Here is a 115,343-nt window from a genome sequence, read left to right on the forward strand (position 1 = left end):
ATGATAATCCACCAGCGGTGCTTTATTGGCTATCGGGCCTGACCTGTAATGATGAAAACTTCACATTGAAAGCAGGTGCACAGCGGGTTGCCGCGGAGCTAGGATTGGTTCTGGTGATGCCGGATACCAGCCCGCGCGGTGATGAGGTTGCTAATGATGACGGCTATGATTTAGGCCAAGGGGCAGGATTCTACCTCAATGCAACACAGGCTCCCTGGTCTGAACATTTTCATATGTACGACTACATCAGCCAAGAATTGCCCGCGCTAATCCGCCAGCACTTTAGTGTCAGTGGCCGGCAGTCTATCTGTGGTCACTCAATGGGCGGCCATGGCGCATTGATGTTGGCCTTGCGAAATCCACAGCTATACCAATCCGCATCTGCTTTTGCGCCCATAGTTAACCCCTGCCAGGTGCCGTGGGGCCGCAAAGCTTTTAGTGCGTATTTAGGCGCGGATGAAAGCCAATGGTTACAATATGATAGCTGCCATTTACTCGCACATGCGCAAACTCAACTGCCCATGTTGGTGGATCAAGGGGATGGGGATCAATTCCTTGCTGACCAATTGCAACCAGCGAAATTAGCCGAGCTAGCACGCCAGCATAACTGGCCGCTGACTCTTCGTATTCAGCCGGGTTATGACCATAGCTATTTCACCATAGCGACATTTATTGAAGATCACTTGCGCTTCCATGCGGAATATTTACATCGGTAATAAATATAGCGCTAACAGATATATCAATAATAATCTCAAGCCCCTTCGGGGGCTTTTTATTATATAGCAAACACCAGAATTTGACCTATTATGCCAATAACTCACAACCTGTTATTTGAATAATTAATAGTTTAAATCTTACAACTAACATGGCGAAAAAAACATTGATAAAATTGGAGAAAAGAATTACAAGTAAATAGCTTAATGCTGTTCAGCATTAAGTCACATCTAAAGGAAATCATTAAAATTGAGAGTTATATGCACACTTTACATCAACACGATGAGAAAACAAAAAACGCCAATTTAATAATATTAAAAGCCAAGTTGGAATCTTTAGAAAAATCATTTAAGAACAATACATTCACTATAAGTAACGATGATATTGCACACCTAACAAACAGTAATTTCAATAATAAAATAACCGCATGGAATTGGTCAAAAAGTTTTTCACAATAAAAAATAATTTAATGACAATGGGTTGAGGTGCATTTATTAGCATCTTAACCTCAATAATTAATCAGCTAACTACCATAATGGAAACATCATATACATTGATATGATACAGCAAAAAACGCCAATAATAATATCACTAGACTTTATTAAAACCAGTGAGATATTTCTATATGCTAACAAGTGAATTTTTCGATGATTTGAAAATCAACCCAATATCAAACCTATTAGCGATAGTCGTAACTGCTATTGGATTAATCTCATCATTTTTTGTTTTACTTCTTTATTTAACTGATTATCGTATTGAAAAGCAGCATGACAACTACAAAGATATTTATCGGATAGAAACACAGTTTAATCTACCTAATGGCGATGAAATAAAATCTGCACAAGCCCCCTTACCACTCGCGGCTGTATTAAAGAATGACAGAAATATCAAGCGGGTGGATTCTATTGTACGTATTTTTACCCGTTTACAATTTAACGGTAGAACACATTCAAATGTTGATATCTATGCAGTAAGTGATGATTTCTTTAATACAATCAATCCGTTACAACAAAAACCACCTCATCTGACGCATAATGAAATTATTATTACCCCAGAGTTTAATCGCCAATATCTTCAGTTAGACAATCCGCAAGGGCATATCATTACATTAGGTGATAGAGGGCAATTTCTTATTAAGGATGTGCTTGATCTCGATAAATCCAGTCGCTTTAAAACTGGAGCTTTCATCATATTTTCTCCAGAATTAATAGCGGGTTACCATGATAAAGGCACGATTGGTATGATACCCATGTCTATCTTTTTATCACTATGCAGCCGGGTAATGAACCAGACCTCGATCAATTGAACTCGCACGTTAAACAATACGCGCCCCAACTCCCGGGAGCCCCCTTTAGCCCCGAAGAATTTATTCAATTATCTGTCCGTAATATTGCTGATATCCATTACGATAATGCCCTGCCAGATGAGATAAGCTCAGTTATTTCAACTACACATTTAATTTTTTTATATACTTCTGGTTTATTTGTTTTTTTAACCACCACCATGAACTTCTTTAGTATTAATAGCCTAATTAATAAAAATAAGAAAAATAGTTTCTATGTGAAAAAAGCTGTAGGGGCCTCTCAATATCAGCTGTTGAGAGAATCATTTTTCATTGCAACACTACAAACTGTATTTATGTTGCTATTAGTCCTTTTCACTTTAACATCACTGATACAGCTATCTGATAGTGCTAGAGAAATTATACTCCTTCAAGGTAGCCGAGACTTATTAACTGCATTCTCTATTACCTTATCTGCAACTTATATCACTATTTTACTTACTCATACTTTATTTTTGGTTACTCTCACTCGCCCTAAAAATACCTATTACAGTGATATGTACACTCAACAACCTTGCATGCAAAACCTCATATTTTATTACAAATTATCGTTGCAGGAACCATTATTTACTTATGGGCTGGCATAATGACACAACTGCATTTCATGCAGAACAATAACTTTGGTTATGAAAAAGAAAACATTATGACATTTGCATTAACTGATGAGCTAAAATCGCAAACATTAATAAATAGGTTAAAAAATGAATTAAATGAAATAATTAACATAGACGACATCGCAATGAGCAGTTGGCGACCATTTGATATGTCAATAAATAAAACCTCGGTATACCATAACAATCAACAGGAAAAAGACAAACTCATTACAGTTAATACTCTTAATGTAAATAAGAGTTTTATTAAAACATGGGGGATAAAAACACTTTCTGGAAATGAAAACCTAATACTACCGAGTACCGAGTACCGAGTACCGAGTACCGAGTACCGACAGTAATATACATCACGCCATTGCCACTAAGTCTTTTATCGCATTAATGGGGCTAGATACATATGAACAGGTACTGAACAACTTATTCTATATTAACGAAAATGGCTCACTACAGACAGTGAGAATCCTAAGCATAGTTGATGATTTTTTTCTTGCAGATCGAGATGAGGCACCTTCTCCATTAATTATTTTTATTCAAGATGGTGTTCAGCGTTATGCAGCAATCAAGCTAAATAACCTAAGCGATCTTGGCACTGCAGAGAAAATCTTAAAATACTATCATATCAGCCCAGAACAAATAAAATCAGTCCGTAACTTGCATCAAGAACACTTTAACAATGAAAATCTAATAAAAAACACCATTAACACAGTCACATCAGTTTCAATTGTATTGATAATAATAAGCACAGTTATAGTTAGCATGGCTGAAGCAAAACGGCTAAATAAGACATTGCAGATAATGGAGTCAATTGGTGGTTCTATTTATACCAATATAATATTTTTCATACAACATAACCTAATTCATATAATAATAGCCGCAGGAATATCTCTTCCTATCAGTCTTTTACTATTGCGCCACTGGCTAAATCAGTACCATTGGGTTACTGGCGTATCTTATATTTATGCTACCAGCGCACTCTTTAGTTTCATTTTAAGTATCATTGTCATGATGACTATCACACTTATCTTTAGCAATAAGATATTAAAAATCGGGAAAAACAAATAATATTTATGGATACAAAAATTGAACAAAGAAGATTTATAAATAAAAATGCTAAATTGGTCATTATCTGCATTCTATTACTGCTTATCGGCAGTCTTTATTCTATTTATTACTTATCAACAACTCAACGCACTTTACTCGTTTCTCGCGAAGATGTTACTTTTCATATAATCACCCCTGAGGTATATCAAGAATTACTGATTACCAGGGCGATTACAATACCCAAGGAGAGCATAATCATCTCAAATGAGCATGGTGGAAAAGTCATTGAGATTACAAAACAAACCTTTGACACAGTAACTAAAGGCGATGTTATTGCAAAATTGTCGAACTATGATTTTATGCTGGAAGCGACATCCAGAATAGCGAGTATCGCTGAAAAAATAAACAATCTTCATAATATGAAAATACTACTTTCACAAGATAATCGAGATACAAAAATAAGATTACAAGAAGCAGAACATCAGACAACGGTCATATCAAAAGAGTTAAGAAAGCATCAGATTCTTGATAAAAAATCAATGATTACAAAATCCGAGTTAGAAAATCAAATCGATATGTTACAAAATTGGCAAACAAAACTAGATATATTGCGCGAACATAATGATAAGAACAAAGAAACATTGCCCTCACAATTTAGAAGCATTGAGGACTCTATTTCATTACTTGAGAGAATGATGAAAATGACAGAAGAGAGCATGAGCCAGCTTGTGATAACTGCGCCTATAGATGGCACATTATCAGTTTTGGATATTGAGTTGGGTCAGCAGATAAAGTCTGGAGAAAAAATTGCGGTAATAGATAATTTAGAATCATATTATTTTAATGTTTACTTTAGTGAGTATTATCTCGATAAGATAATACCTCAGAGCCATATTGTTTCACAAATAAATGGCCAAGAGATCCCACTTCTTATCGAATCAGTCTCTAGTATTGTTGAAAATGGAAAATTTAAAGCTAAATTAATACCGTATCAAGATAGCATCTCCCGCCTTAAAAGAGGGCAATCAATTGAAATAAAAATATCATTACAAGAAGATAATAATGTTGCATTACTAGTACCAACAGAAAGTATTATCTCGGAAAAAAATGGTAACAGCTTCATCTATATTTACCAGTCAGAAAAAAACCAAGCCATTAAGTCAAAGATAGATATCAAACGAAAACGCGGGCTAAAAACAGAAGTCACGGCAGGATTAATAGCAGGACAACAGATTGTTATTCCTCCTGATAATAACAATAATGAATACGATATTATCGAGTTTAAATAACATGCTAAAAATACAAAATGCTGAAAAGTGTTATATCACTAAAACAATAAAAACCAAGGTTCTTAACCATCTTAATTTCTCTGTAGAAAAAGGGGATTTTGTTTCGATCATGGGTCCATCAGGATCAGGTAAATCGACACTGCTCAATATCATTGGCATGTTTGATAACTTGGATAGTGGATCGTTAGCTATCGCGGGGCAAGAAATCACGAACTTGAGCCACTCACAGAAAGTCATTATAAGAAGATCGCTAATAGGGTATATTTTACAATCATTTAATCTTATACCCCACTTATCTATCTTTGATAATATTGCTTTACCTCTTAAATATCGTGGTGTCAGCAAAAAAGATCGTATTGAACGAGTAAATCATGTTTTAAATCTATTCGATATTGATAACCGAAAAAATCATAAACCAATACAATTATCAGGAGGTCAGCAACAACGAGTGGCCATTGCCCGGGCAATGGTATCTAAACCCGAATTACTTTTAGCTGACGAACCCACTGGAAATTTAGACAGCAAAAATGTCCATGCGGTACTTCAGCAATTAAAATATATAAATGAAAATGGCACGACCATTATTATGGTCACGCATTCAAATGATGCTGCCACTTATGGAAACAGAGTAATAAACATGAAAGATGGACATCTTATATAACTAAAGTGATAAAAACAGTATTTATGGTTCATTACTGCATACAGATTTAGCCGACCTCTTAGCCCTCTCATCCCATAATCAACAAGCCGTCGGTGAGGAAAAAGCAGCTACTCAAAAAATGCAGTATTGCCGGTGGTTTTCTATTTGTCATGGTGGTTGCCCCCATGACCATATTATAAATCGCAAACATTCTGACGGATATAATGATACATGTTGTGGGACTGGGCATTTGCTGGCTACCATCCAAAATTATATAGCCAATAACTACTGAAACCATATTGCTGTAGCTTCAGTAGTATATTATCAGTGTTTATCATTTATTTTACAAATCAACCTCTTGCCCTTTACGATGTAATTTTAGGGAAACTAGGAATGTCAGGAAGCACATTGCCGATACATACCAAAAGAAGCTGTTTTCCATATCAAATGACTTGAGTGAAAGCGCCACATATTCGGCACTGCCACCAAACATAGCATTGGCGACAGCATAAGATAAACCAACCCCTAGCGCCCGAACCTCGGGTGGAAACATTTCTGCTTTCAGTAATCCACCGATGGAAGTATAGAAACTGACAATAATCAGCGCGGTGACAATCAACATGAAGGCGATATAAGGGCTAGTCACATCTTTTAGTGCATGCAGAATTGGGACGGTCAATAGCATTGATAATAATGCAAATGTCAGCATAGAGGTGCGCCGACTAATACGGTCGGATAATGCACCAAATAACGGCTGGATTATCATGAAAATAAATAGCGCGGCGGTCATCACCAAGCTGGCCGTTTTTACATCCATCCCAGCTGTATTTACCAGATATTTCTGCATATAAGTGGTGTAAGTGTAAAAAGAAAGCGAACCACCGGCAGTGAAGCCCAAGACCATAATAAAGGCACGCCGGTTTTTCCACAGCCCTTTTAAACTACCGGCATCTTTTTTGCTGCGTGTTTTTTCATCCGAAGTTTCATTTAGTGAGCGGCGTAAATATAGTGCAACCACAGCTAGCAGCGCCCCGAGCACAAAAGGAATACGCCAACCCCAACTGTGTAATACTTCTGATGATAAGGTTTGCTGTAGCAAAACCAGCACCAATAATGCCAATAATTGGCCGCCTATCAATGTGACATATTGGAAGGAAGCATAAAAACCTTTGCGCCCTTTCACGGCGACCTCACTCATATATGTGGCACTAGTGCCATATTCCCCTCCGACGGATAATCCTTGGAATAGGCGAGCGACTAATAGCAAAATAGGTGCCAGGCTGCCAATTGAGGCATAAGTTGGCAAGCAAGCAATCATTAATGAGCCAGCACACATCATATAAACGGAGATAAGCATGGAGAGTTTACGTCCATGTTTATCGGCAATATATCCAAATAGCCAGCCACCAATTGGCCGCATCAAAAAACCAGCCGCAAAAACACCCGCTGTTTGTACTAACTGGGTCGTAGGATTATCACTAGGGAAAAAAAGCGGCGCAAAGTAGAGAGCACAGAACGAATAAATATAAAAATCGAACCATTCAACCAAATTACCAGAGGATGCTCCAACAATGGCACGGATTCTCTGCCGTGTATCTGCTTGCTCTGTCAGGCGTGCTGATTGTGAAGATTCACTCGTCTCTAATGATGTTGTTTCAGCCATATTGATACATCTGCCATATCGTTAAACGTCCATGCCAACATAAACTCAGCGCTGAAAAACCTCAGATACTGAGTTCCCATTTATATATTGTTAGATTGTTATATATTGGTAACAATAGCGTTTCAATCAACGTTATAGTGGAGACTGCAGTTTAGGAAAAACCTTAAATCATCCTGTGATGCCAAACAGATAAAAATGTCGTTTCGACTTCTGGATAAGAACTTTTTTGTGAACATAGCGACAAAACTGCTGATTGCCAAAGCAATAATAGTCGCCAGTGCAGATATATCGCTGGCAACTATTACTCGACTCTTTTGGGATTAAAATACTGACCCTGGCTGGAGTAAAAAAGCTTGTTCTTCAGCACTGGATACACGGCCGAGAATAAGGTTGCGGTGGGGATATCGGCCAAAGCGGTCAATAATTGCTTTATGACGCAATTCGTAATCCAGTTGAACCTCATTACCTAATTCGGTATATAACTTTAATGCCTGTTGATGAATTAATGGGGATTCTGAATGCATAAAGGGTAAATAGAGAAAACCACGCTGCGTATTTGATAACTGATCCGCTTGACCACTTCTGACTGCTTCTTGTGCCAGCACCAATGCCATACCATCGCAGGAAAAAGAGCTGGGTAAATCCCGGAATATATTTCGGCTGAACTGATCCAATATCACTATTTCAGCCAGACGCCCCTCAATATTCTGTCGCCAATGTGCCAATTCCCCTTTAGAGGCCGCTTGCCAAAAAGCGCCAAAACGCTGACGTAAATCAGCATCAAAATCTTCATCCTTTTTGAACCACAACTCCGGTTCTATCTCGCTAAACCAGAATTTAAGAATTTTTTGATAGTCCATGTTCCCCTCCTGTTTTGCTTGGTAAAAGCAAATACCGATAAAAAAGAGCGCTAGAACTCAAGACACTATCAGACTGCGACCTCTTTGCCTCCCATCAATTCACCCGCATGGCAATCTCTGCCATAATGGCGCTCTTATTTGATTATTGCCCTGCACCCGTTATCACTTCTGGCGACGGTGCTTCAGACCACGGAGTTCAGCATGGATAACTGTAATACCTCGGATTTACTCTCTCTGGAACAAGCACTGGCTAAAATGCTGTCACAGGTCACACCATTACAATCTACGGAAACCATCGCTCTCACAGATGCTGCGGGGCGTATCACAGCCCATGCAATTACCTCACCGATTGCCGTACCACCTTTCGCTAATTCGGCCATGGATGGTTATGCTGTGCGCTGTAATGAGCTTAGCAGCACAATGCCTTTACCGGTGGCGGGTAAAGCTTTTGCAGGTGCGCCATTTAAAGATGAATGGCCCGCCAATAGCTGTATTCGTATCATGACAGGTGCCCCTATTCCGGCAGGGGCCGATGCTGTCGTCATGCAAGAACAAGCAGTTGTGAGTGAGCAAGGTGTCACTTTTAATGGCCGTATCCATGCAGGGCAAAATATCCGGCTGGCTGGTGAAGATATCCAGCAAGGAGCGGCGGTTTTTCCCGCGGGTATCAAACTGGGCGTAGCTGAGCTGCCACTGTTAGCATCATTAGGTATTGCCGAGGTTACTGTTTTTCGTGCATTGAAAGTCGCCATTTTCTCGACTGGCGATGAACTAAAACCGGTCGGACAGCCCTTGGGTGAAGGGGAGATTTACGATACTAATCGTTTTGCGGTTCGTTTGATGTTGCAACAGTTAGGTTGTGAAATTATTGATTTGGGTGTCATTCGTGATGATCAACAAGCATTGCGCCAGGCATTTGAACAAGCTGATACTGCTGCTGATTTGGTCATCAGCAGCGGCGGAGTTTCAGTTGGCGAGGCGGATTACACCAAGCAGATGCTGGAAGAACTGGGTGATATTGGTTTCTGGAAGTTAGCGATAAAACCCGGTAAACCTTTTGCTTTTGGCAAATTAAATCATGCCTGGTTCTGTGGCCTACCGGGTAACCCAGTCTCCGCGACACTGACATTTTATCAATTAGTACAACCTCTTATTGCTAAGCTTTCCGGCCACTTGGCATGGCATCCGCCATTACGGTTGAAAGCAAAAGCGATAACAACGTTGAAAAAAACGCCGGGCCGTTTGGATTTCCAACGCGGGGTTTTCTCAACCAATGCTCATGGCGAACTGGAAGTCAGCACTACGGGTCATCAAGGTTCACACGTCTTCAGCTCATTTAGCCAAGCCAACTGTTTCATCGTCCTCGAGCGGGAGCGGGGTTCAGTAGATATCGGTGAAACAGTTGAAATAGAGTTATTTAATGGCCTACTTAATTAATGAATTGTTGGAACAATAAATTACTGGGAGGCCAATATGTTGCCCGAACTTTCTGATGCACAAACCCTGCGTTATAACCGGCAAATCGTCTTACGCGGGTTTGACTTTGACGGGCAGGAAAAACTCAACGCAGCCAAAGTCTTCATTGTTGGCTTAGGTGGCCTCGGGTGTGCGGCGGCACAATATCTGGCAGTAGCAGGTGTAGGCCATCTTACACTGCTGGATTTTGACACGGTTTCGCTATCCAATTTGCAACGGCAAGTTCTGCATCGCGATGCTCGTATTGGCATGTCAAAAGTGGCCTCTGCGGCCATGACTTTGGCAGAGATGAATCCCAATCTGGCACTAAAAACTATTGATACTCAATTAGATGATGAGCAGTTGGCTAGTGCTATAGCGGAGCATCAATTGGTGTTGGACTGTACTGATAATGTCGTCAGCCGTGAGCAACTTAACCGCCTGTGTCATGCCCAACGTAAGCCACTAATTTCGGGTGCAGCAATTCGCATGGAGGGGCAAGTTAGCGTCTTTACATATCAGGAAGGTCAACCCTGTTACCGCTGCTTAAGCCGATTGTTTGGCGATAATATGTTGACCTGTGTTGAGGCGGGAGTTATGGCTCCATTGGTGGGTATTATTGGCAATTTACAGGCCATGGAAGCGATAAAATTACTGACTGATTATGGCCAATTAATATCTGGCCGCATACTTATGTACGATGCGATGACAGCAGAATTTCGTAGCTTGAAGTTGACAAAAGACCCTCAGTGCGAAATTTGTAGTAATAGTGTATTGGCTGAGGTTGCTGGCAAGCCTATTTTATAGCACCGATGCATAGTGTATTTCGCTGATTGCGCCCTCGATTATTTGACTCCTTCCCCTGCTTATCAATTTTATTAAATTATTGCGGGGTTAATACCTCTTATTTTTTGAATTGGATATTTTTAAGGGTTGTACATTGTTTCTTATTCTTGATAAATAAGGGGGCTTGCGGCCTTATTTGTCATTAATATCTATGACCTTTTTCGACTTGTTTGAATTCCGCATTAGCCCCATAGCTGCGTTAAGATTTGATGTAATAGAATATTTACTCGCGAATTCATTCTTAACTTAATTCAATCTTCATCTGCGTCTTATTGAAGTTGAATGCTATCCGGAGATAGCTTTATGTTGCATCCTGTTTTACGCACTACACCTATTGCCCTCAGTCTATTATTGTCTCTGGGCTTCTCAACTACCTTATCTGCCACTGTTTCAGATATCCCCACTAATATGTCAGTTCAGCGAGCAAAAGTGGCAAACAGCCATCATGTTGCTGAAGCATCGCGGCAAATTCACTTGCTTCAGCATGGCTCGCCAGTGTATTGGAGTGAGCAACAAAAGCGTCACTTTTTTACTCATCCAACCCAATCTAGCGGCTTTTGGGCCAATAAAGGTGACAATCTGCGCATTGAGTACCAACATCAGGGGGAGGATATTGATGCATTGCCAGAGCTGTGGATTGTGCCTGTCAAAATAGGCGATGAAGAAAGTTTTAAACGCCAGGTCGTAAAGCTACAACAGGGCATTAACGAGATTCAGGTTGAGCATGCTGGCCCTATTTATTTTGTGGCAGCTAACCAACAAGGTAGCAGTGAGATCACCATTAATCTGCTAGAGGGTGGCATGCCTATGCCTCGCTTTATTCTGGGTGAAAATACCGCTGAGGACTGGCAGGCGCAGTTAACCCATTTTGGCAACTCTCCTTTCGCCGAGTTAGTCGGTAAGCGCATGATCCTCACTATGCCGATTGAACACATGCGTAAAAGTGCGACTGACCCTGAGGCTGTTTTAGTCTTGTGGGACAGCATTGTTGACCTTGCCGAAGAGCAGTACGGACTCAGCTCTGACAAAGCTTTCCCTCATCGCGCGACACCTTTCCAATATCAGTTTGTCAGCAAACCAGATAAGACAAATGGCTATATGTCAGCATCTGATTACTGGTTGGGTGCTAACGCTTCGGGTATTCCGGAAGTGATTAATGCCAACATGTTACAAAATGGGGGCTGGGGGCCATGGCATGAGCTGGGTCATCATTACCAAATGCCGGCATGGACTTTTGATGGTGATGTTGAAACCACAGTAAACCTGACCTCTTTATATGTTCAGCGCGCTTTAGGCGGCACTTCGCGTATGGAAACAGATTCACGCTGGGATGATATTGCTACCTTTTTGAAGAACAAAGGTAAAAAATATGAAGATGGTGATGTATTTGTGCGTTTAGGCATGTTTTGGCAGTTGGATTTGGCATTTGGTAAAGATTTCTACCAGCGCCTTGGCGATCGTTACCGCACTCTTACTACAGCGGAACAGCCAAAAACTAATGATGAGAAAAAACAACGTTTTTTGCTAGAAACAAGCCGAGTATCAGGCATTAATCTAATGCCGTTTTTCCAGCAATGGGGAATAAAGCCAACTAAAGAAACCAGCGCTCAATTAACAACAATGAATCTGCCTTACTTAGATCAGGCCATTTGGCAAAATAGAGACAGTAATATTGCCCACCGTTACCCGCTAACTCAACAAAATATTACCGGCGATGTGCATGTACCTGATACCGTCAATGCAGGAGACATATTTACCGTCTCCGTAGAAGTAAAAAACCGCAATATATCAACGTTAAATTACCAATGGGATATTCCAAAAGGTGTTGATGTTATTGCAGAGAATGGTAGGGAAATAACCCTACGAGCGCCGAGCAATATATTACAAAATGCCATGTTATCAATTCCAGTGACTATAACAGATAGTAACAATATGGCCATCAGACTGGCCAGTTCGACTCAATTGAAAACCACAGGTGAAAATATATCCGTACGTGAAGCTTATAACGAATTAGTCAAGCAGCGCTACCAAGCAGAGGGGGATATTAATTACTGGGATGGTGAGTCACCTGAAGGTGTTCCTGGCACGCTCTATCTGTACGATAATCAGTCCACTAACTCCCGTGATTATTTCCGCTTAAAAATCAGCTCATATTGGTATTTCCCAAGTAATCAAACCAGTAACAAATATTGGGAATACTTGGAGAGTTACGATGGTAGTCAATATCTCAATGGCGATATTATTGAAAAAATCACAGAAACTAAACCAGTAGAACAAGCAGAACAAATAGTGCAGTGCAAAATGCCATCTTGGCAGGCAAAAGTCTATGACAGCCCGACTACCATCAGTAAAGATGGACGTGTTTACATTAACAAGTGGTGGGTATCTGCCGCCACTGTCCCTGGTGATGCTGCGGTAACCGATACTACCGGTAACGGCACTGGCTGGGGTAAGGCTTGGGAAGATAAAGGTCTATGTGACACTACGGCTAAAGACGAACTGCAAACAGTGACCACATCAAAACCGGCCGCAGTACAGCAGTGCAGTGCGCCATCCTGGCAGCAACAAATCTACAGTAACCCGACCACCGTCAGTAAAGATGGGCGTGTTTATACTAACAAATGGTGGGTTTCTGCTGAAACCGTGCCAGGTGATAGCACAGTCACCGACACCAGCGGTAATGGCACCGGCTGGAGTCAAGTTTGGGAAGATAAAGGGGCCTGTTAAGCGCCACTGATAGCACATAGTAGACTAAAGGCAGGGGGAAACCCTGCCGGTGAACAGCAAAGCTGATGTCATCAATACATCAGCTTTTTTATTAGCATATCATCCGAAAATTAGGACTGAATGCCCTGACTGCGCAGGTAATCTTCATAGTTACCGGTAAAGTCGATCAGTTTCTTCGGTGTCATTTCAATCACTCGGGTCGCCAATGAACTGACGAACTCACGGTCATGGGATACGAAAATGAGTGTGCCTTCATACATTTCCAATGCCATATTGAGGGATTCGATCGACTCCATATCTAAGTGGTTCGTTGGCTCATCCATTACCAGAATGTTCGGGCGCTGCATCATCAGCTTACCAAACAACATCCGCCCCTTCTCACCGCCCGACAGCACTTTAACTTTCTTCTTGATATCATCTTGGCTAAACAGTAAACGGCCTAACACACTGCGCACCGCTTGCTCGTCGTCTTTTTCTTGTTTCCACTGGCTCATCCAGTCAAATACGGTCAAGTCGATGTCAAAGTCGCTGGCATGATCCTGTGCATAGTAACCTATCTTACTGTTTTCAGACCATTTTACTGTGCCAGTATCGGGCTCATAGTCTCCGACCAATGTCTTCAGTAAAGTCGATTTACCAATACCATTTGGCCCAAGAATAGCCACTTTCTCGCCGACTTCCAGGCGAAGATTCAGGTTCTTAAACAGCGGGCCGTTATCAAAACCTTTAGTCAACATTTCTACTTCAAGCGCATTACGGAACAACTTTTTATCCTGGTCAAAGCGGATAAACGGGTTCTGACGGCTAGAAGCTTTAACTTCATCGAGCTGAATTTTATCAATCTGACGCGCCCGTGAAGTAGCCTGTTTAGACTTAGAAGCATTGGCGCTAAAGCGGCTAACGAAAGATTGAAGTTCAGATATCTGAGCTTTTTTCTTCGCGTTATCAGATAACAGGCGCTCACGTGCTTGAGTCGCCGCAGTCATATATTCGTCATAGTTACCCGGATAAACACGCAATTCACCATAATCCAAGTCCGCCATGTGGGTACACACCATATTAAGAAAATGGCGGTCATGGGAAATAATTATCATGGTACTGCTACGTTCATTCAGAACCTGCTCTAGCCAACGGATAGTATCGATATCCAAGTTGTTGGTGGGTTCGTCAAGTAACAGAATTTCTGGGTCAGAGAACAGAGCCTGAGCCAACAATACGCGCAGCTTCCAGCCAGGAGCGATTTCGCTCATCAAACCATAGTGCTGCTCGACAGGGATACCAACACCAAGCAACAATTCACCAGCACGGGCTTCTGCGCTATAGCCATCCATTTCACCATAGGCAACTTCTAAATCAGCCACTTTATAGCCGTCTTCTTCACTCATTTCAGCCATGGCATAAATGCGGTCACGCTCTTCTTTTACTTCCCACAGTTCGCCGTGCCCCATGATGACGGTGTCCAGCACTGTGTTGTTTTCAAAGGCGAATTGATCCTGACGCAATTTACCCAAGCGCTCATTTGGGTCAAGGAATACGTTACCGCCACTTGGCACTAAATCGCCGCCAAGAATTTTCATGAATGTGGATTTACCACAACCATTAGCGCCGATCAGACCATAGCGATTACCGCCACCGAATTTTACTGAAATGTTTTCAAACAGCGGCTTGCTGCCGAATTGCATGGTGATATTGTTAGTACTTAGCACAGAGCTCGCTCTCGATTGGATGACTGAATAGGGATATTCAGAATACTAGAAAATGTGATTCGGCGCGCATTATGCCACAAGATGACAAGAGTATCGCCTCCAGTTTGCATGAAATATCAGCAAGGGGACAAATCGGGTAATAGGCTGATAGCATAACTGGGTTCATTACACGATAAAGGGGCTAAATCGCCCCCCAATTAAACAAAATACCATCAGAAGAAATGTTAATGCGATGCTTCATTCAAACATTGTAATGCACTGTATTTATCTAATAGAAAAGGCCGTAGATAGCCCACAGTATTAGACATCGGTAACACTTCTTCACTGAGGTGAATATTCAATATATTGCGGAGATAATCACGCCGTTTTTGTATTCTTTGCCAAACATCAGGATAATCAGCGGCCAGAGATTCACGTAACGGCTGATCGGCTAATGCAATGCAATCCTCGGCACTCACTCCCGCATAACCTTTGACTGAGGGGATAATATCGATTTGGAATAACATTCCACTACGGATTTTCTCTTCCGACCCCTGATAAATGGGCGAACATAACCATTCTTCATCCGCAACTAAGTGCCCAGGATTTAAAGACCAATGGTATTGTGCCTTAGGGAAAACAGCTTCAACTAGCGCATACATCTCTTTACCTGACATGCCAATACGAATATTTTCTAACCAAGTAATAACCGTGGCGTAATAAGGAATAGCAACCTTGTCGAGATAATCTCTTTCCGCCACAGGCAGTTCATCAGCTTGAGAGACTGCATAACCTGTTCTACTGCTTAAGCCACCTTTAAACCCAGTGGTCAATGATACTTTATCGCCAAGTTGCACGGTTTTATCACTCGGATATAAATTCGCTTTTTCAAAACGCTCACCTGTTGCAGCAATCATCACAACAGTATTCGGCTGCCCTTCATCTGCCAGACAAGCACCTAGTTGTTTTTCAGTTACACCTATATCTACCGCAGTTAATGCACTAAGAATACAATTAGAGGCCAGATTAGCGCCATATTCATAATGCGCTAATTCATTTGCATTATTGGTCACTCTAGCCGCAGTATCACTACCAATAAATAGGCTGGTGGCATTAACTACCAAAGTTGATGATACAACAGACTCCTTTATCGCCGTTAGAATAAAACTAGGAATATCAAACAATTGACTATTATCATCTAATTTACTGGTAAAGAGCTTCCATCCAACAACACCAATTTTTTTGGCCTGTCGGATTTTTGTTTCTGCCAATAATTCAACTAGCGTTTTACTATTATCCATCGGTTGATTTGGCAGCGAAAAATAGGGGACATGAATTGCTGTATTACTCACTCGCGCATATTGAGACAATTTTAAACTCTCATTACCCAACAATAAATAGACCTCCCCAGTGACATGTAACACCAGAGCGGCCTCTTCAAATCGAGGGATAAATCCACTGAGATACTCAAAGTTACCTCCATGCTCCTTATCAGCATAAACCAGTAAATAATCAATGTTAGCCTTAATCATATTGGCGATAATTTTAGCTTTACGCGCCGCAATGGTGCTGTCATTTATCGCAACTTTAGTGGCAGCATTCAGTCTTGGAGGAATATCAACAAGGCTAAGTTTTATCTGGCGTTGAGCAATCATCTTTTTCATTACCTTTGGTTAGTGCATATAAAGTCACCCGCCCCATTACTTTCCTGCCTCACAGCCATTTCGGATTACGGGTAAACGAGATTGTTAGCCAGCGGTGTGGGCCTGACTCACCAATCGCCTGTGATATTTCATCACGTATTTTGTCAAAATAGGAGACACCATGACTTTCCATTTCTGGTGGAATAACCACATGAATTTCAACAAACAACCCCCGACCAATACGCGTGGCATAATGTGAATAATCAATAAATTGATATTTCGCCATTAACTTATCCATTAAATTCTCCATGGAGGCATCCAATGTATCTGGAGTCATTTGTAATACTTCGCGGACGGCGGCAATCACGGTTTTTATTGGAACGGGGATCAATATCAGTGTTAACAGAGCCAGCACACTAGGGTCGGTATAAACAATCAAGTGTTCATAGCGAGTCCCTTCCATGCTCCATGAAAGTAAAAACGCCACTAATAAAGCTGAACTGATACAAGCTGACATCAACCAGCTTTTGGTATCCAGCGCAATTAACTCGGATTTAACACGTTTATTTAGGCGACGTTGTTTTAGGAAAATAGTAAAACAGAAAATACTGACCACCAGCGCATAAACAATTGCCCACCCTAACTCCAGTTCGCGGCCACCATCAATAATGCCTTTAATGGCATTAACAAAAGCATACAGACAGAGGAAGGCCAGTAAGCTGCCATTGAAAGCTAAGACCAACGGTTCTACATGCCAGAATCCATACTGAAAACGTCGACTATTTGGCTGACCAAGTAGCCGGGAAACCAATAAAGATAAACTGCACATCCCGGCATCTAAAGCAGAGAACATGCCATCAAAAATTATCGACATCGATCCACATATAATGCCGAAAATAATGCCCATGATGGCGATAAATAAAGTAAAAAAAATCGAACGTCGTAAAATTTGCTGCTCAAGTTGAGTGTCATGTAGCATAGGTGCTGCTTGTTCACTAAGTGTTGTCATGATTACAGCCTATTTTTAGGAGAACTACTTTAGAGTAACCAACTGTTTTATAACAATCTATTGTTATTTATTCTGTTTGATGTGTAAATCACGATAACAGCAATGATAGTAAATCAGAGCTAATAACAGTGTGTCATATTATTCTATTTTTACCAGTAAAGTACGTTATAACGGTTGAAAAAAGAAACTCATTAATACCTTGTTTTTACTTATTTTAAATAAGGTGTTTTTTATTTTAACAAATTTAATATTGTTTATCGCCATTCAAATAGATAAATATAGCGGTTCATTTTCGTCTTTATCTTAAGGTCACCCATCTCCATCGCCTTATACTTTATAATGTAATAACAGATTAGATTAATTTAAATAACATATAGCGATTAAATAATTTTTAAATTAACAACGGCCACAACAAGTGAGTATAAGTTGTTATTCATCAAGAATAGACTTTCTGCATAACGATATTATGCACCACTTGATACCCGTTCTGGGGGGAATATGCCGACTAAACTTAATATTTTATTAGTACATGGCGCATGGGCTGATGGTTCCCAATGGCGGCATATTATTCCTGCCCTGCATGCAATGGGGCATCGGGTTATTGCCATGCAAAACCCATTAACGTCATTGGCGGATGATGTTGAGCGCACGATCAAACTCACAGCCGCCTTATATGGACCAACCTTATTAGTCGGCCACTGTTACGGTGGGATGGTCATTACCCAGGCTGGGCATCTACACAATGTCGTGGGCATGGTTTATCTTGCTGCTTTTGCGCCTGATGCCGGAGAAAGTGTTTCCAGCACATATGCATGGCGCAAGCCACCTGTTGGTGCTGCCTACATCCGCCCAGATGATAATGGTTTTTTATGGATAGACACTGATAAATACCATGAAAGCCTGTGCCAAGATATTGATGAAACTGAAGCGCTGGTGATGGCTTTGGCGCAGAAACCTTTAGCGGCTCGTGTTTTTACCGATAAGTCGGCCCAACCCGCTTGGCGGGTCAAACCTTGCTGGTATCAGGTTTCAACACAAGACAGGATGCTGCCGGTAGAAACGCAACGCGAATTCGCCGAGCGAATTCAGGCAAATAAAGTGATTGAACTGCCCGCAAGCCACGCCGCACATCTCTCACATCCGCAACATATTATTGATTTGATTACTGATGCCGTGAATACGGTCAGATAATCTTTCATTTCTGTTCAGCAAGATATGAGCAATATCATTGATATAAATCCCCTGCACCATTAATGACATCAGGGTTATTACCGACGAAAAAAATCCGCCCGAAAGCGGATTTTTATTAGATATAGTATTCACCCTAAAAGATGAATGCTAACTATTCTAAGCAGTCACTTAGAAAGTGTAACCTACGCCAGCAACCCAAGTACCGACGTCAACGCTACGAATGCGGCTTTGCTCATAAGAAACGTCAAAAGCAACATTTTGCATTGGGTTGAACTGCAGGCCTGCACCATAAGTGAAGCCATAATCGCTGGTGCTGTTTTTATCACTAGGTGAAGTTGGGTAGTTCTGGCTGAAACGGCCATAACCCACACCTACCAGACCATAAACGCTCGCCCAATCATTGATACGGTAAGCAGGGCCACCGGTGATTGCGTTGTATTGTGCTTTGTTATAAACAGACGCGCTGTCACCGAAGCTGCTTTTTTCAGTGTGAGTGAAAGAGGTGATGTAACCCAGTTGAGAATCACTCCACTCGTAGCGGTACTTCAGGTTAAAACCTGAAGATTTGTTAGCAACACCTTGATAATCGCTCTGGGCATAACCACCAGAAACGGTGCTTTGACCGGCAAAGGCTGACCCTGCGGTCACTGCTAATACGCAAGCTGCTACAGCTGAAAGACATGCAATTTTATTCATAACCACCTCGAAAAACGCAAAATTTTTAAATGAAACCAAAACACCATGAAATTATAACAATAAATAGCGTGAAACTCTGCTCATTAATGATTGTCTAATCATTTATTTGGTGTAACAAAGAGTTTCAAGAATCTTTCATCTCATTAATACGCTTACGAATTTTGGCTATAGTACGCCACTTTGTGACACTCATCACTAAAACTTATTACAGACTATTCTTAATTTACAAGCTCAATAAAACAGCAAAAATAGTGTTTAAAAACAGCAATTACAGAAAAAAATTATTTATTTCACCTTTTCCTTAGTGGTAATTATCGCCATCGGTAATTTTTAAACACTCCAGCGACATTTCATTTACACTGGCAAGGATTGATACCTATTATTTTTCTTTGAGGCGCAAAAGGATGTCTTTGTCTCCTTCATCCAAACATTCACTGCCATTACTGCCCATTTTCTTGCTCGTGATCGCCATGATATCAATTCAAAGTGGCGCGTCGTTGGCGAAAAGCTTATTTCCACTGGTTGGCGCGCAGGGCATCACGTCATTGCGACTCGGCATTGGAACACTGATTCTGTTTATTATCTTTAAACCCTGGCGCATGCGGTTTGAAGCCGGTAACCGGTTACCTTTGCTGATTTATGGCGTGACCTTGGGGGGAATGAATTTCCTTTTTTATCTGTCATTAAAAACCGTGCCATTAGGTATTGCCGTGGCATTGGAGTTTACCGGCCCGCTGGCCGTCGCCATGCTATCTTCCCGCCGTGCGGTCGATTTTATCTGGGTCGGGTTGGCAATTTTGGGTTTATGGTTCTTGCTGCCGCTGGGAAGCAACATCAACTCCATTGATTTATTTGGTGCAGCCTGTGCGCTGGGGGCCGGTGTCTGCTGGGCGCTTTATATTATTTCAGGGCAAAGAGCCGGTGGGGATCATGGCCCTGGTACTGTGGCAATTGGCTCTCTGATTGCGGCGCTGGTTTTTTGCCCCATCGGGGTGGCTTACAATGGCCTAGCGCTGTTCGCCCCGGCAATTCTGCCCGTCGCCTTAGCGGTTGCCATTCTGTCCACGGCGCTGCCCTACTCACTGGAAATGGTCGCGCTGACCCGTTTACCCACTCGTACATTCGGCACATTGATGAGTTTAGAACCTGCATTAGCGGCGATTTCCGGGCTGATATTCTTAAATGAACACTTAACATTGATTCAATGGCTGGCACTGGCATCCATTATCAGCGCGTCTATCGGCGCAACTCTGACCATCAAACCCAAACCGCAGATTGACCAAATTGCTTGAACAGGAGCCGTAAATGGAGATTAGAACTGCAAAACCTGCTGATTTTGCTGAGATTTGGCCCCTCTTTCAGGCGGTAATTAGTCGTGGTGATACCTACGTCTTTACTCCAGACACCCCTGAACAAGATGCTTATAATTACTGGTTTGCTCCCGGTGTTCGCTGTTTTATCGCGCTGCATGAACAACATATTGTTGGCATGTATAAATTAATCGATAACCAACGCGGCCTCGGCTCCCACGTCGCCAATGCTTCATTTATGGTTGATGAGCAAGCTCGCGGATTAGGGGTGGGTAAAGCGCTGGGGCTCCATTGCATTGCACAAGCAACCGCACTGGGCTACCGCGCCATGCAGTTTAATTTTGTCGTCAGCACCAACACTTTGGCCATTGCACTGTGGCAAAAATTAGGTTTTGAGATAATCGCCACCCTGCCGGGCGCATTTAACCATCGCGAATTAGGTTATGTTGATGCCTATGTTATGCATCGAACGCTAGCTCCTCAGCAGGGCTAATTACCTTATTCCCCCCTGAAAAAGCGTTATTCGACTACACGCCAGCCCGGTTATTTCGCGGGTTGGTATTTTTTATTTATTATTTTTCATTTTTTTTGCATCCAAAACACTCGGCTGATTCGTATAGGTAGATGTGAGGCAAAACTTCACCTCAACTATCCTAAAAGGAATACATTATGAAAACGCTGATTCGTACCGCCCTTTGTGCTTCCTTGGTGTTTAGCAGTATTTCTATGGCCGCCATGATGTCCGACACGGTCATGGTGGGGGGCGCATCAATGCTGCCAAGCAAAAATATTATTGAGAATGCGGTGAACTCAAAAGACCACACCACCTTGGTGGCCGCAGTGAAAGCCGCCGGGCTAGTGGATACCCTACAAAGCTCCGGGCCCTTTACCGTGTTCGCGCCCACCAATGCCGCGTTCGCAAAATTGCCCGCCGGTACGGTTGAAAATTTGGTCAAGCCAGAAAATAAAGCCCTGCTCACTCAAATCCTGACCTATCACGTGGTCGCGGGGAAATACGATATGAAACAACTGGAAAGTAAAATTAAGGCGGGCGGAGGGACTGCGGAGCTAAAAACTGTTAACGGCCAGCCATTATGGATTATGAATAATGGGCCACATAATATTCAGATTAAAGATGGTCAAGGTAACATCGCTAATATCAGTACCTATGATGTACAACAGAAAAATGGTGTGATTGATGTGATTGATACGGTTCTGATGCCTAAATAAAACCCGTCTATACTGGGTGCAGTATCCCACTGCACGGTTTTTTTAGGATTGGCGTAATGAATGAATGTTCTTTGGAACAACAGATTGGACTGATCGAGGCTATTGCTCAGGGCGATCAGTCCGCTTTTGAAAAACTTTACCGGCTGACATCCCCGCGATTATTTGCAGTCGCCCTGCGCATGTTACGTAACCGAGCACGGGCGGAAGAAGTGTTGCACGACAGTTTTCTCACAGTCTGGAACCGGGCTGGCAATTACAATGCGCAACTTAGCGCACCACTCACTTGGCTAACCCATATAGTTCGCAATCGCGCTATCGACCTGATGCGAGGTTGTGATAATCGCCTACAGACATTGGATGATACCCAAGCCGATGATCTAACTGACGATACCCTGACGCCACTGACACAGTTGCAGCAAGACTGTGAAGCTAAACAATTAGCAGACTGCCTAATACATCTGCCTGTTGAACAGCGCCAAAGTATTATGTTGGCTTACTATCAAGGGCTGTCTCATGGGGAGATATCGGTTCATTTACAGCAACCTCTGGGGACGATAAAAAGCTGGATACGTCGGGCGCTAGGCCATCTAAAGGACTGTGTAGGCTTATGAAAAACAGAAGCGAATATCACTCAGCATTGGCCGCAGAATATGCACTGGGTACCCTGCGCGGGCTAGCTCGCATGCGCTTTGAGCGCAAAGCCCGCCGCGACCCACTGCTGGCGGCTGATGTGGCCAATTGGCAGCGCCTATTGACCCAACTTGATAATCAACTCACCCCGTTAACGCCCCCTGAACAGGTCTGGAAACGGCTGCAATTACAGTTACCGCCGCCCAATGTTCGCCACCTTAAACACAACCCCTGGTCTTATGTCGGGTGGGCGGTTGCCGCATGCCTGGCGGCCATATTGCTTATTCCGCGCTTATTGGTTGAGCCTCCGGCCGCCATTCCCGTCGCGGTGTTGTCAAATAGCCAGCAGAGCACCCAGTGGGTTGTGAGTCTGGAAAAATCAACTCGCAGTTTAACCTTAACACCACTGAACCCTGTCGCGGTCAGTGACACTCATAGCCTTGAATTATGGAGTATTCCTGCCGGCGAAAAACCCCATTCGCTGGGGTTGTTAAATACCCAAGGCCCAACACAACTGACGCTGGCTGAAAACCAATTAACCGCCCATTCACTACTGGCGATAAGCTTGGAGCCTCATGGTGGCTCGCCTACCGGGCAACCGACCGGAGCTGTATTATTCAGCGGGCCATTACAAAATCTGTAAATTATTTTTCTGCGGAGGCCATAGATGCAAGACTGGAACCCTGATTTATACCGCCAATTTGAAGCAGAGCGCACCCGCCCCGCTCACGACCTGTTAGCGCGCATTGATGCTATAACACCAAAGCGAATCAGTGATTTAGGATGTGGGCCGGGCAACTCGACCCAATTGTTGCACCAGCGTTTTCCCCATGCCCATCTTGTCGGCATTGATAATTCGCGCGCCATGTTGCTCAGCGCACAACAGCGCTTACCGGATTGTGCTTTCCTCGCGGCGGATATCCGCCAGTGGCAGCCATCAGAGCCACAAGACCTGATTTATGCCAATGCATCATTGCAGTGGCTCACTGACCATCAGCAACTTTTCCCTTATCTATTCTCTCAATTGGCTGCCAGCGGGATACTTGCCGTCCAGATGCCGGATAATCTGGATGAACCCAGTCATCGAGCCATGCGAGAGGTCGCAGAAAATGGCCCATGGCAACAGACGATACAAGAGGCCGGGGCTATACGAGCCAAAGTGCTCAGCGCCAATCAATATTATGATTTACTGGCCCCTCATGCTGAGCAAGTTGATATCTGGCGAACCACATATTACCACCCGATGCCATCAGCGCAGGCGATTGTTGACTGGCTACGGGCAACCGGTTTACGGCCTTTTCTTGAAAAATTGACTGAAGCTATGCGATTGGATTTTCTGCAAGATTATCTGGCCATTATTGATGCGGCTTATCCACCGCAAGCTGATGGCCGGCGCTTACTCGCCTTTCCGCGCTTATTTATTGTTGCTCGCGCCACACAATAACCTATTGAGTATGCCGGTGAAATTAATTTACCGGCGTACCATACTGATATCCCACAATAAAATAACCAATAGAAAAATTTACTTATATTTTTAAATATAAAAATACATATAAATCATAGTAATAGTTATTACCAATTAGACATAATAATAAGAATGATAATATTCTAGTATTGAAACACTAAATGACACTTTAAAACACATTCGTCAGTAAGCTATTTAATTGATAGGCATTATCTGCCCTACAAAATTAAATATCTTTGTTATACTTATCGCGGTGAAGAAATTGGTAATCAACTCAATAAAGGGATACCTATTATGAGTACAGCAAAACTGGTCAAAGCAAAATCTTCCGAACTCATCTATACACGTAATGACGTTGATGAACATACTAAGACACTGACGATTAAGCTATTAAACGAGCTAGTTATTCAGTTTATCGATTTATCGCTTATCACCAAACAAGCACACTGGAATATGCGCGGTGCTAACTTTATCGCGGTTCATGAAATGCTGGATGGTTTTCGCACCGCCATTAATGATCACCTCGATACCTTTGCAGAACGCGCCGTTCAATTAGGCGGGATTGCACTCGGTACTGCACAACTCGTGACGGATAAAACTCCATTGAAGAGCTATCCGACTCATATTCATACGGTGCAAGAACACTTAAAAGAGTTAGCAAACAGATATGGCGTCGTCGCGAACTTCGTGCGCAAGGCCATATCAGAAGTCAAAGATGAAGATAGTGCAGATATGTTTACTGCCGCATCGCGCGACCTTGATAAATTCCTGTGGTTCCTTGAAGCCAATATTGAGTAATCACCCGTATTACAGCCAATAGATTTCAAGATGCAGCCAGGCAGGAACTCAACGCCGCCAATAGACCTGTAATTTGAAAGATAATCAGACAGGGCCGGTCTTCCGGCTCTGTTGCCGGAGGTTATATGGCAAGCGGATGGGCCGCGGACGGCGCAGTGCAAGATCAGATTGATTCAACCCTGGAAGAGGCTGTTGAACGGGTACGTCTTGCGCTTGGTAAAGGTGAGAGCGAAAAATATTGTCTGGAATGTGGCCAAGCTATTCCTGACGCGCGGCGAAAAGCGCTGGCTGGTGTTAAATATTGTCTGGCCTGCCAACATGAGTTAGATAAACAGCAAACCAACCAAGCGGGATATAACCGCCGTGGCAGTAAAGACAGCCAACTGAGATAGTTCCTCCCTTTTGCCTTCCAGCCCCTTTTCAAACAAAAACTCGATACAGTTAACAATATTGTTACATAAACATTGATTATCGATTATTTATTATTGACTCGCGAGTTAATAATAAGTAAATAATTAGATAGTTGCACCATAATGATATTGCCGCACCATTTTAGGGCCTCATCTTGGTGCAATCAAAGCCAACTAAGTAATGTGCTGCTAATTACTTTGAGAAAAATCTTTATTTTTAAATAACTTGCATTTCTGGCACGATCTTTTCATATTGCACCCTGAAATATAAAAATGGATCTCCATGCCCCGCGCGGTTGGCGTTGTAGTTTGGCTGCAATATCAACAACAACGGGTATATCCACAAAAGCACAAAGGAACTCCCACTTATGAAGTCACTTGTCAAAGTTTCATTGGCCGCTCTTGCGCTGGCCTTTGCCGTTAGCTCCCACGCCGCAGAAAAAGAACTGATTGTTGCCACAGACACCGCATTTGTCCCTTTTGAGTTCAAACAAGGAGATAAATATGTTGGGTTCGATATCGACTTATGGGATGCCATCGCGAAAAAACTGGATCTGAAATACACCCTGAAACCAATGGATTTCAGTGGCATCATTCCTGCGTTGCAAACCAAAAACGTCGATCTGGCACTGGCTGGGATCACGATTACTGATGAACGTAAAAAAGCGGTCGACTTCTCTGACGGCTATTACAACAGCGGCCTGTTAGTGATGGTCAAAGCGAATAATAACGACATCAAAGGCGAAGCAGACCTGAAAGGCAAAGTGCTGGCAGTGAAAAGCGGCACCGGCTCGGTCGATTATGCAAAAGCCAACATCAAAACCAAAGACCTGCGCCAGTTCCCGAATATCGATAATGCTTATTTGGAGTTAGGGACAGGTAATGCTGATGCCGTATTGCATGACACCCCCAACATCCTTTACTTCATCAAAACTGCCGGTAATGGCCAGTTCAAAGCCGTGGGCGACTCCATTAAAGCTCAGCAATACGGCGTAGCATTCCCACAAGGCAGTGACCTGCGTGAAAAAGTTAATGCCGCACTAAAATCTCTGAAAGAAGACGGCACTTACGCTGCAATCTATAAAAAATGGTTCGGCGTAGAACCTAAGTAATTCATTTTTTGCCGTTTTTAGACCAGGAGAATATCCATGCAGTTTGAATGGAGCGCTATTTGGCCCGCCATCCCAATCCTGCTTGAAGGCGCCAAGTTAACCCTATGGATTTCGGTCCTGGGGTTGCTTGGCGGCCTGATTATTGGGGTTATAGCAGGTTTTGCCCGCGCCTATGGCGGTTGGCTGAGCAGAAATATCGCATTAGTGTTTATTGAACTTATCCGGGGTACGCCCATTGTGGTACAGGTGATGTTCATCTACTTTGCGTTGCCGATGATGATGCCAGTGCGCATCGATCCCTTCACCGCTGCGGTAGTCACTATCATGATTAACTCAGGGGCGTATATCGCGGAAATCACCCGTGGTGCGGTTCTGTCAATCCATAACGGCTTTCGTGAAGCGGGTCTGGCGTTGGGATTATCCAAACGCGATACCTTGCGCTACGTGATTGCGCCTTTGGCCCTGCGCCGGATGCTGCCACCATTAGGTAACCAATGGATTGTCAGCATCAAAGACACCTCACTGTTTATCGTGATTGGGGTGGCCGAACTGACTCGTCAGGGGCAGGAAATTATTGCGGGTAACTTCCGCGCCATGGAGATATGGAGTGCAGTTGCGGTTATCTACCTGATAATCACCTTGGCTCTGAGCTTCGTTCTGCGCCGGTTAGAAAGAAAACTGAAAATAATATGATTGAATTCAAAAACGTCTCCAAACACTTTGGTAAAACCCAGGTGCTCCACGACATCAATCTGAATATCACCAAGGGAGAAGTGGTGGTTATTATTGGTCCTTCCGGCTCGGGTAAATCCACCCTGCTGCGTTGCATCAATAAGTTGGAAGTCATTACCAGTGGCCAGCTGATTGTTGATGGCCTGGATGTCAATGATCCCAAAGTGGATGAACGCCTGATTCGCCAGGAAGCGGGCATGGTGTTCCAACAGTTTTATCTGTTCCCGCATTTAACAGCGCTGGAAAACGTGGCCTTTGGCCCCATCCGTGTACGAGGAGCGTCGAAGGAAGCGGCCAATAAACTCGCGATGGAATTATTGACTAAAGTCGGCTTGGAAGAGCGCGCTCATCATTATCCGGCAGAGTTGTCCGGTGGCCAACAGCAGCGTGTGGCAATCGCCCGGGCTCTGGCGGTAAAACCGAAACTGATGCTATTTGATGAGCCGACATCAGCCCTAGATCCCGAATTGCGCCATGAAGTCTTGACCGTAATGAAAGATTTGGCCGAAGAGGGCATGACCATGGTCATCGTCACCCACGAAGTGGGCTTTGCGCAAAAAGTGGCATCGCGCTTGATCTTTATAGATAAAGGCCGGGTGGCACAGGATGGGGATCCGGATAGTTTGATCTCCAATCCGCCCAGTGAACGTTTACAGGAATTCCTGCAACACGTTTCCTGACGTGCAATTGATAGCGTACTAAAATAAATATGGCGGGTATCTTGACTGATACCTGCCATTTTTATATGGATATTGGGTCATAGCGGCGGCTGTTGATTCTTAACCTGAGAAAATGCCGTCATCAACTTCACCACGTCCTGCATACCAACATTGACCTGATTAATAACTTCACCAGCATCCTGGGTCAGTGTCACCCCGCCCCCCGCCTGCTCAACACACACCCCCATACCTTTGATGGCCGCCATAACACCATCTTGAATCGTCTTGGTCATATGCTCGATTTCAGTCGCCGCCTTACGTGAGCTTTCTGCTAATATGCGCACCTCACTGGCTACCACAGAAAAACCCTTACCATGTTCACCCGCGTGGGCGGCCTCAATTGAGGCATTGATCGCTAATAAATTAGTTTGCGAAGAAATTTTACGGATAGCCTCCACAATCGTGCCAATCTCTTGCGAGCAGCGCCCTAATTCGCTGATAACAGAAGAAGTTTCTCGAGCGACAGACTCCACTTTCTGCATACCACGTACCGCCTGCTGGACAATTTCAGCCCCTTGTGATGCCGACCGGTCGGTGGTTAATGACAAATGGTGCACATCGCGGATCAGGTTTTCTTCCTGCTCCTGTTGCAACATCAAGGGTGTAATATCTTGTGCAATTTTCACGACTTTTAGCACCTGCCCCTCTTTGTCCATAATCGGGTTGTAGCTCGCCTCCAGCCAAATCCGCTCGCCACGGCTGTTCACACGTTCAAAGCGCCCGACAATAAATTCACCACGGGCTAAACGCTGCCAATGCTGATGATATTCCTCGGAGTGGGCAAATTCTGGGGTACACAAAATCTGATGGGGCTGATGTCGAATATCAGCCAGTGAATAACCAATAAAATGCAGTAAATTCGCATTGGCATCCAAAATAATGCCAAGCGGTGTGAACGTAATCATTCCCATCGAGCGATTAAGTGCAGCCAATAAACTCTGGTGCTCTTGCGATTGTAAAATCCGCTCAGTCACATCACTCGCAATCTTGATAATTTCCACGACATGCCCTTGACTATTAAGGACTGGCGTATACGTCCCTTGCAACCAAATAATACTGCCATCTTTACGGACACGTTTAATATTGTCAGTAATTGGCCGCCCTTCATTAAGTAATTGCCAGTGACGCCGATATGCATCACTTTGTACATAATGTGGGTCGCAAAACAGTTGATGATGCTTCCCGAGGACTTCTTCTCGCTGGTATCCCATTGCTTGTAAAAATAGTGTATTAGCATGCTTTACCGTGCCATCCGGCTTGAAAATAATCATCGGGACAGCCCCGTCAATTGAGGTCAATTCGGCGCGTGCAGAGGCATGAGATGAGCTGAAGTTGAACAACATAAGTCGAGTCCTTATGGTGAAAGATAGAGCTGCAAATAGGTCATGTGACTAGCAACGTGTTTGCACAACAAAACCCAGAAAAACCTAATAGGATTTTCTTTAAGTTTTATTCTTCACCCTGGACGATGAGGTTAGTGGTTAATAAAAATAAATACAGAAAAAATCAAAATAAAACTTACACTTGTCAGCTATAGTGCCAGACTAAGAATTATCTTAATTAGCATAGACGAAAGTATTGAGGTTTGCTGCAAGCGCAGTACAAGGAAAATAAGGGAGTGGGGGCTTGCAATGCCCAAAGTCGCGAGAGTTGCAGGTTAGCGACCAGTCGCCGACACATTGGCCGTAGACTGGTTTGCACAGCACTTATGCAAGCCTGTAGGCTGCGCCCTCTTGGCCGATTAACCGCCATGAGCTTACATCAGTAAATAGCCAGCCCTGCAACTTTCAATACCTACGGGATTACCAGCGCTCTGCTTTCCAGGCAGCTTGCTGCTCTGGTGTTAGGAACGTCCAGGCGACAAACCGGCTCACTTTCTGCCCCTGGGCCATATCAATAGTACGAACCTCAACAGCATTGGCGTAACGCAGCGCATGATAAATAGCCGGTAATGTTGTCTTTTTAGAAATCAGCGAGGTAAACCAGAAACAGTTTTGTGCTTTTGTTGCACTCTCTGCCACCATGCGGCTAACAAATCCTTCTTCCCCGCCTTCACACCAAAGCTCGCTATTTTTGCCACCAAAATTTTGCACCGGCTGAGCGGCGACGTCACCTTTACCCAGCTTGTGCAATTTGCGCCGCGTGGTTGCTGCCGCCTCTTCTGCTGAGCCATGGAATGGCGGATTACACAGAGTGGCATCATAGCGCTCATTCACGGCCAGAATACCGTCGAATATCGCCTGTGGATTCTTTTGCAGTTTAAGCCGAAGACTATTTTTTAGCGCTGGGTTCATGGCGACCACCATCTTCGCCGCACTGAGTGCAGGCGAGTCAATGTCAGTTCCAGTGAAACGCCAGCCGTATTCTCGTTGACCAATAATGGGATAAATACAGTTCGCACCCACACCAATATCCAACAAAGCAATATTTTTACCCTGCGGGATAACACCATCATTGCAGCTGGCCAATAAATCAGCCAAGTGGTGGATATAATCTGCACGCCCGGGGATGGGGGGGCATAAACAGTCAGCTGGAATATCCCAATATTCAATGCCATAAAAATGTTTCAGCAATGCTTTATTGAGCATTTTCACCGCCAGTGGAGAGGCAAAGTCGATAGAAATATCACCATAAGCAGTTGGCGCCAAAAATGGAATTAGCTCAGGGCAACTCGCTGAAAGCGCGGCAAAATCGTAACGTGAGCGATGACGGTTGCGCGGGTGCAAGCCACTTTTTTCTTTCGGGAATATTTTTTTGTTTTCCATCGTACCGACTCTCTGATAGGCATTTTCTGGCGCGTAAGATAGCATAAATTCGGGTTAAACGAGTTAGCAGCACAAGAAGCCGCTTGCTGTTAGTCAATGTATCACAAGCCAGAATATCTGATGGATGACACTATTCAGGCCCGGTGAACCACTGTGCAATATAGGAATGTATGAGTACTGAAAACGACTATTACTACGAACCGGCTGCTGGCCATGGTCTGGCACATGACCCGCTGAAGTCTATTATTAGCCCGCGCCCCATCGGTTGGATATCGTCAGTCAGTAGCAGCGGGCAACGTAATCTTGCGCCTTACAGCTTCTTTAACTGCTTTAGTGACCGCCCCCCTATTATTGGTTTTTCCAGTAGTGGCTGGAAAGACAGCGTGGCGAATATCACACAAACCGGTGAATTTGTCTGGAACTTGGCCACCCGCCCACTGGCTGAGGCGATGAATAACAGCTCCGCTTCTCTAGCGCGTGATCAAGACGAGTTTCTATTTGCTGGATTAACACCGAGACATGGCCGCCGCGTCAAGGTTGATTGTGTCGCCGAAAGCCCGGTAAATTTTGAATGTAAACTGACCCAATGTATTCAGCTAAAAAATGCTGAAGGGGCGGCAATTGATAACTGGCTAGTCTTAGGTGAAGTTATCGCGGTACATATTCATCGTGAACTCATCAATGCCGAGGGGATTTACCAGACAACCGCCGCTCAACCCATTTTACGTGGCGGTGGCGCCAGCGCTTATTACCAGATTGCCGATGACTTGCGCTTTGACTTATTACGACCTGAGGGCACGGAACTCCGGCAATTTAATTCAAAAAAACTGAACAAATAGCTCAATTCTATCCGGTTTTAAAATTTCAACAAGGGCGTAACATAGCTTCTATCGAAAGGGAACGCCCTTTCAAACTAAAAACCGAATAGGAATACATCATGAAAAACATCAAAAATTTCGTTGCAGTTATCGCCCTGTCTACTTTATCTTTCGGTAGCTTCGCCGCTGAATACGTCAATAGCCAGGAAGCGGCTAAATTAGAACAAGTTGGCGTTATCTCCGTCAGTGGTGTCACTGACCTGAGCAGCTTGAAAGCACAACTGGCAGAAAAAGCCGATGCCGCTGGCGCTAAAGCTTTCACTATCACCTCAGCAACCGGCAATAACTTGATGCATGGTACTGCGGTTATTTATAACTAATTAACCTTTAGTTATCAAAGCGTTGTAACAGAAAAAGCCCATCAGCAAACCTGATGGGCTTTTTTCTGTATGCAACACAAAGCGTTATATTTTTTATTGCAGCCGCGCGTTTATAGCCTGGGCGAATGTACGGCACATCACCTCATCACCCTGCTGGTTGTCAGCCAGAAGTTCATCGCCATCAACCACCCGCAGCGCCACATTTAAATCAAAGTCTGCCGCCGACTGTGGCCGTATTTCGGCCAATTCAATGGTTTTTTTGGCCTCATGCCAAGCCTCTGCAACGGTTTGATTACAAACGTTGGCCAGATAATCCGGATTAAACCCCTCGCCTGTTAGGCTGCGCAATGTCTCATCGTGGCTGACACTGTTGCCGGGCCGCCAATAATGCTCAGCGAGATCAGGCCCAATCGCGGGGTTATCCGTCAAATAGCCGTCGCGTTTGAGGAAGAATGCTCGGGTCTGCTCGACCGCCATCAATGCCAATAAATAACCTTGATAAGAGCAAGCTGACTCCATTGATAGCAAATGTGGAATCGCTAAGGTGGGGCGCGGGCTGCCACTGACACCCAGAATTTTTAACTCAATATCCCGTGCCAATTGGGTCATCGCCTCTGGCGTACATTGTGCGTCATCCCACTGATAAAGCTGCCATTCAAAATAGGGCACTAATAAGATATGGCGCTCATTAAAAGCTCTCATCGGTTGCCGCGCCTGAATACTTTCCTGAATCAATGCATCGGGAACCGCTGCACCCTCACTATTTTTAGCATAACGTTTTATCCAATCGGCATCATCAAGCAGGCTATCACAGAACATCGATTGCGTTTCGGCATAAGCCATTGAAGTTGGAGGAAATTCCTGTGAGAAACACGGCGCATTTTGCACAATATTGGAAAAATGTGCGGCATGCCCCCCTTCATGGAACAAGGTATTTAGCCCCGCCGCCCCACTTCCAACCAGATCTGGCTTGGCCAAACTGGTAAAATTGATCCGCGCAGGTATCCATTTGCCTTGATCGACAAAAGGCGGTACCGGCCCATGCATAAAACCATTTTCATATTTACCTTTGCGCACCAACAGATCTAAAGTCATCTGTGCACCACGAAAACCAATATGCAGCCGTTTAAAGCTGTTGACCCAGCGATCAAGTGACTCAGCAAAGGGAAAATAAGGGTCTAATTGACGAGTAACATCGCCCCCACTGGCAAAGCGAATATTCCAGGGTTGCAGGGTTTCAGGGCCTTTATCTTCAACTAATTGCTGTAAACTTCGCAGGTTAGCCTCACGGGTTTGGGCTTCGAAACGATCCAAAATGGTAAATAACTGCTCTGGCGTCATCTGCTCAGTTTTATTCACTTTGTAATCAAAGTAATTGCGATAGCCCATTTTCCGGGCGAAACGATTACGTAAACTAATGAGTTCTGGTAAACCATGGTGCAATAACCATTGCTCCAGCCCACGTAATGCCAGATGTGAACTATGGCGATACTCCGTATTCTCATTGGTGCCTTGATTGGTCAATAACTCCCCCAAGGAAGCAGCCACTCGCTCACCAGCAGCATTTAAATGTGTCAGAATAAAGGTCTTGCGGCGCTGGAAGAGGGCTGACTCAGCTGCAATAATTTCATCGAGTAGCGTTTGCGTAGCGGGATCTTCAATAGCATTACAATCAAAAAAACGATACCACCCTTGCAACCCATGCAGCAGTTCATCCCGTTCCGCCGTAGCGGGTTCATTTTTCAGCTGGGCAATAAGGTCACGCAACTCTTTTAGCCGCTGGCTTTGTGCAATAAAACGCTTATAAATTGTCTCAGCGGCTGAGAATTGCTGTGCAATATCCTCGCCGCCAAGCCCCATGTAGTTCTGCCAGAACAGGTCCTCTTTGGCCTGATGGACTGCCAGATAATCCTTATTTAAAGCAGTAAAATAGTTCAAAGCCTGTTGCATAACGTTCCTTTTCAGCAGCTTGGGAAAGCAAAAAAGTGACTCACTCTGATGTAGTCAAGGTGGCTAAATGACCCAATGTTAGAGTGGTTTGGTTGTTATCTGGTGCAGTGCCTGTTCGAGTGTATCCGCCTGCCCGACTGCGACCAAACAGCAGGCTAGCTGCTTTTGGATAGAATCAGGGACAGGTAAAACCCCCGCTAAACAATCTTCAATCCAAGCGGCGGTGGTAGCGGTATCTTTTGCCAAAGGTAATGTCTGTTCAGTTGGCTCTGGTTGACGATCTAACAAAATCTGCTGCTCGCCTTCATTGATGTAATGAATCGGTGGACAACGTAATGGGTTAGCATAAACCTCCCCCTCAGTCCCTTGCTGTAACAGTGCCGGCGCACTGATCGCCTGGAAGAATCTCCCGACTTTTTGCATGTATTCCGGATGAGAAACACTCGCAAGGCGCAGCGCCTTATCGTGGATAAATGGTGTGGCCAGTTTTGCCAAGGTATGGCTACTGTTTCTCACTCCCATACGCCAGCGTTGCTGTAATTGCGCGTCTAACTGAGCGGACAGTGCTGAAACAGGAATAAACACCGGCAGCCCATTATCCAGGCGCGATTGAGCCTCGGCCACACTGTGTGACCAGGGAATGTTCAGGTGCTGAAAAATCTCGCCACTGGTCACCCGGCTACTGTCTTCTGTCACGCCGTGCACCACCACTGGCAGCCCAAGTCGGGCCAATAATAGTGCCAGTAATGGGGTGAGATTAGCTTGTTTGCGGGCACCATTGTAGCTTGGGATAACAATCGGTAATGGGCGGCCCTGCGGCGTGCGCAGTGACATCACCTGCTCTTGCATCGCCTGATAAAACCCCAGGATTTCCTGTTCGGATTCACCTTTAATGCGCAATGCAATCAGAATGCCCCCCAACTCCAGCGCCGGGACTTGCCCCGCCAGCATCGCCTTATACAGTTCATAGGCAGTCGGTTGATCCAAATCACGGGCATGATTTTTACCGCGCCCAATCTCTTTGATAATTTTGCTGTAATCCATGGTGCGGTATTTCTCCTATCAATGCTTCGGAATATCAATCAGGTTGAATATGGCTGAAACTTTATCACTGATATGGATATGTCCGAAACAATTGATAGCTAACTCCGGCCCGACCACCGCGAGAAGTAAAACCACCGTGACCGGGCTACTTTTATGGATTGTTCGCCTCTTCCGGTGGGCTAAACAACACCCGGTAGATAGCGCCGCCCAGAGCCCCGCCAACCAAAGGCGCGAGCCAAAATACCCATAATTGTTGCAAGGCGATTCCACCTGCAAAAATAGCCACCCCGGTGCTACGGGCTGGATTTACCGAGGTATTATCCACAGGAATGCTGACTAAATGAATCAGTGTAAGACACAGGCCAATTGCCAGAGGGGCGGCAACTGCGGGAGAGCGTTTATCGGTCGCGCCCATAATCACCATCACAAACCCCATAGTTAAAACCACTTCTGCGACCAATACTGAGGGTAAGTTATAGCCCCCCGGTGAGCGCACCCCAAAACCGTTAGTGGCGAAGCCGGCACTGACGTCAAAACCGGCCTTGCCACTGGCGATTAGATACAAAACTGCGGCGGCCGCTAATCCCCCGCAAACTTGCGCACCAATATAAGGAATCAACTGCGCGCCAGAAAACCGGCCACCGACCCATAATCCGAGTGATACCGCAGGATTAAAATGCGCACCAGAGACATGCCCTAGTGCATAGGCCATCGTGACCACCGTTAGCCCGAATGCCAATGCTACACCGAGGAATCCAATACCGGCCACTGGGAACATTGCCGCCAAGACTGCGCTACCACACCCGCCTAACACCAGCCAGAAAGTGCCAATAAACTCTGCCATTAGCTGTTTCATTCTGCTCTACCCCTGTCCGCTAAACATATCGATAGTCGTTAGCGCGACCGCTAACCAACCATCAGCAATTTACACCGGAGGTACTGCTAAGCTTGGCATGTTAGTGCCTGCTCACCAGCGGCTAATATAAGCTTAGTCATTGGATTAATACGTATCAGGAAAGATTTCAGCTCAAATGATGCTTGTGTGAAATTAACCATGACAGGAAAACGATGTTGCGGTGAGATTTAGGCCAGATTGGGGCGAAACCCACATCCAGCGGGCAGTATCACGCAAAGCTCTTATTCAAGCTGCGCTGATAACTGCCTCCGCTCGCCAAAGCACTTTATAAAGCGGCCCGCTTTCTCCGAACACGTTTTCCTGCCGCTTTAGCTGCCCCTTTCACCTGCGGTGCCGCCACACTCTTGCCTTCCGGCATAGCTGGCTGCTCAATGGGGAAGACCGGCAACGCCGCCAGCAATCGCGAACCATAGCCCTTGGTTAATAAACGCCGGTCATAAATAACAATTTCGCCGTGGCATTGGTTGCTTCGAATCAAACGCCCGACTTGCTGAATCAAATTGAATGAGGCACTTGGCAAGCTTTGCACTTCAAACGGGTAGCGATTCAATGACTTAAGCCACTCTCCTTCCGTCAAAATCACCGGGCTGTCGATAGGAGGAAATGCAATTTTGTGAATATGAACCTGAGTCAATAATTCGCCCTTCAAATCCAACCCTTCGGCAAAGGATTGCAAACCAATCAATACACTGGCAACCCCCTTACTCACCCGCTTACGGTGCTCCTCTACCAACCGATAGCGGGGTTGATCCCCCTGAACGAGCAGCATTAAACGCAAATCAGTGACATGGCTCAGGAAAGTTTGCATCGCCCGGTGACTGCTAAATAAAATCAACATGCCCTTATGCCGCCCACTGGCTTGTTGTGCGCGGAAAAAGTGCGCCATTTCGGCCAAATGTTCCGCTTCATGGGCCATGGTTGGCTCAAAGCGCATTTTGGGAATGATAAGCTTGCCTTGCTCAATATGATTAAATGGCGATGACAACGTCTCAAACCTGTCGCCGGCCCGCTCACTGAGCCCACTGAGCTCCTGTAAACGGGAAAAACTATTTAATGAACGCAAAGTTGCCGAAGTAACAATCACATGGGGCACTTTGCGCCACAACATTTTGTCGAGCTGATCACTGACACGAATGCCCACACAGTGGAAATAAAGATGAGTTTGATTCTCGCGATAATCCCGGGTAACCCACTTGGAAATCGGCGCATTTGATGCTTTTTCCATGGCCGCTAAGCGCCAAAGCTTGCTCATGGCCTCGAGATAACCCAATGTCCGGCTCATTTGCAAAATGGCGCGATGCAACCGAACAATATCGTGCTGACCGGTTTGTTCACTCAAATCATTGAGAACAAACTCAGCTACACCACGCAAAGCATCCGTCAATTTAAATAATTTGGCGCAATCCTCTGTTAAACTGCCCGGTAGTGCCCCCATTTCAAAGCGATATACTGCCGGGCTACCATCGGCAGGAAGAAGCTGGCTAACTTGCTGTTCCACACTCAGCATCAATTCACGCAATTGTTCGCAATGATCTTTCAAGCGCTCCGGGTTAGCCAGGCCCGGCGGGCTTTTCGGTCGATATTGCACCATGCATTGGTCCACCAGCCGAACAATCATGTCCAACTGCATATTGGCAAAAACGGCGGTGATCTCGCCCTCAATCTCTAATGCATCCCGGGCGACATCTGGCAGATGGTGGCCTTCATCCAGCACCAGCAGCAGCTCTTTGGGGTTGGGCAACACCGAGTCAGTTTCCAATGCCGCCATCACTAATGCATGATTGGCGACCACCACATCTGCACTTTCAATTTCTTTGCGGGCCATAAAAAATGGGCATTCACGAAAATAATGACAATTGCGCCCAAGACAGTTGGCTTTATCAGTGCTTAATTTGGCCCACAGACTGTCACTGAGTGATAGCTGATGATGATCACGTAGCCCGTCCCAAACATGGCTGTTGAGCGATTTGGACAACGCCAGACATGTTGCCTGTTCCTCACCATTGGCGGGTGCCAATTCGTCACCCAGAAAAAGCGATAAATCCCCTTGCCCGGACACATCAGTGCACATTGCCGCCAAATTACGCGGGCAGACATACCGCCCACGCCCAAAGGCACCGGTGAACTTGAGATCAGGAATAATTTTCTTCAGCAGCGGCAAATCTTTACTGTAAATCTGATCCTGTAGTGCCACGTTTGCCGTGCTAACCACCAGAGGTTTACTCTCTGCCCGACTGACCGCAATGCCAGGGATCAGGTAAGACAGAGTTTTACCAACTCCGGTCGGCGCTTCAATCGCCAAATGACGGCCAGCATCACCGGCCAGCGTTTTGGCCACTTCGGCTATCATCTGGCGCTGCGGAGCACGCGAAATAAAGTCTGGGATCTGCTGTGAAAGAGCCTTATACCACTGACTAATTTGTTCTTTTACTGCTGGGGACAACGCCATGCATATCTTATCTAAACTGAATGTTGCCCTATTGTCCCACACCAAAGCGCTCACGTCAGCCCGAAAGCAGTGCTGCCAATAGCCGAAGTGCCAGTTTGTCGCAAATGAAAGTGAACAATATTTACCTAAAGTCGCAGTTATTTATGTTTTGTCATAAATATATCACACAGATGCGGTAAAAAATCTGCGCTGGATGAATTCAGACTGATATTGAATACAGCAAAAAATTTCACCACTCGCGTCTTTTTAAATAAGAGAAACAGGGCAAAAAATATGAAACGTAATATTCTGGCAATCATGGTACCGGCTATATTAATTGCCACTACGTCACACGCAGCAGAAATCTATAATAAAGATGGTAATAAACTCGATTTATACGGAAAAGTAAAAGCACTGCATTACTTCTCCGATAATAACAAAAGTGATGGCGATAAATCTTACGTCCGCTTTGGTTTTAAAGGTGCAACTCAAATCACTGACCAATTGACCGGTTACGGCCAATGGGAATATAACATTGCAGCTAACTATGCTGAAAGCCAAGAAACAAAAGACAATAAAACACGTTTAGCATTTGCGGGTTTACGTTACGGGAAATTAGGCTCAATCGATTATGGCCGTAACTACGGCGTATTATATGACATCGCCGCCTGGACCGATATGTTGCCGGAATTCGGTAATGACAGCTACACCAGAACCGATAACTTTATGACTGGCCGGACAACCGGTGTTGCGACTTACCGCAATACAGATTTCTTCGGTTTGGTCGATGGCCTGAAATTCTCTTTGCAATACCAAGGTAAAAATGGCAGTGAAGCCGATAGCAATAATGGCCGTGCCGATGCGGCCAAACAGAATGGCGACGGCTTCGGCTTGTCTTCCAGCTATGCCATTGGCGCGGGTGTCAGTGTAGGTGCAGCTTATGCTTCATCTAACCGCACGACAGCACAGAAAGAGGGGCGATTTGGTAAAGGCGATAAAGCGGATGCCTGGACAACCGGTCTGAAATATGATGACAACGGCGTTTACTTAGCTGCGACTTATGCTGAAACCCGTAATATGACCCCTATTTCTGGCACTGCGGTTATTAATAATGTCTCCACCAGCGTAAGTGGCTTTGCTAATAAAACTCAAAACGTTGAGTTAGTCGCGCAATATCAATTTGATTTTGGTTTAAAACCGTCCTTGGCTTACATTCAATCTAAAGGGAAAGATATTGAAGGTATTGGTGATGCGGATCTGGTTAAATATATTGATATCGGCACTTACTACTACTTCAATAAAAATATGTCCACCTATGTTGATTATAAAATAAACCGTCTAAATGATGATAATAAACTGAAATTAAATACAGACAACGTGTTGGCTGTCGGTCTAGTTTATCAGTTCTAATGGTTATTTATACTTGCTATACGTCAAGCTGCATATGTGTTAATCGCCTTTATACAATTTGAATTATTGAGTGTATTTTAGCATTACCCTCATTGCTTTATTTTGTATGTTTCATCATATTTTATGAATTAACTTTATTTTCAGTCATCATTTTTGCCGGGAGACTCTTCCCGGCTTTTTATTATTTGTTAATAGGAATGGAGAATAACCCGATATCGCGCAATGCTTCAGCGACAGCACCTCTGCGTTTTTTCTCAACCTTAGCCCCCGCATCGGAAAAGTTGGCTTGCTGAATCCATTGTTGATAACGATTTTCACCCAGCGCCTTATCAGCCTGAGCCATGAGAGGCACCAGCCGTATACCAAATTTATCAAGACTAGGAGAGGGCCATTGGTTGTTTTCACTAGAGAAAGGGGCCATAAAATCAAGGGCTTTAATCAAACCACTGCCATCTGGCGTTTGATAATGCCACAGGTCAATTTTAACCTTATCAGCCAATTGGGCCATCAATATGGCGGCCTGCAAACTGAAATAACTGTAATGAAAAGAGCGCGTTCTCGCCAATTCCAGTGGTTGGGAACCATCCGCTGCTAATTGAGTATCCAATTTAGTTTTAAGTAATTCCGCCATCTCCACCACCACTTGTGGCTGCTGTAGATACCAAGCAATTCCAGCTACTTGTACCGTATACCAATTACCGTGGTTATTCTTTGCTGCGGCTTCTTTTTGACCTGCCGGACTGTGCCGTAACCATTGTAGATATGCCGTCATCCACTGCCGAATCTGCTTTTCATCTTGTGCCGTCCAGCGCTCATTTTGGCGTAGCATAATCAGTGAATCGACAATTCGGGTGGCAAAATAGCGCCCGTCCAAGACCCCAGTTCCGCGCCCGGCGGCAATTCCCGGCACACCCTGAGCAAAATTGAGATTAGGGTTCATACGAGTATCGGGGTCAATAAACCAGGTTTTAATCAAGCTGATGGCTTTATCAGCATATTTCTGTTCACCGGAAAAATACCAAGCTAACGTCAGAGTCTGTACCTGATCGGTAAAATCAGCCAAACGCACACCATCACTCTCTTCGTTTTTACTGGCGGGATTAATCTGCCCGTCTTGACGTATCCAAGGCAAACCATCACTTTTTTGACTATCTGGCCACCAATATGCACTCAGACTCAGATAATCATGCTTAGAGCCACTGGGCGGTATACTACTTTTATCCATGACACTGGGGTTTGGCCGCTTGAGTGCTTTATCCGCTTGCTGCAAGAGCTGACGATAAGCCTGCTGGGTTTCCAGCGGAATTGGCCCCGCGCCCCTGAGTTTTTCTTGCGCGATAACACGTTGATTATGCTGTAATACCTCGGCCGATAAAAAGGCATACTCACTTAATACTGCCGCTGAGGCGGGCATGATAAGCAAGGCTAACAATGCAGCCAGGCCGGAGTAAAAACGTGCCAGATGAATAATACGCGCCGCCATAACTCACTTACCTCATCGGATAACCATCAGATAAGCTGCATGAAGCTATCTGGTTTTATGCATCATGCCTGAAGTTATTTTTGCTTTCTTGCAAAGAGCAAATTTTGCTACTGCCTATTAAACAAACTATTGTTATCGACCAGAATAACTCACTGTTTTAGCGAAAATTTTAGAGGAAAAATTAAAACGTAAAAAAATAATAAAAACCTTTGCTAACGATCACTATTCTCATGTTTACTGATACACCTCTGTTGGGCCATTCCTTTTCTATTGAATCATTATGCTGAAGCAAAATAGCCGTAATCTGTGGTTGCTGGTCGGTTCACTATTTACTTTGTACTTCGTCTGGGGTTCCACTTATCTGGTCATTCGTATCGGGGTCGAAAGCTGGCCACCTTTAATGATGGCGGGATTGCGCTACCTGATTGCCGGGGTATTACTGTTCAGTTTCTTGGCTATTCGTGGCCATGCCTTGCCCACGTTGCGTCAATGGCTGGGGGCCAGTGCCATTGGCATCTTATTATTGGCTATCGGTAATGGGTTAGTCACTATTGCAGAACATCAGCATGTTCCCTCAGGAATTGCGGCCGTTATGGTCGCAACCGTACCATTATTCACTTTATGTTTCAGTATGTTGTGGGGTATGCGCAACACAAAGCTAGAATGGTCAGGTATTGCACTTGGCTTAGTCGGAATCATATTACTCAACACCGGCAGTAACTTATTAGGCAACCCGCTGGGCGCAATGTTGATATTACTGGCCTCTGCCAGTTGGGCATTTGGCTCGGTCTGGAGTTCACGGCTGGCATTACCTAGTGGCGCGATGTCTGGTGCCGCACAAATGTTAGTGGCAGGTGTCGTGTTGTTGCTTGCCAGTACGTTAAGCGGTGAAGAACTCAAGCAAACGCCCTCACTAGGGGGGATCTTTTCACTACTTTACTTGATTGTTTTTGGTTCAATGCTGGCTATCAGCGCTTATATGTTCCTGCTGAAAAATGTCCGCCCAGCAGTCGCTACCAGTTATGCCTATGTCAACCCGGTAGTTGCGGTATTGTTAGGAATTGGTTTTGCCGGTGAGAGCCTATCCACCACAGAATGGTGCGCATTAGCCGTGATTGTTTCGGCAGTAATATTAGTGACTCTGGGAAAATTCCTGTTTAAGCCCCGTTAATATGCTAGCGGTTTGAAACATGGCGAACCTGCATAGTAAGAATGCAACATGGTTGTTTCATTTAGCCAACAGGCTATAATTCATGCTGTTTAGATAAAAAGTGAAAATAATTATGCTGAGAAAAGCACTCATTATCCTGATTGCGGTAATGGCTTTGAGTTCATTAGGTGGCGTTTTCCTGGCAGGGCTGAACATTTATACTCGTTCAACAACGCCGCATGAAACTGAAACGACGGAATCCAGCCCATTGTCTGATATTGGCCCTGCGGGCTTGTCTAACAATGGTCAGGAATCACCGTAAACGCCCATCCAATCGCGGCATCGCTGCTGCAAAAACTGACAAGCCCCTAACCCTTTCAGGCACCGGTGAGCGGTGGGGCTACAATAGGTTTAAGGGTGAAAACTTTCCCTGCTAATCAGATAACACCTGAATTAAGCGCCTTGCTCGAATAGCCGCTATCACATCAATAGCTGCTTTATCGACGATCCCTAACCCCGCCAGTGTCCTGCGCACTGCTATAACATAGCTCAATGACTCAGCAATTGCGCTGGAGATTGCGGCATATGAGGGCGCATATTTTGCAAAAGTTGGTGCTTCACTACACTTGCTTTAAAGCGTTATGACTCCTGACGAGAAAGCCATCTCTTGCATCTGCTTAATAATGCCATAGTCCGACCATGGCAATATGCTAAATCCGGTAATCAATAGTTTATCCTTAGCAGAAGTTGCTTCTGAAGAATTTATTGTGGCCTCAATGGCCTGGCGTATTCGGATAAGTTGCTCTGCAGATGTCGCCAAAGAAGTGATCAGTGGCAATCCCGGTGTTGCATCGGTTTGCGCTATGATTTTTAATCCGGCAACTGCTGACGGATTAGCACGCTGTAATAATGCAAAACTAACGCAATCTATTGCAGCAATATCAGCTTGACGCTGTTGAATCATTGCGATTGAACGATAATGCCCACCGGAGGCGACTGCATGGGAAAAGAAGCGCCCATTAACGGCCAATGGAACAATTAGCGCTCGTAGCGCATTGTACCCTGATTGAGAGTCTGTACTGTTATAAGCAACGACCCGATGACGAAAATCTGACAGTTGTTCGCCTTCCTCATCGTCACGAACCACCACTAAACTGCGGTAATACGCACCAGAACAATAAGGTGATTGATAGCTGAATGTACCGACCAATTGCACCTGTTGATGCAATTGTGTTACCAAGGGAAAACCGCAGGTTTGGCTCAAAAGCAGCGCAGAATCACGCCAATGTGGCAGTAAATCTGACGGCCAAAATAACTGCTCATTTATTCCAGTAATGCCATAGAGGTGCAAGTGTCGCGACAATATTTGCCAAAAGGGCTGTACATCTTGTTGTGGCCTAACCCCATACATCGGCAGTGATATCAGCATAGGCACCTACTTAACAACAGCCTTAAAAACGCAGCCGTCAGTTGTGTTTTACAACAAGAGTAACTGTCATCCCCGCCAACGAGATAACCGCCGGTTCCAACGAGTAAAAATCATATCCGTAATAATCGCCAATAATGCGACCACCACCGCCCCCTGAATAACATAAGCCGTATTAAAACCGCTCAGCCCAATAATAATCGGCGAACCTAGGGTTTTTGTCCCGACCGTTGAAGCAATAGCAGCAGTACCAATATTGATAATAACTGATGTCCTAATGCCTGCGACAATAACCGGTGCCGCCAAAGGTATTTCGACACGCCATAAAATTTGTCTAGCACTCATGCCAACCCCCTCAGCCACCTCACGGATATCTCTGGAAACAGACTCAATACCCGTGATAGTCCCTTGTAAAATAGGCAATAAGCCATAGAGCACCAAAGCAATAATTGCCGGTTTTTCGCTAAACCCCATCACCGGCACTGCAATAGCAAGTACCGCAACTGGTGGAAACGTCTGCCCCATTGCGACGATAGTTTCTACCACTGAACGAAACTCTCTTCCTGCCGGACGAGTCACGGCAATACCGGTGCTAACCCCAATAAAAATGGCGATAATACTGGAAATCAGTACCAATAAAACATGGGCAACAACCAGTGACCAAAATGTCTCCTGCAGATAAATAGGTCTGTCAAGATCAGGAAATATCGACGCGAAAAAACCACCTAGCGACGTCATACCAAAAACCAAACCCAACAATACGAGTAATGCCCAGCCAAGAGGGTCTGTTAAGCGGTTAACTATCCTTGATTTGGGCCTCCCAAGCAGATGCTTTTTCACTTTATCGGGTTTGATAGCCGCTGGTTTCATACGCCCCCCTGATCCGCATCCGCTACCAAATCAGCAAAATAAAGCACACCCAGTGGATGCCCCTGTTGGTCAGTAACCAGTAACTTATCCGTTTGCCGGGATACAAACAGAGAAAGGGCCTCACGTAAACTCGTCGTACCGAGTATTGGTTGCCCTGTCGTCATTTCACCGCGCCTAACACGTTGTTCAGCGCGCCCAAGTGACAACAATTTAATACCAAGATCACTGCGGCCAAAGAAATCACGGACAAAGTCATTAGCAGGCTGAATTAACATTTCAAGAGGCGTTCCTTGCTGGATAATTCTCCCAGCATCCATCAATACGATACGGTCAGCTAAACTCAACGCTTCATCAATATCATGGGTCACCAATACAATAGTTCGGCCAGATAATTGGTGAATACGAGCAATTTCAAACTGCAAAGCCGAACGTGTTACTGGGTCTAATGCTCCAAATGGCTCATCCATCAGCAATACTTCTGGGTCTGCGGCTAAGGCTCGAGCAACGCCTACCCGTTGTTGCTGCCCACCAGACAGTTGATGAGGGTAACGATGAAGAAATTGTCCTGGATCCAGATGTAACAGCTCAAGCAGTTCAATAACTCGTTGCCGAATATGTTCTTGGGGCCATTTCAGTAATTGTGGGACAGTGCCAATATTGCGCTCCACAGTCCAGTGGGGAAATAGCCCTATTGATTGGATGGCATAGCCCATTCGTCGCCGTATATCTTCAGGTTTATAATGGCGTATTTCTTCCCCAGCAAAATGGATTTCACCCTCATCATGTTCAATAAGCCGATTAATCATTTTTAGTGTGGTCGACTTACCGGAACCAGAAGTCCCTATTAATACAGTAAATTCTCCTTTAGCAATCTGTAACGTTAGGTTATCTACTGCCAGTTTACCGGCAAAATATTTACTTACCTGATGGAAATGAATCATCGATGCGAAGTATCCATAAAAATAACGATGAATTTAAACAGCGAATCAACTACTACCGCCATCACAATCACGGGTATTACGCCCAATAACACCAAATCCAATGCACTGCTAAGTAAACCTTGAAATACAATCGCCCCCAGTCCTCCGGCACCAATCAACGCCGCGATCACGGCCAACCCAACAGTTTGTACAGCAACAATACGAATTCCGGATAAAATCAGTGGCATGGCAATCGGTATCTGCACCCGAAAAAACAGCTGGAGGCGAGTCATACCCATACCTTGTGCTGATTCAACCACACTGTCGGGCACCGCCTCTAACCCGGCGACAACACTGCGAACTAGCGGTAATAGAGCATAAAGCACGAGTGCAACAATAGCCGGAGCTAGCCCAATACCACTGACACCATGCTCTGCCAACCAGGGGACAGCCGCCGCCAATCCCGCCAACGGCGCAATCAGCAAACCAAACAAAGCAATGGATGGAATAGTTTGAATAATATTTAGCGTGGAAAAGACAGTGCCTTGAAAGCGAGGAGAGCGAAAACACAATAAACCAAGAGGAATGCCCAGAACCACAGCAGGTACCAGTGTTGCCAACAAAATTTGAAGGTGTTGCCATAATGCATCGTTAAACACGTCTTGACGATTAACATACTCTTTCATCAATGACAGCTGATCAAATTGTCCGGTTGCCAACAATATTACGACAGGCAAAATCAGCGAAATGTTCGCCAAGCTACGCCAGATAGGATTCACAACTGCACGAGATAAGCTATCAGTAGCAATCAATATACTCATTCCACTCATCAGCCAGAACCCACCGCCAAGTGATGTGCGAGCAAGGCTTTCTTCACCTCCAGCAAGTTGTGCCGCGGTTGTCCCTGCCAAAAACAGCAGACCGAACAACAGCACTTCGGCTATCAAAACAGTTGACCAGTACAGGACAATATTTTGTTTGGCGAAAGCGAAGGCGGATAACATCAACAAGGGAACTAACAACCACCAAACAGGCCCCTTTATCAATGATATTAATGAAATACCCTGCCCTGAGATCAACCGATTAGGTGCATGACTGACAAAAGAAAGCCCTATCCCAGATAAAATCATCAAAATAACCAATGCCAACAGGACTCTGTTTTTTACAGCCATAAAACTCCATCTCCATGGCAAATAATCTTTCTTATAACAACGGGTTATCTATTTTTTGGATAGTGCTACAGATATTGACAGCTATATCTGATATACACCACTACCCTTTAACAAACCCTTTTTCTTTCAGATAATTAGCGGCAACTTTCTTTGCATCCTGACCTTCAACCGCAATACGAGCATTCAGTTTTTGTAAGGTTGCGCTATCAAGTGTGGCAAACACGGGATCAAGCAAAGCAGGGATATTGGGATGCGCTTTCAGCGTAGCTTCGCGGATTATTGGCGCTGGCGCATAAATAGGTTGCACACCTTTGGTATCTTGTAACGTTTGCAGCCCTAAAGCTGCCACCGGGCCATCAGTCCCATATGCCATGGCCGCATTAACACCCGAGATTTGTTCAGCAGCCGCTTTAATCGTCACGGCGGTGTCGCCACCAGCCAATGATAACAACTGATCTTGATTCAATGTAAAGCCATATGCTTGCTGGAAAGCCGGAAGAGCATCAGGTCTTTCAATAAACTCAGCAGAAGCTGCTAATTTGATTTTCCCCCCCGCATTAATCCATTTACCTAAATCATCTAATGTTTTCAAATTATTCGTTTTGGCTAGATCCTGACGAACAGCAATAGTCCAGGTATTGTTTGCTGGCGCAGGTGAAAGCCACACCAGTTTATTTTTTGCATAATCCAGTGCTTTTACTTTTTCATAGCCCGCTTTAGCATCTTTCCAGGCAGAATCTTTTTCATCAGCGAAGAAAAAAGCACCGTTTCCTGTGTATTCCGGATAGATATCAATCTCACCGGCCGTGATAGCCCCACGAACAACTTTGGTGGTGCCCAACTGAGATTTATTGGTCGTTTTAATCCCGTTAGCATCAAGAACCTGCACAATAATATTGCCCAACAATGAGCCTTCAGTATCAATTTTTGAGCCAACACGTACAGTGTCAGCGGCCTGTGATGTGCCAATTGATACCGCCAACATTGCTGTAGCTAGCGCAAAAAACCAGCTACGGGTTAAGATCTCCGCCATATTCTACCTCTATGTGCTCAAAGGTTAATAAAAATACACATCGTTAATGTATGTAAAATGACCATATCAGCAAGGAAAAGCCCACCATCATTAACAAATAAGTAACCACATTAGCTTTATAGATAACAGTATGATAGCTAAGTAAAAAGAGCTTCGCTGACAAGATTGACTGTTAAGATTACACAAAACACTGTACATAACAACAGTAAATCACAGATAAATGGCAGCAACATCTGAGCTTTTACGGACAGACCAGTGCCTTCATTTCGGCGTAGGCAGGCAATTTTAGACTGACTCGGAGTGCCTATCTGCACCGTCAATCACGTCATGACGAGCTTGCTCGCTTAGGGTTTTCTTTTCACTGTCATAAAAGGGATGAATTTCTATTTCCAAGGCAGTAAAAGCAAATGCTTCGAACCATTGAGTATAGCCGCTCACCACAAATTGCTCGCTGCGTTGCTGATATTGAACTCGATTTTCCAGATAAATCTGTCGTAATCCATACCAAGGCAAAGCCGGTAAGTCATGATGAACCAGATGATAATTGAGGTTTAAAAATAGCAGACGCCATGGCCATGCAGCTTCATTCAAAGTAGAACGTGCGGCACTGTTTTCAGCTGCGCGGTGCTCAAAGAAAGATCTTACTTTGGTCAAACTCAGCGCCGGAAAGCTAATCACCAAAATATAGAGAATAGCCGAAATACCGTAACCAGCCATCCAGTGAAACAATAAACCCAGTAGTCCAAAATGAGTCAGCCACATTATGATAGCCGGGCGATTGCCAGCAATGAAGGCGCGAATGGCACAACGAATGGTATCGATGATATCTAGCACAACGCCCAGAGTTACTCGACCAATAAAAGTATTGCTAACCCGCACAATAATTTTGAACAATGGCGTGAAATATAGCCATTGTTCAGCAGTGTAATAATAGCACTCTGGATCTTTTTCCGGGTGAGTTAAATTTTCATCTCTGTGGTGCTGAATATGTGAATCACGATAAAAAATATAGGGATACCATACTGCTAGTGGCAAAGTCCCTAATAGTTGATTCACCCATCGCCAACGAGTTGGATGACCGTGAATTAACTCATGTTGTAGCGACATATACCACGCACTCAGCAATATTAGCAGTACGCTACCCATCACCGCACCTAATTGCTGCCAATAGATGACACAGGTAAACCAGCCAGTATAGATAACACCAATCAATGCCCAAGTAGGCAACTCAAGCCGCCAGACCCAAGAGCGGGACAATTGTTTTATCCGCGCCCGCTGCTGCTCACTAAGATAATAAGCATTCCCTGTCTCACGGTAATTAAATTTAACATCGGCAGTAGGCATATTTAGGCCTCATACATGGCATTATTCCGGCCAGTATCAACTTAATAATACCTCCTGCTAACTAACTTAAAATGCTATATAAATCTGACAATGAGATAATCACTCTTTGTGTTGATATAATTAGAAGCGAAAACCGATGAGTTATGGCCGGGTAAATCAATCTTCGGCTACATTAACCCAGCACAATTTCTCTGCTGAAAGAGCAATTGCATCCAGCACTCTGGATACTTTCCAACCTTCTTCAAAATCTGGCCACATATTATCTCCTGCGGCGATGCCATTAATTAAATCACGAATCTCTACGGTTTTTTGATCATTAAACCCGATACCATGCCCAGCACTAACACAAAATGCTGCATAATCTGGATGTTGTGGTCCAGTAAGTAATGTCTTAAACCCCTGTCTGGATTGCGGATCATCATGCCGATAGAGCTGTAATTCCGCCATCCGCTCCTGAGAATAGCTGATGGCACCTTTAGTTCCTGTGACGACATACGTCAGGCCCATTTTGCGGCCACAAGCAATCCTTGAAGTTTCTATTGTTCCCATGGCTCCATTGGCAAAACGCACGAGTGCACTGGCTTGGTCCTCATTTTCTACCGCACATAGTAATGAAGGATTTTTCGGGTCTGGTCGCTGTTTAATAACGGTCTGCATATCGCCACATACATTGGTTATATCACCGACTAGGTAATGGGCCATATTGACAATATGCGCGGCTAAATCCCCCAACGCACCTAATCCTGCCTGAGCCTTAGTACAGTGCCAATCCAACGGTGTTTGTGGGTCAGCCAAATAATCTTCATTATGAGTACCGTAAAAATGCACCACATCACCAATTTCACCATTGGCAATAATCTCGCGCGCTAACTGGCTGGTCGGGTTCTTCATATAATTGAATCCCACCAGCGTTTTGACACCTTTTGCCCGTGCCGCCTCGGCCATTTCTTTGGCATCTGCAGCGCTAAGAGCCAGCGGTTTTTCAGAATAAACATGCTTACCATGACTTATAGCCGCGAGGGCCATTTCTTTGTGCAAGAAATTAGGTGCACAAATATCTACGACATCAATAGCTGGATCAGCAACCAGTTCTTGCCAATGAGCGGTAGCCCGGGAAAAACCGAACTCGGTGGCACGTTGCTGGGCCAATTCAGGTGTGACTTCTGCCAGCATTTCTAAAACCGGTAATCCCTTCAAAGGAAAAACAGTCGCAACTTGCGCATAAGCAATAGCATGACAGCGACCAATATAACCGGTACCAATCAGGCCAATTCGAACTTTTTTCATTCTGCTCCCCTTATCTTGTCAAGATTAATGCCCCACTAAGAGACTTAATTTGTTAACGGTTATACGAAATTAAAATTTCAAATTCAATGAGGAAGTGGAATAAAAACCTTTTTTGCGAAGTAGTACGATTAATTGGAATGACTCATGAAAACTTGCATTATCCGCCCTTAAATCTCGTTACTTAGCTCACAGAATGAAATCACAACCCAATTAAAAGAATGATTAATTCCTTTAATTGTAATTAAAGAATTTTTATTTCATAAATTTGCGAAGTGCTGCGCATCAATGATAACTCAAGGTTTCAATGCTGTAATTTCGTTATATAGTGAGCACCACGATGAAGCATTTGGCTAAGCGGCTTCTTTATAATGACGACAGGTAACTTGTTATGAACTTATCTTTTCTGGTAACACCACAATGGCTGGCAGACCATATTAATGATGCCAACATCGTTATTCTGGATGCCAGAATGTCCCCACCGGGATTAACGCCTAAAAGAGATATTCAGGCCGAGTTTGAGCAAGGGCATATTCCCGGCGCTGTTTACTTTAATATTGATGCCATAGCTGACAACAGTACCGATTTGCCACATATGTTGCCATCACCACAGGTGTTCAGTGAAATGGTTGGCCAATTAGGGGTTAATGAGCAAGATACCTTAGTCATTTATGATGATGGTAACCTGTTCTCCGCACCTCGGGTTTGGTGGACATTTCGTCTATTTGGCGCACAAAAAGTACGTATACTCGCAGGGGGACTTAGCGGGTGGCAGCAGTCAGGGTTAGCATTAGAAAGTGGCCCGGCCAACCCAACATCTCAAACCTTCAATGCAACTTTCGATAGTACCGCAGTCAAAAATGCTAATGAGGTATTAGCGGCGATTAAAAGCAATGAAATACAAATTTTAGATGCGCGTCCGGCGGGCAGATTTAAAGCATTGGAGCCAGAACCCCGTCCCGGTTTACGCCTTGGCCGTATCCCCGGCAGTATTAATGTGCCCTGGGGGAGTATGGTTGAAAATGGGTATTTGAAATCACCTCAAGAGTTGGCAAATATTTTTGCCGCTCAAGGTGTAGATTTGACTAAACCTATTATCACCAGCTGTGGTTCTGGTGTTACAGCTGCGGTAGTAGCGCTGGGATTAACAGCAGTAAATGCGTCGTCAGTATCGCTGTATGATGGCTCTTGGGCTGAATGGGGCGCATCCGATTCACTCCCCATTGATGATACTCGGCTGCCATAACTTAAATAGCGACTAGGTTACGGACACCATCAAGCTCCATATCAATTCCGTTCCCTCGTTGGATAATTTTGCCGCGGGACATAACTAAATAGCTATCCGCCAATTCCGCGGCAAAATCATAGAATTGCTCGACTAATAAAATGGCCATATCCCCTTGAGCTGCTAGTTTTTTGATAACTAATCCGATCTCCTTAATCACTGAAGGCTGAATTCCTTCGGTTGGTTCATCAAGAATTAACAAGCGAGGTTGACAAGCAAGCGCTCGCCCAATGGCCAATTGTTGCTGTTGTCCACCCGATAAATCTCCTCCACGGCGGTGTTTCATTTCCTCTAGAATCGGGAAAAGTTGATAAATATGTTCTGGAACAGAGCGACTTTGTGAACTGGGAAAACGCGAAAGCCCCAAGAGAATGTTTTCTTCTACTGTTAATCGGGGGAATATTTCCCGGCCTTGTGGCACATAGGCAATGCCCTCCTTTACGCGCTGATGTGGCGAATGGTGGCCAATATCTTTCCCCTGCCAGATAATACTGCCGTGCTTAGCTGGTACTAACCCCATCAAACACTTGAGCAGCGTAGTTTTCCCCACACCATTACGGCCTAATAAACAGGTTACCTCTCCTATGGCGGCCTCAAATGACAAGCCGCGCAAGATATGGCTGCCACCATAATATTGATCAAGTTCATTTACTTGCAGCATGTATTACCCTCGAATATCCAAACAGTCACCAGCCACGCCATACTAAAATATAAGCGCCAACGCCTTTGATTAAGAAATTGAGATCAATCGCCGGGCCACTCAGCGCCCTAAATACACCTCAATCACTTGCTCATTAGCCTGCACCTGGGCTAATGAGCCCTCGGCTAACACTTGCCCTTGATGTAATACAGTGACATGGTCAGCAATCGTCTCGACAAACCCCATATCATGCTCGACCACCATCAATGAATGCTTCCCGGCTAATTGGTTAAATAGCTCTGCGGTATAAGCCGTTTCGGCATCTGTCATTCCGGCGGCTGGCTCATCTAACAGCAATAAGTGCGGGTCTTGCACTAATAACATGCCGATCTCAAGAAATTGTTTCTGTCCATGTGATAACAAACCTGCTGGTCTTTGGCGCATATCATTCAGGCGCAACAATATTAGCGTTTCATCAATTTGATCCCGCTGTTCACCTGTCAACTTGGCGCGTAAACTTGCCCAAACCGTTTTAGTGCTTTTTTGTGCTAATTCAAGGTTTTCAAACACACTTAATGCTTCAAAGACTGTCGGTTTTTGAAACTTTCGCCCAATCCCAGCTTGGGCGATTTCAACGGTACTCATCGTCGCAAGGTCATGATGTTGGTCATACATCATCTTGCCACTTTGTGGTCGAGTTTTGCCGGTAATAACATCCATCAAAGTCGTTTTGCCCGCACCATTCGGGCCAATAATACAACGCAGCTCACCGATACCAATTTGCAGCGAAAGATTTCGCAATGCATGAAAGCCATCAAAACTGACATTAATATCCTCCAGAGTCAGTACTGGATCCCGCTGATGGCGATATTTATCCGCGGTGTGCTGAATAAAACCGGGCTCTTGAGCAATGATTTCCGGATAAATCAGTTGCTCCGTAATTTGAAATCGGCTCATTTGTCTTTCTCCCGTTTCAGCAAACCAATAACACCTTTCGGCAAGAATAAGGTCACCAAAATAAAGATTAAACCGAGGAAGAATTGCCAATATTCCGGCATCGCCATGGTAAACCAACTTTTGGCACCATTAACAATTCCAGCCCCCAGAACAGGACCAATCAAAGTACCGCGCCCCCCAAGTGCCACCCAAATTGCAGCTTCAATAGAGTTGGTTGGTGACATTTCACTGGGATTGATGATGCCAACCTGTGGGACATATAACGCACCGGCCAGCGCACAGAGCACTGCGGACAGTGTCCAGATAAATAACTTGAAACCTTTAGGGTCATAGCCACAGAATGTCAGGCGGTTTTCAGCATCACGGACCGCCGTCAATACCCGGCCAAATTTAGTGCGCGCGATGGCAAAACCCAATGCCAAACTGGCGATTAACAGTGCCAGTGTTGCCAGGAATAAGGCAATACGCGTCGTGGTTGCTGATACCGAAAAGCCCAGCATGGTGGTGAAACCGGTGAAACCATTATTACCACCAAAGCCGGTTTCATTACGAAAGAACAGTAGCATTCCGGCATAGGTTAATGCTTGAGTCATGATAGAAAAATAAACGCCTTTTATTTTGGAACGAAAGGCAAAGTAGCCAAAAATAAAAGCTAATGAGCCGGGAACCAATACAATTAAGCACAGCGCCCAAACAAAATATTGACTGCCCTCCCAAAACCACGGCAACTCAGACCATGAGAGAAATGACATAAATGCCGGTAAACCATCACCAGCGGCTTGCCGCATCAGGTACATCCCCATGGCATAACCGCCCAATGCAAAAAACAAACCATGGCCGAGAGACAGTAACCCGGCATATCCCCACACCAGATCCAGTGCAATGGCCACCACTGCATAGCACAGAATCTTCCCCATCAAGGTCAAGGTATATGTCGAGATAGCCAGTGGACTATCCGCAGGCAACAGCGCCAGAAAGGGAAGAATAATCAATGAAATAATGACTATGCCTGCTAATGACAGACTCAGGGTTGGTGCTTTCTGCGCCAAGGTCACCGCCAAAGGTTGATTCATCAGTCACTCACCCTGCCCTTAAGGGCAAATAAACCTTGCGGTCTTTTTTGAATAAACAAAATGATCAGCACTAAAATCAATATCTTGCCTAACACTGCGCCAATCTGCGGTTCCAGAATTTTATTCAACATACCCAGCCCCAAAGCGGCAACCACACTGCCTGCTAATTGGCCGACACCACCGAGCACCACCACCAGGAAAGAATCAATAATGTAGCCCTGCCCTAATTCCGGGCCGACATTCCCCAACTGTGAGAGTGCCACCCCCCCTAACCCGGCGATACCCGAACCCAGCCCAAAAGCCAGCATATCGACCCGACCTGTCGCCACCCCACAACACGCAGCCATGGCACGGTTTTGCGTCACAGCACGAACCTGTAATCCAAGGCGTGTTTTATTCAGCAGCAACCATGTGAGCAGCAAAACAATCAACACGAAAGCAATAACAGCAATGCGATTCCAGGGTAAGACTAAATTGGGTAAAACCTGTATCCCGCCGGATAACCAGCTAGGATTGGCAACTTCCAAATTCTGCGCGCCAAAAATCATCCGCACCCCCTGGATAAGCATCAAACTGATCCCCCAGGTTGCCAGTAGTGTTTCCAGTGGACGGCCATACAGATGTCTAATCACTGTTCGCTCCAAAGCCATGCCAATTCCAGCAGTAATAAAGAAAGCCACGGGCAGCGCAGCCAAGGGGTAGAGTGCCAGCCAATGTGGGGCAAATTGTTGAAATAAGGATTGCACTAAATAGGCGGAATAGGCTCCTAGCATCAGCATTTCACCATGGGCCATATTGATGACGCCCAATAACCCATAAGTGATAGCTAATCCCAGCGCAGCCAACAATAAGATAGACCCCAGAGATAGCCCGCTGAAAACTTGCCCGATGATATCCCCCACCATCAATCGGTTTTGCACCTGTTTTAAGCTATTGGCCGCCGCTGCGCGTACTGTGGCATCGGGTTCCATTTTTGCATCGGTTAAGCTTTGTAACCGCGATTGAGTCTGTGGCAAACCCGATTGCCCCAGCAGTTGTACCGCGGACAAACGTATCTGCGGGTTATTGTCGGTAAGTTGTAAATTAGCCAGCGCAATACTCAAAGCCTCTTTGACTTTGCTGCTGGTTTCTAATTTCAAGCGCTGATTAAGAAGCGGTAATTGAAAACTTTGCGCCTGCTGCTGTAACTCTTGTGCCGCCTGTAAACGCACAGCTTCATCGTCACTGACAAGACGTTGAGCCGCCAATGCATTCGCAATCAGAATACGTAAACGATTATTGAGCCAAATTTTCTTCGGGGTGCCCATCGGCTGTAGCTGCCCCTCTAGCGGGGTAAGCGATTGATTATTCTGGACGAAAGCCTGCCCGGCACTGTCTATCACCAGCGTTTCTTGTTTCAATGCTTGCAATAAGGGTAACCGGCTTGCATCTGGCGCTGTCGCCCATTGCTGCAACAAAATAGCTTGTTGTGAGCGATTAGCCGCAGCAAAATCATGAGCTGGCCCTGCTGTCGCCAAGGTTGATACGCCCAGTAACAAGCCCATCATCACTTTAAGCAAGTCGTTAGCCGCTCTACTCCAACCAAGAATTAACGATTTCATAGGCCACTCATCACTGATATGTGGAGAAAAGAGCCGGAGGCAACCAAACATGACTGGCTCCAGGGAGTCAGCGCTACTGAGTGCTTTTCACGGGGTGGTCCGGTTTTTTATCATTTCCGGCGATAAATGGGCTCCATGGTTGCGCACGGATAGGCGCATCAGTCTGCCACACCACATTGAACTGCCCATCAGCCTCAATTTCGCCAATCATCACGGGTTTATGTAAATGATGGTTGGTTTCATCCATGGTCAAGGTGAAGCCTGACGGTGCTTGATAAGTCTGCCCAGCCATCGCCGCGCGCACTTTATCCACATATGTTGATTGAGCTTTTTCTACCGCTTGAGCCCACATATGCATGCCAACCCAAGTCGCTTCCATCGGGTCGTTGGTAACGGCGGTATCCGCATTCGGCAACTTGTGTGCTTTGGCATAAGCTTTCCATTGCTCAACAAACTTCTGGTTCGTTGGGTTATCCACCGACTGGAAATAGTTCCACGCCGCGAGATTACCGACCAGTGGTTTGGTATCAATACCGCGAAGTTCTTCCTCTCCCACAGAGAAAGCAATGACGGGGACATCCGTCGCTTTAATGCCCTGATTAGCTAACTCTTTGTAGAAAGGAACATTCGAATCGCCATTGATGGTGGAAATTACTGCCGTTTTCCCATCGGCAGAGAATTTCTTAATATTGCTCACGATAGTTTGGTAATCGCTATAGCCAAACGGGGTATAAATCTCCTCGATATCTTTATCCTGGACACCTTTACTGTGCAGGAAAGCACGTAAAATCTTGTTGGTGGTGCGCGGATAAACATAATCAGTACCCAGTAAGATAAAACGTTTCGCGCCACCGCCATCTTCACTCAGTAAATATTCCACCGCAGGGATAGCCTGCTGATTGGGGGCTGCACCGGTATAGAAAACATTCGGTGACATCTCCTCTCCTTCGTATTGCACCGGATAGAACAATAAACCATTGAGTTCTTCAAATACCGGCAAAACTGATTTACGAGAGACTGAAGTCCAAGCACCAAAAACAACCGCGACTTTATCTTGTGTTAATAATTGCCGTGCTTTTTCGGCAAATAACGGCCAGTTAGATGCCGGGTCAACAATAACCGGCTCAAGCTGTTTACCCAATACACCACCATGAGCATTGATATCATCAATACTCATTAACGCCATATCTTTCAGGGGAGTTTCAGAAATAGCCATCGTGCCGGACAATGAGTGCAAAATACCCACTTTAATAGTATCAGCGGCCAATGCACCAAAAGCCACTCCCATACCGATAACCGAAGCTGAAAGTGCAAAAACCTTAATTAAGTTACGATGTTGCATAGCGTTAACCTCTGGTCGTTGAGTAAGATACACAAAATTGAATTACCCAGCGCAATTGCCATGCCAACTTTACATCTTAATAATTTAATTGAAGATTATAAATATCCAAGGTAAATCAACTGATATACGACCTCATTATCTGCACCATTAACGCGCAACTGACGAACACAAATAGTGCAATAAAAATAAGGGGGATAAGCCGATGGGAAAAGCGAAATGCGCTGATTTAAAATTAAGTAAAATGCTCTGGCCATTAAACGTAAAACAGGAATAGCAATGCTATTCCTGTTTGTTACTCGCCATCAGCTATCAGTATTCTCTTTTCTATCGATATAATGAGTTTCATTTTTTAGGGCCACGGATACGTAATGTCAAACCCTTCAAGAAATAGCGTAATACTTGATCACCACAAGGGCGGAAATTTTTGCTTCCCTCCTTACGGAACAAAGCATTTAACTCAGGTTTTGACACTGGGAATTCCACCGCGTTGAAAACATCGTGCATATCCGTGTCTTTCAATTCAAATGCAACACGCAGTTTTTTTAGCACGATATTGTTAGTAATGACGGGTTCCACCGCTGGTGCGGGGAACTTGTCATCTTTACCACGCCTAAAGAAAATCAGGCCATTAAGGAAATGTGCCATCACCAGATCAGGACAATCCTGATAACCAGCTTCGTCTTCTTTTTTAAGAAAATTAACGACATCCGCATTGTTCACTTCAAAATCAGCCAGCTTAATGATTTCTGTTATCTTGGTATCGTTTACGTTAAGCATATAGCGAACACTACGGAGCACATCGTTGTTGATCATATTACTGCCCTATTCCTATTATTTAGATTAGACGCATGCGAATATCGCAAGAAAAACAAAAAGCTTCTTTAACGTCTAGCGGGCAGTATTATATAGATCAACACAGATTTTCTCAATGTAAATCTGTATAATGATAAAAACATGTAACATACGAAAATATAAAATAATCATGAGCATTATAACTCATTAGATATTATTATTTTATTTCACATAGAAAGATTAATTAAAGGGGAAAATAAAATCTCACTTTAATCCATAAACTCATATATTAAGGCTTCACGTTAATAGTATTATCAGGTTGATAAAGTGCAATTTCCTCACCAATAATATATTTACCTCGCAGAGTTGCTGAGATTTTGTCCATAATCATAACGATAACAACCATTATTAAAGTAATAAACATCACAACATCCCAATTCCATAACCGCATATTTTCGGCATAGACTAAACCAATCCCCCCCGCCCCGACAAAACCTAATACCGCAGCCGAACGGGTGTTAGATTCAATTTGGTAAAGACTTAGCGCTAAAAAGGTGGGAAAAGACTGAGTAAAAACACCAAAACGCTGTTTTTGTAGGGCATTAGCCCCCATAGCAGTCAAACCACGATTGGGAGATTTATCGACGGCTTCATGCCCTTCGGCATAGAGTTTTCCCAATAATCCCATATCTTGCATAATAATAGCCAATACCCTAGCAAGAGGCCCCATACCGACTGCACGCACAAAAATCAGCCCCCAGATTGCCATATCAATACCACGGAAGATATCCAGAAAATGGCGTACGCCAAATGAAATGATACGTAAACCGGGCGTCGACATTACATTGCGAGCAGCCAAGAATGACAAAGGTAAAGCGATCAACGTAGCAGTCAATGTCCCGGCAAAAACAATTGCTAAGGTAATAAAAATCTGGCCAAAGTAATATTTAAATGGCCAATGAATAAAATCATGCCAAACAAACATCCGCATAAAGTAACGGCTTATTTTCCGACTACCATTTAAAAATACCGGCCACGAGATACCAAAAGTTTTAAAGAAAAAAAGATAATACAAAAAAACACCTAAGGTAATTATCGCTACCCAGCGGATATATCGTTTTTGCTGTAAGAAAATCTGCGGATTTTGCTGCTTCAGTGTTAATAGTTGCCCAGAAGTAAGATGACTAGTCAGCATGATGAAACTCCTTCCACGACTCGCTTGCGTAATTTACCAGAGGTATAATCTAATACTGACACGACAATAATTATCAGCAGTAACGTCATGCTAACTTGATCATAGCGATCCAGTTTTATTGAGGTCATCAACTCCTGACCAATTCCCCCCGCCCCCACCAGCCCCAAAATAGTTGACTGCCGAAAATTAATTTCCAAGCGCATAAAGCTATAGGAAAGAAAGGTCCATTCGGATCATTCGGGTAAATGCCCCGCTGGTATAACCGGTATTATAATCACCGATCATTGAAGCCCAAGTTACAGCTCCGTCAAATTGACCATTAATAACGCCCAGAATGTCTTGCTCGTGGCCCCCAGAAAATGTCACGCTAGAAAAGAAATTGTTATATTTGTTATCTGAGTTGCCACCCAATTTCTGTTTGAAAATTTGGTTAGGAATCAAGAATCCGGAGGTTGAATCTGGATCAGCAAAGCCAAATGCTTTTCCCTTTAGGTCTTCAATTTTCTGATAAGGGCTATCTGCTTTAACGACAACAACAGAGTGGTAACCGCGCGACTTATCAGCATCATCAATCGCTATACCTACTATATCAACAGCTTTAGGGTCTTTGATATAAACAGAAGCAAAAGATGAGGGAGACATACTTAATACCAAATCAATTTTCCCACCTAACAAACCTTGAATAACACCTGAATAGTCAGAAGCATTATGTAAATTTGTTTTAACATTTAATTCCTTATCCAGGAAGTCTTTGACACACATATTATCGCCAATTTGCTGTGTCGCATTCTGCCCGCCAAGAATACCCAGGTTAATTTCTTTTGGTGCATCCGCTGCAGTGGCACTAAATACCATCGAGCTTGTCACTAATGAGGTAAGAAAAAGTACTTTTTTCATTAAAATAACCTATTCTGGTAAAGGGATAAGTGGGAATTAATGCAAAAGCTCAGTTGATTCATCGCTATATATTTCCTGAATAATAATGTCATTCAGTAAAGAGGGATGCCCATCAAAAATAATTCGCCCATCAGCAATACCAATAACTCTGGTACAATAATCCTTCACTAAATCGACAGAATGTAAGTTAACGACCACCGTAATATCGTTCTCACTTATTTTCTGTAATGTATTCATAATACGAGTAGTGTTCTTTGGGTCTAAAGAAGCAACAGGTTCATCTGCCAATAATATTTGGGGGTTTTGCATCATAGCGCGACAAATAGCCACACGCTGCATTTGCCCCCCAGAAAGATTTTCTGCGCGCTGCAAAGCATGAGGCAACATATTAAGCCATTGCAACAACTCGATAGCCCTAGCGCGATCCTGCTCTGCAAATATTTTGAAGAAAGATTTTAATGTGGAGGTGTAACTCAGGCGACCTAATAAAACATTCGTAATAACGTCAAGCCGTGGAACCAAACAGAAATCTTGAAAAATCATACCGCATTTGGCTCGCCATTTACGCATTTGCTTTGTTGTTAACGCAGCAATATTCTGTGTCTCGCCATTGTCATGGTAATTAATGATTTCCCCAGCACTACAGGGAATAGTGCCATTTAAAACATGTAATAGTGTAGATTTACCGGCACCTGAGCGACCAATTATTGCGACAAATTCACCCGTATGAAGCTCAAAATTAATATCGTCAAGAACTCGATGCTGTGATTTGTATGCCTTAGTACCTTCTTACGTGATTCTGGCACCGCAGTCGGATAATCGGCTACAGTGAATTTACGCAATGCTTGGCCCATGTTATGTCTCTCAGATTACCTGTAATCATGAGCCATTAACGAATATTTCTATTGCATATTGATGATAGTTTTATGAGAGAAAGGTGACAAAAATCAGCCACCTTTCTTATGTTTTTTATGAGTGAGTATTTTCTTGATTAGTGATTATTTTATCGAAAAGTGGTCATTTGACATCACGGTGATAAACATCTAGCTGGCCTCTAACTCCTCAACTTACGGTAGACAAATAGCACAACTAGCGAGCCAATGACCGCCACCACAAAGCTGCCAAGATTAAATCCATCAACCCTACCCATCCCAAAGAAAGTACTGATATAGCCACCAACCAGCGCACCCACCACGCCTAGGATTATAGTCATAATAAAACCACCGCCATCCTCTCCAGGCATAATCCATTTAGCCAAAATACCGGCGATAAGACCAAAAATAATCCAAGATAGTATGCCCATAAGCACCTCCATAAATTTAATTTTCACTGATAGCAAATTTGACTATCTCACTCAATGTCCACTACACATTACGGCCCAAATCGCTATCGTCATTGTTAAGTTAAGACCCGAATAACAAAATCTGCAAATCAGACCAGCAAGGTTCAGGTAACACTAAATAACGGACTCGCGTGGTGAGAAAATATGATCAATTCCCTGCTGTTGCAGTTTGGCCAACAAATCATATCCACCGTTCGGCACACTATGGGCAGACGCCATTTCACTGGCAAAAATAGGGCTGGCCCAATATATATTGACCGGGTCCCCCTGTTGGGAAGGTAATATTAGGTGATTTGCCTTAGCATAAAGCGCTGATGATAAGATATAACCTTCATATCCTTGAGGGGCGACTTCTGATTGTAATGTATGACATTCTCCCAGCCAGGTTATTTTGCTCCAAGGTACATGAGCAAATCCGGCTAGCGCACTGGCCATATGGATAGCGTTATCCTCATTAACATATTGACTATCAATCGCTATTGCCATTTCTAAACGCCGATATTTAGCCGCATCATCATTAAATAATATTTCAACCCATGGCTGGGGCCGAATACTGACTCCCACCGTCAGAAAATAATATATTCCGTCTTTTTCATGCTGTGAGATGGCCATGGGCGGCCACTTACCTTGATCAATGGCATAATATTTAACCGATGGACCAAAGTGTTGTTCATAACACTGAATATATTCGGCCTGTAATGCTGGCCATGGATTCCCTTCTTCCCGCTGCCAGGCCCGCCAAAATTGGCGCGTACTCTGTGCTCGGGTATATTGGACATTCGTGGATGCAGAGCCCAGAGGGAAAGTAAGTGGGTTGTCTTTAATGCAACTGGCAGAATAGCAAACGGAGTGATCAATATATAAACTCCAACCGGGAATAATCGCCAGTAATTGGCCCTGATACCACAATGCGGCACCATCATCACTTTCGGACCAGATAATTGAAATAAATTGAGCATCAAGTTCAGCCTCACCCGCGATGTTACGGCAAAACTCTGCAGCCAAGCGCGGAGCTAATCCTTGTTCAAGGGCAGTATTATCTGTAGATACAGGGGCCGCAACCAAATTCCTCACCCAGCAGGCGCGAACAGGGAAACGTTCTTCAAACGATTCTTGCGGATAAATATAGAAATACACTACTCGCTGGTCTTGTTGCACCACAGCAACTAATGTCTGGTTTTCATTACTGACTTCAGCCAGTACCTCAGATTCTTTCATAGCGCCTCAACTGTATCGGCAAAGGATTTCAGGCTAAACACACTGGATTGCCTGCCGTAAAATAAGTCTATTAGCGGAATATGCATAATCTTATGCTAATAACTCGGCCCTAAATAATGTAACAAAGTAACCATAAAAACAGACTGACTAATAGTGTAAAACGACTTATCCCTTTAAATCATCAGCAAAAGTCTCAAAAAATCCCGGATGCGCCGTGAGTGCCTTGACATGTTTTTTATAATCGATTCAATGCGTTCCCCTAATACAGCGCCAAACGGGGCTGTATGGCCTTAATATTAATAACCAATAGTTGATAGTCTGCCGCCGGCTTTCACGCTAAAATAAGGATATTGTTGCTCGCAGAATTGAAGGGTCATATGGCATATATACCGAAGAACTACGCACGTCTGGAAAGTGGATATAGAGAAAAAGCGCTGAAGATTTACCCATGGGTTTGTGGTAAATGTTCGCGAGAATTCGTTTATTCCAATTTGCGGGAGCTCACAGTTCACCATATTGACCATGACCATAGTAATAACCCTGAAGATGGCAGCAATTGGGAGATGTTATGCCTTTTTTGCCATGATCATGAGCATTCCAAATATACCGAAGCAGACCTCTATGGTTCGACTGTGATTGCTGGTGATGACGCACAAAATGATCAGGGTGTAGCCACCCACAATCCATTCGCCAACTTAAAATCTTTGATGAAAAAGTAAGCTTATCTGGCCGTCATTCATAAGCGGCCAATATTTCACAATCACGAGCCATATAATGGCTAGTAACCAAGTAGCTGCCGATATGAGCGAGTTTCTTGCTGTTCTGCTAATAGTCCTAATCGGTCAGCTAAATCTCGACACTCGACCTTTAGATTATCCAAGGCTGTAACATCATCAGTCATAATGGCTATTTCGGCAAAATCTCCTAGCCCGACCAAGCTATCAACCGTAACGTGAAACTTTCCGACAAAATAGATGCTGCGTTGCTTTTCCAGTGTAAATGCCGGTTGATACCCTAACGTTGATAACATACTTTGCACTTTGCCAATATCTTCAATATTGGTCGCTTCACAACGTTCCGAACCCGGCCCTTTAACTATCCATAAACGAATACCTGATGGATTCATTTCCCGCAAAACCATACTAATCCTTTGCGCTGCCAAATCACCGCTATTGGCTTCTAGATAGATATCTTTTTCATGATTATCTGCGGTGAACGTTGTCGCTTTATGGATAACTAACTGTTTACGCAATTGAGTCATCTGCGGTACACGAAACTTCAACTCAACCTCATATTTACCAACAAAATGCTCACTCATAAAATACCTTATTAATCAGCGAAGTCCTTGTACACGATCTTATATCGCATTGTGTAACAAACAAAACTCTTATCGATCTCGCAAAAGAGATCAATCACCGCATCTCTTATAGGCATTTTGATTAATCATTAGTATCAGTAATGTTTAAGGCCGAAAAATACCGCGCAAAAGTGTTCTTTAAACCATAATTGTGTGATGAGTTTCGCAAAAATTGTGTTTTATTAACAAAGGCTGCCCTCACTCATGTTTACTTCATTACAGCAAAATAGCTATTTCATATAGGTCAAATTGCAAAAACCTCATGCTATAACCACGTAAATATCATTACAGGGGATAACAAGAATGAATCAATCTTACGATGAAAAAATGCAAACCTTGTTAACCCAGTTGCAAAAAATTGTGGGTGTGCGCTACATGTTGACCGGCGAAAGGCAGACTGAACGCTATCGTACCGGTTTCCGCTCAGGCTCGGGCTCGGCAATTGCCGTCGTGTTTCCCTCTACGTTGTTGCAACAGTGGCAATTACTACAAATCTGTGTGGCAGCCGATACAATTGTAATCATGCAAGCCGCGAATACCGGGCTAACCGAGGGGTCAACCCCAAGTGGTGATGATTACGACCGCCCGATTGTTATATTAAATACATTGCGCCTTAATCAAATTCAGTTACTCAATGACGGTAAGCAAGTTATTGGGTTTCCTGGCAGTACACTGAATCAATTAGAGAAGCTCTTAAAACCCTATGACCGAGAACCCCATTCAGTCATTGGTTCATCCTGTATTGGTGCTTCAGTTATCGGTGGTATTTGTAATAATTCAGGGGGTTCATTGGTTCAAAGAGGCCCCGCATATACCGAAATGGCGCTGTTTGCCCAAATTGACGATCAAGGCGAATTACAATTAATCAATCATTTAGGAATTAATCTGGGCAATACACCAGAAGAGATCTTACAACGATTAGAAAGGGGCGAATATAGTGACAGCGATATTGCGCAAGGTACACAGCAAGCATCCGATCACGAATATGCTACGCGAGTGAGAAATATTGATGCACCAACACCTTCTCGTTTTAATGCCGACCCAAGACGTCTATTTGAAGCCGCTGGATGTGCGGGGAAATTGGCTGTATTTGCCGTTCGGTTAGATACTTTTCCCAGTGATAAACAACAGCAAGTTTTCTATATTGGCACCAATCAAACTCAGGTCTTAACAGCATTACGTCGAGCCATTTTACGTGACTTCAAGCATCTACCCGTTGCTGGCGAATATATGCATCGCGATATCTTTGATATTGCAGAAGTTTATGGCAAAGATACATTTGTCATGATCAACCGCATGGGTACCAATAATATGCCACGCTTTTTTACCTTAAAAGGTAAAATTGATGCTCGTCTCAGCAAAGTTCCTTTTCTCATCGATCATTTAACCGATAGGGTTATGCAAGGCTTCAGCCAAATACTTCCCAGTCATTTACCCAAGCGCCTTAAGAGTTATCGTAATAAATATGAGCATCACTTGATGTTAAAAATGGCAGGTGAAGGGATTACTGAAGCACAGCTATTTCTAAAAGATTTTTTTGCCACGGCGGAAGGTAACTTTATTACCTGCACCGCAGATGAAGGTAAAAAAGCTTTCTTACATCGTTTTGCTGCGGCGGGGGCCGCTATACGGTATCACGCAGTTCATGCAGATAAAGTTGAAGATATTCTGGCGCTAGATATTGCTCTACCGCGCAATGAAGAACAGTGGTTCGAAACCTTACCGCCAGAAATAGATAATTACCTGATTGCCAAACTCTATTATGGCCATTTTCTGTGCCATGTTTTTCATCAGGATTATATCGTGAAGAAAGGGGCCGATACATACGCCTTAAAACAAAGAATGTTGGAACTTCTGAATGACAAAGGAGCTGAATATCCGGCTGAACACAATGTTGGCCACCTCTATATAGCCAAACCTGCTCTGAAAGCGTTTTATCAACAGATAGACCCGACTAACAGCTTTAACCCAGGGATAGGAAAGACCTCTAAGCTCAAATATTGGCAGAAAAAGTAATCATGCTGAGGAGAAAGATTGTGCTAATCAAAATAAATTAAGCATTATCCGAATTCCGGCAAGATACCGCATGAATTCTGCCAGGCAAACTATAGTCATAGTCTGATACTGACGAAAGTTGGTATGACTGACAGAGGTTAATTTTCTATATTGAGTCTGGGAGAATGAATGAAAATAATACTGTGGATTATTGCGATCATCTTTATTGTCGGCTTGCTGACCATTACTGGCGTACTTAAACTAATTTTCTAATTGTTATCAGTAAAATACTCTAGGCAGAGTTTACAGCTCGGTTGCAAACTCAGCCTTTCATGTTGTTCCTATTCTGACACTTGAGCCAAGCGACCTTGAGCATCTTTTTGTTGACGATAACTTTTCGCAGCGCCAGGAATTGGCGCGGCCTTACCGGTCTCCATCCAACTCCGCAGGCGATTGGCATCAGCAAAATGGGTATATTTACCAAAAGCATCTAACACAACCAGTGCTACAGGGCGATGGCCAATAACAGTACGCATTGCTAAACAATGTCCCGCCTGATTGGTAAAACCCGTTTTAGTCAGCTGAATATTCCATTTATCGTTATAGACTAAATGATTAGTATTACGAAAAGGTAGCGTGTAATTAGGCTCACGGAAAGTTGCCATTTTCTCTGTAGTGGTACTTAACTGACCAATCAACGGATATTGCTTGGTCGCTATTAATAATTTAGTCAGGTCACGCGCCGTCGAAACATTATTAATCGATAGCCCCGTTGGCTCTACATAACGCGTTTTTGTCATTCCCAATGATTTCGCTTTGGTGTTCATCGCCTTAATAAAGGCACTATATCCACCAGGATAATGATGAGCCAGACTGGCAGCAGCACGATTTTCCGACGACATGAGTGCCAATAACAGCATGTCTTTGCGGCTGATTTCACTGTTCACTCGAACCCGTGAAAACACCCCTTTCATTTCTTTGGTTTGATGAGTATCGACTGAAATAATTTCATTCAGCGGCAACTTGGCATCTAATACCACCATTGCCGTCATCAATTTGGTTATTGATGCAATCGGGACAACCTCATCCGCATTATTAGCATAAATCACTTTATTCGTTTGTAAATCAACCACCATCGCACTTCCCGATGCCAATTCAAGCGCGGCTTTTCCTTTCACCTCACTGCCCGCCCCACTTGCCATAGCTGGCGGGACGGCACTGATACAGGTAGATAAAAGCAAGAAACTTAATAGTGCAAAACGGATTTTCACATGCATGTTCGTCAGCTTAAATAGGTTGTCTGGGACATTGTGGTTGATCCGGCGCATTATAAATTACAGTAATGCACTGCGCACCACACATTCTTAAAATGATTGTTACAAAGATTAAGCTGCCTAATCGCTGCTCAGCGGTAAACATTTTCAATCTAAAGAAAGTAAAACTAGAATAATAGTAACTATGCTAAAAGATAGCGTTTGCTTATAAAATAAGCAACATGCTGTAACAGAGAGACTTTTATTGTAATAATAAAACTTTAAAGATTTAGTCTCCGCCATTTTAATTAGCCAAGATAATCTTAACCAAACCTCAATAGTGAGAAAAAAAACACCTACTCGTTCAAATATTGCCCTATAATTGCCAGCATAAATTTGTAGATAAACCTAATTTACAGGTGTTTATATGGGAACGACAATTTTTGGTATTCTCTTCGGTGTATTTTTAATCGCGGCTGGTTTAGCTGACATTCATGATGAAAACTTGGCCTCTCTGACATTCTGGGTTGATGCATTGCTGATTTTTGTTGGGGCCATCTTCCTATTGGGTCTGGCGAAATTTATCGGCCGCAAGAGAAAGTAAGTTTTGTGCTATCCATTAAAAAAGGCGCTTAGAGCGCCCTTTTATTTACACTCACTTATGCCAGCTCGGTCATCACCAATTGAGCGATTTCAAAGTAAATAATCAGACCGGTACCATCAATAAAGGTCGCGATAAAGGGGGCAGATACCACTGCAGGGTCGATAGATAAACGCTTTAATACCATCGGAATAATAGAAGAAACGATTGCGCTCCATACTGTAATAGCGACAACAGTTAAGCTGACGACGATAGTGACTTCCATCCCAACCCCCAGGAACCAGGCGCGGATCCAGGCAGCTAGACCAATAGTTATTGCCACCATGAGAGAAGTTGAAACCTCTTTACGCAATACAGCACCGACATTACGTAAGCTGACTTCTCCTAATGCCATCGCTCGCACCAAAGTGGAAGTAATTTGTGTACCGCTATTCCCCCCTGTGCCGATTAATAGTGGTATAAAGAATGCCAGCGCAATAGCCGCCTCCAGTTGTTCCTCAAATGCTTTTAATACTGTACCGGTATAGGCTTCTGCAACAAATAACATTAATAACCAAACAACCCGTTTACGCCATAATGTTACTGGGCTGGTTTGTAAGTACGGTTCATCTAGAGGTAAGCTGGCTCCTTGTCGTTGGGCATCTTCAGTATTTTCATCTTCAATCAATTCAGCAATATCTTGAGCTTGTAGTACCCCAATTAATTTACCGTGGCTTAAGACCGGAACAATATCTAAACCACTTTTTGATAATAAGTTAATTACCTCATGACGATTTTGATCAGGGGAGACTGAAAAATAACTCTGATTGATAATTTGAAAAACTTTTATGTCCTGCTGCTCCTCAGTCAATAATTTTTTAACTGAAAGTAATCCGAGCAAATGCCGATTATCATTCGTTACCAATAATTGTGTCGGAATTTCATTATCAGAAATGTTTTGCAGAAAATAGGCTTTAGCCTCAGCGACTGACATATCAGCGGATACCGTAATATAGGCATCGCTCATATAGGCACCTAAGGTAGACTCTTTTTCTTCGCCTGAATTGAATGGGTTTTGCTTTTGTAATGCTAAATCAAAATGTGAACTCATAAATGACCCTATTACTGTTATTAATTAACTAAACAGTCCTCACATAGGGGCGTAACCAGATTAGAGAGTGCTCTATGGCTATCTCCGTGTCTAAGTTTTAGCACTATACAACGTATCTGATTTCTCAGAAGTTACTTTGGGCTATACCTTAATCCGATATAGCCTGTCCTAACCTTGGGCGTCTCTGGACGTCGTCAGATCAGTAACCTGTGTTTGTATAGGAGCCTCGCCTAACGAGATACTGCATTTAACATGCCGGCACACTATAGTCGTGATACGTAAAGCAAATCAGAAAAATAACCATTCCTGTTTAAGGTGTATTTAGAATCTGAATATCAATTACTAAAAATAATCATGCCAATTATTATCATGTTAAAAATACATTTACCTAAAAATATTAAATAACACTCAATAGGAAATTATTATTATTTCTAATGTTTTATTTCACTTCCCCCTTACAGACAACATCTAAAATATGTATTGCACTGCGCGTAGCAAAGATTATACTTTATCAAAATCTCATTATTTATCAGCATAAATAGATTACCCTATAGAAATTCGCCTCTATAATATCACTAGCAATAAAAAGGAGTTTATTGATGATGAAACCCATTAATACATCATTTTTATTTATGTGTTGTATAATAAATGCAGAGCCAGCATCGGCCAATGAAATAACGCTATGGCGCGAACCCGCCCCTATTGTAAAAGAAGGAAAATATTACAGTCTGATCGTCGATCACGGGCAACTGCAAAAAGCGGTCAAAAATACCCATAATGATTATCTTTTTTCTGAGCAAGGGAATGGAATTAAACCGTTAGTATTAATCGGCTCTGCACTTGAGATCTCAGAGTTTTTGATTAAAAACGAGACTCGCGGTATCGAAAACCATATCAAAGAACTGCCCGATATCTACATGGGTATCACCAACTATGTACCGCAGAAGCGTTTTACCGGCTTGTTTCCATTACATGATTTATTAACCCAAACGGTCGAACAGGCGGCAAAATTCGTGCCAGTGGGTACGATTATTACTGATGCAGCAGGGATTCCCTCAGATTTAAAGGCCCTGTACGATGTAATTAAGAGTTTGAGAAATAAAGAAAAAAGCGATGGTCAACTTCTTTACGTGAAATTCAGTTATCTCCCCGAAGATGGGATGAAAAAGGTGGGTAGGAAAACAGTCAGTTTCGGGAAAATCCTTCAACAAATGCAAGATGACAAATAATAAGGCTACAACCAATAAAAGCAAAAATCGCACCGTTGCAAGTGCTGTCAAGTAACCCTAAGCAGCGGTGTTTGATAATGCCCAAAACTAAATGCGCTGAATAGCGAGCGCAATATCTTTTGACGTTTTTAATGCACGGATTTCACTAAATAAATCGCTGGCTTCAGTATATTCTTTGCGCAGATATCCCAACCACTGTTTGATACGCGCCACATGATAGAGCCCGGTATCGCCCTGTTTTTCTAATTGCACATACTTTTGCAGCAACTTGATGACTTCTGGCCACGGCATACGGGGTTCATTGTATTTCACAACTCGACTCAGATTTGGCACATTCAGCGCCCCGCGCCCTAACATCACAGCATCACACCCAGTCACTTTCATACACTCTTGCGCGCTTTGATAATCCCAGATTTCACCATTGGCAATCACCGGTATTGTCAGACGCTGACGAATCTGGCCGATAGCTTGCCAATTGATCCGATCAGCTTGATAACCCTCTTCTTTAGTGCGGCCATGCACCGCTAATTCTGTGGCCCCGGCTTGCTGTACTGCATCCGCGATTTCAAACTGGCGATCGCCAGAATCCCACCCTAACCGAATTTTTACGGTGACAGGTAAATGAGCCGGAACAGCTTCACGCATAGCTTTAGCCCCCTGATAAATCAGCTCTGGGTCTTTGAGCAATGTTGCGCCACCGCCGCTGCCATTCACCAATTTAGAGGGGCAGCCACAGTTCAAATCTACACCATATGACCCCAGCTCAACCGCACGAGCTGCATTTTCCGCCAACCATTGGGGATATTGGCCTAACAATTGAATACGAACTTGAGTGCCGCAAGGCGTTCGGCTCTGGTGATGAAGTTCAGGGCACAGGCGATAGAATGATTTGGCGGGCAATAGTTGGTCAACCACCCGTAAGAATTCGGTGATACAAAGATCGTAATCATTAACTTCACTGAGCAGTTCGCGCACCAGTGAGTCCAATACACCTTCCATCGGTGCCAGTATTACCCGCATGCTAATGCCCCTACGCTCTTGCCCACGCCATCATACAACCCGCACACTGTCTAATAAATTCCGCATCGTATCACGATAAAATGACCGGCAATGATACGGGTGAAATAGGGTTTAAAACAAGGGATAACCCTGCCAAGTCATGGATTCAGGTGAAAAAAAACCGCCTTCGAGAAAGCGGTTTTATCAGCGAATATTTTCTAACTTATTCGCCCGGTTTGCGGCTACGGCCACGTGAAGATGGCCCTGCTGGGCGACGTTGACCATCAGCCTGACTGCGTGGGCGGCTGGTGCGGCTATCACCGCGACCTGCTGCTGCGCCACCATTTTGTGAGCGACCAGCACTGCTGCCACGCCCCATACCTGGGCGTTGCGCACCACGGCCCTGACGGCCATTTTGAATCGGATCCGCTTTAATGCTTGGGTCCGGCTCGTAACCCTCGAGGGCGATACGGGGAATTTCACGTTTCAGCAAACGCTCAATATCGCGCAGCAGTTTATGTTCATCAACACAAACCAATGAAATCGCTTCACCGGTACGTTCCGCACGGCCAGTACGGCCAATACGGTGCACGTAATCTTCTGGAACGTTTGGTAGCTCATAGTTAACCACATGGGGTAACTGGTCGATATCCAAACCACGAGCAGCAATGTCTGTGGCGACCAGCACACGGATTTTGCCGTCTTTAAAGTCAGCCAGTGCGCGGGTACGTGCCCCTTGGCTCTTATTACCGTGAATGGCTGCGGCAGTAATACCGTCTTTATTCAGTTGCTCAGCTAAATGGTTAGCGCCATGCTTGGTGCGGTTGAACACCAATACTTGCTGCCAATTACCCTCGCCAATCATCTGAGACAATAATTCGCGCTTACGATTTTTATCCACAAAATGAACACTTTGCGCAATTTGTTCAGAAGCGGTGTTACGGCGTGCCACTTCAACAGATGCCGGATTGTGCAGCAATTTGCTAGCCAACCCTTTAATTTCATCAGAGAAAGTCGCGGAGAACAGCAGATTCTGGCGTTTGGCGGGCAGTTTTGCCAATACACGACGAATATCGTGAATAAAGCCCATGTCCAGCATGCGGTCGGCTTCGTCCAGCACCAAAATCTCAATCTTGGACAAATCAACAGCATTTTGATGTTCCAAGTCCAGCAGACGGCCAGGGGTGGCGACCAAAATATCAACACCACCGCGCAATTTCATCATCTGTGGATTAATGCTAACGCCGCCAAATACCACCAGCGAGCGCAGTTTCAGGTATTTACTGTAACTTTGTACGTTTTCATCAATCTGCGCAGCCAGTTCACGAGTTGGCGTCAAAATCAACGCGCGTACCGGGCGGCGGCCTTTAATCGGCTGTTGGTTCTGACTCAACAGTTGCAACAACGGCAAGGTGAAACCCGCGGTTTTACCGGTACCGGTTTGCGCACTGGCCATTAAATCACGGCCTTCCAGCACCACTGGGATTGCCTGGCTTTGAATTGGCGTCGGCACAAGGTAGCCCTGCTCTTCAACAGCACGCAGGATGTCGGCGTTTAGGCCGAGAGAATCAAATGACATATTACAAGAAGCTCCAGATCTTCCCAATCCCGACGATATCGTCAGGTGCAGTTTCAAGGGAAGATTATCAGACGAGGCATGAATTGAGGCATTACCACGAGGATTGGCACAAACTGCAGTGCACCATTGCGGCTGATTATAACAGATGTTTAGCCAGAAAAGGGAATTTTAGCTATTTCTTAAGATTTTTATTAAGTTAAATATCAAGAAAACTGATTTATTACTGCCGATTAATCCACTTTCGATCACAAAAACCGGCCTAATCTCGGCCGTCACTTTACATATTCTCAGTGACGACCTAAAGTTAATCATATGATTGATTTATTATTTAGCTATCTATTAATATTAACAAAAATGACATTTAATGGGTATGGAACCTATGTCTCATTCTTCAACGCCATCAATACCGACCACAATCCGCGGTGAACAAGCCCGGCAGCAACTATTACAAGCGGCGACCGAATTATTCGGTGAACAGGGTTTGAAAGGGGCGACCACGCGCGAGATTGCACAGCGCGCAGGCCAGAATATTGCTGCAATTACCTACTATTTCAATTCCAAAGAAGGTTTGTATCTGGCAGTTGCTCAGCAAATTGCGGATTTTATCCAGCAGGCTTTCGCTCCTCTATCAGCGGAGATTGACCAGTTCCTCCAGCACCCTCGCCAAGAGCAACACCCTGAACAACAGCTACATTATATTCGCCGTGGATTACTGGAATTCAGTCATTTAATGACACAGCCAGAAACACTCAATATCAGCAAAATCATGGCGCGTGAGCAGCTTTCGCCCAGTGATGCTTATCCACTGATTCATACTCAAGCCATTGCTCCGCTACATCAAAAACTGAATCTGCTGTTGGCTGCATTTATTGGTGTTGATGCCAGTGCGACAAAAACTATTCTTCATACTCATGCATTGATCGGCGAAGTTCTCGCTTTTCGCATGGGGCGAGAGACTATCCGCCGGCAAGCTGGGTGGCTGGAAATTGGTGAGACTGAAAGTGAGATGATTAATCAAGTGCTTATCGAACATATTGACCTGCTGCTCTATGGGCTGCGGGCCAAAACATTACGGTGAAATCACTGACCTTGTTGTCATGAAAAATCAGTAACAGATAGGGAGCATTATGAATCGCAAGAAGATTATAGTGGCCGTCGTGATTGTCGCCCTGCTGGCGGCAATAGGTTACGGATGGAGTTATTATCGTCAACAACAGGACGCCACATTGACGTTATACGGCAATGTCGATATTCGTACCGTGAATCTGGGCTTTCGTGTTGGTGGCCGATTGGCCTCTCTGGCGGTCGATGAAGGGGATAAAATTCAGCCGGGCGAAATCTTGGGAAAATTGGATGACGGCCCTTATCTTAATGCCCTCAAACAGGCGCAAGCCAATGTTCAGAGTGCACAAGCCCAATTGGCGTTGCTCAAAGCCGGCTATCGCGATGAAGAGATTGCCCAAGTGCGCTCCGAAGTCTCTCAGCGAGAGGCCGCATTCAGTTACGCCGATAGCTTCCTGAAACGCCAACAAGGGCTGTGGGCCAATAAAGCCACCTCAGCGAATGAGTTAGAAAATGCCCGTACCGCGCGTAATCAGGCGCAGGCCAATTTACAAGCCTCGAAAGATAAACTGGCTCAATACCTAAGTGGTAACCGCCCGCAAGAAATCGCGCAAGCCGAAGCCAATTTGGCACAAAGTGAAGCTGAATTAGCCCAAGCCCAGCTCAACTTACAAGATACCACCCTGCTCTCGCCCTCTGGCGGTACCGTGCTGACTCGCGCGGTGGAGCCGGGCACCATTTTATCCGCCAGCAATACCGTATTTACCCTTTCGCTGACTGACCCGGTCTGGGTGCGGGCCTATGTTAGTGAGCGCCATTTGAGCCAAGCCATTCCTGGCGCTGCAGTCGAAATCTTTACCGATGGCCGCCCCAATAAGCCCTATCACGGCAAAATCGGGTTTGTTTCACCGACCGCCGAATTTACGCCGAAGAGTGTGGAAACACCGGACTTGCGAACTGACCTGGTTTATCGCTTACGAATTATCATCACGGATGCAGATGAATCCCTGCGCCAAGGTATGCCGGTCACCGTCCGTTTTGTTCAACCTTAAGGCACCATGAGCTATGAATGCTATCCAGCATCTTATCACTCTGGAGGGGGTCGAAAAATCCTTCCCCGGACTAGAAAGCCCTGCCGTTGCCAGTCTGACCGCTGAAATCCGCAGTGGCGCAGTCACCGGTTTAGTCGGGCCAGACGGTGCCGGGAAAACAACATTGCTGCGAATGTTGGCCGGGTTACTCAAACCCAGCCATGGCAAGATGACCGTCGTCGGCCTCGACCCATTGGAAAATGATCGCCAATTGCATTCCATCCTCGGCTATATGCCGCAGAAATTTGGTTTGTATGAAGATTTGACGGTGATGGAAAACCTGACACTGTATGCCGATTTACGCGGCGTCACCGGCGAACTGCGCCGCCAAACATTTGAGCGGCTGTTAACATTTACGGATTTGACCCGCTTTACCGGGCGCTTGGCGGGCAAATTGTCCGGCGGAATGAAACAAAAGTTGGGGCTAGCTTGTACTTTGGTCGGCCAGCCGAAAGTTTTATTGCTGGATGAACCGGGAGTGGGTGTCGACCCTATTTCACGCCGCGAGTTGTGGCGTATGGTTCATGAGTTAGCCAGCGACGGCATGCTTATCTTGTGGAGCACTTCTTATCTGGATGAAGCCGAACAATGCCGCGAAGTATTGCTGCTCAATGAGGGAAAATTACTCTATAGCGGCGCGCCGCAAGCGCTGACTCAGCGCATGAGCGGCCGGACTATTTTGCTCGCCGCCCAAAGCGGCACTAACCGCAAACTATTACAGCACGCATTGACCTTGCCACAGGTTAGTGATGGGGTGATTCAGGGCAAATATGTACGGCTGATTATCAAGCCGGGGGTGGACCACAGCCAACTATTACCGCTGTTAAATCAACCTAATGGCAAAATAATGGAAGCGGAGCCGCGCTTTGAGGATGCTTTTATTGACCTGTTGGGGGGTGGGCCAGCCAGTGAATCGGCACTGGCGAAAATTATGCCCCGCGTGGAGGGCCGTCACGATGAAACCGTGATTGAAGCCCAGGAGTTGACCAAGAAGTTTGGTGATTTCGCCGCGACCGATCATGTCAATTTTCAGGTAAAACGCGGCGAAATATTTGGTCTGCTCGGGCCCAATGGGGCCGGTAAATCCACCACATTCAAAATGATGTGTGGTTTGCTGGTTCCCACCGGCGGCAAAGCATTAGTGCTCGGGATGGATTTAAAAACCAGTTCCGGCAAAGCACGCCAGCATTTGGGCTATATGGCGCAAAAATTCTCACTGTATGGCAACCTGACAGTAGAGCAAAATCTGAAGTTTTTCTCCGGTGTTTATGGTCTGCAAGGGAAAACTCAGCGCAATAAAATAGCCGACATGACGTCGGCGTTTAATTTCACCCCCATTATTAAGCAAACTCCGGATTCATTGCCGCTTGGCTTTAAGCAACGGCTGGCGCTGGCTTGTGCGCTGATGCATGAACCTGACATTCTATTTCTTGATGAGCCGACCTCCGGTGTCGACCCCCTCACCCGCCGAGAATTTTGGCTACATATCAATGGGATGGTAGATAAAGGTGTGACTGTCATGGTCACCACCCACTTTATGGATGAAGCGGAATACTGTGACCGTATCGGGCTGGTTTACCGCGGTAAAATTATTGCTGCGGGCACGCCAGATGAGCTCAAGCAGCAAGTTGCCACGGATACAAACCCTAACCCATCCATGGAAGATGCATTTATCGAACTGGTCTTGCGCTATGACCAGCAAAACGATAAGGAGCAACAATCATGAGCGAGCTGAATAAATTCCCGGCAAATGAGGGTGAAACTTATCATGACACCGGATTCTCCTGGCGCCGTCTGCGGGCATTATGCCGTAAAGAAACGCGGCAAATCTTGCGCGACCCCAGCAGCGGGCTCATCGCGTTTGTCATCCCCTTGCTGCTGCTGTTTATTTTTGGCTACGGCATCAATCTTGATTCGAGCAAACTGCATATTGGCATTTTGATGGAGCAACAGAGCAAACCGGCACAAGATTTGGCCAATGCATTTGCCAGTTCGCCGTATATCTCGCCGCAAATCAGTGATAATCGTCAGGCACTGATTCAAGCAATGCAAGCCGGTAAAATTCGCGGGTTGATTGTCATTCCCAATGATTTTGCCGAGCAACTTGCGCGCCCGGAGAGTAAAGCGCCGATTCAGGTCATTACTGACGGCAGTGAGCCGAACACCGCCAACTTTGTGCAAGGCTATGCCCAAGGTGTGTGGCAAATTTGGCAGCAACAACAGGCGCAAAATCTGGGGCAAAAAAATGATCCGCTGATAGAAATTCAGGTACGTTATTGGTTTAACCCCGCCGCCATCAGCCGACATTTTATTATTCCTGGTGCTATCACGATTATCATGACAGTGATTGGCGCGATCCTTACCTCCTTGGTGATCGCCCGCGAATGGGAACGCGGCACCATGGAAGCATTACTGTCGACTCAAATCACGCGCACTGAACTGCTGCTGTCGAAACTCATCCCTTATTACGTGCTCGGCATGATAGCCATGACACTGTGTATGGTGGTGTCGGTATTCATTCTCGGCGTGCCCTATCGCGGCTCATTGGCCATATTATTTGTCATGACCAGCCTGTTCTTAGCCAGCACACTGGGGATGGGGCTGTTGATTTCGACCATCACCCGCAATCAATTCAATGCGGCGATGGTGGCATTGAATGCCGCATTCCTGCCCGCAGTGATGCTGTCAGGCTTTATTTTTGAAATTGACAGCATGCCCGCGGTGGTTCGCGCCGTAACCTATATCATTCCCGCCCGCTATTTTGTCAGTAGCTTACAAACCCTGTTCCTAGCGGGGAATATTGGCACCGTGTTGGTGATTAACCTGTTGTTTTTGATTGCATCGGCAACCGTGTTTATCGGGCTGACAGCATGGAAAACCAATCGGCGGTTAGATTAAAGGAAGGGAGTTAACCATGTTTCATCGCCTTTACACATTGATTATTAAAGAGTTGCAGTCCCTACTGCGCGAACCACAAACCCGGGCGATATTAATCATGCCAGTGATATTGCAGGTGATATTATTCCCATTTGCGGCCACCTTGGAAGTGACCAATGCCACTATCGCAATTTACAGCGAAGATAGCGGCAAAGCCTCCATTGAGCTCACTCAGCGCTTTGCTAAAGCTGAAGCATTTTCTCATGTATTACTGCTACACAGCCCACAAGAGATTCAGCCCGTGATTGATAATCAGCAAGCGCTGCTGCTGATTCGTTTTCCTGAGCAGTTCAGTGCGAATTTAGCTAATGGCAAAACAACTCAGTTACAACTGGTATTGGATGGGCGCAACTCCAACAGTGCTCAGATAGCGGCAAATTACATTCAGCAAATTGTCCAAGAGTACCAATTAGAATTGACCCAAGGGCAAATCAAGCCCAATAACAGTGAACTCGTGATTCGAAATTGGTATAACCCAAATCTGGATTACAAATGGTTCGTGGTGCCATCATTGATTGCGATGATTACAACCATTGGCGTGCTGATTGTGACGTCACTGTCGGTGGCGCGTGAGCGGGAGCAAGGGACACTGGAACAGCTTTTAGTTTCGCCATTGACCACCTGGCAGATTTTTATCGGCAAAGCAGTTCCGGCACTGATTGTGGCCACATTTCAGGCAACTATCGTGTTGTTTATCGGCATCTTTTTCTACCAAATCCCCTTTGCGGGATCATTGGCGCTATTTTATGGCACCATGCTGCTCTATGGCCTGTCGCTGGTCGGCTTTGGCTTATTAATTTCATCGCTATGTTCAACTCAGCAACAAGCATTTATCGGCGTGTTTGTCTTTATGATGCCCGCAATCTTGCTGTCCGGTTATGTCTCCCCGGTGGAAAACATGCCTATTTGGCTGCAAAATATCACCTGGATCAATCCCATCCGCCATTTTACGGATATCACCAAACAGATTTACCTCAAGGATGCCAGCTTCGATATTATCTGGCACAGCTTATGGCCGCTGCTGGTGATAACCGCCACAACAGGCAGTGCCGCTTATGGGATGTTTAGGCGGAAAATTGCCTAAGGGTATGAATGGGAATTGGGGAGGCCGTGCGCTAGAACTGGCAAAGAATATCAGCCTAAGCTGAGTTCGATTAAGTGGCGAGACCAAAAAGTTGACCGACGCCCGCAGCTGACATCGGTCAATGAGCATTTCGAGCAGCGTACGGCGGGCAAATTTGCCGCGTCGCAGCCCTTAATCAACCCGCTTAGCGGCGGTTACCGAAAATCCGCAGTAGCATCAGGAACAGGTTGATAAAATCGAGATACAGAGTCAACGCACCGACGATGGAGTATTTGCGGAAGCTATCTTTATCATTAGCATCCAACTGTGAACCCATGTTTTTCAGTTTCTGAGTATCGTAGGCTGTCAGGCCAACAAACACCAACACCCCAATGTAGGTCACCGCCCACATCAGTGCCGTGCTTTTCAGCCAGATGTTAACAATTGAAGCCAGCACGATACCAATCAGGCCCATAAACAGCATGCTGCCCATGCCACTCAAATCACGTTTGGTGGTGTAACCGTAGAAGCTCATGGCACCAAACATCCCGGCAGCAATCAAGAATGTGCTGGCGATAGAAGAGCTGGTGTACATGATGAAAATGCTGGATATCGTTAAGCCGGTTAATGCTGAGTAGAGCATAAACAGCGACGTCGCCATTGAACCACTTAAGCGGTTAACCATGCCAGAAATAACAAATACTAGCCCTAATTGGACAATAATCAGTCCAAAAAAAGTAATCTGGCTGGAGAAGATAAAGTTAAGTATCGCAGGGGTGTTTGCGGCATACCAAGCAACAACCGCCGTTAATAACAGACCACAGGTCATCCAGCCGTATACCTGCGCCATATATGCCTGAATGCCCGTGTTGGCACGTTCGACAATTGAACCATTAGAGCGTGGATAGCGATCCATGGTAGTTACCTTATGCATATAAATAATGATACAGGCCATCAACTGACAGCCCACCGACTCTTTAAGGGTATCACAGAAATACGGTAAACAAGGGAGTTAAAATAGCTATTTAGGGCCAATCTTTACACGGGTTTACGTACAGTTTACCAACGCTTGGCAGCACGATGATCACTGTCGCGTGATTCGACCCAACGTTCGCCGTCAGCGGTCACTTCGCGTTTCCAGAATGGGGCCCGTGTTTTCAAATAGTCCATAATAAACTCAGCGGACTCAAATGCCATACTGCGATGAGCGCTGGTCACGCCGACAAAGACGATTTCATCGCCGGGGAAGAGCGGCCCCACCCGATGAATGACGGACACGCGCTGTAAGGGCCAGCGGCGGCGCGCGGCGGCAATAATTTCATCTAGCGCTTTTTCTGTCATTCCCGGGTAATGCTCCAGTGTCAAAGCACTGACATTGGCCCCCAGGTTGTGGTTGCGGACTTTGCCGGTAAAGGTCACCACCGCACCATCTTCATCACATTGTGATAACCAGGTGTATTCTTCACCGACATTGAATGGCTCCGGCCCGACACGAATGCGAGTGTTGTCCATCATTAACCTCCCGTCACTGGCGGGAAGAAAGCCACCTCATCACCCGCAACCAAAGGATGCTGAGCATTGACCAGCGATTGATTGACCGCCGTGAGCAATTTGCCCTCCTCAAGAGCTAACTGCCAGCGCTCACCCCGCTGACACAAGGCTTGGCGTAGCGCTTCAACCGTTGGAAACTCCGCGGCCACTTGCAAGCGGTCAGTCCCTACCAGCTCACGCACTTGAGCAAAAAACAGAATTTGAATCATGAGGTTACCTTAAAATCACCGGATTTCCCGCCGCTTTTTGCCAACAAGCGCACCGGGCCAATTATCATGTCTTTTTGCACCGCTTTGCACATGTCGTAAATGGTCAACGCAGCCACCGATGCCGCGGTGAGAGCCTCCATTTCTACCCCGGTTTTACCGGTCAAGCGGCAGCAGGATTCAATACGGACTCTGTTATGTTCTGGCTGTGCTTGCAGCTGGACTTCCACTTTGGTTAGCAGCAATGGGTGGCATAGCGGGATCAATTCCCACGTTTTTTTAGCCGCCTGAATGCCAGCAATCCGCGCGGTAGCAAACACATCGCCTTTATGATGGCTCCCATCGATAATCATCGCCAATGTTGCAGCCTGCATTTCAACAAAAGCTTCCGCACGGGCTTCACGTACGGTTTCAGCTTTGGCGGAGACATCCACCATATGGGCTTCACCAGCGGCATTAATGTGAGTCAGTTGGGTCATATATTACCTTTGGTCTTGATATTGCAGCCGATCAGCCACCAATAAACGATAAATTCTGCGTAATGCCGCTGTTACCTTGATGCAAGAAATGCGTTTGCTTCTTGGTTTGCAAGGCACTTTGAATCCGCGCCATTAATTCATACTGCTGATCATCACTGCCTAGCAGGTCACGCAGCGTAATACCCTGCTCGCCAAATAAGCATAAATGCAGATTTCCCAGTGCAGAAACACGCAGGCGGTTACAGCTGGCACAGAAGTCTTTTTCATACGGCATAATCAGGCCAATCTCCCCTAAGTAGTCCGGGTGAGAGAACACCTGAGCCGGGCCATCACTGCGTGCGCGCTGTTGCTGCAGCCAACCTTGCTGAAGTAATTGTTCACGAATGACACCACCAGGAACATGGTGTTTGCGAAACAAATTGCCGCCTTCACCGGTTTCCATAAGTTCAATAAACCGCAGTTGGATGGGGCGAGATTTTATCCAGTGCAGGAATGCATTGAGATTGCGGTCATTCACATCCCGCATCAGTACCGCATTGATTTTGACTTTCTCAAAGCCCGCATCAAAAGCGGCATCAATGCCTTGCATTACTTGATGAAATTTATCTTGCCCGGTGATGGCATGAAACTGCCGGGGATCAAGGCTATCAACACTGACATTAATCGCCGTCAGCCCGGCATCACGCCACTGAGCAGCATCACGGGCCAAACGGTAACCATTAGTGGTTACCGCCAAAGTGCGGATCGCTGGGTTTTGCCGGATAGTGGCGATGATATCGGTAAAATCGCGGCGCATAGAGGGCTCGCCACCGGTTAAACGGATCTTTTCAGTCCCTAACATAGCAAAAGCACGGCTAATGCGGCTTATTTCGCTAAGGCTCAGAAAACTTTTTGCCCCATCCGGGCGATAACCATCAGGCAAGCAATATGTGCAGCGAAAATTGCACACATCGGTAATCGATAGGCGCAAGTAATAGAACTTGCGCGCAAATGCGTCTGTAAGCTGTACCATAACACCTTTCCAAATACGGGAGATGCAGGCATTTCTACCTCGCACCCTGGTGGCTTAAAGCCACGGCCAGAGCATCATATTGTTCATAAATGCAACAACTTAGACACTAAGGCTAGGAGTTTGTGCTCAGGTTACTGTTGTTGACAGCTAACTGAGCCATGGTTAAAAAAGCGAGATTTATATCAGCGACTCATCACTAAAAACCTTACTTTCCCGACAGATTCTAACGCTAAAATGACAAGATAGCCAATGGCAGTTTTTCGCTATATATTTTTATATACAACGACTTACACAATAAAACTTACAGTTATTGAGATTATTTTATTCCACGGCTAATACTTTGTTTAAAATCACGAAAATCATGCCTTTTATCGCGTTTTGACGACAAATCCGTTAACTTATGCGGCAATTCACTATGAGGCAGCACCCAATAGCTTTCAATGGCAGACTCAAGTCAGTGATGTGGTTAAGCAAGGGCGATCAATATCATACCTACATTTTGAAAGATGGCGGGTATAGGCTGTTAGAGTCAAGCAACAATATATAGGCAGGAGAAATATGCGAAATCGCACATTAGCGGACCTTGACCGGGTGGTTGCATTAGGTGGTGGCCATGGTTTGGGGCGGGTGATGTCATCCCTTTCCTCTTTAGGCTCACGTCTGACCGGCATAGTGACCACCACTGATAATGGCGGTTCGACTGGCCGTATACGTCGTTCCGAAGGGGGGATTGCGTGGGGAGATACCCGTAACTGCCTGAATCAATTGATAACAGAGCCTAGTGTGGCATCGGCAATGTTCGAATACCGTTTTACCGGTAATGGTGAGCTGGCGGGCCATAATTTGGGCAATTTAATGCTTAAAGCGCTCGATCATCTCAGCATCCGACCAATTGAAGCCATTAATCTGGTGCGTAGCTTGCTGAAGGTAGATGCCTGGTTGATTCCCATGTCAGAACAGCCGGTCGACTTGCTGGCCATCGACAGTGAAGGGCACCCGGTTTACGGTGAAGTGAATATTGACCAACTGGCTCATATGCCACAGGAAATGCTGCTTTCGCCCCATGTCCACGCCACCAAGGAAGCTATCGAAGCTATCAGTCAGGCGGATGTTATTTTAATCGGCCCTGGCAGTTTTTTGACGAGTTTGATGCCACTGCTACTGCTGGATGATTTAACTCAAGCTTTACGGCGTAGCTCTGCCAGCATGATTTATATTGGTAATCTGGGGCGCGAGCTTAGCGCCGCTGCCGCTGAACTCTCATTGCACGAAAAACTGGCAATCATGGAAAGCAAAATTGGCCGCAAGATTATTGATGCTGCAATTGTAAGCCCGCGTATTGATATCAGTGGCGTTACAGACAGGATTATTGTCCAGCAGCCTTTGGAAGCGAAAGATATCCCCTACCGCCATGACCGTGAGTTACTGCGCCTGGCACTGGAAACGACCTTGCAACAATTGGGTGGCGCCAGCTCTGTGTCATAACTTGCCAGAATTACTTCCTGAACTGTTCTTGCAAAGCCGCATTGCCAATCATGTGGATATAAAGTTCTTCCACTTTAGCGCGCGCCCACGGGGTGCGGCGTAAAAACTTCAAGCTGGATTTAATGCTCGGATCACTGGTAAAGCAGTTGATCCGAATACGATAGGCCAGCTCTTCCCAACCATAATGCTCTACCAGCTTGGTCAACAGTTGCTCAAGGGTGACGCCGTGTAACGGATCTTTTGATACATGCTCGCTCATCATTTGGCCTTATTATTATCTCATCAATCTCATTTTAGCGGCACACCCTACGAGGAATCACGGTATGCCGCAAGAGATTAAGATATGGCAATGAATTGCTGGCGCAACTGATGCACCTGATCACGCAATTCTGCCGCTTGTTCGAACTCAAGATTTTGCGCGTGGGTGTACATCTTCGCCTCCAACTCACGGATTTTCTGATCAAGCGCTTTCGGTGGCAAAGATTGGTAATCATGGGTGTCGGCCACTTTGCCGCCCCGCCCTTTCCCTTTACCTCGGCTAGAGGGTTGGCCTAATTGCAGAATATCGCCAATCTTCTTGTTAAGCCCCTGTGGGATAATGCCGCGTTCTTGGTTGTAGGCTTGCTGCTTGGCCCGGCGTCGCTCAGTTTCACCGATGGCTTTTTCCATTGAGGCGGTAATTCTGTCGCCATAAAGAATCGCTTTGCCATTGAGGTTACGTGCCGCGCGGCCAATCGTCTGGATTAAGGAGCGCTCAGAACGCAGGAAACCTTCTTTATCAGCATCAAGGATAGCGACCAGAGAAACCTCTGGCATATCAAGCCCTTCTCGCAGTAAGTTGATCCCCACCAGCACATCAAACTCGCCCAAGCGCAAGTCACGGATAATCTCGACCCGCTCCACTGTATCAATATCTGAATGCAGATAACGCACCCGCGCGCCATGCTCTTCCAGATATTCGGTTAAATCTTCTGCCATCCGTTTGGTTAGCGTGGTCACCAATACCCGCTCGTTAATGGCGGCTCGAATACGAATTTCTGACAGTAAATCATCCACTTGAGTAGCAACAGGACGCACTTCAATCAATGGGTCGAGCAAGCCCGTTGGCCGCACCACTTGGTCAATAACCTCACCACCGGATTTTTCCAGTTCATACTTGCCCGGAGTGGCTGAAACATAAATGGTTTGTGGTGCCAACGCCTCAAATTCTTCAAAGCGCATGGGGCGGTTATCCAGTGCCGATGGCAGCCGAAAGCCATATTCTACCAAGGTTTCTTTGCGCGAACGGTCACCTTTGTACATGCCGCCAATTTGCGGGATGGTGACGTGGGATTCATCGACAATCAGCAAGCCGTCTGCTGGCAGGTAATCAAACAGTGTTGGCGGTGCTTCTCCCGGCCCACGGCCTGAAAGATAGCGGGAATAGTTTTCAATACCGGAGCAATAACCCAGCTCATTCATCATTTCGAGGTCAAACTGAGTGCGTTGCGTAATACGCTGTTCTTCAATCAATTTATTGTTGGCTAACAGCACCTTACGCCGCTCGGCCAATTCAACTTTGATGTCCTCCATGGCCTGTAAAATACGCTCCCTGGGGGTGACGTAGTGGGTTTTAGGATAGACCGTAAAACGCGGAACCTCATGCTGTAGCTGGCCGGTTAGGGGATCAAATATCGAGAGCCGCTCAACTTCCTCATCAAACAGCTCAACCCGCAGCGCCCATTCGTCAGATTCCGCCGGGAAGATGTCAATCACCTCACCACGTACGCGGAAAGTGCCGCGTTGGAACACCTGATCATTGCGGCTATATTGCAATTCTGACAAGCGCCGCAAAATGGAACGCTGATCAATTATCATGCCCTTGGTCAAATGCAGCATCATTTTCAGGTATAAATCGGGGTCACCCAAGCCATAAATAGCCGAGACCGAGGCCACCACCACCACATCGCGCCGCTCCAATAGGGCTTTGGTCGCCGAGAGCCGCATTTGCTCGATATGCTCGTTGACAGAAGCATCTTTCTCGATAAAGGTATCAGAGCTGGGAACATAAGCTTCCGGCTGATAATAATCATAGTAGGAGACAAAATACTCCACCGCATTCTCGGGAAAGAACTCTTTCATCTCGCCATAAAGCTGCGCGGCCAAGGTTTTATTGGGCGCTAACACCATCGTCGGCCGATTCAGGTCAGCAATAACATTAGCCACCGTAAAGGTTTTACCCGAGCCGGTCACCCCTAATAACGTCTGATGGGCTAACCCATTCTCCAGCCCCTCCTCCAATTTGCGGATGGCCTCAGGCTGGTCGCCTGCTGGTTTAAACTCAGAATGTAGTTTGAATAATTTACTCATGAATTTGCTACCCGCCGGAGAAATACAGACTGTCAGGAGGCTAATTATGAAAGCCCCATAGATTTTTGCCACCACTATGATACTGGATATAAAACCAGCTTAAAACATCAAAATGCCGAAATTTTTCTCACCCGCGCTGGTTTGCATTGTTGCAGTGAGATGTTGCTGGCCGTTGCACCCTAAAAGTATTTTTATCCCCAGCCGTTAACATAAACACATTATTGATACGTTTATTGATTAAAGATTATCCATCTACGCAGCCTATATTTTTTGAGCGCTTGATTTTAACTAACTCATTGAAAATAATTGGCATTATTAAAAAGCCGAGAATCCGGACAACATCAGCGCAAGCCGCGTCGGCTCTCGCCTGTCATCAGTTTTCTATCGCTAATGCACAAGGTTATCCACAGGAATGGTGGATAACTCATTCAACCCCATAAGGGCCGCGTGTTGGCGAAAAGCCAAGCTTAGCGCTGAAATGGGGGCAAACTGGCTTTTTTAGTGTTTTTTTTACATTTTTATTTCACCGCATATTTCAATAAGTGATAACAAATCCATTTGCTAATTCTATAATTTCAGCTCTCTCCTCCTGCGGACGCCACCACCGCCTGAGTGCGGCCTTTTTATTGCACCATTATTTTCTTTCAAGCACTGCTTCAGTGCAATAAACGCCCACACAGTCGCCTTTCTGCGGCAGCATCTGCAGTTTTAATTTAGCCTCGCGCACCAAAACCATTTACAGCCCGTTAACATACCTATTTTTCCTCAACTTATGGCAACTTGGCCCAAGAGTTGCTTGATATATAGACACTCACAACCACTCGTTAGAAATGTGGTGTTTTATGCTGTGCTGCCGCTACCTAGTATGCAGATTTGCTGGTTAATCCGTCACTAGCCGTTACAGAACACCGGGATACCTGTGAATAACTGAGATCGACTGAGGAGAGCACTAATGCTGAGTTTAACCGGTGTAAATCAATACTATGGTAAGAACCATATCCTTTGGGATATCAATCTGGAGATTCCACGCGGCCAATGTACTTGTCTGATTGGCCGTAACGGCGTAGGCAAAACCACCTTAATTAATTGTATTATGGGCCATTTGCCCATTAAAAGTGGCACTATGACCTGGCAACCTAACCATCAACCGCCACAGAATTTGCTACAGCAACCCGTCGAGGGGCGCACGGCTCTCGGCATCGGCTATGTCCCGCAAGGGCAGCAGATATTTTCCCAATTGAGTGTCGAGGAGAATATGTTAATAGCCGTGTTGGCTGGCCGCCACAAATCGCACCATATTCCCGGCTGGGTTTTTGAGTTGTTTCCGCTGCTATATGACAAACGCAATCAACGGGGTGGGGAACTGACTCGCAATCAACAACAACAATTGGCGATTGCCCGAGCATTGGTGGCCGAACCGGAGTTGCTGATTCTGGATGAGCCGGGCAGTGGCACATTGCCGCCACTGAATGAAGATATTGGTCATATTTTGCATCAGCTTAGTCGTGGCCTTGGCATGACCGTGCTTTTAGTTGAGCATCGATTACCTTTTATTCAACATGTTGCGGATAGATTTTGCCTTATGGCAGGTGGCCGGAATGTGGCGCAGGGGACGTTAGATCTACTGGATGAAAATATGATTATTGAGCATTTGGCCAGTTGATATGACTCAAAATTGCCCGGCACAGCAGCATATTTGTGCAAGAAATTGTGGGCTAATACCCAGTATTAGCCCTTTTCGTCACCAAATGGCCAAAAAGTCGTCTTTACCTTTCCGCCGCCAGTAAGCTCAAATCCAGGTAGTGACCAAGACCGCGCAGCTCTGTCGGACCAGCAGCAAGAGTTGGCAGATGAGGAATTACGCCCAATAATGGCGCGCTAATCATCTGTGTCAGTGTTGCCATATATTCGGTTTGCCGCTTGCCCGCGGGCATCACTTCATTAGCAACCCACCCCACCAAGGGCAACCCCGCCTGCTGAATAGCCAAAGCCGTCAACAGTGCATGATTGATACACCCCAGCTTGACACCAACAACCATAATTACCGGTAATTGTTCCTGCTGCACCCAATCGGCAAAAGTGACTTGGGCAGAAAGTGGCGTAAACCAGCCGCCAGCGCCCTCGACCAGAATCCAATCTGCCGATTGCTCAAGCTGGCGCAAGCCTTCAGATAAGACAGACAAATGAATCTCCTGCCCTTCACTTATGCTGGCAATGTGTGGCGAGGTTGCCTCCAGCAGAGTCAGCGGGTTCACCTGCGCATAAGACAATGCTTGCGTGCTGTTAGCCTGTAATGCCAGTGCGTCGCTGTTACGCAAACCATCAGCCGTCATCTGACTACCCGAGGCGACCGGCTTATAACCGGCGGTACGGTAGCCCTCCAATGCCGCAGCTTGCAGTAATGCACAACTGGCAACCGTCTTACCGACATCAGTATCAGTGCCAGTGATAAACCAACGTTTAATCACGATAAATAACCCCATAAACTAAATGGTAACTCAGTGGGTAGTAGCCGGATTGCATGCTATAAGCGCGCTGTAAGGCCATTAGGCGCTCACGGCCACTCAACCCTGGCTCGCGCCCCTGATGTAAATGCGTGGCACCAATGCCCTGTAACGAGCGCATAAGCGCTATTACGTTTGCAAATTGCTGCTGGTATAACTGGGGTGTCAGGGTGTGCCGATAGCCCTGACAGGCCGCACTAATATGCTGAAATGAAAGAAAATCATTCACATGGCGCTTGCCATCAATTTGTTGCCACGCCCGCCCCAATTCATCAAGGGAGCCGTCGGCTAAAGTGGAAAACAGAATGCACCCACCCGGCCGAGTCACCCGATACAACTCCCCCAGCGCCACGGATAAATCTGCACACCACTGTACCGCCAAGTTGCTAAAACAGAGGTCAACCGACTGATCCGGCAGCGGAATATTTTCAATATCTCCGAGCAAATAGCCATCAGCGGCCTGATGTTGGCGGGCGCGCTCTAACATACCGGCGGCCAGATCCAAGGCGATGACATGCTTACCGCGCTCGCGCCAGAGGCGGCTGAAATGCCCAGTACCACAGCCAGCATCCAAAACCGCCCCCCCGGGGTGCTGAGCGCCGAGTGCCAGCAAGGTCTCCCCGGTTGCCCGCTGTAAATCAGCCGCCGAATCGTAACTGTTTGCAGCCCGGCTAAAAGCCGCCGCAATCGCCGGTTTATTCACTGTCGGCTGATTAATTGCGGGCTGATGACCCGCTGCTGACCGCGAGTGCTCAGTGACAAACGCCATGCAACACCTCCAACAGGTGGTCGATATCATCACATTGATGTGCCGCACTGAGAGTAATGCGCAACCGGGCACCGCCGGGCGGAACTGTCGGCGGACGAATAGCGGTGACCCATAACCCCGCAGCGCGCAATTGCGCCGCCAATGCCAGGGTTTGTTGATTGTCACCCACCCACAGCGGCTGAATGGCGGTTTCCGATGCGCCTAATTGCCATGGCAAATCTGCTGCACCGCGACGAAATTGCGCAATGCGTTGCGCAAGTTGTTGGCGCAAATCATCACCTTGCTGAATACGTAATAATGCAGTTTGCAAAGCACAGGCCTGCGCCGGTGGCATCGCGGTGCTGTAAATCAGGTGACGGGCATATTGCAGCAAATATTCAGCCACCGGTTCCTGGCACAACACGGCCGCGCCGCTTAAGCCAAATGCCTTACCAAAAGTGACCACCAACAGTTCGGGTTGAATACCTTGCAGCCAGCAACTGCCGCGCCCCGCCTCACCCCGCACTCCAATACCATGCGCATCATCGACCAATAACCAGCCGCCTGCCTGCGCGGTGTGCTGCTGTAAATCCACCAAGGGCGCACTGTCACCATCCATGCTAAAAACCCCTTCAGTGACCACTAAAGTTTGCCCTGAACACGGCCTATTGAGCAGTTTTTGCAGTGAATCGGCTTGATTATGGGCAAAACGCCGCAACTGAGCGGGCGAGTGGGTTGCGGCCTCCAATAAAGAAGCATGACTGAGTTTATCCGCCAGAATTCGATCTTCCGCTGCGGTTAACGCCGCCAAAACCGCCTGATTGGCGGCATAACCGGAGATAAACAATAAAGCCCGTGGATAACCCAACCAGTCAGCAAGCTGTTGTTCTAATTGGGCATGAGGCCGACTGTAGCCCGTCACATGGCCGGAGCCGCCGCTCCCCACGCCATAGCGCTGCGCCCCTTGCTGCCAGGCGGCAATCACCGCTGAATCCTGACTTAAGCCCAAATAATCATTGCTGGAAAAGTTGAGATATCGCCGCGTGTCGGTGTGTAACCAGCGGCCATTAGCGCCGTCATTAATCTGGCGGGAACGATAGGCCGCAGTCTCGCGCCGCTGTTGCAAGCCGCGCTCTATCTTATTTAGCCAGCTCATCAAACTGCCGCGTTATAAAATTGAACAGGCTCGCCGGGCAAGGAGTCGCCGTGTAATAATTGCGCCGTCAGGACCTGCTGCTGTTCATTATCGCCATGATCGGTTGCTGTCTGTTGCGGGTTTAGCCCCAACTTGCGCAACAGTTGGGAATCTTTATCTTCTTCCGGATTCGGCGTGGTGAGCAATTTGCAGCCATAGAAAATGGAGTTGGCCCCGGCCATAAAACACATTGCCTGTGTCTGTTCGTTCATTTGCTCACGGCCGGCAGAAAGGCGTACATAAGAGGTTGGCATCATGATGCGGGCAATCGCGATGGTGCGAATGAAGTCGAAAGCATCCACATCGTCATTATTTTCCAGCGGTGTTCCTTTCACTTTGACCAGCATATTGATTGGCACACTTTCCGGTGGTTTGGGCAAATTCGCCAGTTGCACTAGCAACCCGGCACGGTCACGAACAGTTTCGCCCAACCCAACAATCCCACCGGAGCAGACTTTGATGCCGGCATCACGCACTTCACTTAGGGTCTCAAGCCGCTCCTGATAAGTGCGGGTGGTGATGATGCTGCCATAGAATTCCGGCGAGGTATCCAGATTGTGATTGTAATAATCCAGCCCAGCATCAGCCAATCGGTGGGCTTGTTGCTTATCTAATGTGCCGAGTGTCATGCAGGTTTCCATCCCCATTGCTTTGACACCTTCGACCATTTTTTCCAAGTAAGGCATATCGCGCTCATGAGGGTTTTTCCAGGCCGCCCCCATACAGAACCGGGTTGAACCCGCGGCTTTGGCTTTTTTCGCGGACGCCAACACTTGCTCGACTTGCATTAATCGCTCACTTTCCAGCCCGGTTTTATAGCGCGAGCTTTGTGGACAATATTTACAATCTTCCGGGCAAGCGCCGGTTTTAATCGACAACAACGTACTGACTTGAACTTGGCGTGGATCAAAATGTTGGCGATGAATAAGCTGTGCTTCAAACAATAATTCCAACAAGGGTTTTTCAAACAGGGCCTGGGCTTGCCCGACTGTCCAGCGCATATAATTTGCCATTACAACCTCTCCAAAGAAGAGAAAAAAGTGTCGTCAGTGTAAATAACTTCGATATACTGTCAACCATTCTTACTTTGATTTGGTTTACAACAAATTATTATGACCCCTTCTGACCTGACTTTTGACCAACACCACATCTGGCACCCTTACACGTCAATGACCGCCCCACTGCCCTGCTATCCTGTAGTTGCTGCCAGCGGGGTTGAACTCCAGTTGGCCGACGGCCGGCGGCTGATTGATGGCATGTCGTCATGGTGGGCAGCGATTCACGGGTACAATCACCCGCTACTGAATCAGGCAGCCCATCAGCAGTTGGATAAGATGTCGCATGTCATGTTTGGCGGCATTACCCACCCGCCGGCGGTCAAACTGTGCCAGCAATTAGTCGCCATGACCCCTCCAGCACTGGAGTGCGTGTTTTTAGCGGACTCCGGCTCGGTCGCGGTCGAAGTTGCGCTGAAAATGGCCCTGCAATACTGGCAGGCAAAAGGCGAGCGGCGGCAACGTATTTTGACCCTGCGCCACGGCTATCATGGCGACACATTCGGCGCAATGTCAGTCTGTGATCCGCAAAACTCCATGCACAGTTTGTATCAGGGATATTTAGCCGAAAATCTGTTTGCTAGCGCGCCACAATGCCGCTTCGACCAGCCCTGGAACCCTGAAGACATCACCGATTTTGCCGCGATGATAGCAAAGCACGCCGGTGAGATTGCCGCCGTGATTTTAGAACCCATCGTGCAAGGCGCGGGGGGGATGCGCATCTATCATCCCGCCTACTTACGCGAGGTTAGAGCACTCTGTGATCAGCATAAAATTCTGTTGATTGCCGATGAAATCGCCACCGGTTTTGGCCGCACCGGTAAACTTTTTGCCTGTGAACACGCGCAAATCGTGCCGGACATTCTCTGCTTGGGCAAGGCGCTCACGGGGGGATATCTGACGCTATCGGCCACTCTGGCCACCCGGAATGTCGCAGAAACCATCTGTAATGGTGATGCTGGCTGCTTTATGCACGGCCCGACATTTATGGCCAATCCGCTGGCTTGTGCGGTCGCCTCAGCCAGCATGAGTTTGTTGGCTGAAAATCGCTGGCAACAGCAAGTTTGCGCCATTGAAACGCAATTGAAACAGGCATTGCTGCCATTGGCCGAGCATAAAACGGTGGCGGATGTGCGCGTGCTGGGGGCAATCGGGGTCGTTGAAATGAAAGAGCCGGTGAATGTCACCCGCCTGCAACGCGGTTTTGTCGAGCACGGAGTGTGGATCCGGCCCTTTGGCAAGCTGATTTACCTGATGCCGCCTTATATTATCTCATCAGAGGAGCTAACTCGGCTCACTGATGCCGTGGTAGCAGCGGTAGACCAGCACTAAAAATAGGGCGGCAAAGGGTCCGAGACTGACGGGGTGACTGCACCGAGGGGCACTCCGACGGCTCACGCCGTCACCACCCACTCGGTACATTTCCCCGTCTGGCAACATTGTCACCAATGTGACGCTATTTTTTACGCTTTTGGCATACCGATGCTGACCCACATGGGGCCTTTGCCAACCGGGTAGCGGCCCAACGTTGTCAGTTGGCCGTTGCTCTGGTCAATACGATACACTGCGATATGATCGGATTTCTGGCCGGAGGAGACCAAGAAGTTGCCGCTGTGGTCGATATTAAAACCGCGCGGCTGGGCTTCAGTCGGATGATGGCCGACCAGTGTAATCTCCCGCCCATCGTCAGAGACACGGAAAATACCTAACAAACTGGCAGTGCGGTCGCTAATATACAAATGACGTCCATTGGGGGTGATATGAATATCGGCCGCCCAACGGGTATCAGTGAAGTCGGCTGGCATCGCGTCAATTGATTGAATTAACTGATAACTCTGCCCATTATTGCTGATTTGGTAGACGTCGACCGAGCTACTCAGCTCATTTACACAATAAGCAACCTGATGATTTGGATGGAAAGCCACATGACGTGGGCCAGCACCCGCAGCCACAGTGATATCCGCCTGTGCATGTGGGGTCAATTGGCCATTCATGCTCAAGTCAAATAACCGCACTTTGTCTTCTTTCAGACAAGGCACCAATAGAATCTGATTCGTCGGGTCAATATTTGCCGAGTGCGGTGCCGGTAAATCATCAATCTGCTGAATAGGTGCTTGTGCCACACCATGCTCATCAATAGGGCTGATACTGACACAGTTGAAGCTGTAAGAAGCCGAAAACAGGAAACGGCCTTGTAAATCCGTGCCAATATGGGTCGGGCTACCAGGCAGCGGTGCCATACCGGCGGCAGTCAAGGTGCCATCATCATTAATGTTGTAGCTGACAATACCAAAATCAGGGCGCACCCCAACATACAGATGACGTTGGTTTGGATTGATTGTCATTGGCTGCACCTGACCTGGCACGTCCACTGTTTGCAATAAGGTTAATTCACCAGCGGAACCTAATTGCCAGACGTGGATCTGCTGACTGTCTGGGCTTGCCACGTAAACCACTTGCTTCATCTTTACTCCTTAGTCGAGCCTGTTGGGCAACTCTGTCTAGGCAAATTTGTCTTTCGCACCAAATAAGCCCTTAGCCAAATGTTTTTATTAACTCATCATTTTAGCCTAGCTTACCTGACTGCACAGACATAACAACAGTCCGCCATCGTGCTGATTAAACTTATCCTGCTTTTTTAGCGGCACGTCTATGGGCAGTTGCAGGAGTTAATCACAGATGAGACGAGGAAATAGAAAAAAAAGGGCAATCGCGATGATTGCCCCCTTAAATCAATATGATCAGAAGTTGTATTTCACGCCCAACATCGCGCTGGTGTCGCTGTAACCTTTATTACCAATCTGTTGGCCGACATTACCCCACAAATTGAGCCGCTTACTAAGCTGCCCCTCTACACCTAGTTTCAGTTCAGCAATATTGGCAGCACCCGCTTGTTTGACGGTCACATTATCCATAACGGTGCCAAAATCTTTGCTATTGTGGATCCAGTTAGCTTCAACAAATGGCTGGAATGCCCGCTCCTTGCCCTGGTCCCGGCTGCTGTAACTCTGCATAAAGGCTCTCACCCCAAGACGGGTTTGGATATTGCCATCCCCAATACCTGAAACGTTGGTGCCATTATCTTCTTGATGGGAATCAGCTTTTACCCCCATCCAGACAGCCTGAGCTTTCGGCTGGATAAAATAACTGCTGTTCAGGTTTTCACCCACTTTAACGGTATAGCCGGTCTCAATAGAGGCCGTAACACCGCGAGATTTGTAACTTTCAGCGGCCAAATCCTGCCCTTCAACCCGGTTATTAAACCAGCTGTATTGCGCCCAACTATCCACATATAAACCCGACTTGTCGGCCTCATTGGCATACCAAGTGCCATACATCCCAAGACTATAGCCATCGACAGAAGAACGAGCACGGTAACCGGATAAACGGGAATCAGTCCGGCTCTTGCTGTTACCGTAGCCCCCCATGATGCCCAGATGGAAACGGTCTGCATTATTGTGGCTCCACTGAGCAATATCGCCCCCCAGTTGCAGCACATAGCGGTTGCTCTGAGTACCTAATTGATCATAACTGTCCCTGGAACGAGTATGCCCGCCCTCATTACGCAGCCACAGGCTGGTGACTTTCTGCTCACCGGTCAAGGCGTCGATATATTGAGTTTCCCCCAAACGGTCATGCAGACGGGTCACAAACATATTGTTTGCAGCAGCCAAGTTGGCGGAGTAACCACTTGCTTCCGGGCGCTGAACTTTCTGCTTCTGTTCCGGCTCACCCGGAACTATTGGGTCGACAGGTTCAGACGGGTCAGGTGGGTCGATCGGCGTAATAATCGGCTCAGAAGCATTAGTTAAATACCAGTGGCTGTTATTACCATTATGGCTGCGGCCTAAACTGCTATCCCGCCCGCGATTTAAGCTGTAATCATAAGCGCCCGCGACAATCCGCCCTGATTGGATAAATTCACCATCAGATTCGCCATTAACCCGAATTAACTCAATACCCTCTAGAGTTTCGTTACCCACCCCACCCGCATTTCTCACCACGACATAAGTGGTGCCAGAAGTGTTGCCCTCAATTAAGAGTTTATCGGTTTCTGAAGTGTCGTCATTCAGCGCGGTATTAAAATAGATATAGCCGCCATCACTGTGATAATCGCCCGTCACAGTCAGTGTTTTAAAGCTAGAACTGTTATCGACATAATTGACAATGGCCCCATTGGCTAAATTCAAGGAGGTCAGATTTGAATTGCCGGACATATTCCAGATACTGGAGTTACCACTCATTGCCAAATTAATGGTGCCATTATTGCTGCTCGTGCTGCCAACACTTTTAGTTGTCCCGTTTAAAACAGAACCCTCGGCAAGACTCAAGTCAATTAACCCCCCTTTTTCTGCCAGAATATTGCCATCAATATGGAAAACACCGGTAGTTAATTGATGATTAACAGCATCATAAGACTTTATTTCTGACCCGACACCCGTAGCGTAAATGGCATTCGAGTTACTGCCCTGCACGTTAATTTCCAGACCACCCAGTATATTAATGATACCGACACTGGTATTAGTCGAAACCCCCGTACTTGCTTTTAGACCATTGGCACTGGAACCCGTGGTGGTCACTTTTGTCCCATCACCTAAATTCACGACCCCACTTTTATTGGCAAAAACGCCATCCGCCGAATTACCAGAAGTTGTAATCGAGCTGTTTTTGCCGATAGTCACACTGGCTGAGCCTGTTTGCCCAGAATCGCCCATCTCACGGTTACCGGCATAAACACCATACCCCAAACCATCAATAAGATTCGACCCTGAGCCTTCGGTGGTAATAACAGCCCTGTCACCCAAGACAATATTATTATACTGCCCTGCGGTATTGGTCAGGTTAGCACGGACACCAATACCATATTTAGCAAAAATTTCGGCATCGCTACCCAGAGTAATGAGACTTGAGCCGGAGTTATTACCGGCATTTATACCGTCCCCTGAAGCCCCTAATGCATAAATAGTGGCATTATTGCCGACAGTAATCATCGCCGGATTATTAGCCGACGCTCCTGATTTTACCTGTATCGCATCCGCTTTATTACCCGACACACTAATGTACAGGTTATGGCCAAACTTCATCTCACCAGCCTGGTTTTTATATAACCCAACAACAGCATTAGTCGGACTGGAGACTAAATCCAGTGTATTGGTAATAGAGTAATCGTCCCCATAAATACCGTCCCAAAAAGTAGTGTCAGTGCAAATGGTTAAATTACATCCAGCAAAACTTTGAGCACTAAACAAGCCCATCGCCAATGAAATGATAATAGTTATTCTTTTCTTTTTAAAAACTTTAATAGGAGAGTTATTCATATTAATGTCCTGGTTATTTTGTGCAAAAATAAAGCAATCCAAGTTTTTTAAATTTTATATAGTTTTATTTTTATTAAGATAATTGCCTAATTACTTTCCTGAAAAAATAAATTCAAACAATGATAAATTTCGAGAGAAATATATCATCAACCAGCACAACAATAATGTAAGAATACCGCCCCATTAACTGTGTGAAATTTCCTATAATTAAATTAATTTAAATTTATTTAATGCAAATTCAATCAATTAACTCAAACTGACATATTGTATGTGGCAATAAAAATGACAATTAATTGATTAAGATCATTTAAAAAATCACTGACCACCTAATGTGGCTTTTATTGCTTATTGATAATGACTTTTTGAAACCCAATCACATTTAAATATTTTTATATTATTCAAATGTAAAAACAACGACGTTATCCATTTTTCAGGTTGATGTCGGGGGAGGGACGAACCGGCATCAGGCCAGTTTAATCAGCCGCCTATCCGGTGTACTATCAGAAAATACTATTCAGACATATTATTTTCATACTTAGAATTAGGGCCACTATGAGGTCGTGACGCAAACTTAGTGTTGGTGTACTCTTTACCCTTTGGATGATTGATGGCAAAGATTGATGTGGTTTGTCCTCGCTGTTCTGAAACTCATGGGGTTATCCGAAACGGCCACTCCGGCTCAGGGGCGCAGCTCTATCGCTGTAACCAATGCCTGAAGACCTTCCAGCTCAGCTATCGCTACAACGGAGCTAAACCCGAAACCCATCAGGCCATCGTTGATATGGCGATGAACGGCTCCGGATGCCGCGATACAGCACGGGTTCTACGGATAAGCCTCAATACCGTTCTGCGTCATCTAAAAAACTTACGCCGCACCAGGTAGCGCAAAACGTAGAGCCTAGCGCAGAGGTGGTTATCTGCTGTGAAGCCGATGAGCAGTGGTCATATGTCCGCTGTAAAGGCAATCAACGCTGGCTGTTTTATGCCTATGACCGCATCCGAAAGCGCGTTATCGCCCATGTATTTGGCCCGCGAAATGCTTTGACATTAAAGCGTCTTCTGGTTTTGCTGAGCCAGTTTAGCATTGCCTTCTACATGACCGATGCCTGGCCGGTATACCGCACTTTATTGTCCTCAACCAGTCATGTTATCAGCAAGAAATACACCCAGAGGATAGAGCGACATAATCTGAACTTGCGAACCCATCTCAAACGGTTAGCCCGCAAGACTATCTGCTTCTCAAAATCAGAAGAAATGCACGATAAGATCATCGGATGGTATCTGACAATTAACCATTACCACTAAATCTGCGGCACGACCCACTATGACATACCGTATAATTGCATTGGATCTGGACGGCACACTGTTAGATAGCAAGAAACGCATCCTGCCGGAGTCCCTATCCGCATTAGCCCAAGCGCGCGCTGAAGGCGTGAAAGTGGTGGTGGTCACTGGCCGCCATCATGTTGCCATCCACCCGTTCTATCAAGCATTAGAGCTCGACACTCCGGCTATTTGCTGTAACGGCACCTATATTTATGATTATCATGCTAAAAAAGTGTTGGACTCCAATCCATTACAACCTCAGCAAGCCGTTCAAGTCTTGCAACTGCTGGCACAAACTCATATTCATGGGCTGATGTATGTGGACGACGCCATGCTTTATCAGCATACCAGCGGGCATGTGACTCGCTCTCTTAGCTGGGCCGAATCATTGCCCCCCGCACAGCGCCCGACCCTGCTCCAGGTCGATAGCTTGCTGGATGCTGCCCACCGCGCCACCGCCATCTGGAAATTTGCCACCTCTCATGCGGATATCGCCCAGCTAAAAGCTTTTGCCACCATGGTAGAAAATGACATGGGGCTGGCCTGTGAATGGTCGTGGCATGATCAGGTCGATATCGCGCAAGCCGGGAACAGCAAAGGGAACCGCCTGCAACAGTGGGTTGAATCTCAAGGGATGACTATGCAAGACGTGGTCGCCTTTGGTGATAACTTTAACGACCTGAGTATGCTGGAAACTGCCGGTCTGGGTGTGGCGATGGGCAACAGCGCCGAGGCCATCAAACAGCGGGCTGATTTAGTGATTGCGGATAACGAACAGCCGGGGATTGCCGCCGTCATCCGCCAACATGTATTGGCTTAATGATTGAGTCTAAAGACGAAAAAGCGCCTCAATCACGGGCGCTTATTTATTGGTTTGATTGCCCGCGTATTGCGCTTAATTCTTGCGATTAAACGACACACTTTTTATCTGCGCGTAAACCCACTGACCGGGTTTCAGCCCTAGTTCATCTCTGGCCCAGGGCGTAATTCTTGCCCATAGCCATTGGTCGCCGACCGCCAGTTTGACATCAATCTGCCCGTCAACATCAAGACATTCGGCTATTTTTACCGGCAAAATATTGCGAATACTGCTGTTGTGTGGCGGCTGCAATACCAATGAGACATCCGCAGCATTAATGCGAATGCGCATTGACTCACCCTCATTCGCCTCCAGCTTGCCAACCCATAACCGCTGGTCGCCCAGCGCCAATGCCGTCATCGCATAACGGTCATGATGACCAATCACATTCACCCGCAATATGCTGCTCGGCTCTTCCCGTTGCAGCCACGGGCGCAATGCGCTGCTGGCCCAAACGTCCTCCAGCCCGCCCACCGCGCGAACTTTCCCGCCATCCATCACCACCACTTGATCCGCCAAACGCAAAATTTCATCCATGCTATGACTGACATACAGTATTGGGGTATTGACGTCTTGCGCCAACCGCTCCAGATATGGCAACAGTTCACGTTTGCGCGGCAAATCCAGTGATGCCAAAGGCTCATCCATCAGCAGCAGCTCAGGAGCGGTCAGTAAAGCGCGGCCAATCGCCACCCGCTGTTTCTCGCCCCCCGAAAGGGTTAACGGAAAACGCCCTAATAGCGCCTCAATACCCAGTAGCCCGACAATGGTATCAAACTGCCCGCGCATCGACGGGGCCATGCCGTATTGCAAGTTGCCTAACACCCGATAATGCGGAAATAAGCGGGCATCCTGAAAGACATAACCCACCCGGCGTTTCTCCGGCGGCAGGTAAATCTGTTGTTCTGCATCCACCAGCACCCGGCCATTGAGCACAACTCTGCCCTGCTGCGGGCGCGTCAAACCGCCAATCACATTGATAAGTGAAGTTTTACCGGCACCTGACAAACCAAAAATCGCCGTAATACCCTGCGCCGGTAAATTGGTGCAAACTTGCAGAGACAAATCACCCAGTTGTTGACTGAAATCCAGTTCTAGCACGGAACCCCCATGCGTTTTTTGCCAAAGCGGGCCAGCCACTCAGACAGCAACAGAGAAACCAGTGACAGAATAATCGCGATGACGCACAGCCGCGCCGCCGCCGCCTCAGCACCGGGGGTTTCAATCAGGGTGTACATAGCCAGCGGAATAGTGCGAGTTTCACCGGGGATATTGGAAACAAATGTAATGGTTGCGCCAAATTCACCCAATGAACGGGCAAAAGACAGCACAGTGCCGGCGATAACGCCCGGTAAGGAAAGCGGCAGGGTAATGGTGAAAAACACCCGCCACGGATTCGCCCCTAAGGTGCGGGCCGCAAGCTCCAAACGGGTATCGACAGCTTCCAGTGCCAGACGAATCGCCCTGACCATCAGCGGAAAAGCCACCACCGCCGAGGCCAATGCCGCCCCGCGCCAACTGAAACTGAAATTAATGCCAAACCAGCTATAGAGCCACTCACCAATAAAACCGCGCCGGCCCATGCTTATCAGCAACAGATAGCCAATAACCACGGGCGGCAGCACCAGCGGCAGGTGAATAACACTGTCTAACAATGATTTACCGGGGAAGCGGCAGCGCACCAGAATCCATGCCATTAAAATTCCTAACGGCAAACTACACACCACCGCCACACCAGAAACTTTCAGGCTAAGAATAATTGCCTGCCACTCATACTCACTCAATATCATTAGCGTGGAGTAAATCCATATTTTTTGAAAATAACCGCCGCTGCTGGGCTTTTTAGATAATCATAAAAAGCCGTCACGGTCGGATTTTCATGACCCTTAACAATCGCCATTGGATATTCAACCGGTTTATGACTTGCTTCCGGGAATATCCCCACAACTTTCACTTTATCACTGGCTACAGCATCTGAGCCATAAACAATACCCAACGGCGCTTCTGCCCGTTCGACCAGCGCCATCGCACTGCGTACGTTGTTGGCGCGAGCCATTTCTGGGGCTAAAGTTTCCCAAGCCCCTAAATTCTCCAGTGACTCTTTGGCATAAATCCCGGCAGGCACATGGTCAGGATCGCCAACAGCCAGACGCCCGCCATCGAGCAATTTCTTCCAGTCAGTTTTTTTATCTATGTCGACTTTATCAATCTTGCTGTCTTTGGGCGCAATTAATACCAGCTCATTGCCTAACAAAGTATAGCGGGTGCTAGCCACTATTTGTTGTTTATCAATGGCATAATTCATCCATTGCTGATCAGCAGAAATGAATAAGTCTGCCGGCGCACCCTGCTCAATCTGGCGCGCTAGAGTCGAGGAAGAGGCGTAAGAGGCAACCACATCAACTTGCTGCTCTTTTTTATACTGGGCCGCGATATCTTGCAGCGCGTTAGTCAAAGACGCAGCAGCAAAAACTGTAATATCTGCCGCCATGGCTGAACTGGAAAATGCCGCGAACAATGCTGCACTCGCCACCCATTTGTTCACTTTACCGTATTGATGCTTCATCTTGTTCTCCGCATGAGTGATACCGCTATATACATTGAAATATAACGCAATATCATAAGCAGGTCATGCAGTTTATCGGCAAGATGTGACGTATCTTGAGTTGTCCTAAGAGAAGTGAAGCAATGCAGTGGCAGATAAAAACGAAAATGCCCAGCATTAATCTGCCAGGCATTCAGAAATCGGATACTACGGAGCTAATTAATTAGGAATGTTCTTTGCTATGGCCGGATTTGGAGATGATGTTAAACACCTCACCCAGCCCATAGATCAGGCCCAGAATCACTGCCATCACTACCGGTACCATGACCACAGCAAAAACCAGACTTTTCAATAGTTCTAACATGAATGCCTCTCATGACAAATAGAGCGATAACTCACGTTATCACAATAACCAATAGATATCATTCGCTGTAAGCTATATAAACAATGAATGAATCTATTAATTTTAACCCACACTAAAAGAATGTAACCTGCCAAACGTGCGGTTTGGGCCACGGCGCTACGCACTTGATGTTTATTGAAAATAAACCGATTTTTGGGCCACAATACCCATTTCCCGCTGGAGCAAGTCATCATGCAGGCCGAAATCCTACTCACTTTAAAACTTCAGCAGCGATTGTTTGCCGATCCGCGACGAATTTCATTACTAAAACAAATACAAAATACAGGTTCTATCAGTCAGGGGGCGAAACTCGCCGGCATCAGCTATAAAAGCGCCTGGGATGCCATCAATGAAATGAATACGTTGGCTGAGGAAACTCTGGTCGAAAGAGCCACTGGCGGCAAAGGCGGCGGCGGGGCTTTTCTCACCCGCTACGGTGAGCGCTTAATTCAACTTTATGATTTACTTGCCCAAATTCAACAAAAAGCCTTCGATACACTGAAAGATGATTCAATGCCACTGGACAGTTTATTAGCGGCAATTTCTCGTTTTTCACTGCAAACCAGTGCTCGCAATCAATTTTTCGGCACGGTGATTGAGCGCGACCACCAGCAAGTGCAACAACACGTCAATATTCTTTTATCCGATGGGAAAACCCGGTTATCTGCGGCGATAACTCAACAAAGTGCCGACCGGCTACAACTTGCGGCGGGAAAAGAAGTGTTGGCGCTTATCAAAGCCCCGTGGATAAAGCTGGTCACCGAGCAGGCACTGGCTGGTGCTGCGGATAACTCTCTACCCGGTACGGTAAGCAGTATTGAGCCGGGCAATGAACACAGTGAAGTTATTGTGACTCTCGCGGGCGGAGCCAGTCTCTGTTCCACACAGAATAACAACGAACTGCACAAACTAAATTTGCGTGTTGGCAGTGATGTTATTGCCCAGTTCAATGCAGATAGAGTCATTATCGCCACACTTTGCTAAATAATTCAGATAAGTTATTCACAAGAGGCAAGGTATTTAGCTGTTGACATTTTGCCCCGTTCCGCCTATCCCTACACTATTATTATGTTGCAGAATATGGGAAAAATGATGTCTGAATTGCAAATATCGCAAGGTTGTTTTCGCCTGAGTGACACCCGGACACTCATTTTGCCGGCGCTAAATATTGCTGCCGGAGAGAACCAACAGGCGGGCGATAGCTGGGCATTTGTCGGCGCTAATGGCAGTGGTAAATCCTCGCTGGCCAAAGCGCTATCGGGTGAACTTACCCTGCTTAGCGGCACTCGGCAAAACCATTTTACACATATTGTGCGATTGTCTTTCGAGCAACTGCAACAGTTAGTTAGCGAAGAATGGCAGCGTAATAACACTGATTTACTCAGTGCCGATGAAGATGATACCGGGCGCACGACGGCCGAAATCATTCAGGAGGAAGCCCGTGATCCGCGGCGTTGTCAGCATCTGGCCGAGCTATTTGGTATCAGCCACCTGCTCGCGCGCCGCTTTAAGTACCTTTCAACCGGTGAAACCCGTAAGACATTATTGTGCCGCGCGCTGATGCCGCAACCGGACTTACTGATTCTGGATGAGCCCTTTGACGGCCTGGACGTCACGGCTCGTGCGCAGTTGGCCGCGATGTTGTCCACCCTGTCATCCCAAGGTGTCACACTGGTTTTGGTGCTTAACCGTTTCGATGATATTCCAGATTTTGTGCAACACATCGGCGTGCTGGCGGACTGCCAATTGACCCAGACTGGCCCGCGCCAACAGATCCTCGCACAAGCGCTGATTGCCCAACTGGCACACAGCGAAAAGCTGGGTGGCTTATTATTGCCCGAAACCGAAAACCCACAGCAGCACCTCCAGTTACCGCAAGACAAGCCATTGATAGTATTGAATAATGGAGTGGTTGAATATAATGACCGCCCCATCTTGCATAACCTGAGTTGGCAAGTTAACCCCGGCGAACACTGGCAAATTATTGGCCAGAATGGGGCGGGGAAATCAACCTTACTCAGCCTGATTACCGGCGATCATCCGCAGGGCTACAGCAATGATTTAACCTTGTTTGGCCGCCGCCGTGGGAGCGGTGAAACTATCTGGGATATCAAGCGCCATATCGGGTATGTCAGCAGTAGCTTGCATTTGGACTACCGGGTGAGCACCAATCTGCGCACGGTGATTTTATCGGGCTTTTTCGATTCGATTGGTATTTATCAGGCCGTGTCAGACCGGCAGCAACAGCTTGCCGATCAATGGTTGGCCTTACTGGGGTTTTCCGCCGCGACAGCCGACCTGCCCTTTCACAGTTTATCCTGGGGGCAACAGCGCTTGGCATTGATAGCCAGGGCACTGGTAAAACACCCCGCGTTATTGATCCTCGATGAGCCACTACAGGGTTTAGACCCACTTAACCGATTGTTAGTACGCCGTTTTATTGATGTGATGATCAATGAAGGTGAAACTCAATTGCTGTTTGTTTCTCACCATGCACAGGATGCGCCACAGTGCATTACCCACCGGCTGACCTTTGTCCCTGATGGCGATATTTATCACTATCAGCAAGAGAAACTAGCCCGCACCATAGGTGCTGAATAGCTATATTGTGGCATCTGGTTAAAAATAATGAGAGCCTTTCTCAACTGGCTTGAGTTTTATCTGCACTCGCCTATGCTACTATCCCCACTGCCAGCGGTGACACATCCTGGCAGCGGATAATGATTTTGATTATCCGGTTTAGCCTATTTTAGGATTTAATAACAAAGGGATGAACTATGTGGGGCATACTTGCTGCATCACTGCTTTTTTTATCAATTAACCGGGTCCTCTCCCTGTTTCTCTTGGCTTTATCTTTATCGATGGCCTTTTATCACGGTGTTTTGACCCTGCCGGCAGCTGGCTTCTTATTGCTAACGCTGATAGTTGCGCTGCTACTAACAAGATATCGTCAACAAAAATGGCTGGCTGCCGGGTTGGAGCTGCTCTTAGTGCTCGCCGCCATCGCATTATTCCTGCATCTGATCCCCGGTTTTAACAACCTAAAAGTGTTGGATAAAGTGGAAATCGGGCCACTCAGTGCCGCCTTTACTCTGTATTACAACCTTGATAAAGCACTGATACCCTTTATTTTACTCGCTTGCTTGCCAAGCTTGTTTGTCGCCAAAAAACATCTCCCCATGAGCCGACTCGGCTGGATAGGTCTGGTTGTCAGTATCCCGGCCTTATTATTACTGGCAGTCGCCCTAGGCGGTCTGAAAGTGGAAATGCACACCCCGGCATGGATTGGCTCCTTTGTCATCGCCAATGTGTTTTTTGTCTGTCTGGCCGAAGAAGCGCTTTTCCGTGGTTATTTGCAGCAACGCCTGAGTCAGTGTCTTGGCAACTACCCGGCCCTGCTGCTCACCGCCCTGCTATTCGGGGCCGCACACATTGCTGGTGGCCCACTATTAATGGTGTTTGCCGCATTGGCTGGGGTTATTTATGGCCTGGCCTGGTTGTGGAGTGGCCGCCTATGGGTCGCCGTCGCATTCCATTTCTGTTTGAATTTAATGCATTTATTGTTCTTTACCTATCCCATGTATGTGGCTCATTAATCCTTAATGACCCAACTATACTCAACGCCATTGGCATTGCCGGTCGCGAACAAGTGAACTCATCCCGAGTCACTGGCTCACGTCAGTGACTCGGGTACATCAGAACCGCTTACCAGGCCGAGGATGCCACCAGCAGGACATTCCTGCTAAATTGATGGATGAGAACGCTACCACTCGGGTTATCTTTGTTAGGCCCGAGATTTTTGTGTTTTTTGGCCTATCCTTAGCTATTCCCCTGTCTTTATGCCCCCACAGAGATTAAGCTAGCATAAAATTAAATGTAAACGATTCCATTATTGAGCGCAGATCACCTTTTCTCACATAATGGCGTGCTATCTTTCTTAGACGAAAGTCATTCGAGGAGTCTTTTATGTACGTACTGGTAACAGGTGGTAGCGGTTACATTGGTAGCCATACCTGTGTGCAACTGATTGAAGCTGGCTATAAACCGGTGATCCTCGATAATCTTTGCAACAGTAAATCCAGTGTAGTGGCACGAATACATCAATTAACCGGCTACACACCTGAGCTTTATCAGGGAGATATCCGTGACCGCGCGCTGCTCGATAACATATTCGCCGCTCATGCCATTCATGCTGTCATTCATTTTGCCGGCCTAAAAGCCGTTGGCGAATCAGTCACTAAGCCATTGGAATATTACAATAATAATGTTTTCGGCACCTTAGTCTTGCTGGAAGCAATGCGCGCCGCCCAAGTCAAAAACTTTATTTTCAGTTCCTCAGCCACGGTTTATGGTGACCAGCCACAAATTCCTTATGTTGAAAGTTTCCCAACCGGCTTACCCTCAAGCCCCTATGGCCGCAGCAAATTGATGGTCGAGCAAATTTTGCAAGATGTGCAACTGGCTGACCCACAATGGAATATGACTATTCTGCGCTATTTCAACCCGGTTGGTGCTCATCCATCAGGGCTGATGGGGGAAGACCCGCAGGGTATCCCAAATAATTTGATGCCGTTTATTGCACAAGTTGCCGTCGGCCGCCGTGAATCTCTCGCCATCTTTGGCCATGACTACCCCACTGCGGATGGCACTGGGGTGCGCGATTATATTCATGTGGTCGACTTGGCGGATGGGCATGTCGCGGCCATGAAAAAACTGCACAATCAGCCCGGGGCGCATATTTTCAATTTAGGTGCGGGTGTCGGCCACAGTGTTTTACAAGTGGTCGAGGCATTCAGTAAAGCTTGCGGTAAGCCGCTGGCCTACCATTTTGCCCCACGGCGTGAGGGTGACCTTCCGGCTTATTGGGCTGACCCCACCAAGGCCGCAGAGCAGTTGGGCTGGCGTGTCAGCCGCTCATTGGATGAAATGGCGGCGGATACCTGGCGCTGGCAATCACATAATCCTCAGGGCTATCCCGATTAAGGTATTATCATGACTGATTTTAACCCTGTGGATCATCCACACCGTAGATATAACCCATTGAGTGACCAGTGGGTATTAGTCTCGCCTCACCGAGCCAAACGCCCCTGGCAAGGTCAGCAAGAAGCCCCGGCAACAGAGAGTTTACCGGCGCATGACCCTGATTGCTTCTTATGCCCCGGTAATACCCGGGTGACCGGTGATATCAACCCTGACTACCCGTCAACCTACGTGTTTACCAATGACTTTGCCGCACTGATGCCCGACACCCCCGAGGCACCGCACAGTCATGATCCATTGATGCGCAGCCAAAGTGCGCGCGGCACCAGCCGGGTCATTTGCTTCTCGCCAGATCACAGCAAAACCTTGCCACAGCTGACACTGCCCGCACTGGAGGATGTCATCCAAACCTGGCAACAGCAAAGTGCCGAGTTGGGTAAAATTTACCCCTGGGTGCAAGTGTTTGAGAATAAAGGCGCGGCCATGGGGTGCTCGAACCCGCATCCGCATGGCCAAATTTGGGCCAACAGCTTCCTGCCAAATGAAGTGGCGCGGGAAGACCACCGGCAAAAACACTATTTTCTGCAGCATCAATCACCTATGTTGCTTGATTATGCCCAGCGAGAGTGCCGCGATGGCAGTCGAACCGTGGTTGAAACCGAGCATTGGTTGGCGGTAGTGCCTTATTGGGCGGCGTGGCCGTTTGAAACCTTGCTGCTACCCAAAGCCCATATTCTGCGCTTAGCAGACTTATCGAATGAACAACGCAGCGATTTGGCGATTGCTTTGAAAAAACTCACCAGCCGTTACGACAATTTATTCTCCTGCTCTTTCCCTTATTCCATGGGATGGCACGGCGCACCTTATAACACCGATGACCACACGCATTGGCAGTTACATGCCCATTTTTACCCGCCACTACTGCGCTCGGCCTCAGTGCGTAAATTTATGGTGGGTTATGAAATGCTGGCCGAAACCCAGCGCGACCTTACAGCAGAACAGGCGGCTGAACACCTGCGGGCAGTCAGTGATGTTCATTATCGCGAAGCCGGAGTCAAATAATGAATTTAAAACAGCATACCCAGGCCATTTTTCGCCAACAATTTAGCCATGAGCCTGATATCACAATTAAAGCCCCAGGCCGCGTTAATCTGATTGGCGAACATACCGATTATAATGATGGTTTTGTGCTGCCCTGCGCCATTGATTACGAAACAGTCATCAGTGGCGGCAAACGCGATGATCGCCAGATTCGTGTCATAGCTGCTGATTATGAAAATCAGCAAGATATTTTCTCTCTTGATGAGCCAATTGTTCCGCATGCGCAATATCGTTGGGCTGATTATGTGCGCGGTGTCGTCAAACATTTGCAACTGCGCCATGCTGATTTTGGCGGCGCTGACTTAGTTATCAGCGGTAATGTGCCTCAAGGTGCCGGCCTGAGCTCATCGGCATCTTTAGAGGTGGCGGTGGGTCAGGCGCTACAATCACTGTATCAATTGCCGCTCAGTGGGGTGGAGTTGGCGCTCAATGGGCAAGAAGCCGAGAACCAGTTTGTCGGCTGTAACTGCGGCATTATGGACCAGTTGATTTCAGCGCTGGGCGAGCAAGATCACGCGCTGCTGATCGATTGCCGCACCCTTGAAACTCGCGCCGTCCCGCTGCCCGACAACGTGGCGGTGGTCATTATCAACTCCAATGTGAAGCGCGGTTTGGTTGACAGCGAATACAACACTCGCCGCCAGCAATGTGAAACCGCCGCGCGCTTCTTTGGTGTCAAAGCCTTACGCGATGTGGATCCTGACCTGTTCTTCTCCATTCAGGATGAGTTAGACCCGGTGGTGGCAAAACGGGCTCGCCATGTTATTAGCGAAAATGAACGCACTCTGGCCGCAGCAGATGCATTGGCTGCGGGCAATCTGAAATTGATGGGGCAATTGATGCACGAGTCTCATATTTCGATGCGTGATGATTTCGAGATCACAGTTCCGCCGATCGACAGCCTGGTGGATATTGTGAAATCCGTTATTGGGGAGCAAGGTGGTGTTCGTATGACTGGCGGCGGTTTTGGCGGCTGTATTGTCGCGCTGATGCCCAATTCGCTCGTCGAGCAAGTTCGTGCGGCTGTGGCGCAGGAATATCCCGCTTACAGCGGCGGCAGAACGGAAACCTTCTACGTTTGTCAGGCTTCACAAGGAGCGGGTTTATGCTAAAAAACGACGCTGCACCACCCAGCAGTGTTGACCAGCTAGCACCGGATGGTCATCCCTTTGAATTGACCGAGTTACATAATAGCGCCGGCATGCGTGTAACTCTGATGGATTGGGGTGCCACCTGGTTGTCGGCGATATTGCCACTTAGCGGCGGGGAGAAACGCGAACTGCTACTGGGCTGTCAGACCCCTGCTGACTATCTGCATCAGGCCGCTTACCTCGGGGCAACTGTGGGCCGCTACGCCAACCGCATTGCCAACGCGCAAATTACAATTGAGGGGGAAACCCTTCATTTGCTAGCGAATCAAGGCGATAACCAGCTACACGGTGGCCCAGAGGGGTTCCATGCCCGGCGCTGGCAAAAAGTTAAACAGGATGAAAAACAGGTTACTTATCAACTGCATTCTCCAGATGGAGATCAGGGCTTCCCGGGCAATTTGACTGCTGAAGTCCAATATCTGTTGACCGAAGATAATCGCGTGGAAATTCACTATCAGGCCCAGGTCGATAAAACTTGCCCCGTTAACCTGACCAACCATGCTTACTTCAATCTCGATGGTGATGACCGTGATGTGCGCGCGCATTGCTTGCAGTTGTTTGCCGACCGCTACTTACCCGTTGATAGTGATGGGATCCCCACCGGCGGGCTAGAAAGTGTTGAAAAAACCGGCATGGATTTTCGTCAAGCAAAAACACTGGCACGTGACTTTTTACAAGACCGTTGTCAGCAGCGGGTTAAAGGCTATGACCATGCCTATTTGCTGCATCGTACTTGTGGTGCCACCGAAAGCCCGGCGGCTCATCTGTGGTCATCTGATAATCGGGTGAAAATGAGCGTTTACACCACAGCACCGGCATTACAGCTCTATAGCGGTAACTTTCTGGCCGGAACGCCCTCGCGCAAAGGGGGAACTTATGCCAGTTATACCGGGGTCGCACTGGAAAGTGAATTCCTGCCTGATAGCCCTAACCACCCGGAATGGCCACAACCTGATTGCTGGCTAAAACCGGGGAAAGTCTACCGCGCCACCACCGTTTATCATTTTATCGCGCTATAACAGCATTGCCGCTCCGGCGGCAGTGCTAATGGCATAAGATATAACCGAAACTACCTTTATTGATAAACAGCATCTACGCTTAACAGCATCTGTTAGGCAACTATATTGACGCCGCGCAGAATCCAATTTTCCTTATATAAACAGTGCCTCAATACAGGGAACTCATATGCGTCTAACTACCTTATGGCTATTTTCAGCCGGATTACTGCTCAGCGCAAACGTCATGGCGGCCAATACCGCCAAAACACCGTCACCGGCTCAGGCCGCGCAACAGAAAAAAATGACCGACTGTAATCAGCAGGCCAGTACTCAATCCCTGAAAGGCGATGAACGCAAGAAATTCATGAGCCAATGTTTGAAAACACAGGCTCATCCTGATGAAAAAGCTCTCACGCCACAACAGCAAAAAATGAAAAGTTGCAATGCAGAAGCGGCCACCAAAGAGTTAAAAGGTGATGAGCGCAAAACCTTTATGAGCACTTGTTTGAAAAAAGCAGCCTAACGCCCTCTTCAATTCCTTTCATCCCCATAGTCCTTGAGGTCGCAGTGATTACTCGTGCAACTTCAAGGACTAAATTCATTTAGTCGAATCGATTCGACATCTGGCCTTACACTAACGCAAAAAATTGGCTATGGTTAAACACAAACGATTGCTGTCAGTGGCAATCCAGCAATATAATGATAATAGTTATCATTGAATAAATTAGTCATCTGAGGAGTTTGAACTATGGCAGTAACAAAGCTGGTTCTGGTACGTCACGGCGAAAGTCAATGGAACAACGAAAACCGCTTCACCGGTTGGTATGACGTTGATTTATCTGAAAAAGGCCGCACCGAAGCAAAAGCAGCGGGCAAGCTGTTGAAAGACGAAGGTTTTACTTTTGATTTCGCCTACACCTCAGTATTAAAACGCGCTATCCACACCTTATGGAGCATCCTGGACGAATTGGATCAAGCTTGGCTGCCAACGGAAAAAACCTGGAAGCTAAACGAACGTCATTACGGCGCACTGCAAGGTCTGGATAAGTCAGAAACTGCGGCTAAATATGGTGATGATCAAGTTAAATTGTGGCGTCGTGGTTTTGCTATCACCCCGCCGGCGCTGGATAAAAGTGATGAGCGCTTCCCAGGCCATGACCCACGTTATGCAAAATTAACGGATGCTGAGCTGCCAACCACTGAAAGTCTGGCTCTGACTATCGAGCGCGTTATCCCTTACTGGGAAGAAGTTATCAAGCCACGTATTGCCAGCGGTGAGCGCGTCATTATCGCCGCCCACGGTAACTCGCTGCGCGCACTGGTTAAATATCTGGATAACCTGAACGAAGACGAAATCCTTGAGTTGAACATCCCAACTGGCGTGCCATTGGTGTATGAGTTTGATGAAAACTTCAAACCAATCAAACACTACTATCTGGGTAATGCTGATGAAATCGCGGCGAAAGCAGCAGCGGTGGCTAATCAGGGTAAAGCCAAGTAATCATTCTTGATTAAACCATTAAAAAACCCCCGCGCATCTGAAATGGCGGGGGTTTTTATTGGTCTATACACAAATTACTGGCGACGGGCTTTAACTGCATTGGATAGCTGGCGCAATAATACTTCGGTGTCTTCCCAGCCAATACAAGCATCTGTGACACTTTTGCCGTAAGTCAGTGGGTCGCCACTTTCTAGATTTTGGTTACCTTCCACCAGATGGCTTTCAATCATCACACCCATAATGGATTTTTCACCCTGAGCAATCTGGCGGCACACATCGGTTCCGACTTCCATTTGCTTTTTAAACTGTTTGCAGCTGTTAGCATGGCTGAAATCAATCATGATTTGTGGCTCTAGGCCTGCTTTGCTTAACCCCTCTTTCACCGCTGCAACATGGGCGCTGCTGTAATTGGGTTCTTTGCCACCACGCAGAATAATATGGCAATCATCATTGCCCGCCGTGTTCACAATCGCTGAGTGGCCCCATTTAGTCACGGACAAGAAGCAATGTGGCGCACTGGCGGCATTGATAGCATCGATAGCCACTTTAATTGTGCCATCGGTACCATTTTTAAAACCAACCGGACATGACAAACCAGAGGCCAATTCGCGGTGAACCTGTGATTCAGTGGTGCGAGCACCAATTGCTCCCCAGCTCATCAGGTCAGCCAAGTATTGCGGGGTAATCATATCCAAAAACTCCCCCGCCGCTGGCAAACCACTCTCGTTAATGTCCAATAGCAACTTGCGCGCAATCCGCAGACCATCATTGATGTCGTAGCTACCATCCATGTGTGGATCGTTAATCAGACCTTTCCAACCCACCGTGGTACGCGGCTTTTCAAAATACACCCGCATCACCACTTCCAGCTCGCCTTGTAGCTCTTCACGCAATGCCAGCAAGCGAACGGCGTACTCTTTGGCCGCTTCAGTATCATGAATTGAGCATGGGCCAATCACCACTAACAAGCGGTCGTCCTGAGCGCGCAGGATATTGTGAATAGCTGTGCGAGTTTTAGCGACGGTTTCTGCGGCATTGTTACTGGCTGGAAATTTCTCTAACAGCGCGACAGGGGGCAGGAGTTCCTTAATTTCATTAATCCGTAGGTCATCATTCAGGTAATTCATAGCTCTTCCATTAAGTCTTGTGACGGTCATCGCACAACGCATATTGCTACCAATTTAGCTGGTGAATTGAACGCTGTAAATCTACTTTATTGCATTAGGGGTCAGTACGGATAAACAACAATGTGGCCATTATCTATAATACGTATCAATCATTGAATGAAATCCTATCAGGGTTAACATGTATAGAGAGCTTTCGCTCCTGGTACACCTTTTATGATTAAAGGATAAATATGTCGGCATCATCGTTTTTCCCGCAAGACAGCAACAGCAAGCGCCTGTTGATAGCTTTCGCTGTCACTACCGTGTTTATGGTCGCCGAGGCCATTGGTGGCTGGCTATCTGGTTCACTGGCGCTGTTAGCGGATGCCGGACATATGCTGACAGACTCTGCGGCGCTATTTATCGCCCTAATGGCAGTGCATTTCTCTCAGCGCAAACCGGACTCTCGCCATACCTTTGGTTATCTGCGCCTCACCACATTGGCGGCTTTTGTTAACGCCGCCGCATTATTGTTGATTGTGGTGCTGATTTTTTGGGAGGCTGTACGGCGTTTCTTCACCCCTCATGAAGTGATGGGGCTGCCGATGTTAATCATCGCTATTGCCGGGTTATGCGCCAATATTTTCTGTTTTTGGATCCTTCATCGCGGTGAAGAGGAAAAAAATATCAATGTGCGCGCCGCTGCCTTGCATGTAATGGGGGATTTGTTAGGTTCTGTCGGGGCTATCGTCGCCGCAGTAGTTATTCTGACCACTGGCTGGACCCCCATTGACCCGATTTTGTCTGTTTTAGTCTCGATATTAGTGCTGCGCAGTGCCTGGCGGTTGTTGAAAGAAAGTTTTCACGAACTGTTGGAGGGCGCACCACAAGAGATTGATATCGACAAACTGCGCAAAGATCTATGCACCAGCATCTATGAAGTGCGAAATGTCCATCACGTCCATTTATGGCAAGTGGGCGACCAGCGGTTGATGACACTGCATGTGCAGGTGATCCCGCCGCAGGATAATGATGAGCTATTACAACGGATCCAGCACCATCTACTGCATCAATACAATATTGGCCATGCCACTATTCAGATGGAATACCAGCACTGTAAAGCACCAGATTGTGGCATTCATCAAACCGTTAGTGCCGGAGAACACCATCACCATCATTGATGGCAACAGTCAGGCGACTACTCGGTAAAACGTTGCCTGACTGACCTGCCATCAACAGCTATTGGCCCGCAGTATTAATCACTTTGAGTAGACAGTGGGCGTGAATGATTTCGCGCCGCACTCTTGATCCACAGCCAAGAACCGTTCAGCGCAATCAGGGTCAATAACACATACTCCAGCGCCATGGCATAAACCCCCTGATAGGCAAAAATTGCCACACTAATAACATCAATGACAACCCAAATCAGCCAGTTTTCCACATACTTACGGGTCATCAAGATCATCGCCACAATGGATAAAACCATCATGGTCGAGTCCCAGAATGGGAAAGCGTCTGGCTGCAACTCTGGCAGCTGGACATTAGCTCCCAAGCTTTGCATTACCGTCACCGCCACACGGGTCAGCCAGGCAAATACAGTATCAATATGCAATGTCATCAAGGCGATACCCGCCACACACACCGCGCCCCAAGCCAATGCTTTCGGCAAAGATAACCAGCGAATTTGCAACTCAGCCTGATTATCGGGAGTTTGTTTGCTCCAGGCATACCAGCCATAGAGATTGGCAACAAAGAAAAACAGCTGCAATAACAAGCTAGCATAGAGCTGAATCTGGAAAAAAATCACCGCGAACAATGTCACGTTAATCAGGCCAAACAGGTAATTGATGATTTTCTCTTTGCTGGCAAACCAGATACACAGCAACCCAAACAGCGTCCCTATTGCTTCTATCCATGAAAGGTCATATCCCCCCGCTCCCAGCGGAATATGTACCAATATGTTGCTTGTACTGAAAAAATCCATCTGCCAGCCCTTTTCAAGAGAGAATAAAAATTAGAGAACTAGGTGCCATTGACCACTCAAGCATTGCCTTTAAGCTGCAACTTCAACTGGTTGGCAAAATCCAACATGCGATTCAAGGGGATCAGCGCCTGCTGACGCAATTGTTCATCAACATGTATCTCATGCAGCACCCCACCCTGCTCCAGGCCCTCAGCAATCGCCCTGAGGCCATTCATCGCCATCCACGGGCAATGCGCGCAACTGCGGCAGGTGGCCCCTTCGCCGGCTGTGGGGGCTTCGAATAATTCTTTTTCCGGACAAGCCTGCTGCATTTTGTAAAAAATGCCCCGATCCGTTGCCACAATCAGTTTTTTCTGTGGCAATGTTTTGGCCGCCTGAATCAGTTGGCTGGTTGAACCTACCGCATCGGCCATGTCGACCACCGCCTGTGGCGATTCCGGGTGAACCAGCACCGCAGCATCGGGATGTAAGGCTTTCATCCGGGCCAGCGCCTGGGTTTTAAACTCATCATGGACAATGCAAGCGCCCTGCCAGCACAATACATCCGCGCCACTCTTTTTCTGTACGTAGCTTCCCAGATGGCGGTCTGGCGCCCAGATTATTTTCTCGCCCAGACTATCGAGATGCTCAATGAGCTCCACAGCAATACTGGACGTCACAACCCAATCGGCTCGGGCT

The 115,343-nt window shown here is 46.2% G+C and carries 108 protein-coding genes, 4 pseudogenes and 2 riboswitches (2 of these 114 cut by a window edge); of the genes and pseudogenes, 55 read left to right on the forward strand and 57 right to left on the reverse strand.

Features of this window, described 5'->3' with window-relative positions:
• From fghA to D5F51_RS12005, 9 genes and pseudogenes are all read left to right on the forward strand, one after another.
• Positions 1-716 carry the 3' portion of an S-formylglutathione hydrolase gene (gene fghA / locus D5F51_RS11980; protein WP_129196986.1) on the forward strand. Its footprint begins 127 nt before the window's first position, so 716 of the gene's 843 nt are visible here — the last part of the coding sequence; its start codon lies off the left edge, out of view; the stop codon is at positions 714-716.
• Positions 717-974: 258 nt separating this feature from the next.
• Positions 975-1,172, forward strand: coding sequence for a darobactin family peptide antibiotic (gene darA, locus D5F51_RS11985; RefSeq protein WP_129196989.1), 198 nt, complete (start codon positions 975-977; stop codon positions 1,170-1,172).
• A gap of 167 nt (positions 1,173-1,339) precedes the next feature.
• The gene (locus D5F51_RS22990) at positions 1,340-2,020 is read left to right on the forward strand and encodes an ABC transporter permease (protein WP_425471819.1); all 681 of its coding nucleotides are present in this window, start codon (positions 1,340-1,342) and stop codon (positions 2,018-2,020) included.
• Positions 2,017-2,643 carry a hypothetical protein gene (locus D5F51_RS22995; RefSeq protein WP_425471820.1) on the forward strand — a complete coding sequence of 209 codons (627 nt, stop codon included), beginning with the start codon at positions 2,017-2,019 and terminating at the stop codon, positions 2,641-2,643. Before D5F51_RS22990 ends, D5F51_RS22995 begins: the two co-directional genes overlap by 4 nt.
• Positions 2,643-3,008, forward strand: coding sequence for a hypothetical protein (locus D5F51_RS23000; RefSeq protein WP_425471821.1), 366 nt, complete (start codon positions 2,643-2,645; stop codon positions 3,006-3,008). Before D5F51_RS22995 ends, D5F51_RS23000 begins: the two co-directional genes overlap by 1 nt.
• 112 nt (positions 3,009-3,120) lie before the next feature.
• Positions 3,121-3,729 carry a hypothetical protein gene (locus tag D5F51_RS23005; protein ID WP_425471822.1) on the forward strand — a complete coding sequence of 203 codons (609 nt, stop codon included), beginning with the start codon at positions 3,121-3,123 and terminating at the stop codon, positions 3,727-3,729.
• Positions 3,730-3,734: 5 nt separating this feature from the next.
• Positions 3,735-4,997 (forward strand): darobactin export ABC transporter periplasmic adaptor subunit, encoded by a 1,263-nt coding sequence (gene darC, locus D5F51_RS11995; protein ID WP_129196992.1) that lies wholly within the window; start codon positions 3,735-3,737, stop codon positions 4,995-4,997.
• Position 4,998: 1 nt separating this feature from the next.
• Positions 4,999-5,658 carry a darobactin export ABC transporter ATP-binding protein gene (gene darD / locus D5F51_RS12000; RefSeq protein WP_129196995.1) on the forward strand — a complete coding sequence of 220 codons (660 nt, stop codon included), beginning with the start codon at positions 4,999-5,001 and terminating at the stop codon, positions 5,656-5,658.
• A gap of 7 nt (positions 5,659-5,665) precedes the next feature.
• Positions 5,666-5,929, forward strand: a pseudogene (locus D5F51_RS12005) (darobactin maturation radical SAM/SPASM protein DarE); the annotation flags it as partial.
• Positions 5,930-5,980: 51 nt separating this feature from the next.
• Here the strand turns inward: D5F51_RS12005 and D5F51_RS12010 are convergent.
• Together D5F51_RS12010 and D5F51_RS12015 are read right to left on the reverse strand one after the other, a co-directional pair.
• Entirely contained in the window at positions 5,981-7,300 is a 1,320-nt protein-coding gene (locus D5F51_RS12010; protein WP_025377743.1) for an MFS family transporter, read from the reverse strand.
• 320 nt (positions 7,301-7,620) lie between these two features.
• Complete coding sequence (locus D5F51_RS12015; RefSeq protein ID WP_087769128.1) at positions 7,621-8,160, reverse strand: DUF924 family protein; 540 nt, start codon at positions 8,158-8,160, stop codon at positions 7,621-7,623.
• Positions 8,161-8,361: 201 nt separating this feature from the next.
• Here D5F51_RS12015 and moeA point away from each other — a divergent pair, with 201 nt between their 5' ends.
• The 3 genes from moeA to D5F51_RS12030 all read left to right on the forward strand — a co-directional run bounded on the left by moeA (position 8,362) and on the right by D5F51_RS12030 (position 13,188).
• Complete coding sequence (moeA, locus tag D5F51_RS12020; RefSeq protein ID WP_129196998.1) at positions 8,362-9,597, forward strand: molybdopterin molybdotransferase MoeA; 1,236 nt, start codon at positions 8,362-8,364, stop codon at positions 9,595-9,597.
• Between the two features lie 36 nt (positions 9,598-9,633).
• Entirely contained in the window at positions 9,634-10,422 is a 789-nt protein-coding gene (gene moeB, locus D5F51_RS12025) for a molybdopterin-synthase adenylyltransferase MoeB (protein ID WP_162301732.1), read from the forward strand.
• Between the two features lie 342 nt (positions 10,423-10,764).
• Positions 10,765-13,188, forward strand: coding sequence for a M60 family metallopeptidase (locus tag D5F51_RS12030; RefSeq protein ID WP_129197001.1), 2,424 nt, complete (start codon positions 10,765-10,767; stop codon positions 13,186-13,188).
• A 110-nt stretch (positions 13,189-13,298) separates the two neighbouring features.
• On the opposite strand, the gene D5F51_RS12035 is transcribed toward D5F51_RS12030, so the two are convergent.
• From D5F51_RS12035 to D5F51_RS12045, 3 genes are all read right to left on the reverse strand, one after another.
• Positions 13,299-14,894: an ABC-F family ATPase gene (locus tag D5F51_RS12035; protein ID WP_129197003.1), complete on the reverse strand. Its 1,596-nt coding sequence runs from the start codon at positions 14,892-14,894 to the stop codon at positions 13,299-13,301.
• Between the two features lie 224 nt (positions 14,895-15,118).
• Positions 15,119-16,537 carry a M24 family metallopeptidase gene (locus D5F51_RS12040; RefSeq protein WP_162301733.1) on the reverse strand — a complete coding sequence of 473 codons (1,419 nt, stop codon included), beginning with the start codon at positions 16,535-16,537 and terminating at the stop codon, positions 15,119-15,121.
• 49 nt (positions 16,538-16,586) lie between these two features.
• Positions 16,587-17,525, reverse strand: coding sequence for a cation diffusion facilitator family transporter (locus D5F51_RS12045; RefSeq protein ID WP_129197009.1), 939 nt, complete (start codon positions 17,523-17,525; stop codon positions 16,587-16,589).
• A gap of 498 nt (positions 17,526-18,023) precedes the next feature.
• Between D5F51_RS12045 and D5F51_RS12050 the strand changes: the two genes are divergently transcribed.
• On the forward strand, positions 18,024-18,716 hold the full coding sequence (locus D5F51_RS12050) for an alpha/beta fold hydrolase (protein WP_129197012.1): 693 nt from the start codon (positions 18,024-18,026) through the stop codon (positions 18,714-18,716).
• Between the two features lie 168 nt (positions 18,717-18,884).
• Here the strand turns inward: D5F51_RS12050 and ompX are convergent, their stop codons facing one another.
• Positions 18,885-19,412, reverse strand: coding sequence for an outer membrane protein OmpX (gene ompX / locus D5F51_RS12055; RefSeq protein WP_004388702.1), 528 nt, complete (start codon positions 19,410-19,412; stop codon positions 18,885-18,887).
• Positions 19,413-19,816: 404 nt separating this feature from the next.
• Here ompX and rhtA point away from each other — a divergent pair, with 404 nt between their 5' ends.
• From rhtA to glnQ, 11 genes are all read left to right on the forward strand, one after another.
• Complete coding sequence (rhtA, locus tag D5F51_RS12060) at positions 19,817-20,704, forward strand: threonine/homoserine exporter RhtA (RefSeq protein ID WP_129197015.1); 888 nt, start codon at positions 19,817-19,819, stop codon at positions 20,702-20,704.
• 13 nt (positions 20,705-20,717) lie between these two features.
• Positions 20,718-21,215, forward strand: a complete 498-nt coding sequence (locus tag D5F51_RS12065) for a GNAT family N-acetyltransferase (RefSeq protein WP_129197017.1) — start codon at positions 20,718-20,720, stop codon at positions 21,213-21,215.
• Positions 21,216-21,391: 176 nt separating this feature from the next.
• Entirely contained in the window at positions 21,392-21,952 is a 561-nt protein-coding gene (locus D5F51_RS12070) for a fasciclin domain-containing protein (RefSeq protein WP_025377735.1), read from the forward strand.
• A gap of 56 nt (positions 21,953-22,008) precedes the next feature.
• Entirely contained in the window at positions 22,009-22,563 is a 555-nt protein-coding gene (locus D5F51_RS12075) for a sigma-70 family RNA polymerase sigma factor (protein WP_025377734.1), read from the forward strand.
• Positions 22,560-23,225, forward strand: a complete 666-nt coding sequence (locus tag D5F51_RS12080; protein WP_129197020.1) for an anti-sigma factor — start codon at positions 22,560-22,562, stop codon at positions 23,223-23,225. The genes D5F51_RS12075 and D5F51_RS12080 overlap by 4 nt, the downstream gene beginning before the upstream one ends.
• A 24-nt stretch (positions 23,226-23,249) precedes the next feature.
• The gene (gene tam / locus D5F51_RS12085; protein ID WP_129197022.1) at positions 23,250-24,026 is read left to right on the forward strand and encodes a trans-aconitate 2-methyltransferase; all 777 of its coding nucleotides are present in this window, start codon (positions 23,250-23,252) and stop codon (positions 24,024-24,026) included.
• Between the two features lie 315 nt (positions 24,027-24,341).
• Entirely contained in the window at positions 24,342-24,845 is a 504-nt protein-coding gene (gene dps, locus D5F51_RS12090) for a DNA starvation/stationary phase protection protein Dps (RefSeq protein ID WP_129197024.1), read from the forward strand.
• A 125-nt stretch (positions 24,846-24,970) separates the two neighbouring features.
• Positions 24,971-25,237 carry a DksA/TraR family C4-type zinc finger protein gene (locus D5F51_RS12095; RefSeq protein ID WP_129197027.1) on the forward strand — a complete coding sequence of 89 codons (267 nt, stop codon included), beginning with the start codon at positions 24,971-24,973 and terminating at the stop codon, positions 25,235-25,237.
• A gap of 386 nt (positions 25,238-25,623) precedes the next feature.
• Complete coding sequence (gene glnH / locus D5F51_RS12100; protein ID WP_025377729.1) at positions 25,624-26,367, forward strand: glutamine ABC transporter substrate-binding protein GlnH; 744 nt, start codon at positions 25,624-25,626, stop codon at positions 26,365-26,367.
• A 36-nt stretch (positions 26,368-26,403) separates the two neighbouring features.
• Positions 26,404-27,060 carry a glutamine ABC transporter permease GlnP gene (gene glnP / locus D5F51_RS12105; RefSeq protein WP_005158787.1) on the forward strand — a complete coding sequence of 219 codons (657 nt, stop codon included), beginning with the start codon at positions 26,404-26,406 and terminating at the stop codon, positions 27,058-27,060.
• A complete protein-coding gene (gene glnQ, locus D5F51_RS12110) occupies positions 27,057-27,779 on the forward strand; it encodes a glutamine ABC transporter ATP-binding protein GlnQ (RefSeq protein WP_005168188.1) in 723 nt (240 codons plus the stop codon). Before glnP ends, glnQ begins: the two co-directional genes overlap by 4 nt.
• A 77-nt stretch (positions 27,780-27,856) precedes the next feature.
• Here glnQ and D5F51_RS12115 read toward each other — a convergent pair whose 3' ends face one another.
• Together D5F51_RS12115 and rlmF are read right to left on the reverse strand one after the other, a co-directional pair.
• Positions 27,857-29,161 carry a methyl-accepting chemotaxis protein gene (locus D5F51_RS12115; protein WP_162301734.1) on the reverse strand — a complete coding sequence of 435 codons (1,305 nt, stop codon included), beginning with the start codon at positions 29,159-29,161 and terminating at the stop codon, positions 27,857-27,859.
• Positions 29,162-29,620: 459 nt separating this feature from the next.
• On the reverse strand, positions 29,621-30,583 hold the full coding sequence (gene rlmF, locus D5F51_RS12120) for a 23S rRNA (adenine(1618)-N(6))-methyltransferase RlmF (RefSeq protein ID WP_167480526.1): 963 nt from the start codon (positions 30,581-30,583) through the stop codon (positions 29,621-29,623).
• A gap of 170 nt (positions 30,584-30,753) precedes the next feature.
• Here rlmF and D5F51_RS12125 point away from each other — a divergent pair, with 170 nt between their 5' ends.
• A complete protein-coding gene (locus tag D5F51_RS12125; protein WP_129197030.1) occupies positions 30,754-31,422 on the forward strand; it encodes a flavin reductase family protein in 669 nt (222 codons plus the stop codon).
• Positions 31,423-31,520: 98 nt separating this feature from the next.
• Positions 31,521-31,781 carry a multiple stress resistance protein BhsA gene (bhsA, locus tag D5F51_RS12130; RefSeq protein ID WP_025377726.1) on the forward strand — a complete coding sequence of 87 codons (261 nt, stop codon included), beginning with the start codon at positions 31,521-31,523 and terminating at the stop codon, positions 31,779-31,781.
• 93 nt (positions 31,782-31,874) lie between these two features.
• Here the strand turns inward: bhsA and D5F51_RS12135 are convergent, their stop codons facing one another.
• The 4 genes from D5F51_RS12135 to dinG form a co-directional block, all read right to left on the reverse strand.
• On the reverse strand, positions 31,875-33,731 hold the full coding sequence (locus D5F51_RS12135) for a M3 family metallopeptidase (protein ID WP_129197032.1): 1,857 nt from the start codon (positions 33,729-33,731) through the stop codon (positions 31,875-31,877).
• Positions 33,732-33,809: 78 nt separating this feature from the next.
• Positions 33,810-34,775 carry a DNA-binding protein YbiB gene (gene ybiB, locus D5F51_RS12140; RefSeq protein ID WP_129197035.1) on the reverse strand — a complete coding sequence of 322 codons (966 nt, stop codon included), beginning with the start codon at positions 34,773-34,775 and terminating at the stop codon, positions 33,810-33,812.
• A 151-nt stretch (positions 34,776-34,926) separates the two neighbouring features.
• Positions 34,927-35,631, reverse strand: a complete 705-nt coding sequence (gene aqpZ, locus D5F51_RS12145) for an aquaporin Z (RefSeq protein WP_025377724.1) — start codon at positions 35,629-35,631, stop codon at positions 34,927-34,929.
• Positions 35,632-35,956: 325 nt separating this feature from the next.
• Entirely contained in the window at positions 35,957-38,140 is a 2,184-nt protein-coding gene (gene dinG / locus D5F51_RS12150; RefSeq protein ID WP_129197037.1) for an ATP-dependent DNA helicase DinG, read from the reverse strand.
• A 273-nt stretch (positions 38,141-38,413) separates the two neighbouring features.
• On the opposite strand from dinG, the gene ompF2 reads away from it, so the two are divergent.
• A complete protein-coding gene (gene ompF2 / locus D5F51_RS12155; protein WP_129197039.1) occupies positions 38,414-39,529 on the forward strand; it encodes a porin OmpF2 in 1,116 nt (371 codons plus the stop codon).
• 181 nt (positions 39,530-39,710) lie between these two features.
• Here the strand turns inward: ompF2 and D5F51_RS12160 are convergent, their stop codons facing one another.
• Positions 39,711-41,012, reverse strand: coding sequence for an alginate lyase family protein (locus D5F51_RS12160; RefSeq protein ID WP_129197041.1), 1,302 nt, complete (start codon positions 41,010-41,012; stop codon positions 39,711-39,713).
• A gap of 280 nt (positions 41,013-41,292) precedes the next feature.
• On the opposite strand from D5F51_RS12160, the gene yedA reads away from it, so the two are divergent.
• Together yedA and D5F51_RS12170 are read left to right on the forward strand one after the other, a co-directional pair.
• Positions 41,293-42,183 carry a drug/metabolite exporter YedA gene (gene yedA / locus D5F51_RS12165; RefSeq protein WP_087769256.1) on the forward strand — a complete coding sequence of 297 codons (891 nt, stop codon included), beginning with the start codon at positions 41,293-41,295 and terminating at the stop codon, positions 42,181-42,183.
• A gap of 112 nt (positions 42,184-42,295) precedes the next feature.
• Positions 42,296-42,484, forward strand: a complete 189-nt coding sequence (locus D5F51_RS12170; protein ID WP_025377722.1) for a hypothetical protein — start codon at positions 42,296-42,298, stop codon at positions 42,482-42,484.
• Between the two features lie 309 nt (positions 42,485-42,793).
• On the opposite strand, the gene D5F51_RS12180 is transcribed toward D5F51_RS12170, so the two are convergent.
• The 7 genes from D5F51_RS12180 to D5F51_RS12210 form a co-directional block, all read right to left on the reverse strand.
• Positions 42,794-43,573 (reverse strand): phosphate/phosphite/phosphonate ABC transporter substrate-binding protein, encoded by a 780-nt coding sequence (locus tag D5F51_RS12180; protein ID WP_162301841.1) that lies wholly within the window; start codon positions 43,571-43,573, stop codon positions 42,794-42,796.
• A gap of 84 nt (positions 43,574-43,657) precedes the next feature.
• Positions 43,658-44,458 (reverse strand): ABC transporter permease, encoded by an 801-nt coding sequence (locus D5F51_RS12185; RefSeq protein WP_162301735.1) that lies wholly within the window; start codon positions 44,456-44,458, stop codon positions 43,658-43,660.
• Positions 44,455-45,399 (reverse strand): ABC transporter ATP-binding protein, encoded by a 945-nt coding sequence (locus D5F51_RS12190; protein ID WP_129197045.1) that lies wholly within the window; start codon positions 45,397-45,399, stop codon positions 44,455-44,457. The genes D5F51_RS12185 and D5F51_RS12190 overlap by 4 nt, the downstream gene beginning before the upstream one ends.
• Positions 45,396-46,550 carry an ABC transporter permease gene (locus D5F51_RS12195; RefSeq protein WP_129197047.1) on the reverse strand — a complete coding sequence of 385 codons (1,155 nt, stop codon included), beginning with the start codon at positions 46,548-46,550 and terminating at the stop codon, positions 45,396-45,398. Before D5F51_RS12195 ends, D5F51_RS12190 begins: the two co-directional genes overlap by 4 nt.
• Positions 46,551-46,650: 100 nt before the next feature.
• Positions 46,651-47,583, reverse strand: coding sequence for a glycine betaine ABC transporter substrate-binding protein OsmF (osmF, locus tag D5F51_RS12200; RefSeq protein ID WP_129197049.1), 933 nt, complete (start codon positions 47,581-47,583; stop codon positions 46,651-46,653).
• 285 nt (positions 47,584-47,868) lie between these two features.
• Entirely contained in the window at positions 47,869-48,927 is a 1,059-nt protein-coding gene (locus D5F51_RS12205; protein ID WP_129197051.1) for a fatty acid desaturase, read from the reverse strand.
• A 156-nt stretch (positions 48,928-49,083) separates the two neighbouring features.
• Complete coding sequence (locus D5F51_RS12210) at positions 49,084-50,214, reverse strand: Gfo/Idh/MocA family protein (RefSeq protein WP_087769253.1); 1,131 nt, start codon at positions 50,212-50,214, stop codon at positions 49,084-49,086.
• Between the two features lie 388 nt (positions 50,215-50,602).
• Here D5F51_RS12210 and sseA point away from each other — a divergent pair, with 388 nt between their 5' ends.
• A complete protein-coding gene (gene sseA, locus D5F51_RS12215) occupies positions 50,603-51,457 on the forward strand; it encodes a 3-mercaptopyruvate sulfurtransferase (RefSeq protein WP_129197053.1) in 855 nt (284 codons plus the stop codon).
• Position 51,458: 1 nt separating this feature from the next.
• On the opposite strand, the gene urtE is transcribed toward sseA, so the two are convergent.
• From urtE to D5F51_RS12275, 12 genes and pseudogenes are all read right to left on the reverse strand, one after another.
• Complete coding sequence (urtE, locus tag D5F51_RS12220; RefSeq protein ID WP_129197055.1) at positions 51,459-52,157, reverse strand: urea ABC transporter ATP-binding subunit UrtE; 699 nt, start codon at positions 52,155-52,157, stop codon at positions 51,459-51,461.
• Positions 52,158-52,256: 99 nt separating this feature from the next.
• The gene (urtD, locus tag D5F51_RS12225; protein WP_025377715.1) at positions 52,257-53,093 is read right to left on the reverse strand and encodes an urea ABC transporter ATP-binding protein UrtD; all 837 of its coding nucleotides are present in this window, start codon (positions 53,091-53,093) and stop codon (positions 52,257-52,259) included.
• Positions 53,090-54,166 (reverse strand): urea ABC transporter permease subunit UrtC, encoded by a 1,077-nt coding sequence (gene urtC, locus D5F51_RS12230; protein ID WP_129197057.1) that lies wholly within the window; start codon positions 54,164-54,166, stop codon positions 53,090-53,092. The genes urtD and urtC overlap by 4 nt, the downstream gene beginning before the upstream one ends.
• Positions 54,166-55,767: an urea ABC transporter permease subunit UrtB gene (urtB, locus tag D5F51_RS12235; protein WP_129197058.1), complete on the reverse strand. Its 1,602-nt coding sequence runs from the start codon at positions 55,765-55,767 to the stop codon at positions 54,166-54,168. The genes urtC and urtB overlap by 1 nt, the downstream gene beginning before the upstream one ends.
• Positions 55,768-55,840: 73 nt before the next feature.
• Positions 55,841-57,109 carry an urea ABC transporter substrate-binding protein gene (urtA, locus tag D5F51_RS12240; protein ID WP_129197060.1) on the reverse strand — a complete coding sequence of 423 codons (1,269 nt, stop codon included), beginning with the start codon at positions 57,107-57,109 and terminating at the stop codon, positions 55,841-55,843.
• 342 nt (positions 57,110-57,451) lie between these two features.
• Positions 57,452-57,922: a YehS family protein gene (locus D5F51_RS12245; protein ID WP_025377712.1), complete on the reverse strand. Its 471-nt coding sequence runs from the start codon at positions 57,920-57,922 to the stop codon at positions 57,452-57,454.
• 268 nt (positions 57,923-58,190) lie between these two features.
• The gene (gene phnE, locus D5F51_RS12250; protein ID WP_129197062.1) at positions 58,191-59,096 is read right to left on the reverse strand and encodes a phosphonate ABC transporter, permease protein PhnE; all 906 of its coding nucleotides are present in this window, start codon (positions 59,094-59,096) and stop codon (positions 58,191-58,193) included.
• Positions 59,090-59,317 (reverse strand): annotated as a pseudogene (locus D5F51_RS12255) (PhnE/PtxC family ABC transporter permease); the annotation flags it as partial. The pseudogene D5F51_RS12255 and the gene phnE, both read right to left, overlap by 7 nt.
• A gap of 1 nt (position 59,318) precedes the next feature.
• Positions 59,319-59,993: pseudogene (phnD, locus tag D5F51_RS12260) on the reverse strand (phosphate/phosphite/phosphonate ABC transporter substrate-binding protein); the annotation flags it as partial.
• 36 nt (positions 59,994-60,029) lie between these two features.
• A pseudogene (gene phnC, locus D5F51_RS12265) lies at positions 60,030-60,847 on the reverse strand (phosphonate ABC transporter ATP-binding protein).
• 200 nt (positions 60,848-61,047) lie between these two features.
• Positions 61,048-61,296: a GlsB/YeaQ/YmgE family stress response membrane protein gene (locus D5F51_RS12270; RefSeq protein ID WP_005274394.1), complete on the reverse strand. Its 249-nt coding sequence runs from the start codon at positions 61,294-61,296 to the stop codon at positions 61,048-61,050.
• A 153-nt stretch (positions 61,297-61,449) separates the two neighbouring features.
• Entirely contained in the window at positions 61,450-62,553 is a 1,104-nt protein-coding gene (locus tag D5F51_RS12275) for a suppressor of fused domain protein (RefSeq protein WP_025377709.1), read from the reverse strand.
• A gap of 377 nt (positions 62,554-62,930) precedes the next feature.
• On the opposite strand from D5F51_RS12275, the gene yajD reads away from it, so the two are divergent.
• Entirely contained in the window at positions 62,931-63,272 is a 342-nt protein-coding gene (gene yajD / locus D5F51_RS12280) for an HNH nuclease YajD (protein WP_025377708.1), read from the forward strand.
• Positions 63,273-63,331: 59 nt separating this feature from the next.
• On the opposite strand, the gene cyaB is transcribed toward yajD, so the two are convergent.
• Positions 63,332-63,871: a class IV adenylate cyclase gene (gene cyaB / locus D5F51_RS12285; protein WP_025377707.1), complete on the reverse strand. Its 540-nt coding sequence runs from the start codon at positions 63,869-63,871 to the stop codon at positions 63,332-63,334.
• A 342-nt stretch (positions 63,872-64,213) separates the two neighbouring features.
• On the opposite strand from cyaB, the gene dld reads away from it, so the two are divergent.
• Both dld and D5F51_RS23045 read left to right on the forward strand, forming a co-directional pair.
• On the forward strand, positions 64,214-65,926 hold the full coding sequence (gene dld / locus D5F51_RS12290) for a D-lactate dehydrogenase (RefSeq protein ID WP_129197064.1): 1,713 nt from the start codon (positions 64,214-64,216) through the stop codon (positions 65,924-65,926).
• 168 nt (positions 65,927-66,094) lie between these two features.
• Positions 66,095-66,178: a small membrane protein YohP gene (locus D5F51_RS23045; protein ID WP_453889830.1), complete on the forward strand. Its 84-nt coding sequence runs from the start codon at positions 66,095-66,097 to the stop codon at positions 66,176-66,178.
• 68 nt (positions 66,179-66,246) lie between these two features.
• Here D5F51_RS23045 and pbpG read toward each other — a convergent pair whose 3' ends face one another.
• Positions 66,247-67,182, reverse strand: coding sequence for a D-alanyl-D-alanine endopeptidase (gene pbpG, locus D5F51_RS12295; RefSeq protein ID WP_129197066.1), 936 nt, complete (start codon positions 67,180-67,182; stop codon positions 66,247-66,249).
• Between the two features lie 403 nt (positions 67,183-67,585).
• Here pbpG and D5F51_RS22600 point away from each other — a divergent pair, with 403 nt between their 5' ends.
• A complete protein-coding gene (locus tag D5F51_RS22600) occupies positions 67,586-67,762 on the forward strand; it encodes a hypothetical protein (protein ID WP_025377704.1) in 177 nt (58 codons plus the stop codon).
• Positions 67,763-67,817: 55 nt separating this feature from the next.
• Here the strand turns inward: D5F51_RS22600 and D5F51_RS12305 are convergent, their stop codons facing one another.
• Positions 67,818-68,849 carry a magnesium transporter gene (locus D5F51_RS12305; RefSeq protein ID WP_025377703.1) on the reverse strand — a complete coding sequence of 344 codons (1,032 nt, stop codon included), beginning with the start codon at positions 68,847-68,849 and terminating at the stop codon, positions 67,818-67,820.
• A 75-nt stretch (positions 68,850-68,924) separates the two neighbouring features.
• Positions 68,925-69,094: riboswitch (M-box (ykoK) riboswitch) on the reverse strand.
• A 354-nt stretch (positions 69,095-69,448) separates the two neighbouring features.
• Between D5F51_RS12305 and D5F51_RS12310 the strand changes: the two genes are divergently transcribed.
• Entirely contained in the window at positions 69,449-70,078 is a 630-nt protein-coding gene (locus D5F51_RS12310; RefSeq protein WP_129197068.1) for a hypothetical protein, read from the forward strand.
• 87 nt (positions 70,079-70,165) lie between these two features.
• On the opposite strand, the gene dusC is transcribed toward D5F51_RS12310, so the two are convergent.
• Both dusC and rhlE read right to left on the reverse strand, forming a co-directional pair.
• A complete protein-coding gene (gene dusC, locus D5F51_RS12315) occupies positions 70,166-71,098 on the reverse strand; it encodes a tRNA dihydrouridine(16) synthase DusC (RefSeq protein WP_087769249.1) in 933 nt (310 codons plus the stop codon).
• A 202-nt stretch (positions 71,099-71,300) separates the two neighbouring features.
• Complete coding sequence (gene rhlE / locus D5F51_RS12320) at positions 71,301-72,656, reverse strand: ATP-dependent RNA helicase RhlE (RefSeq protein WP_129197070.1); 1,356 nt, start codon at positions 72,654-72,656, stop codon at positions 71,301-71,303.
• 370 nt (positions 72,657-73,026) lie between these two features.
• On the opposite strand from rhlE, the gene D5F51_RS12325 reads away from it, so the two are divergent.
• Genes D5F51_RS12325 through D5F51_RS12345 form a run of 5 tightly spaced genes read left to right on the forward strand, consistent with a single transcriptional unit; the run spans position 73,027 to position 78,830 of the window.
• A complete protein-coding gene (locus tag D5F51_RS12325; RefSeq protein WP_391592411.1) occupies positions 73,027-73,734 on the forward strand; it encodes a transcriptional regulator in 708 nt (235 codons plus the stop codon).
• A 49-nt stretch (positions 73,735-73,783) separates the two neighbouring features.
• The gene (hlyD, locus tag D5F51_RS12330; RefSeq protein ID WP_129197072.1) at positions 73,784-74,770 is read left to right on the forward strand and encodes a secretion protein HlyD; all 987 of its coding nucleotides are present in this window, start codon (positions 73,784-73,786) and stop codon (positions 74,768-74,770) included.
• Positions 74,771-74,783: 13 nt separating this feature from the next.
• Positions 74,784-76,535, forward strand: coding sequence for an ATP-binding cassette domain-containing protein (locus D5F51_RS12335; protein WP_129197074.1), 1,752 nt, complete (start codon positions 74,784-74,786; stop codon positions 76,533-76,535).
• Positions 76,532-77,707 carry an ABC transporter permease gene (locus D5F51_RS12340; protein WP_129197076.1) on the forward strand — a complete coding sequence of 392 codons (1,176 nt, stop codon included), beginning with the start codon at positions 76,532-76,534 and terminating at the stop codon, positions 77,705-77,707. The genes D5F51_RS12335 and D5F51_RS12340 overlap by 4 nt, the downstream gene beginning before the upstream one ends.
• Positions 77,708-77,723: 16 nt before the next feature.
• Entirely contained in the window at positions 77,724-78,830 is a 1,107-nt protein-coding gene (locus D5F51_RS12345; RefSeq protein WP_025377688.1) for an ABC transporter permease, read from the forward strand.
• 184 nt (positions 78,831-79,014) lie between these two features.
• Here D5F51_RS12345 and D5F51_RS12350 read toward each other — a convergent pair whose 3' ends face one another.
• The 5 genes from D5F51_RS12350 to moaA all read right to left on the reverse strand — a co-directional run bounded on the left by D5F51_RS12350 (position 79,015) and on the right by moaA (position 82,057).
• Positions 79,015-79,725 (reverse strand): Bax inhibitor-1/YccA family protein, encoded by a 711-nt coding sequence (locus D5F51_RS12350; protein WP_025377687.1) that lies wholly within the window; start codon positions 79,723-79,725, stop codon positions 79,015-79,017.
• Between the two features lie 143 nt (positions 79,726-79,868).
• The gene (gene moaE, locus D5F51_RS12355) at positions 79,869-80,321 is read right to left on the reverse strand and encodes a molybdopterin synthase catalytic subunit MoaE (protein ID WP_162301842.1); all 453 of its coding nucleotides are present in this window, start codon (positions 80,319-80,321) and stop codon (positions 79,869-79,871) included.
• A gap of 2 nt (positions 80,322-80,323) precedes the next feature.
• On the reverse strand, positions 80,324-80,569 hold the full coding sequence (moaD, locus tag D5F51_RS12360) for a molybdopterin synthase sulfur carrier subunit (RefSeq protein ID WP_025377685.1): 246 nt from the start codon (positions 80,567-80,569) through the stop codon (positions 80,324-80,326).
• Positions 80,566-81,045: a cyclic pyranopterin monophosphate synthase MoaC gene (gene moaC, locus D5F51_RS12365; protein ID WP_025377684.1), complete on the reverse strand. Its 480-nt coding sequence runs from the start codon at positions 81,043-81,045 to the stop codon at positions 80,566-80,568. The genes moaD and moaC overlap by 4 nt, the downstream gene beginning before the upstream one ends.
• A gap of 31 nt (positions 81,046-81,076) precedes the next feature.
• On the reverse strand, positions 81,077-82,057 hold the full coding sequence (gene moaA / locus D5F51_RS12370) for a GTP 3',8-cyclase MoaA (RefSeq protein WP_129197080.1): 981 nt from the start codon (positions 82,055-82,057) through the stop codon (positions 81,077-81,079).
• A riboswitch (molybdenum cofactor riboswitch) is annotated at positions 82,044-82,188 on the reverse strand. It overlaps the preceding gene by 14 nt.
• 427 nt (positions 82,189-82,615) lie before the next feature.
• On the opposite strand from moaA, the gene yvcK reads away from it, so the two are divergent.
• Positions 82,616-83,542, forward strand: coding sequence for a uridine diphosphate-N-acetylglucosamine-binding protein YvcK (yvcK, locus tag D5F51_RS12375; protein ID WP_129197082.1), 927 nt, complete (start codon positions 82,616-82,618; stop codon positions 83,540-83,542).
• 10 nt (positions 83,543-83,552) lie between these two features.
• Here the strand turns inward: yvcK and D5F51_RS12380 are convergent, their stop codons facing one another.
• Complete coding sequence (locus tag D5F51_RS12380) at positions 83,553-83,801, reverse strand: VF530 family protein (protein WP_129199337.1); 249 nt, start codon at positions 83,799-83,801, stop codon at positions 83,553-83,555.
• 77 nt (positions 83,802-83,878) lie between these two features.
• Positions 83,879-85,891: an excinuclease ABC subunit UvrB gene (uvrB, locus tag D5F51_RS12385; RefSeq protein WP_129197085.1), complete on the reverse strand. Its 2,013-nt coding sequence runs from the start codon at positions 85,889-85,891 to the stop codon at positions 83,879-83,881.
• A 952-nt stretch (positions 85,892-86,843) separates the two neighbouring features.
• Here uvrB and D5F51_RS12390 point away from each other — a divergent pair.
• Positions 86,844-87,554 (forward strand): branched-chain amino acid ABC transporter ATP-binding protein, encoded by a 711-nt coding sequence (locus D5F51_RS12390; protein ID WP_025377679.1) that lies wholly within the window; start codon positions 86,844-86,846, stop codon positions 87,552-87,554.
• 103 nt (positions 87,555-87,657) lie between these two features.
• Here the strand turns inward: D5F51_RS12390 and bioD are convergent, their stop codons facing one another.
• Genes bioD through bioB form a run of 4 tightly spaced genes read right to left on the reverse strand, consistent with a single transcriptional unit; the run spans position 87,658 to position 91,351 of the window.
• The gene (gene bioD, locus D5F51_RS12395) at positions 87,658-88,359 is read right to left on the reverse strand and encodes a dethiobiotin synthase (RefSeq protein ID WP_025377678.1); all 702 of its coding nucleotides are present in this window, start codon (positions 88,357-88,359) and stop codon (positions 87,658-87,660) included.
• Complete coding sequence (gene bioC / locus D5F51_RS12400) at positions 88,352-89,164, reverse strand: malonyl-ACP O-methyltransferase BioC (protein ID WP_129197087.1); 813 nt, start codon at positions 89,162-89,164, stop codon at positions 88,352-88,354. The genes bioD and bioC overlap by 8 nt, the downstream gene beginning before the upstream one ends.
• Positions 89,148-90,299: an 8-amino-7-oxononanoate synthase gene (gene bioF / locus D5F51_RS12405; RefSeq protein WP_129197089.1), complete on the reverse strand. Its 1,152-nt coding sequence runs from the start codon at positions 90,297-90,299 to the stop codon at positions 89,148-89,150. Before bioF ends, bioC begins: the two co-directional genes overlap by 17 nt.
• On the reverse strand, positions 90,299-91,351 hold the full coding sequence (bioB, locus tag D5F51_RS12410) for a biotin synthase BioB (RefSeq protein WP_129197091.1): 1,053 nt from the start codon (positions 91,349-91,351) through the stop codon (positions 90,299-90,301). The genes bioF and bioB overlap by 1 nt, the downstream gene beginning before the upstream one ends.
• 99 nt (positions 91,352-91,450) lie before the next feature.
• On the opposite strand from bioB, the gene bioA reads away from it, so the two are divergent.
• Positions 91,451-92,725: an adenosylmethionine--8-amino-7-oxononanoate transaminase gene (gene bioA / locus D5F51_RS12415; RefSeq protein ID WP_100273875.1), complete on the forward strand. Its 1,275-nt coding sequence runs from the start codon at positions 91,451-91,453 to the stop codon at positions 92,723-92,725.
• 131 nt (positions 92,726-92,856) lie between these two features.
• On the opposite strand, the gene pgl is transcribed toward bioA, so the two are convergent.
• Both pgl and D5F51_RS12425 read right to left on the reverse strand, forming a co-directional pair.
• Positions 92,857-93,858 carry a 6-phosphogluconolactonase gene (pgl, locus tag D5F51_RS12420; protein ID WP_129197093.1) on the reverse strand — a complete coding sequence of 334 codons (1,002 nt, stop codon included), beginning with the start codon at positions 93,856-93,858 and terminating at the stop codon, positions 92,857-92,859.
• Positions 93,859-94,134: 276 nt separating this feature from the next.
• Positions 94,135-96,648 carry an autotransporter outer membrane beta-barrel domain-containing protein gene (locus D5F51_RS12425; protein ID WP_129199339.1) on the reverse strand — a complete coding sequence of 838 codons (2,514 nt, stop codon included), beginning with the start codon at positions 96,646-96,648 and terminating at the stop codon, positions 94,135-94,137.
• Positions 96,649-97,318: 670 nt separating this feature from the next.
• On the opposite strand from D5F51_RS12425, the gene D5F51_RS12430 reads away from it, so the two are divergent.
• Both D5F51_RS12430 and D5F51_RS12435 read left to right on the forward strand, forming a co-directional pair.
• A protein-coding gene (locus D5F51_RS12430) for an IS1 family transposase (protein ID WP_100273935.1) occupies positions 97,319-98,016 on the forward strand; the annotation gives its coding sequence in 2 pieces (ribosomal slippage) (positions 97,319-97,577 and positions 97,577-98,016; 699 coding nt in all).
• A gap of 19 nt (positions 98,017-98,035) precedes the next feature.
• Entirely contained in the window at positions 98,036-98,857 is an 822-nt protein-coding gene (locus D5F51_RS12435; protein ID WP_025377672.1) for a pyridoxal phosphatase, read from the forward strand.
• A 75-nt stretch (positions 98,858-98,932) separates the two neighbouring features.
• Here D5F51_RS12435 and modC read toward each other — a convergent pair whose 3' ends face one another.
• From modC to D5F51_RS12455, 4 genes are all read right to left on the reverse strand, one after another.
• A complete protein-coding gene (gene modC, locus D5F51_RS12440; RefSeq protein WP_025377671.1) occupies positions 98,933-99,997 on the reverse strand; it encodes a molybdenum ABC transporter ATP-binding protein ModC in 1,065 nt (354 codons plus the stop codon).
• Positions 99,991-100,686: a molybdate ABC transporter permease subunit gene (gene modB, locus D5F51_RS12445; RefSeq protein WP_087769242.1), complete on the reverse strand. Its 696-nt coding sequence runs from the start codon at positions 100,684-100,686 to the stop codon at positions 99,991-99,993. Before modB ends, modC begins: the two co-directional genes overlap by 7 nt.
• A complete protein-coding gene (gene modA, locus D5F51_RS12450; protein ID WP_087769241.1) occupies positions 100,686-101,462 on the reverse strand; it encodes a molybdate ABC transporter substrate-binding protein in 777 nt (258 codons plus the stop codon). The genes modB and modA overlap by 1 nt, the downstream gene beginning before the upstream one ends.
• Positions 101,463-101,664: 202 nt before the next feature.
• Entirely contained in the window at positions 101,665-101,805 is a 141-nt protein-coding gene (locus D5F51_RS12455; RefSeq protein WP_025377633.1) for an AcrZ family multidrug efflux pump-associated protein, read from the reverse strand.
• 231 nt (positions 101,806-102,036) lie between these two features.
• On the opposite strand from D5F51_RS12455, the gene modE reads away from it, so the two are divergent.
• From modE to gpmA, 9 genes are all read left to right on the forward strand, one after another.
• Positions 102,037-102,828, forward strand: coding sequence for a molybdenum-dependent transcriptional regulator (modE, locus tag D5F51_RS12460; protein WP_129197095.1), 792 nt, complete (start codon positions 102,037-102,039; stop codon positions 102,826-102,828).
• Positions 102,829-102,936: 108 nt separating this feature from the next.
• A complete protein-coding gene (gene modF / locus D5F51_RS12465) occupies positions 102,937-104,445 on the forward strand; it encodes a molybdate ABC transporter ATP-binding protein ModF (RefSeq protein ID WP_129197097.1) in 1,509 nt (502 codons plus the stop codon).
• Between the two features lie 176 nt (positions 104,446-104,621).
• Positions 104,622-105,440, forward strand: a complete 819-nt coding sequence (locus tag D5F51_RS12470; protein ID WP_129197099.1) for a CPBP family intramembrane glutamic endopeptidase — start codon at positions 104,622-104,624, stop codon at positions 105,438-105,440.
• Positions 105,441-105,810: 370 nt separating this feature from the next.
• Positions 105,811-106,827 carry a UDP-glucose 4-epimerase GalE gene (gene galE / locus D5F51_RS12475; RefSeq protein WP_129197101.1) on the forward strand — a complete coding sequence of 339 codons (1,017 nt, stop codon included), beginning with the start codon at positions 105,811-105,813 and terminating at the stop codon, positions 106,825-106,827.
• 9 nt (positions 106,828-106,836) lie between these two features.
• Positions 106,837-107,886 carry a galactose-1-phosphate uridylyltransferase gene (gene galT / locus D5F51_RS12480; RefSeq protein WP_129197103.1) on the forward strand — a complete coding sequence of 350 codons (1,050 nt, stop codon included), beginning with the start codon at positions 106,837-106,839 and terminating at the stop codon, positions 107,884-107,886.
• The gene (gene galK / locus D5F51_RS12485) at positions 107,886-109,037 is read left to right on the forward strand and encodes a galactokinase (RefSeq protein ID WP_025377627.1); all 1,152 of its coding nucleotides are present in this window, start codon (positions 107,886-107,888) and stop codon (positions 109,035-109,037) included. The genes galT and galK overlap by 1 nt, the downstream gene beginning before the upstream one ends.
• The gene (galM, locus tag D5F51_RS12490; RefSeq protein ID WP_129197105.1) at positions 109,031-110,095 is read left to right on the forward strand and encodes a galactose-1-epimerase; all 1,065 of its coding nucleotides are present in this window, start codon (positions 109,031-109,033) and stop codon (positions 110,093-110,095) included. The genes galK and galM overlap by 7 nt, the downstream gene beginning before the upstream one ends.
• A gap of 166 nt (positions 110,096-110,261) precedes the next feature.
• Complete coding sequence (locus tag D5F51_RS12495) at positions 110,262-110,597, forward strand: PsiF family protein (protein ID WP_129197107.1); 336 nt, start codon at positions 110,262-110,264, stop codon at positions 110,595-110,597.
• 225 nt (positions 110,598-110,822) lie between these two features.
• The gene (gene gpmA, locus D5F51_RS12500; RefSeq protein ID WP_025377624.1) at positions 110,823-111,575 is read left to right on the forward strand and encodes a 2,3-diphosphoglycerate-dependent phosphoglycerate mutase; all 753 of its coding nucleotides are present in this window, start codon (positions 110,823-110,825) and stop codon (positions 111,573-111,575) included.
• A gap of 74 nt (positions 111,576-111,649) precedes the next feature.
• Here gpmA and aroG read toward each other — a convergent pair whose 3' ends face one another.
• Positions 111,650-112,702, reverse strand: coding sequence for a 3-deoxy-7-phosphoheptulonate synthase AroG (aroG, locus tag D5F51_RS12505; RefSeq protein ID WP_025377623.1), 1,053 nt, complete (start codon positions 112,700-112,702; stop codon positions 111,650-111,652).
• Between the two features lie 230 nt (positions 112,703-112,932).
• Here aroG and zitB point away from each other — a divergent pair, with 230 nt between their 5' ends.
• Positions 112,933-113,862, forward strand: coding sequence for a CDF family zinc transporter ZitB (gene zitB / locus D5F51_RS12510; RefSeq protein ID WP_129197109.1), 930 nt, complete (start codon positions 112,933-112,935; stop codon positions 113,860-113,862).
• 74 nt (positions 113,863-113,936) lie between these two features.
• Here zitB and pnuC read toward each other — a convergent pair whose 3' ends face one another.
• On the reverse strand, positions 113,937-114,665 hold the full coding sequence (gene pnuC / locus D5F51_RS12515) for a nicotinamide riboside transporter PnuC (RefSeq protein ID WP_087769238.1): 729 nt from the start codon (positions 114,663-114,665) through the stop codon (positions 113,937-113,939).
• Positions 114,666-114,721: 56 nt separating this feature from the next.
• Positions 114,722-115,343: the 3' portion of a quinolinate synthase NadA gene (nadA, locus tag D5F51_RS12520; RefSeq protein WP_025377620.1), read on the reverse strand. The gene runs 440 nt beyond the window's last position; only the last 622 of its 1,062 coding nucleotides appear in the window; its start codon lies beyond the right edge, outside the window — the gene reads right to left on this strand; the stop codon is at positions 114,722-114,724.

This window comes from Yersinia hibernica (assembly GCF_004124235.1).
GTDB lineage: Bacteria > Pseudomonadota > Gammaproteobacteria > Enterobacterales > Enterobacteriaceae > Yersinia > Yersinia hibernica.

Bases quoted from the DNA above. Each gene is read 5' to 3' on its own strand.
- darA (WP_129196989.1), top strand. From the start codon at position 975: ATGCACACTTTACATCAACACGATGAGAAAACAAAAAACGCCAATTTA.
- D5F51_RS22990 (WP_425471819.1), top strand. From the start codon at position 1,340: ATGCTAACAAGTGAATTTTTCGATGATTTGAAAATCAACCCAATATCA.
- D5F51_RS23000 (WP_425471821.1), top strand. From the start codon at position 2,643: ATGACACAACTGCATTTCATGCAGAACAATAACTTTGGTTATGAAAAA.
- darC (WP_129196992.1), top strand. From the start codon at position 3,735: ATGGATACAAAAATTGAACAAAGAAGATTTATAAATAAAAATGCTAAA.
- darD (WP_129196995.1), top strand. From the start codon at position 4,999: ATGCTAAAAATACAAAATGCTGAAAAGTGTTATATCACTAAAACAATA.
- D5F51_RS12010 (WP_025377743.1), bottom strand. From the start codon at position 7,300: ATGGCTGAAACAACATCATTAGAGACGAGTGAATCTTCACAATCAGCA.
- D5F51_RS12015 (WP_087769128.1), bottom strand. From the start codon at position 8,160: ATGGACTATCAAAAAATTCTTAAATTCTGGTTTAGCGAGATAGAACCG.
- moeA (WP_129196998.1), top strand. From the start codon at position 8,362: ATGGATAACTGTAATACCTCGGATTTACTCTCTCTGGAACAAGCACTG.
- moeB (WP_162301732.1), top strand. From the start codon at position 9,634: ATGTTGCCCGAACTTTCTGATGCACAAACCCTGCGTTATAACCGGCAA.
- D5F51_RS12030 (WP_129197001.1), top strand. From the start codon at position 10,765: ATGTTGCATCCTGTTTTACGCACTACACCTATTGCCCTCAGTCTATTA.
- D5F51_RS12040 (WP_162301733.1), bottom strand. From the start codon at position 16,537: ATGAAAAAGATGATTGCTCAACGCCAGATAAAACTTAGCCTTGTTGAT.
- D5F51_RS12045 (WP_129197009.1), bottom strand. From the start codon at position 17,525: ATGACAACACTTAGTGAACAAGCAGCACCTATGCTACATGACACTCAA.
- D5F51_RS12050 (WP_129197012.1), top strand. From the start codon at position 18,024: ATGCCGACTAAACTTAATATTTTATTAGTACATGGCGCATGGGCTGAT.
- ompX (WP_004388702.1), bottom strand. From the start codon at position 19,412: ATGAATAAAATTGCATGTCTTTCAGCTGTAGCAGCTTGCGTATTAGCA.
- rhtA (WP_129197015.1), top strand. From the start codon at position 19,817: ATGTCTTTGTCTCCTTCATCCAAACATTCACTGCCATTACTGCCCATT.
- D5F51_RS12065 (WP_129197017.1), top strand. From the start codon at position 20,718: ATGGAGATTAGAACTGCAAAACCTGCTGATTTTGCTGAGATTTGGCCC.
- D5F51_RS12070 (WP_025377735.1), top strand. From the start codon at position 21,392: ATGAAAACGCTGATTCGTACCGCCCTTTGTGCTTCCTTGGTGTTTAGC.
- D5F51_RS12075 (WP_025377734.1), top strand. From the start codon at position 22,009: ATGAATGAATGTTCTTTGGAACAACAGATTGGACTGATCGAGGCTATT.
- D5F51_RS12080 (WP_129197020.1), top strand. From the start codon at position 22,560: ATGAAAAACAGAAGCGAATATCACTCAGCATTGGCCGCAGAATATGCA.
- tam (WP_129197022.1), top strand. From the start codon at position 23,250: ATGCAAGACTGGAACCCTGATTTATACCGCCAATTTGAAGCAGAGCGC.
- dps (WP_129197024.1), top strand. From the start codon at position 24,342: ATGAGTACAGCAAAACTGGTCAAAGCAAAATCTTCCGAACTCATCTAT.
- D5F51_RS12095 (WP_129197027.1), top strand. From the start codon at position 24,971: ATGGCAAGCGGATGGGCCGCGGACGGCGCAGTGCAAGATCAGATTGAT.
- glnH (WP_025377729.1), top strand. From the start codon at position 25,624: ATGAAGTCACTTGTCAAAGTTTCATTGGCCGCTCTTGCGCTGGCCTTT.
- glnP (WP_005158787.1), top strand. From the start codon at position 26,404: ATGCAGTTTGAATGGAGCGCTATTTGGCCCGCCATCCCAATCCTGCTT.
- glnQ (WP_005168188.1), top strand. From the start codon at position 27,057: ATGATTGAATTCAAAAACGTCTCCAAACACTTTGGTAAAACCCAGGTG.
- D5F51_RS12115 (WP_162301734.1), bottom strand. From the start codon at position 29,161: ATGTTGTTCAACTTCAGCTCATCTCATGCCTCTGCACGCGCCGAATTG.
- rlmF (WP_167480526.1), bottom strand. From the start codon at position 30,583: ATGGAAAACAAAAAAATATTCCCGAAAGAAAAAAGTGGCTTGCACCCG.
- D5F51_RS12125 (WP_129197030.1), top strand. From the start codon at position 30,754: ATGAGTACTGAAAACGACTATTACTACGAACCGGCTGCTGGCCATGGT.
- bhsA (WP_025377726.1), top strand. From the start codon at position 31,521: ATGAAAAACATCAAAAATTTCGTTGCAGTTATCGCCCTGTCTACTTTA.
- D5F51_RS12135 (WP_129197032.1), bottom strand. From the start codon at position 33,731: ATGCAACAGGCTTTGAACTATTTTACTGCTTTAAATAAGGATTATCTG.
- ybiB (WP_129197035.1), bottom strand. From the start codon at position 34,775: ATGGATTACAGCAAAATTATCAAAGAGATTGGGCGCGGTAAAAATCAT.
- aqpZ (WP_025377724.1), bottom strand. From the start codon at position 35,631: ATGAAACAGCTAATGGCAGAGTTTATTGGCACTTTCTGGCTGGTGTTA.
- dinG (WP_129197037.1), bottom strand. From the start codon at position 38,140: ATGGCGTTGTCCCCAGCAGTAAAAGAACAAATTAGTCAGTGGTATAAG.
- ompF2 (WP_129197039.1), top strand. From the start codon at position 38,414: ATGAAACGTAATATTCTGGCAATCATGGTACCGGCTATATTAATTGCC.
- D5F51_RS12160 (WP_129197041.1), bottom strand. From the start codon at position 41,012: ATGGCGGCGCGTATTATTCATCTGGCACGTTTTTACTCCGGCCTGGCT.
- yedA (WP_087769256.1), top strand. From the start codon at position 41,293: ATGCTGAAGCAAAATAGCCGTAATCTGTGGTTGCTGGTCGGTTCACTA.
- D5F51_RS12170 (WP_025377722.1), top strand. From the start codon at position 42,296: ATGCTGAGAAAAGCACTCATTATCCTGATTGCGGTAATGGCTTTGAGT.
- D5F51_RS12180 (WP_162301841.1), bottom strand. From the start codon at position 43,573: ATGTATGGGGTTAGGCCACAACAAGATGTACAGCCCTTTTGGCAAATA.
- D5F51_RS12185 (WP_162301735.1), bottom strand. From the start codon at position 44,458: ATGAAACCAGCGGCTATCAAACCCGATAAAGTGAAAAAGCATCTGCTT.
- D5F51_RS12190 (WP_129197045.1), bottom strand. From the start codon at position 45,399: ATGATTCATTTCCATCAGGTAAGTAAATATTTTGCCGGTAAACTGGCA.
- D5F51_RS12195 (WP_129197047.1), bottom strand. From the start codon at position 46,550: ATGGCTGTAAAAAACAGAGTCCTGTTGGCATTGGTTATTTTGATGATT.
- osmF (WP_129197049.1), bottom strand. From the start codon at position 47,583: ATGGCGGAGATCTTAACCCGTAGCTGGTTTTTTGCGCTAGCTACAGCA.
- D5F51_RS12205 (WP_129197051.1), bottom strand. From the start codon at position 48,927: ATGCCTACTGCCGATGTTAAATTTAATTACCGTGAGACAGGGAATGCT.
- D5F51_RS12210 (WP_087769253.1), bottom strand. From the start codon at position 50,214: ATGAAAAAAGTTCGAATTGGCCTGATTGGTACCGGTTATATTGGTCGC.
- sseA (WP_129197053.1), top strand. From the start codon at position 50,603: ATGAACTTATCTTTTCTGGTAACACCACAATGGCTGGCAGACCATATT.
- urtE (WP_129197055.1), bottom strand. From the start codon at position 52,157: ATGCTGCAAGTAAATGAACTTGATCAATATTATGGTGGCAGCCATATC.
- urtD (WP_025377715.1), bottom strand. From the start codon at position 53,093: ATGAGCCGATTTCAAATTACGGAGCAACTGATTTATCCGGAAATCATT.
- urtC (WP_129197057.1), bottom strand. From the start codon at position 54,166: ATGAATCAACCTTTGGCGGTGACCTTGGCGCAGAAAGCACCAACCCTG.
- urtB (WP_129197058.1), bottom strand. From the start codon at position 55,767: ATGAAATCGTTAATTCTTGGTTGGAGTAGAGCGGCTAACGACTTGCTT.
- urtA (WP_129197060.1), bottom strand. From the start codon at position 57,109: ATGCAACATCGTAACTTAATTAAGGTTTTTGCACTTTCAGCTTCGGTT.
- D5F51_RS12245 (WP_025377712.1), bottom strand. From the start codon at position 57,922: ATGATCAACAACGATGTGCTCCGTAGTGTTCGCTATATGCTTAACGTA.
- phnE (WP_129197062.1), bottom strand. From the start codon at position 59,096: ATGCTGACTAGTCATCTTACTTCTGGGCAACTATTAACACTGAAGCAG.
- D5F51_RS12270 (WP_005274394.1), bottom strand. From the start codon at position 61,296: ATGGGCATACTATCTTGGATTATTTTTGGTCTTATCGCCGGTATTTTG.
- D5F51_RS12275 (WP_025377709.1), bottom strand. From the start codon at position 62,553: ATGAAAGAATCTGAGGTACTGGCTGAAGTCAGTAATGAAAACCAGACA.
- yajD (WP_025377708.1), top strand. From the start codon at position 62,931: ATGGCATATATACCGAAGAACTACGCACGTCTGGAAAGTGGATATAGA.
- cyaB (WP_025377707.1), bottom strand. From the start codon at position 63,871: ATGAGTGAGCATTTTGTTGGTAAATATGAGGTTGAGTTGAAGTTTCGT.
- dld (WP_129197064.1), top strand. From the start codon at position 64,214: ATGAATCAATCTTACGATGAAAAAATGCAAACCTTGTTAACCCAGTTG.
- D5F51_RS23045 (WP_453889830.1), top strand. From the start codon at position 66,095: ATGAAAATAATACTGTGGATTATTGCGATCATCTTTATTGTCGGCTTG.
- pbpG (WP_129197066.1), bottom strand. From the start codon at position 67,182: ATGCATGTGAAAATCCGTTTTGCACTATTAAGTTTCTTGCTTTTATCT.
- D5F51_RS22600 (WP_025377704.1), top strand. From the start codon at position 67,586: ATGGGAACGACAATTTTTGGTATTCTCTTCGGTGTATTTTTAATCGCG.
- D5F51_RS12305 (WP_025377703.1), bottom strand. From the start codon at position 68,849: ATGAGTTCACATTTTGATTTAGCATTACAAAAGCAAAACCCATTCAAT.
- D5F51_RS12310 (WP_129197068.1), top strand. From the start codon at position 69,449: ATGATGAAACCCATTAATACATCATTTTTATTTATGTGTTGTATAATA.
- dusC (WP_087769249.1), bottom strand. From the start codon at position 71,098: ATGCGGGTAATACTGGCACCGATGGAAGGTGTATTGGACTCACTGGTG.
- rhlE (WP_129197070.1), bottom strand. From the start codon at position 72,656: ATGTCATTTGATTCTCTCGGCCTAAACGCCGACATCCTGCGTGCTGTT.
- D5F51_RS12325 (WP_391592411.1), top strand. From the start codon at position 73,027: ATGGAACCTATGTCTCATTCTTCAACGCCATCAATACCGACCACAATC.
- hlyD (WP_129197072.1), top strand. From the start codon at position 73,784: ATGAATCGCAAGAAGATTATAGTGGCCGTCGTGATTGTCGCCCTGCTG.
- D5F51_RS12335 (WP_129197074.1), top strand. From the start codon at position 74,784: ATGAATGCTATCCAGCATCTTATCACTCTGGAGGGGGTCGAAAAATCC.
- D5F51_RS12340 (WP_129197076.1), top strand. From the start codon at position 76,532: ATGAGCGAGCTGAATAAATTCCCGGCAAATGAGGGTGAAACTTATCAT.
- D5F51_RS12345 (WP_025377688.1), top strand. From the start codon at position 77,724: ATGTTTCATCGCCTTTACACATTGATTATTAAAGAGTTGCAGTCCCTA.
- D5F51_RS12350 (WP_025377687.1), bottom strand. From the start codon at position 79,725: ATGGATCGCTATCCACGCTCTAATGGTTCAATTGTCGAACGTGCCAAC.
- moaE (WP_162301842.1), bottom strand. From the start codon at position 80,321: ATGGACAACACTCGCATTCGTGTCGGGCCGGAGCCATTCAATGTCGGT.
- moaD (WP_025377685.1), bottom strand. From the start codon at position 80,569: ATGATTCAAATTCTGTTTTTTGCTCAAGTGCGTGAGCTGGTAGGGACT.
- moaC (WP_025377684.1), bottom strand. From the start codon at position 81,045: ATGACCCAACTGACTCACATTAATGCCGCTGGTGAAGCCCATATGGTG.
- moaA (WP_129197080.1), bottom strand. From the start codon at position 82,057: ATGGTACAGCTTACAGACGCATTTGCGCGCAAGTTCTATTACTTGCGC.
- yvcK (WP_129197082.1), top strand. From the start codon at position 82,616: ATGCGAAATCGCACATTAGCGGACCTTGACCGGGTGGTTGCATTAGGT.
- D5F51_RS12380 (WP_129199337.1), bottom strand. From the start codon at position 83,801: ATGAGCGAGCATGTATCAAAAGATCCGTTACACGGCGTCACCCTTGAG.
- uvrB (WP_129197085.1), bottom strand. From the start codon at position 85,891: ATGAGTAAATTATTCAAACTACATTCTGAGTTTAAACCAGCAGGCGAC.
- D5F51_RS12390 (WP_025377679.1), top strand. From the start codon at position 86,844: ATGCTGAGTTTAACCGGTGTAAATCAATACTATGGTAAGAACCATATC.
- bioC (WP_129197087.1), bottom strand. From the start codon at position 89,164: ATGGCGTTTGTCACTGAGCACTCGCGGTCAGCAGCGGGTCATCAGCCC.
- bioF (WP_129197089.1), bottom strand. From the start codon at position 90,299: ATGAGCTGGCTAAATAAGATAGAGCGCGGCTTGCAACAGCGGCGCGAG.
- bioB (WP_129197091.1), bottom strand. From the start codon at position 91,351: ATGGCAAATTATATGCGCTGGACAGTCGGGCAAGCCCAGGCCCTGTTT.
- bioA (WP_100273875.1), top strand. From the start codon at position 91,451: ATGACCCCTTCTGACCTGACTTTTGACCAACACCACATCTGGCACCCT.
- pgl (WP_129197093.1), bottom strand. From the start codon at position 93,858: ATGAAGCAAGTGGTTTACGTGGCAAGCCCAGACAGTCAGCAGATCCAC.
- D5F51_RS12425 (WP_129199339.1), bottom strand. From the start codon at position 96,648: ATGGGCTTGTTTAGTGCTCAAAGTTTTGCTGGATGTAATTTAACCATT.
- D5F51_RS12435 (WP_025377672.1), top strand. From the start codon at position 98,036: ATGACATACCGTATAATTGCATTGGATCTGGACGGCACACTGTTAGAT.
- modB (WP_087769242.1), bottom strand. From the start codon at position 100,686: ATGATATTGAGTGAGTATGAGTGGCAGGCAATTATTCTTAGCCTGAAA.
- modA (WP_087769241.1), bottom strand. From the start codon at position 101,462: ATGAAGCATCAATACGGTAAAGTGAACAAATGGGTGGCGAGTGCAGCA.
- D5F51_RS12455 (WP_025377633.1), bottom strand. From the start codon at position 101,805: ATGTTAGAACTATTGAAAAGTCTGGTTTTTGCTGTGGTCATGGTACCG.
- modE (WP_129197095.1), top strand. From the start codon at position 102,037: ATGCAGGCCGAAATCCTACTCACTTTAAAACTTCAGCAGCGATTGTTT.
- modF (WP_129197097.1), top strand. From the start codon at position 102,937: ATGTCTGAATTGCAAATATCGCAAGGTTGTTTTCGCCTGAGTGACACC.
- D5F51_RS12470 (WP_129197099.1), top strand. From the start codon at position 104,622: ATGTGGGGCATACTTGCTGCATCACTGCTTTTTTTATCAATTAACCGG.
- galE (WP_129197101.1), top strand. From the start codon at position 105,811: ATGTACGTACTGGTAACAGGTGGTAGCGGTTACATTGGTAGCCATACC.
- galT (WP_129197103.1), top strand. From the start codon at position 106,837: ATGACTGATTTTAACCCTGTGGATCATCCACACCGTAGATATAACCCA.
- galK (WP_025377627.1), top strand. From the start codon at position 107,886: ATGAATTTAAAACAGCATACCCAGGCCATTTTTCGCCAACAATTTAGC.
- galM (WP_129197105.1), top strand. From the start codon at position 109,031: ATGCTAAAAAACGACGCTGCACCACCCAGCAGTGTTGACCAGCTAGCA.
- D5F51_RS12495 (WP_129197107.1), top strand. From the start codon at position 110,262: ATGCGTCTAACTACCTTATGGCTATTTTCAGCCGGATTACTGCTCAGC.
- gpmA (WP_025377624.1), top strand. From the start codon at position 110,823: ATGGCAGTAACAAAGCTGGTTCTGGTACGTCACGGCGAAAGTCAATGG.
- aroG (WP_025377623.1), bottom strand. From the start codon at position 112,702: ATGAATTACCTGAATGATGACCTACGGATTAATGAAATTAAGGAACTC.
- zitB (WP_129197109.1), top strand. From the start codon at position 112,933: ATGTCGGCATCATCGTTTTTCCCGCAAGACAGCAACAGCAAGCGCCTG.
- pnuC (WP_087769238.1), bottom strand. From the start codon at position 114,665: ATGGATTTTTTCAGTACAAGCAACATATTGGTACATATTCCGCTGGGA.